The organism is Arthrobacter agilis, assembly GCF_006494655.1.
Taxonomy (GTDB): Bacteria; Actinomycetota; Actinomycetes; order Actinomycetales; family Micrococcaceae; genus Arthrobacter_D; species Arthrobacter_D agilis.
Genome location: NZ_VHIM01000006.1, coordinates 110,951 through 226,293, shown reverse-complemented (window position 1 = coordinate 226,293; position 115,343 = coordinate 110,951). Strand labels below are relative to the sequence as shown.

101 protein-coding genes and 1 tRNA gene (2 of these 102 running past the window's edge) are annotated in these 115,343 nt (G+C 69.8%); 64 read left to right on the top strand and 38 right to left on the bottom strand.

Annotated elements, in window-relative coordinates; translation table 11 throughout:
* A protein-coding gene (locus tag FJV46_RS11285; RefSeq protein WP_087027201.1) for a zinc-binding dehydrogenase crosses the window boundary here: on the top strand, nt 1-35 show its 3' end. 931 nt of this gene lie to the left of the window's left edge; the window shows 35 of its 966 coding nt (coding positions 932-966); its start codon lies beyond the left edge, outside the window; its stop codon occupies nt 33-35.
* A gap of 65 nt (nt 36-100) precedes the next feature.
* Here FJV46_RS11285 and FJV46_RS11280 read toward each other — a convergent pair whose 3' ends face one another.
* The 6 genes from FJV46_RS11280 to FJV46_RS11255 all read right to left on the bottom strand — a co-directional run bounded on the left by FJV46_RS11280 (nt 101) and on the right by FJV46_RS11255 (nt 11,231).
* The gene (locus FJV46_RS11280) at nt 101-1,885 is read right to left on the bottom strand and encodes an ABC transporter ATP-binding protein (RefSeq protein WP_087027203.1); all 1,785 of its coding nucleotides are present in this window, start codon (nt 1,883-1,885) and stop codon (nt 101-103) included.
* On the bottom strand, nt 1,885-2,919 hold the full coding sequence (locus tag FJV46_RS11275; protein WP_087027205.1) for an ABC transporter permease: 1,035 nt from the start codon (nt 2,917-2,919) through the stop codon (nt 1,885-1,887). Before FJV46_RS11275 ends, FJV46_RS11280 begins: the two co-directional genes overlap by 1 nt.
* An 8-nt stretch (nt 2,920-2,927) precedes the next feature.
* Nucleotides 2,928-4,460, bottom strand: a complete 1,533-nt coding sequence (locus tag FJV46_RS11270) for an ABC transporter permease (RefSeq protein WP_087027207.1) — start codon at nt 4,458-4,460, stop codon at nt 2,928-2,930.
* 102 nt (nt 4,461-4,562) lie between these two features.
* A complete protein-coding gene (locus tag FJV46_RS11265; protein ID WP_087027209.1) occupies nt 4,563-6,344 on the bottom strand; it encodes an ABC transporter family substrate-binding protein in 1,782 nt (593 codons plus the stop codon).
* A 276-nt stretch (nt 6,345-6,620) separates the two neighbouring features.
* A complete protein-coding gene (locus tag FJV46_RS11260; RefSeq protein ID WP_087027211.1) occupies nt 6,621-7,220 on the bottom strand; it encodes a GDSL-type esterase/lipase family protein in 600 nt (199 codons plus the stop codon).
* A 132-nt stretch (nt 7,221-7,352) separates the two neighbouring features.
* Nucleotides 7,353-11,231 carry a multifunctional oxoglutarate decarboxylase/oxoglutarate dehydrogenase thiamine pyrophosphate-binding subunit/dihydrolipoyllysine-residue succinyltransferase subunit gene (locus tag FJV46_RS11255; RefSeq protein ID WP_087027212.1) on the bottom strand — a complete coding sequence of 1,293 codons (3,879 nt, stop codon included), beginning with the start codon at nt 11,229-11,231 and terminating at the stop codon, nt 7,353-7,355.
* A 236-nt stretch (nt 11,232-11,467) separates the two neighbouring features.
* Between FJV46_RS11255 and guaB1 the strand changes: the two genes are divergently transcribed.
* From guaB1 to FJV46_RS11225, 6 genes are all read left to right on the top strand, one after another.
* Nucleotides 11,468-12,919, top strand: a complete 1,452-nt coding sequence (gene guaB1, locus FJV46_RS11250) for a GMP reductase (protein ID WP_087027214.1) — start codon at nt 11,468-11,470, stop codon at nt 12,917-12,919.
* A gap of 263 nt (nt 12,920-13,182) precedes the next feature.
* The gene (locus tag FJV46_RS11245) at nt 13,183-14,613 is read left to right on the top strand and encodes a hemolysin family protein (protein ID WP_087027216.1); all 1,431 of its coding nucleotides are present in this window, start codon (nt 13,183-13,185) and stop codon (nt 14,611-14,613) included.
* Nucleotides 14,610-15,698 carry a hemolysin family protein gene (locus FJV46_RS11240; protein WP_087027218.1) on the top strand — a complete coding sequence of 363 codons (1,089 nt, stop codon included), beginning with the start codon at nt 14,610-14,612 and terminating at the stop codon, nt 15,696-15,698. Before FJV46_RS11245 ends, FJV46_RS11240 begins: the two co-directional genes overlap by 4 nt.
* Before the next feature lie 207 nt (nt 15,699-15,905).
* Nucleotides 15,906-16,850: a metal ABC transporter solute-binding protein, Zn/Mn family gene (locus tag FJV46_RS11235; protein WP_232008411.1), complete on the top strand. Its 945-nt coding sequence runs from the start codon at nt 15,906-15,908 to the stop codon at nt 16,848-16,850.
* A 132-nt stretch (nt 16,851-16,982) separates the two neighbouring features.
* Nucleotides 16,983-17,822 (top strand): metal ABC transporter ATP-binding protein, encoded by an 840-nt coding sequence (locus FJV46_RS11230; RefSeq protein ID WP_232008410.1) that lies wholly within the window; start codon nt 16,983-16,985, stop codon nt 17,820-17,822.
* 3 nt (nt 17,823-17,825) lie between these two features.
* Nucleotides 17,826-18,761, top strand: coding sequence for a metal ABC transporter permease (locus tag FJV46_RS11225; protein ID WP_087027221.1), 936 nt, complete (start codon nt 17,826-17,828; stop codon nt 18,759-18,761).
* Between the two features lie 48 nt (nt 18,762-18,809).
* On the opposite strand, the gene FJV46_RS11220 is transcribed toward FJV46_RS11225, so the two are convergent.
* The 3 genes from FJV46_RS11220 to FJV46_RS11210 form a co-directional block, all read right to left on the bottom strand.
* The gene (locus tag FJV46_RS11220) at nt 18,810-19,346 is read right to left on the bottom strand and encodes a MarR family winged helix-turn-helix transcriptional regulator (protein WP_087027223.1); all 537 of its coding nucleotides are present in this window, start codon (nt 19,344-19,346) and stop codon (nt 18,810-18,812) included.
* A gap of 72 nt (nt 19,347-19,418) precedes the next feature.
* Nucleotides 19,419-19,949, bottom strand: a complete 531-nt coding sequence (locus FJV46_RS11215) for a MarR family winged helix-turn-helix transcriptional regulator (RefSeq protein ID WP_087027225.1) — start codon at nt 19,947-19,949, stop codon at nt 19,419-19,421.
* 58 nt (nt 19,950-20,007) lie between these two features.
* Nucleotides 20,008-20,526, bottom strand: a complete 519-nt coding sequence (locus FJV46_RS11210; RefSeq protein WP_087027227.1) for a Fur family transcriptional regulator — start codon at nt 20,524-20,526, stop codon at nt 20,008-20,010.
* Nucleotides 20,527-20,606: 80 nt separating this feature from the next.
* On the opposite strand from FJV46_RS11210, the gene FJV46_RS11205 reads away from it, so the two are divergent.
* Complete coding sequence (locus FJV46_RS11205) at nt 20,607-21,266, top strand: MBL fold metallo-hydrolase (RefSeq protein WP_087027229.1); 660 nt, start codon at nt 20,607-20,609, stop codon at nt 21,264-21,266.
* A 5-nt stretch (nt 21,267-21,271) separates the two neighbouring features.
* Here the strand turns inward: FJV46_RS11205 and FJV46_RS11200 are convergent, their stop codons facing one another.
* The gene (locus tag FJV46_RS11200) at nt 21,272-22,363 is read right to left on the bottom strand and encodes a PLP-dependent cysteine synthase family protein (RefSeq protein ID WP_087027231.1); all 1,092 of its coding nucleotides are present in this window, start codon (nt 22,361-22,363) and stop codon (nt 21,272-21,274) included.
* Between the two features lie 149 nt (nt 22,364-22,512).
* Between FJV46_RS11200 and FJV46_RS11195 the strand changes: the two genes are divergently transcribed.
* The gene (locus FJV46_RS11195; RefSeq protein ID WP_087027233.1) at nt 22,513-23,349 is read left to right on the top strand and encodes a sulfurtransferase; all 837 of its coding nucleotides are present in this window, start codon (nt 22,513-22,515) and stop codon (nt 23,347-23,349) included.
* A 217-nt stretch (nt 23,350-23,566) separates the two neighbouring features.
* Nucleotides 23,567-23,992 carry an HIT family protein gene (locus tag FJV46_RS11190; RefSeq protein WP_087027235.1) on the top strand — a complete coding sequence of 142 codons (426 nt, stop codon included), beginning with the start codon at nt 23,567-23,569 and terminating at the stop codon, nt 23,990-23,992.
* 58 nt (nt 23,993-24,050) lie between these two features.
* Here the strand turns inward: FJV46_RS11190 and hrpA are convergent, their stop codons facing one another.
* From hrpA to FJV46_RS11135, 11 genes are all read right to left on the bottom strand, one after another.
* Nucleotides 24,051-28,112, bottom strand: coding sequence for an ATP-dependent RNA helicase HrpA (gene hrpA / locus FJV46_RS11185; RefSeq protein WP_087027238.1), 4,062 nt, complete (start codon nt 28,110-28,112; stop codon nt 24,051-24,053).
* A 157-nt stretch (nt 28,113-28,269) separates the two neighbouring features.
* Complete coding sequence (locus FJV46_RS11180; RefSeq protein WP_087027240.1) at nt 28,270-29,238, bottom strand: helix-turn-helix transcriptional regulator; 969 nt, start codon at nt 29,236-29,238, stop codon at nt 28,270-28,272.
* A 52-nt stretch (nt 29,239-29,290) separates the two neighbouring features.
* Nucleotides 29,291-29,830 carry a hypothetical protein gene (locus FJV46_RS11175; RefSeq protein ID WP_087027242.1) on the bottom strand — a complete coding sequence of 180 codons (540 nt, stop codon included), beginning with the start codon at nt 29,828-29,830 and terminating at the stop codon, nt 29,291-29,293.
* Entirely contained in the window at nt 29,827-31,353 is a 1,527-nt protein-coding gene (locus FJV46_RS11170; RefSeq protein ID WP_126130621.1) for a DUF58 domain-containing protein, read from the bottom strand. The genes FJV46_RS11175 and FJV46_RS11170 overlap by 4 nt, the downstream gene beginning before the upstream one ends.
* The gene (locus FJV46_RS11165) at nt 31,350-32,444 is read right to left on the bottom strand and encodes an AAA family ATPase (RefSeq protein ID WP_087027246.1); all 1,095 of its coding nucleotides are present in this window, start codon (nt 32,442-32,444) and stop codon (nt 31,350-31,352) included. Before FJV46_RS11165 ends, FJV46_RS11170 begins: the two co-directional genes overlap by 4 nt.
* On the bottom strand, nt 32,441-32,881 hold the full coding sequence (locus FJV46_RS11160; protein WP_087027248.1) for a hypothetical protein: 441 nt from the start codon (nt 32,879-32,881) through the stop codon (nt 32,441-32,443). The genes FJV46_RS11165 and FJV46_RS11160 overlap by 4 nt, the downstream gene beginning before the upstream one ends.
* Nucleotides 32,878-33,609: a DUF4129 domain-containing protein gene (locus tag FJV46_RS11155; protein ID WP_087027250.1), complete on the bottom strand. Its 732-nt coding sequence runs from the start codon at nt 33,607-33,609 to the stop codon at nt 32,878-32,880. The genes FJV46_RS11160 and FJV46_RS11155 overlap by 4 nt, the downstream gene beginning before the upstream one ends.
* Nucleotides 33,610-33,730: 121 nt before the next feature.
* Nucleotides 33,731-33,803: transfer RNA gene (locus FJV46_RS11150), tRNA-Arg, on the bottom strand.
* A 92-nt stretch (nt 33,804-33,895) separates the two neighbouring features.
* Nucleotides 33,896-35,407 carry an FAD-dependent oxidoreductase gene (locus FJV46_RS11145; RefSeq protein ID WP_087027252.1) on the bottom strand — a complete coding sequence of 504 codons (1,512 nt, stop codon included), beginning with the start codon at nt 35,405-35,407 and terminating at the stop codon, nt 33,896-33,898.
* Complete coding sequence (locus tag FJV46_RS11140) at nt 35,404-36,264, bottom strand: FAD:protein FMN transferase (RefSeq protein WP_087027254.1); 861 nt, start codon at nt 36,262-36,264, stop codon at nt 35,404-35,406. The genes FJV46_RS11145 and FJV46_RS11140 overlap by 4 nt, the downstream gene beginning before the upstream one ends.
* A 10-nt stretch (nt 36,265-36,274) precedes the next feature.
* Nucleotides 36,275-36,817, bottom strand: a complete 543-nt coding sequence (locus FJV46_RS11135) for an FMN-binding protein (RefSeq protein ID WP_087027256.1) — start codon at nt 36,815-36,817, stop codon at nt 36,275-36,277.
* 220 nt (nt 36,818-37,037) lie between these two features.
* Between FJV46_RS11135 and argS the strand changes: the two genes are divergently transcribed.
* The 10 genes from argS (at nt 37,038) to FJV46_RS11085 (ending at nt 50,325) form a co-directional block, all read left to right on the top strand.
* A complete protein-coding gene (gene argS, locus FJV46_RS11130; RefSeq protein WP_087027258.1) occupies nt 37,038-38,678 on the top strand; it encodes an arginine--tRNA ligase in 1,641 nt (546 codons plus the stop codon).
* On the top strand, nt 38,678-40,276 hold the full coding sequence (locus FJV46_RS11125; protein WP_087027260.1) for a diaminopimelate decarboxylase family protein: 1,599 nt from the start codon (nt 38,678-38,680) through the stop codon (nt 40,274-40,276). The genes argS and FJV46_RS11125 overlap by 1 nt, the downstream gene beginning before the upstream one ends.
* Nucleotides 40,273-41,604, top strand: coding sequence for a homoserine dehydrogenase (locus FJV46_RS11120; protein ID WP_087027262.1), 1,332 nt, complete (start codon nt 40,273-40,275; stop codon nt 41,602-41,604). Before FJV46_RS11125 ends, FJV46_RS11120 begins: the two co-directional genes overlap by 4 nt.
* Entirely contained in the window at nt 41,605-42,708 is a 1,104-nt protein-coding gene (gene thrC / locus FJV46_RS11115) for a threonine synthase (protein WP_087027264.1), read from the top strand.
* A 109-nt stretch (nt 42,709-42,817) separates the two neighbouring features.
* Complete coding sequence (gene thrB / locus FJV46_RS11110; RefSeq protein ID WP_232008695.1) at nt 42,818-43,729, top strand: homoserine kinase; 912 nt, start codon at nt 42,818-42,820, stop codon at nt 43,727-43,729.
* A gap of 331 nt (nt 43,730-44,060) precedes the next feature.
* Nucleotides 44,061-46,295 carry a transcription termination factor Rho gene (gene rho / locus FJV46_RS11105; protein ID WP_087027268.1) on the top strand — a complete coding sequence of 745 codons (2,235 nt, stop codon included), beginning with the start codon at nt 44,061-44,063 and terminating at the stop codon, nt 46,293-46,295.
* A gap of 203 nt (nt 46,296-46,498) precedes the next feature.
* Nucleotides 46,499-47,578: a peptide chain release factor 1 gene (gene prfA, locus FJV46_RS11100; protein WP_087027270.1), complete on the top strand. Its 1,080-nt coding sequence runs from the start codon at nt 46,499-46,501 to the stop codon at nt 47,576-47,578.
* A gap of 2 nt (nt 47,579-47,580) precedes the next feature.
* Nucleotides 47,581-48,552, top strand: coding sequence for a peptide chain release factor N(5)-glutamine methyltransferase (prmC, locus tag FJV46_RS11095; RefSeq protein WP_087027272.1), 972 nt, complete (start codon nt 47,581-47,583; stop codon nt 48,550-48,552).
* Complete coding sequence (locus FJV46_RS11090) at nt 48,549-49,469, top strand: glycosyltransferase (RefSeq protein WP_232008409.1); 921 nt, start codon at nt 48,549-48,551, stop codon at nt 49,467-49,469. The genes prmC and FJV46_RS11090 overlap by 4 nt, the downstream gene beginning before the upstream one ends.
* A 73-nt stretch (nt 49,470-49,542) precedes the next feature.
* Nucleotides 49,543-50,325: an L-threonylcarbamoyladenylate synthase gene (locus FJV46_RS11085; RefSeq protein ID WP_087027274.1), complete on the top strand. Its 783-nt coding sequence runs from the start codon at nt 49,543-49,545 to the stop codon at nt 50,323-50,325.
* A 77-nt stretch (nt 50,326-50,402) separates the two neighbouring features.
* Here the strand turns inward: FJV46_RS11085 and FJV46_RS11080 are convergent, their stop codons facing one another.
* Nucleotides 50,403-51,335, bottom strand: coding sequence for an NAD-dependent epimerase/dehydratase family protein (locus tag FJV46_RS11080; protein WP_232008408.1), 933 nt, complete (start codon nt 51,333-51,335; stop codon nt 50,403-50,405).
* The gene (locus FJV46_RS11075; RefSeq protein ID WP_158250122.1) at nt 51,332-52,315 is read right to left on the bottom strand and encodes a glycosyltransferase; all 984 of its coding nucleotides are present in this window, start codon (nt 52,313-52,315) and stop codon (nt 51,332-51,334) included. Before FJV46_RS11075 ends, FJV46_RS11080 begins: the two co-directional genes overlap by 4 nt.
* Nucleotides 52,316-52,514: 199 nt before the next feature.
* Between FJV46_RS11075 and FJV46_RS11070 the strand changes: the two genes are divergently transcribed.
* The 13 genes from FJV46_RS11070 to FJV46_RS11010 all read left to right on the top strand — a co-directional run bounded on the left by FJV46_RS11070 (nt 52,515) and on the right by FJV46_RS11010 (nt 64,100).
* Nucleotides 52,515-54,437 (top strand): polysaccharide biosynthesis protein, encoded by a 1,923-nt coding sequence (locus FJV46_RS11070; protein WP_087027280.1) that lies wholly within the window; start codon nt 52,515-52,517, stop codon nt 54,435-54,437.
* Complete coding sequence (locus FJV46_RS11065; protein WP_087027282.1) at nt 54,434-55,465, top strand: MraY family glycosyltransferase; 1,032 nt, start codon at nt 54,434-54,436, stop codon at nt 55,463-55,465. Before FJV46_RS11070 ends, FJV46_RS11065 begins: the two co-directional genes overlap by 4 nt.
* A gap of 148 nt (nt 55,466-55,613) precedes the next feature.
* Nucleotides 55,614-56,159: a Cg1360 family ATP-synthase-associated protein gene (locus tag FJV46_RS11060; protein WP_232008407.1), complete on the top strand. Its 546-nt coding sequence runs from the start codon at nt 55,614-55,616 to the stop codon at nt 56,157-56,159.
* A 1-nt stretch (nt 56,160) separates the two neighbouring features.
* Nucleotides 56,161-56,478 carry a hypothetical protein gene (locus tag FJV46_RS11055; RefSeq protein WP_370684666.1) on the top strand — a complete coding sequence of 106 codons (318 nt, stop codon included), beginning with the start codon at nt 56,161-56,163 and terminating at the stop codon, nt 56,476-56,478.
* 85 nt (nt 56,479-56,563) lie between these two features.
* On the top strand, nt 56,564-57,385 hold the full coding sequence (gene atpB, locus FJV46_RS11050; RefSeq protein ID WP_087027284.1) for a F0F1 ATP synthase subunit A: 822 nt from the start codon (nt 56,564-56,566) through the stop codon (nt 57,383-57,385).
* Nucleotides 57,386-57,469: 84 nt separating this feature from the next.
* Complete coding sequence (locus FJV46_RS11045) at nt 57,470-57,685, top strand: ATP synthase F0 subunit C (RefSeq protein WP_019481292.1); 216 nt, start codon at nt 57,470-57,472, stop codon at nt 57,683-57,685.
* A gap of 50 nt (nt 57,686-57,735) precedes the next feature.
* Nucleotides 57,736-58,287 carry a F0F1 ATP synthase subunit B gene (locus FJV46_RS11040; protein ID WP_087027286.1) on the top strand — a complete coding sequence of 184 codons (552 nt, stop codon included), beginning with the start codon at nt 57,736-57,738 and terminating at the stop codon, nt 58,285-58,287.
* Nucleotides 58,287-59,099, top strand: a complete 813-nt coding sequence (locus FJV46_RS11035; RefSeq protein ID WP_087027288.1) for a F0F1 ATP synthase subunit delta — start codon at nt 58,287-58,289, stop codon at nt 59,097-59,099. The genes FJV46_RS11040 and FJV46_RS11035 overlap by 1 nt, the downstream gene beginning before the upstream one ends.
* A 94-nt stretch (nt 59,100-59,193) precedes the next feature.
* The gene (atpA, locus tag FJV46_RS11030) at nt 59,194-60,828 is read left to right on the top strand and encodes a F0F1 ATP synthase subunit alpha (RefSeq protein WP_087027290.1); all 1,635 of its coding nucleotides are present in this window, start codon (nt 59,194-59,196) and stop codon (nt 60,826-60,828) included.
* An 89-nt stretch (nt 60,829-60,917) separates the two neighbouring features.
* Nucleotides 60,918-61,811, top strand: coding sequence for a F0F1 ATP synthase subunit gamma (locus FJV46_RS11025; RefSeq protein ID WP_087027292.1), 894 nt, complete (start codon nt 60,918-60,920; stop codon nt 61,809-61,811).
* Nucleotides 61,812-61,895: 84 nt separating this feature from the next.
* The gene (gene atpD, locus FJV46_RS11020) at nt 61,896-63,359 is read left to right on the top strand and encodes a F0F1 ATP synthase subunit beta (protein ID WP_087027294.1); all 1,464 of its coding nucleotides are present in this window, start codon (nt 61,896-61,898) and stop codon (nt 63,357-63,359) included.
* Between the two features lie 5 nt (nt 63,360-63,364).
* A complete protein-coding gene (locus FJV46_RS11015) occupies nt 63,365-63,658 on the top strand; it encodes a F0F1 ATP synthase subunit epsilon (RefSeq protein ID WP_087027296.1) in 294 nt (97 codons plus the stop codon).
* Between the two features lie 10 nt (nt 63,659-63,668).
* The gene (locus FJV46_RS11010; protein ID WP_087027298.1) at nt 63,669-64,100 is read left to right on the top strand and encodes a DUF2550 domain-containing protein; all 432 of its coding nucleotides are present in this window, start codon (nt 63,669-63,671) and stop codon (nt 64,098-64,100) included.
* A gap of 30 nt (nt 64,101-64,130) precedes the next feature.
* On the opposite strand, the gene FJV46_RS11005 is transcribed toward FJV46_RS11010, so the two are convergent.
* Both FJV46_RS11005 and nucS read right to left on the bottom strand, forming a co-directional pair.
* On the bottom strand, nt 64,131-65,333 hold the full coding sequence (locus FJV46_RS11005) for an N-acetylglucosamine-6-phosphate deacetylase (RefSeq protein WP_087027300.1): 1,203 nt from the start codon (nt 65,331-65,333) through the stop codon (nt 64,131-64,133).
* 91 nt (nt 65,334-65,424) lie between these two features.
* Nucleotides 65,425-66,120, bottom strand: coding sequence for an endonuclease NucS (gene nucS, locus FJV46_RS11000; protein ID WP_087027302.1), 696 nt, complete (start codon nt 66,118-66,120; stop codon nt 65,425-65,427).
* A 114-nt stretch (nt 66,121-66,234) separates the two neighbouring features.
* Here nucS and FJV46_RS10995 point away from each other — a divergent pair, with 114 nt between their 5' ends.
* Both FJV46_RS10995 and FJV46_RS10990 read left to right on the top strand, forming a co-directional pair.
* Complete coding sequence (locus FJV46_RS10995; protein WP_087027304.1) at nt 66,235-66,555, top strand: Rv1322 family protein; 321 nt, start codon at nt 66,235-66,237, stop codon at nt 66,553-66,555.
* A 189-nt stretch (nt 66,556-66,744) separates the two neighbouring features.
* Nucleotides 66,745-67,560: an alpha/beta hydrolase gene (locus FJV46_RS10990; protein ID WP_087027307.1), complete on the top strand. Its 816-nt coding sequence runs from the start codon at nt 66,745-66,747 to the stop codon at nt 67,558-67,560.
* Between the two features lie 86 nt (nt 67,561-67,646).
* On the opposite strand, the gene FJV46_RS10985 is transcribed toward FJV46_RS10990, so the two are convergent.
* Nucleotides 67,647-68,972 carry an AI-2E family transporter gene (locus FJV46_RS10985; RefSeq protein ID WP_370684667.1) on the bottom strand — a complete coding sequence of 442 codons (1,326 nt, stop codon included), beginning with the start codon at nt 68,970-68,972 and terminating at the stop codon, nt 67,647-67,649.
* 244 nt (nt 68,973-69,216) lie between these two features.
* On the opposite strand from FJV46_RS10985, the gene FJV46_RS10980 reads away from it, so the two are divergent.
* The 8 genes from FJV46_RS10980 to FJV46_RS10945 all read left to right on the top strand — a co-directional run bounded on the left by FJV46_RS10980 (nt 69,217) and on the right by FJV46_RS10945 (nt 79,316).
* Nucleotides 69,217-71,013 carry a DUF8094 domain-containing protein gene (locus FJV46_RS10980; RefSeq protein ID WP_126130620.1) on the top strand — a complete coding sequence of 599 codons (1,797 nt, stop codon included), beginning with the start codon at nt 69,217-69,219 and terminating at the stop codon, nt 71,011-71,013.
* A gap of 64 nt (nt 71,014-71,077) precedes the next feature.
* On the top strand, nt 71,078-72,034 hold the full coding sequence (locus tag FJV46_RS10975; protein WP_087027310.1) for a tetratricopeptide repeat protein: 957 nt from the start codon (nt 71,078-71,080) through the stop codon (nt 72,032-72,034).
* Between the two features lie 26 nt (nt 72,035-72,060).
* Nucleotides 72,061-73,170 (top strand): NADH:flavin oxidoreductase/NADH oxidase, encoded by a 1,110-nt coding sequence (locus tag FJV46_RS10970; RefSeq protein WP_087027312.1) that lies wholly within the window; start codon nt 72,061-72,063, stop codon nt 73,168-73,170.
* Between the two features lie 71 nt (nt 73,171-73,241).
* Nucleotides 73,242-74,051 (top strand): ABC transporter ATP-binding protein, encoded by an 810-nt coding sequence (locus FJV46_RS10965; protein ID WP_232008406.1) that lies wholly within the window; start codon nt 73,242-73,244, stop codon nt 74,049-74,051.
* Complete coding sequence (locus FJV46_RS10960; protein WP_087027316.1) at nt 74,033-75,595, top strand: transporter; 1,563 nt, start codon at nt 74,033-74,035, stop codon at nt 75,593-75,595. Before FJV46_RS10965 ends, FJV46_RS10960 begins: the two co-directional genes overlap by 19 nt.
* Before the next feature lie 122 nt (nt 75,596-75,717).
* Nucleotides 75,718-76,020 carry a DUF3039 domain-containing protein gene (locus FJV46_RS10955; RefSeq protein WP_087027317.1) on the top strand — a complete coding sequence of 101 codons (303 nt, stop codon included), beginning with the start codon at nt 75,718-75,720 and terminating at the stop codon, nt 76,018-76,020.
* Between the two features lie 57 nt (nt 76,021-76,077).
* Nucleotides 76,078-77,541 carry an MFS transporter gene (locus FJV46_RS10950; protein ID WP_087027319.1) on the top strand — a complete coding sequence of 488 codons (1,464 nt, stop codon included), beginning with the start codon at nt 76,078-76,080 and terminating at the stop codon, nt 77,539-77,541.
* Entirely contained in the window at nt 77,538-79,316 is a 1,779-nt protein-coding gene (locus FJV46_RS10945; protein ID WP_087027321.1) for a DEAD/DEAH box helicase, read from the top strand. Before FJV46_RS10950 ends, FJV46_RS10945 begins: the two co-directional genes overlap by 4 nt.
* 85 nt (nt 79,317-79,401) lie before the next feature.
* Here FJV46_RS10945 and FJV46_RS10940 read toward each other — a convergent pair whose 3' ends face one another.
* Together FJV46_RS10940 and FJV46_RS10935 are read right to left on the bottom strand one after the other, a co-directional pair.
* Nucleotides 79,402-80,025: an isochorismatase family protein gene (locus tag FJV46_RS10940; RefSeq protein WP_087027323.1), complete on the bottom strand. Its 624-nt coding sequence runs from the start codon at nt 80,023-80,025 to the stop codon at nt 79,402-79,404.
* Nucleotides 80,022-81,362 carry a nicotinate phosphoribosyltransferase gene (locus FJV46_RS10935; protein ID WP_256940805.1) on the bottom strand — a complete coding sequence of 447 codons (1,341 nt, stop codon included), beginning with the start codon at nt 81,360-81,362 and terminating at the stop codon, nt 80,022-80,024. The genes FJV46_RS10940 and FJV46_RS10935 overlap by 4 nt, the downstream gene beginning before the upstream one ends.
* A 90-nt stretch (nt 81,363-81,452) precedes the next feature.
* Between FJV46_RS10935 and clpS the strand changes: the two genes are divergently transcribed.
* The 8 genes from clpS to FJV46_RS10895 all read left to right on the top strand — a co-directional run bounded on the left by clpS (nt 81,453) and on the right by FJV46_RS10895 (nt 87,120).
* Complete coding sequence (gene clpS, locus FJV46_RS10930) at nt 81,453-81,761, top strand: ATP-dependent Clp protease adapter ClpS (protein WP_087027587.1); 309 nt, start codon at nt 81,453-81,455, stop codon at nt 81,759-81,761.
* A gap of 7 nt (nt 81,762-81,768) precedes the next feature.
* Nucleotides 81,769-82,344, top strand: coding sequence for a DUF2017 domain-containing protein (locus FJV46_RS10925; protein WP_087027325.1), 576 nt, complete (start codon nt 81,769-81,771; stop codon nt 82,342-82,344).
* Between the two features lie 85 nt (nt 82,345-82,429).
* Nucleotides 82,430-83,341 carry a glutamate racemase gene (gene murI / locus FJV46_RS10920; RefSeq protein WP_087027328.1) on the top strand — a complete coding sequence of 304 codons (912 nt, stop codon included), beginning with the start codon at nt 82,430-82,432 and terminating at the stop codon, nt 83,339-83,341.
* The gene (locus FJV46_RS10915; protein ID WP_087027329.1) at nt 83,338-84,135 is read left to right on the top strand and encodes an MBL fold metallo-hydrolase; all 798 of its coding nucleotides are present in this window, start codon (nt 83,338-83,340) and stop codon (nt 84,133-84,135) included. Before murI ends, FJV46_RS10915 begins: the two co-directional genes overlap by 4 nt.
* Before the next feature lie 81 nt (nt 84,136-84,216).
* Nucleotides 84,217-85,005 carry a ribonuclease PH gene (gene rph, locus FJV46_RS10910; protein ID WP_087027331.1) on the top strand — a complete coding sequence of 263 codons (789 nt, stop codon included), beginning with the start codon at nt 84,217-84,219 and terminating at the stop codon, nt 85,003-85,005.
* The gene (gene rdgB, locus FJV46_RS10905) at nt 84,998-85,624 is read left to right on the top strand and encodes an RdgB/HAM1 family non-canonical purine NTP pyrophosphatase (RefSeq protein ID WP_087027333.1); all 627 of its coding nucleotides are present in this window, start codon (nt 84,998-85,000) and stop codon (nt 85,622-85,624) included. Before rph ends, rdgB begins: the two co-directional genes overlap by 8 nt.
* A gap of 129 nt (nt 85,625-85,753) precedes the next feature.
* Nucleotides 85,754-86,434 (top strand): DedA family protein, encoded by a 681-nt coding sequence (locus tag FJV46_RS10900; protein WP_232008693.1) that lies wholly within the window; start codon nt 85,754-85,756, stop codon nt 86,432-86,434.
* The gene (locus tag FJV46_RS10895; RefSeq protein ID WP_232008405.1) at nt 86,431-87,120 is read left to right on the top strand and encodes a GNAT family N-acetyltransferase; all 690 of its coding nucleotides are present in this window, start codon (nt 86,431-86,433) and stop codon (nt 87,118-87,120) included. Before FJV46_RS10900 ends, FJV46_RS10895 begins: the two co-directional genes overlap by 4 nt.
* Here FJV46_RS10895 and FJV46_RS10890 read toward each other — a convergent pair.
* Nucleotides 87,098-87,796 (bottom strand): HAD family hydrolase, encoded by a 699-nt coding sequence (locus FJV46_RS10890; protein WP_087027334.1) that lies wholly within the window; start codon nt 87,794-87,796, stop codon nt 87,098-87,100. The genes FJV46_RS10895 and FJV46_RS10890 overlap by 23 nt on opposite strands.
* A gap of 95 nt (nt 87,797-87,891) precedes the next feature.
* Here FJV46_RS10890 and FJV46_RS10885 point away from each other — a divergent pair, with 95 nt between their 5' ends.
* Nucleotides 87,892-88,884, top strand: coding sequence for an exonuclease domain-containing protein (locus FJV46_RS10885; RefSeq protein ID WP_087027335.1), 993 nt, complete (start codon nt 87,892-87,894; stop codon nt 88,882-88,884).
* Between the two features lie 34 nt (nt 88,885-88,918).
* On the opposite strand, the gene FJV46_RS10880 is transcribed toward FJV46_RS10885, so the two are convergent.
* Both FJV46_RS10880 and FJV46_RS10875 read right to left on the bottom strand, forming a co-directional pair.
* The gene (locus tag FJV46_RS10880; RefSeq protein ID WP_087027336.1) at nt 88,919-89,833 is read right to left on the bottom strand and encodes an SDR family NAD(P)-dependent oxidoreductase; all 915 of its coding nucleotides are present in this window, start codon (nt 89,831-89,833) and stop codon (nt 88,919-88,921) included.
* 119 nt (nt 89,834-89,952) lie between these two features.
* Entirely contained in the window at nt 89,953-90,999 is a 1,047-nt protein-coding gene (locus tag FJV46_RS10875; RefSeq protein ID WP_087027337.1) for an ADP-ribosylglycohydrolase family protein, read from the bottom strand.
* 152 nt (nt 91,000-91,151) lie between these two features.
* Here FJV46_RS10875 and FJV46_RS10870 point away from each other — a divergent pair, with 152 nt between their 5' ends.
* From FJV46_RS10870 to FJV46_RS15320, 5 genes are all read left to right on the top strand, one after another.
* Nucleotides 91,152-92,042, top strand: a complete 891-nt coding sequence (locus FJV46_RS10870) for an aquaporin (protein ID WP_158250123.1) — start codon at nt 91,152-91,154, stop codon at nt 92,040-92,042.
* A gap of 68 nt (nt 92,043-92,110) precedes the next feature.
* A complete protein-coding gene (locus tag FJV46_RS10865; protein ID WP_087027338.1) occupies nt 92,111-93,274 on the top strand; it encodes an exonuclease SbcCD subunit D in 1,164 nt (387 codons plus the stop codon).
* Between the two features lie 9 nt (nt 93,275-93,283).
* On the top strand, nt 93,284-96,358 hold the full coding sequence (locus tag FJV46_RS10860) for an AAA family ATPase (RefSeq protein ID WP_087027340.1): 3,075 nt from the start codon (nt 93,284-93,286) through the stop codon (nt 96,356-96,358).
* A 71-nt stretch (nt 96,359-96,429) separates the two neighbouring features.
* Nucleotides 96,430-97,767, top strand: a complete 1,338-nt coding sequence (locus tag FJV46_RS10855) for an MFS transporter (RefSeq protein ID WP_087027342.1) — start codon at nt 96,430-96,432, stop codon at nt 97,765-97,767.
* Between the two features lie 69 nt (nt 97,768-97,836).
* Entirely contained in the window at nt 97,837-98,001 is a 165-nt protein-coding gene (locus FJV46_RS15320; RefSeq protein ID WP_170212735.1) for a hypothetical protein, read from the top strand.
* Between the two features lie 103 nt (nt 98,002-98,104).
* On the opposite strand, the gene FJV46_RS10850 is transcribed toward FJV46_RS15320, so the two are convergent.
* Entirely contained in the window at nt 98,105-99,139 is a 1,035-nt protein-coding gene (locus FJV46_RS10850; protein WP_087027344.1) for a serine/threonine-protein kinase, read from the bottom strand.
* Between the two features lie 117 nt (nt 99,140-99,256).
* Nucleotides 99,257-100,078 carry an alpha/beta fold hydrolase gene (locus tag FJV46_RS10845; RefSeq protein ID WP_232008404.1) on the bottom strand — a complete coding sequence of 274 codons (822 nt, stop codon included), beginning with the start codon at nt 100,076-100,078 and terminating at the stop codon, nt 99,257-99,259.
* A gap of 246 nt (nt 100,079-100,324) precedes the next feature.
* On the opposite strand from FJV46_RS10845, the gene FJV46_RS10840 reads away from it, so the two are divergent.
* The 6 genes from FJV46_RS10840 to FJV46_RS10815 all read left to right on the top strand — a co-directional run bounded on the left by FJV46_RS10840 (nt 100,325) and on the right by FJV46_RS10815 (nt 107,008).
* Entirely contained in the window at nt 100,325-101,077 is a 753-nt protein-coding gene (locus tag FJV46_RS10840; protein WP_087027349.1) for an NUDIX hydrolase, read from the top strand.
* A complete protein-coding gene (gene nadA, locus FJV46_RS10835; RefSeq protein ID WP_087027351.1) occupies nt 101,058-102,383 on the top strand; it encodes a quinolinate synthase NadA in 1,326 nt (441 codons plus the stop codon). The genes FJV46_RS10840 and nadA overlap by 20 nt, the downstream gene beginning before the upstream one ends.
* Entirely contained in the window at nt 102,383-104,017 is a 1,635-nt protein-coding gene (gene nadB / locus FJV46_RS10830; RefSeq protein WP_087027353.1) for an L-aspartate oxidase, read from the top strand. Before nadA ends, nadB begins: the two co-directional genes overlap by 1 nt.
* A gap of 71 nt (nt 104,018-104,088) precedes the next feature.
* Nucleotides 104,089-105,000, top strand: coding sequence for a carboxylating nicotinate-nucleotide diphosphorylase (gene nadC / locus FJV46_RS10825; RefSeq protein WP_158250130.1), 912 nt, complete (start codon nt 104,089-104,091; stop codon nt 104,998-105,000).
* Nucleotides 104,987-106,177 (top strand): cysteine desulfurase family protein, encoded by a 1,191-nt coding sequence (locus tag FJV46_RS10820; protein ID WP_087027357.1) that lies wholly within the window; start codon nt 104,987-104,989, stop codon nt 106,175-106,177. Before nadC ends, FJV46_RS10820 begins: the two co-directional genes overlap by 14 nt.
* Nucleotides 106,178-106,213: 36 nt before the next feature.
* Entirely contained in the window at nt 106,214-107,008 is a 795-nt protein-coding gene (locus FJV46_RS10815; RefSeq protein WP_087027359.1) for a hypothetical protein, read from the top strand.
* On the opposite strand, the gene FJV46_RS10810 is transcribed toward FJV46_RS10815, so the two are convergent.
* Complete coding sequence (locus FJV46_RS10810) at nt 107,005-107,931, bottom strand: oxidoreductase (RefSeq protein WP_087027361.1); 927 nt, start codon at nt 107,929-107,931, stop codon at nt 107,005-107,007. The two genes, FJV46_RS10815 and FJV46_RS10810, sit on opposite strands and share 4 nt — an antisense overlap.
* 123 nt (nt 107,932-108,054) lie before the next feature.
* On the opposite strand from FJV46_RS10810, the gene FJV46_RS10805 reads away from it, so the two are divergent.
* On the top strand, nt 108,055-108,855 hold the full coding sequence (locus tag FJV46_RS10805; protein WP_087027363.1) for a transglutaminase-like domain-containing protein: 801 nt from the start codon (nt 108,055-108,057) through the stop codon (nt 108,853-108,855).
* A gap of 55 nt (nt 108,856-108,910) precedes the next feature.
* Here the strand turns inward: FJV46_RS10805 and FJV46_RS10800 are convergent, their stop codons facing one another.
* The 4 genes from FJV46_RS10800 to FJV46_RS10785 all read right to left on the bottom strand — a co-directional run.
* Nucleotides 108,911-109,411 carry a MarR family winged helix-turn-helix transcriptional regulator gene (locus tag FJV46_RS10800; protein ID WP_087027365.1) on the bottom strand — a complete coding sequence of 167 codons (501 nt, stop codon included), beginning with the start codon at nt 109,409-109,411 and terminating at the stop codon, nt 108,911-108,913.
* Nucleotides 109,412-109,481: 70 nt separating this feature from the next.
* Nucleotides 109,482-112,652, bottom strand: a complete 3,171-nt coding sequence (locus tag FJV46_RS10795; protein WP_087027367.1) for an efflux RND transporter permease subunit — start codon at nt 112,650-112,652, stop codon at nt 109,482-109,484.
* Nucleotides 112,653-112,703: 51 nt separating this feature from the next.
* Nucleotides 112,704-114,197, bottom strand: a complete 1,494-nt coding sequence (locus FJV46_RS10790) for a malate:quinone oxidoreductase (RefSeq protein ID WP_087027369.1) — start codon at nt 114,195-114,197, stop codon at nt 112,704-112,706.
* A gap of 108 nt (nt 114,198-114,305) precedes the next feature.
* A protein-coding gene (locus tag FJV46_RS10785; protein WP_232008403.1) for an ABC transporter substrate-binding protein crosses the window boundary here: on the bottom strand, nt 114,306-115,343 show its 3' portion. It continues 690 nt past the right edge of the window; only the last 1,038 of its 1,728 coding nucleotides appear in the window; the start codon falls outside the window, past its right edge — the gene reads right to left on this strand; it ends in the stop codon at nt 114,306-114,308.

Below are 115,343 nucleotides of genomic sequence, written 5' to 3'. Positions count from 1 at the left end.
GCGATGTCTTCGGCAAGATCGTCTTCCGCCACTGACCTTGACGGACACGGACGACGAAGGCACCCTCGATCGAGGGTGCCTTCGTCGTCGCCCGGGTCGCCTACTCGCCGGCTCCCATGGCCAGCAGCGCGGAACGCTGCTCCCGTCGCAGGGACTGTTCCTTCGGGTCCGGCACCGGCGCGGCCGCGAGCAGCCGGCGCGTGTAGGCATCCCTGGGGTATTTCAGGATCTGCTCGGTGCTGCCCTGCTCCACCAGCGTGCCCTTGTTGAGGACGGCGATATGACTCGCGAGCAGTTCCACGACGGCCAGATCGTGGCTCACGAACAGGCAGGCGAAGCCTCGCTCCCGCTGGAGTTCCTGCAGGAGCTCCAGGACCTTCGCCTGCACCGAGACGTCGAGGGCCGACGTCGGTTCGTCGGCCACGAGGAGGTCCGGCTGTAGGGAGAGCGCGCGGGCTATGCCGACGCGCTGTCGCTGACCGCCCGAGAGCTCGTGCGGGTACCGGTTGCGGAAAGCGACCGGCAGCTGGACGTCGTCGAGCAGTGACGCGACCCGCTCGTCCAGGGCGGCCCGTCCCAGCTTCTCGTGCAGCAGCAGGGGTTCGCCGATGCTGTCGCCGATGGACAGTCGCGGATTGAGCGACGCCGCGGGGTCCTGGAACACGATGGCGAACTTCTTGCGCAGCGGCAGGAGCTGCCGTGCGCTCAGCCGGGTGATGTCGGTGCCCCCGATCGTCACGCTGCCGGCGGCCGTCCGGATGAGACCGGTGACGGCACGGGCGATCGTCGACTTGCCCGATCCCGATTCCCCGACGAGCCCCATGACCTCACCCGGGTTGATGGTGAGCGACACGCCGTTGACGGCCTTGAACGCCGGCTGGCGGAACCGTCCCGGGTACTCGATGTCCACGTCGATCAGCTCCAGCGCGGGCACCACGCCGGCAGCCGAGCGGTGCTCACGATCGGTCTGCAGCCGCTCCGCATACTCCTCGTGGATGCTGAGGCGGCCGTCGACCACCTCGACGTCCGCGAGGACCCCGCCCACCTTGGAGCCGAGGTGCGGCACCGCACCGAGGAGCTGACGCGTGTAGTCCTCCCTCGGTGCGGCGAACAGCTGCGCGGTCGGGGCCGCCTCGACGACGCGCCCCTTCTCCATCACCACGACGTGGTCGGCGAGGTCGGCGACGACTCCCATGTCGTGCGTGATCAGGAGCACTCCGCTGTTGAGGCGCTTGTTGAGCTTCCTCAGCAGGTCGAGGACCTCGGCCTGCACCGTGACGTCCAGGGCGGTGGTCGGCTCGTCCGCGATGAGGAGCATCGGGTCGTTCGCGAGCGCGATGGCGATCATCGCCCGCTGGCGCTGTCCGCCCGAGAACTGGTGGGGGAAGGAATCGTAGCGGCGCTCCGCCTCGGGGATCTCCACCATGCGCAGCAGCTCGATGGCCCGTTTCTTGGCCTGTGCGGGGGAGAGCTCCGTGTGCTGCTCGATGGCCTCCCTGATCTGCTCGCCGACGGTGAGCACCGGGTTCAGCGCGGTCATCGGCTCCTGGAAGATCATGGCGATCTCGTTGCCGCGGACACGCCGGAGCATGCTCTGGGGTGCGCCGATGAGCTCCTTGCCCAGCATCTTCGCGCTGCCGGTCGAGCGGCCGTTGCGGGGAAGGAGGCCGAGCAGGGCCATGGAGGACATGCTCTTGCCGGAACCGGACTCCCCGACGACCGCCAGGATCTCGCCCGGGTGGATCTCGAAGGACACGTTCTCGGCCGCCATGACCCATTCGTCGTCGACGTTGAACTCGACGCCGAGGTTCTCCACCGCAAGGATCGGCCCTTCGTGCTCCGGCGCCTGGTCGTCGGTGATGATCTCGGAGGTGTGTGATCCCATTACTGCTTCACCCTTGTCTGCTTGGGGTCGAATGCGTCGCGGAGGCCGTCTCCGATGAAGTTGACGGCGAGGGCGATGCCGATGATGAACGCGCCGGGCCACAGGAACAGCCACGGGCGCACGGTGAGCGCCGAGCGGTTGTCGTTGATGGCCTTGCCGAGCGAGGTGTCGGGTGCCGTGACACCGAGTCCGAGGTAGCTCAGCGCGGTCTCCAGGAGGATCGCGCCGGAGATGGCCAGGGTGGTCGACACGATGATGACCCCGACGGTGTTCGGGAGGATGTGGCGGAAGATGATGCGGAACGAGCTGGCGCCGACGGACTTGGCGGACTCCACGAACTCCTTCTCCCGGAGGGAGAGGAACTCGCCACGGACGAGCCGCGCGAGACCCGTCCAGGTGACGATGCCCAGGAAGACGGCGAAGGGGATGATGCCCGCCTTCGCGACGATCCCGGCCACCGCGGCGGCGATGACGACGGTGGGGATGGTGATGACGACGTCCGTGATGCGCATGAGGAACGCTTCGGTCCAGCCACGGAAGTAGCCGGCCAGCGCCCCGACCGTGGTGCCGATGAGCATGGCGACGATCCCGACGATGAAGGCGATGATGAGCGAGGTCTGCGTCCCGCGCATCGTCAGGGCGAAGTAGTCGCGGCCCAGCACGTCCTGGCCGAAGGGGTGCTCGCCGAGGCTGAACGGCCACAGGGTCAGGGTGGGCTTGCCCTCGTTGAAGCGCGCGGCGAGGACGTCGTAGTCCTTGTTCCACCAGCCCGGGATGCCCGCGAAACCGATGGAGGTGAAGGCGAGGAGGAAGATGAGCGCCAGCAGGGCTATCCCGGCGAGGGCGCCCTTGTGCCGGAAGAAGCGCTCGCGGATGAGGCGCCCCTGGCTCTTCGCTGCCGTCGTGCGGATCCGGTCGGTCTGCTCCCGGGTTGGTGGGGCGGTGGCGATGTCGGTGTCCTGGCTCAGCAGGGTCAGTTCGGAGCGCTCTGACGAGGCGCGGGAATCGTTCGGTTCGAACTTCTTGTCACTCATGATGGGTCCTAGCTCAGGGTGATGCGAGGGTCGAGGAAGGCGTAGGCGATGTCGGCCAGCATGTTGAACAGCACGGCCGCGGTTCCGACGACGAGGAAGAAGGCCATGACCGGCCCCGGGTCGACGGTGGCGATACCGTCGACGAACATCTTGCCCATGCCGTTCCAGCCGAACACCTGCTCGGTGATGACCGCGCCGCCGAGGACGCCCGCGAAGTCGAACGCCATCAGCGTGGTGATGGGGATCATCGCATTGCGGAAGGCGTGCTTCACGAGGACGGTCCGCTCGCTGAGGCCCTTGGCCCGGGCCGTGCGGATGTAGTCCTGGTTCATGACATCGAGCTGGCTGGCCCTCGTGTACCTGGTGTAGGTGGCGAAGGAGATCAGCGTCAGGGCGATGGTCGGCAGGATCAGGTGCAGCGCGTAGTCAAGGTTGATCTCCCAGAACGTGCCCGCGAGGTTCGCGGACTGCGAGCCCGTGGTGGGGATCGGGCGCCCGCCGGCTTTCGCCGAGAGTGTGGGGTAGGCCTGCAGCAGCCTGTCGAGCAGGATCAGCAGGCTGACCGAGACGGCGATCACCGCGCCGATCTTGGCTGCCTGCGCACGGAACGGTCCGCCGACGGCTCCGGCGACGACGTAGGAGACGACCGCCATGACGATGACCAGGGCGACGACGACGAGCCACGTGGGATCGGTCAGCAGGGGGATGGAGACGAGGTAGCCGGCGAAACTCACCGCGCCGGCGGCGAGCGCCGCGTTCAGCACGCGACGGCGACGGAAACCGGCGAGCAGTGCGGTCCACAGGACCGCGATCCCGGCGGCGGAGACGAGCATCCCGACCACACCGAAGCCGGGGTTCACGAACCATCGGGTCACGAGCAGGAGGTACAGCGCGAGGGCGGTGGCAGCGGCGGCCACGCCGAAGACCATGAGGCGGCGCCTGCGGTCGCCGCCCACGACGACCGCCCAGATCACGCCGGCGACCACCCCGATCAGCGCGATCGTCAGATAGGAGAATTGCGGATTCGAGAGCCAGGTGTTGAGGTCGATCGCCAGGTACTGCTTGAGCAGCGTGGAGAGCCAGAACAGCGGCAGCGAGAACAGGAGAAAGGAGACGAAGGTGACGGAGTAGTCGAACGTGCTGTACTGGCGGATCGCCGTGACGATGCCGACGACGACGCCGAGGACCAGGGCGAGGACCGTGGCGACGACCACGAGGCGCAGTGTCGAGCCCATGGCGTTCTGGAGCTGGGGCAGCACGTCCGCGCCGGTGCGGTCCTGCCCGAGCGTGCAGGAGATCCCGCCGGGGACGAGGCAGTGGCCCACGTCCTGCAGCCAGAGGAAGTACCGGGGGATGGGTGGTACGTCGAGATTCATGGCGGCCGTGCGGGCCGCGATCGTCGCGGCCTTCTCGGGCCCGCTCGTCTCACCGAGGTCCTCGAAGGGATCGCCCGACGAGATGGTGAGGAAGTACATCAGAGTGGTGGCCGCGAGCATGATGAAGAACGAGATGATGGTGCGCTTGGCGATGAAGTAGAACACGGAGGGGCTCCTAGGAAACGGTGCAGACTGATGCGGGGCCGGGCGCACGGACGGGCAGGCCCGAGGGCCTGCCCGTCCTCATGCTTTATCCGGAGGAGGCGATCAGTTCTGCTTCGTCCAGCTGTAGGCGTTCCAGGTGATCCCGGTCTGCGTCGGGTTCAGTTCCACGCCCTCGAGCTTGGAGGAGTAACCCGCGATGTTCGGGTTCGCGTAGAGGACCACGTTGTACTGCGTCTCGGCGAGGCGTTGCTCGAGTTCCGTCTTCAGCGGGATGACCTGCTCGGTGTCCGTATTGGTGACGATCTCGCCCCAGATGCGGTCGACCTCGTCGTCGGCGTAGCCGCCGAAGTTCTGCTCACCCTCGGAGACGTAGATGGACTCACCGGAGGCGACGAGACCGGAGCCGGCCCAACCGAAGACCACGGCGTCCCAGGCGCCCGGCTGGGAGAGCTTGGCGCTCCACTCGGCCTCGGGCTGGGGGGTGATCTCGAAACCTGCCTGGTCGCAGGAGTCCTTCACGAGGGCTACCTGGTCGGCACGCAGCTGGCTGGTCGACGCGAACATCATGGAGACCTTCACGGGCTCGGTCTTGCCGGCTTCCTCGAGCAGGGACTTGGCCTTCTCGATGTCGGCGACGCCGTCCCCCTGGGCGGCGGGTGCGCCGTCGAGCACGGTCTGGTAGTCGGCCTGGGCCGGCTGGTACTCGTGCAGGTTCAGGACGGATCCGGAAGGATCGACCGGGGTCACGAACTTGTCGACCATGTCGGCCCTCGGGATGCACGCGGCGAAGGCCTGGCGCACCTTCAGGTCCTCGAAGACGGCGCCTGGACGCTGGTCGAGGTCGACGTGGGAGAAGGTCAGCGACTGGCCGGTGTCCACGGTGACCGTCTCACCGATCTGCTCGAGCGCGGTCTTGGTGTCGACCGTGGGGCTGGAGGGCTCGATGATGTCGACGTCGCCGTTCTGGAGCGCCTGGACGGCCTCCTCGTCGACGATGGTCTTGAAGACGATCGTGTCCGTCTTGCCCGCGCGCTCCTCGCCCCAGTACTGATCGTTCTTGACCAGGGTCAGGGTGCCGTTGGTGGCGTTGTCGAGCTTGTACGGTCCCGATGACGGCAGCAGGTCGGTGTCCGGCAGGGTCGGGAGGTCGGCCTCGTAGTTCCAGCCGGTGTTCCAGAACTCGGCGACCGGCGTGAGGGTCTCGGTGTCGTCGGACTGGATGGCCTCGATGAGCTCGGCTCCGTCGCCGTCCGCGGACAGGCCGGCCTGCTCGGCGGCGATGTGGGCCGGCATGAGCGACGTCGACATCACCGACTCCCAGTCGGCGTAGGGCTCGGAGTAGACGACCTCGAACTCCTTGGCGCCCGGCTCGCCCTCGGGCATCTCCATCTGGCCGAAGCCGTTGGTGGAGGAGGCGAGGAACAGGTCCGCTTCCTCGCCCGACTCGGCATCCGTCTCGCCGCTGGGGTGGGTGCCGGAGAAGGCGGCCCACTGCAGGAGGACGTCGTCGAAGTCGATCGCCGTACCGTCGGACCAGACAGCATCTTCGTTGATGGTGTACTTGACGGTCAGCGGATCGTCGCTGGTCTTCTCGTAGGTGCCGAACTCCTCGTTCTTCTCGAGGTTGCCATCGGCGTTGAACGCGACCCACGAGCTCGTCGTCAGGTTGTCGACGTAGGTGTTGTACACAGCGTTCGTTGCTGCTGTCCCGCCGTTGTATGCGGTCGGCGCCTGGCTGATCGCGATGTTGATGGTCGAGGCGAGATTCTCCTCGGCACCTTCCGACGCGGGCGTCTCGGCAGTACCGCCCGCCGATCCACAGGCACTCAGCATGAGCGCTCCGATGGACAGTGCGGCGAGCGTCATTGTGCGCTTATTACGCATTCGATAGTCCTTACTGTGCTTGGCGCGAGGAACGGAAACAGGTTCCCCGGGGCGGATTGCGGCAGTGACGGCAATCACACTGGGACAGCATAGCGAAGATCAGTTGCCTTCGGACACTCAGTGAACCATTGATAACCCACTTGTTACCTGAGCGAAACATAAGGCCCCTGTCTACGGCAAAAGCCCCGCGGACAGGGTGTCCACGGGGCTCTTTCGCTCACGATGGGGCCGGTCCTCCGCGCTGCGGGCACGGCGCCGACTCTGCTCCCGCGCCGCTCACTCCGGCGCCGGCACGTCCAGCCATTGGAACCAGCCGCGGTGCAGGACGAGCCATGCCATGAGGCCGTAGCCGGCCTGCCCGGGGGCACCGCCGTTCGCCGCGAGATCGTGGCGCCACTGCTCGTGCGCCAGCAGGGGGGTGAACGTGTCGACGAAGACGTGCTTGCGTCGGGTGGTGACGTCACCGAAGGCGGCGGACAGGTCCGCGAGGCGGCGGTTGCGCTCGGCATCGAGGCCCGGGGGAGGGCCGACGACAAGCACCTTGACGCTCATCTGTGCGGCACCGTCCAGGATGTTCGCGAGATTGAGTCTGCTGCGCGCGGTCGACAGCTCGAGATCGAGGTCCCGGTCGGAGAGTCCGATCACGAGGCGGTTCTCGAAGCCCTCCGCGAAGCGCCGCCCCACCTCCTGCAGCCATCGGTTGGCGAGTGCCTCGGTGCCTTCGTCCGGCGCCGCGAGGCTGTAGGACTCCACCCACACATTCTCCGGCCTGGTCCTCGCCATCACGCGACCGAGCCACCCGAGCGCACGCGGATCACCGAGCCCCGCAAGGAGTTCGTCGCCCACTGCTGCTAGCCGGATTCTGCGTTGTTCCACTGGTCCCTCGGTGTGCTGGTCGTCGGAGTGCGGATGTCTTCGGGAGCTGGCGGATACCGCTGCCGGCCCCCATCGCCGTTAAAGACATCAGGTGGGGCTCTGGACCCCACCTGACATCATACTGATGGCTTACTACTGCCGGCCGAACGCCTTCTTGATGAGGAGTTCCTGCTCCAGCGCGTGGTTCTTCGCGGAACCGGTGGCCGTCGAGGCGGAGGCCGGGCGGCTGGCCAGGCGCATGGTCCTGTCGAGCTCCTGCGGCAGGTTGAGCCCGATGAACGGCCAGGGGCCCTGGTTCGCCGGCTCGTCCTGCGCCCAGACCACCTCCGCCTCCGGATAGGTCGCGAGGGCCGCGCGGATCTCCTCGACCGGCAGTGGATACAGCTGCTCCACCCGGACGATGGCGGTCTTGGGATCATCGAGTTTCTGGCGGGCGGCCAGCAGATCGTAGTACAGCCGGCCGGAGACCAGGATCACGCGTTCCACGCCGTCCCCGGGCGTGTCCAGAGTGTCCGTGATGAGGGGACGGAACGTGCCCTGCGTGAAGTCCTCCACGGAGCTGGCGGCCCCCTTGAGGCGCAGCAGCTGCTTCGGTGTGAAGATCACCAGCGGCTTCCGGGGACGGTTGTACGCGTGCCTCCGCAGCAGGTGGAAGTGCGAGGCCGCGCTGCTCGGATTGGCCACCACCATGTTCTGCTCGGCGCACATCTGCAGGAAACGCTCGATCCGGGCGGACGAGTGGTCGGGCCCCTGCCCCTCGTAGCCGTGCGGCAGCATGAGTACCAGCGAGGACCGCTGGCCCCACTTCTGCTCCGCGGAGCTGATGAACTCGTCGATGATGGTCTGCGCACCGTTGACGAAGTCGCCGAACTGCGCCTCCCAGATCACGAGCGCATCGGGACGCTCCACCGAGTAGCCGTATTCGAAGCCCATGGCCGCGTACTCGCTGAGCAGCGAGTCGTAGACCCAGAACTTCGCCTGGTCCTGCGCGAGGTCGTCGAGCGGCAGCCACTCATGGCCCGTCGCGCGGTCGTGGAAGACCGCATGCCGCTGCACGAAGGTCCCGCGCCGCGAGTCCTGGCCGGCGAGCCGCACGGGCACGCCCTCCATGAGCAGGGACCCGAAGGCCGCGATCTCGCCGAAGCCCCAGTCGATGCCGCCTTCGCGGGACATCTGCTCACGCTTCTCGAGCAGTGCCTTGAGCTTCGGGTGGACGGTGAAGCCGTCCGGGATCGACGTGTGGGCGCCGCCGATGTGAGCCAGCGTCTCGGCACTGATGGCCGTCTGCGGGGCGTCGCTCTCGCGACCGTCCGACTGCTGTGCGTAGGGGCGCTCGAGATCGGACACCGCCTGCGGGTCCTTGGTCACGATCGGGATGGGTGAGGTCTGCGCGGCGTGTGTCTCCGCGAAGACGCGCTCCAGCCGCTCCTGGTAGTCGCGCAGGGCCTGCTCGGCCTCTTCCTGCGTGATGTCCCCGCGGCCGATCAGCGCCTCGGTGTACAGCTTGCGTACCGAGCGCTTCGCCTCGATCAGGTTGTACATCATCGGCTGCGTCATCGAGGGGTCATCGCCCTCGTTGTGTCCGCGGCGGCGGTAGCAGACCATGTCGATGACGACATCCTTGTTGAACCGCTGGCGGAACTGGTAGGCCATCTGCGCGACGCGCACCACGGCCTCGGGATCGTCCCCGTTGACGTGGAAGATCGGTGCCTGCACCATCTTGGCGACGTCGGTCGAGTACACGGAGGAGCGCGACGATGTCGGGCTGGTGGTGAAGCCGACCTGGTTGTTGACGATCACGTGGATGGTGCCGCCCGTGCGGTAGCCACGCAGCTGCGAGAGGTTCAGGGTCTCCGCGACCACGCCCTGGCCGGCGAAGGCCGCATCGCCGTGGATGAGGATCGGCAGGACCGGGAAGTCGTCCCCCTGGTCCAGCAGATCCTGCTTCGCCCGGACGATGCCTTCGAGCACGGGGTCGACGGCCTCGAGGTGGGACGGGTTCGCGGCCAGGTAGACCTTCGTCTCGTTGCCGGCGTCGGAGGTGAACGTCCCCTCGGTGCCGAGGTGGTACTTCACGTCGCCCGAGCCCTGGACCGAGCGAGGGTCCTGCGTTCCCTCGAACTCGCGGAAGACCTGCGCGTAGGTCTTGCCCGCGATGTTGGTGAGGACGTTCAGGCGGCCGCGGTGGGCCATGCCGATGGCCACCTCGTCGAGGCCGTCATCGGCTGCTCCGGAGATGACGGCGTCCAGGAGCGGGATCAGCGACTCGCCGCCCTCGAGGGAGAAGCGCTTCTGTCCGACGAACTTCGTCTGCAGGAAGGTCTCGAATGCTTCGGCCGAGTTCAGCTTGTGCAGGATGCGCAGCTGCTCCTCGCGGCTGGGCTTCGAATACGGGTGCTCCAGCTCGTCCTGGAACCACTGGCGTTCCTCCGGGTCCTGGAGGTGCATGTACTCGATCCCGGTGGTGCGGCAGTAGGCATCCCGGAGAACGCCGAGCATGTCCCGGAACTTGAGCATCTGCTTGCCGCCGAAGCCGCCCGTGGGCCATTCGCGGTCGAGGTCCCACAGGGTGAGGCCATGCGTACGGATGTCGAGGTCGGCGTGCTTGCGCTGGACGTACTCGAGCGGGTTGGTGTCCGCCATGAGATGGCCGCGGACACGGTACGAGTGGATGAGCTGCTGGATCCGGGCGACCTTGTTGATCTGGTCCATGGGATCGACCTGGATGTCGGCACTCCAGCGCACCGGCTCGTAGGGGATGCGCAGTGACTCGAAGATCTCGTCGTAGAAGCCCTGCTCCCCGAGCAGCAGCTGGTGGATGATGCGCAGGAACTCGCCGCTGCCGGCACCCTGGATGACCCGGTGGTCGTAGGTGGAGGTCAGGGTGATGGTCTTGCTGATCGCGTGCTTCGCGAGGGTCTTCTCGCTCGAACCCTGGAACTCCGCCGGGTACTCGAGAGCGCCTGCGCCGATGATGCAGGCCTGGCCCTTCGAGAGGCGCGGAACGGAGTGGACGGTACCGATACCCCCCGGGTTCGTCAGGGACACGGTGGTCCCGGCGTAGTCGTCCGCGCCGAGCTTCCCGCCGCGCGCCTTCTTCACGAGATCCTCGTAGGCGTGCCAGAACTCCGAGAAGTTCATGGTCTCGGCCTTCTTGATGTTCGGCACCACGAGTGAGCGCGTGCCGTCCGGCTTCGGCATGTCGATCGCGAGGCCGAAGTTGACGTGGGCGGGCTGGACCGCGGAGGGCTTTCCGTCGACGACGTCGTAGTAGACGTTCTGCGAGGGGAACTGGGCGAGGGCCCGGATGATCGCGTAGCCGATCAGGTGGGTGAAGGAGACCTTGCCGCCGCGTGCCCGGGCGAGGTTGCTGTTGATGACCACCCGGTTGTCGATCAGCAGCTTCGCCGGGATGGCGCGCACGCTGGTCGCGGTGGGAACGCTGAGGCTCGCCTCCATGTTCGTGGAGATGGCCTTGGCGGGGCCGCGGAGAACGCTCACGCGGTTCTCGTCCATGTCGCCGTTGCGGTCGGAGGCCGGTAGCTGGGCAGGGATGGGCTTGGTGGCGGGCTTCTCCTCGCGGGAGGTCTCCGCCTTCTTTGCCGGCTCGTTGGCGACCGGGGGCTTGCCGCTCTGCTGCGTGCTCGCGGGGCTCTCGCCGGACGCCTTCGGTGCCGCCGCCTCGGCCTTCACGACCGGCAGCTCCTTCGTCGGAGGATGATTCGGTGCGGCCTGCGGGGCCGGCGGAGTCTGCGCGGCCCCGGCGGTCCCGTTCGAGCGGCTGTCGGGGGAGTCCCCAGCGCCGGCCCGGGGTGACGGGGCGTCCGTCGTGGGCCTGCCGTTCCCGCCGTTCGCACTGTCCGTGCTGTCCGCGTCGAACGAATCGAACAGCTCCCACCACTTCCGGTCCACCGAGTGGCGGTCCTTCTGGAACTGCTCGTAGAGCTCGTCAACAAGCCACTCGTTCCCGCCGAATTCTTCAGGTAGACGGTGGCTGGTCTGTTCTGGCACTTGGTATACGCCTCTTCCGTAAGTTGCCCTGAGCGCGGAGTGGTCGTCACGATCGGCTGAAAAGCCGGGTCTGGACCCTGTTCAAGTGTAGTGACAGGGGCGACGAACAAGCCAATCAGGCGCGCGGTCCCGGCGGCCGTCTGCAAGGTGCCCGGGTGGGAGCCCGGCGCGCGACGCACTAGACTCTTTGCGGCCGCCCACGCGGCCGACCACCCCGCCGTCGAGCCAGGAGCACCATGCGCTTCATCACCACGCCCAGTACCGATCTCACGTACTCGGACGTCTTCCTCGTGCCGTCGGCGTCCGAGGTCATCTCCCGGTTCGACGTCGACCTCTCCTCCGAGGACGGCTCGGGCACCACGATTCCCCTGGTCGTCGCCAACATGACCGCCGTGACGGGGCGCCGCATGGTGGAGACCGTGGCCCGCCGTGGCGGGATCGGCGTCCTGCCGCAGGATGTGCCGGTGGAGGTCATCGCGGAGGTCACCTCCTGGGTGAAGGACCGCCACCCGGTGTTCGAGACCCCGCTGAAGCTGCAGCCCGGCCACACCGTGATCGACGCGCTCCACCTCATGCACAAGCGCGCCCACGGCGCCGTCCTCGTGATCGACGACGCCGGGACGTGCGTGGGTGTCGTCAACGCGTCGGACTGCGACGGCGTGGATCGCTTCGCCTCGCTGGAGTCCGTGATGCGCCCCGCGCCGGCCGCGCTGGACGCGGCCCTGTTCGACGACGATCCCGCGGCAGCGCTCCAGAAGGCCTTCGAGGACCTCGACGGCGGCCGTGTCCCGCTGGCGCCCGTGGTGCGGGACGGCGTCCTCGAAGGCGTCATCACCCGCACCGGGGCGCTGCGCTCCACCATCTACGCTCCGGCGCTCGACGGCGCGGGGAAGCTGCGCGTGGCCGCCGCCGTCGGGATCAACGGGGACGTCGAGGCGAAGGCGGCTGCCCTGCTCGAGGCGGGCGTGGACGTCCTGGTCGTCGACACGGCCCACGGCCACCAGCGGAAGATGCTGGACGCCCTCGCCGTCGTGCGCGGCCTCGACCCGCAGGTGCCGATCGTGGCGGGCAACGTGGTCAGCGCCGACGGCGTCCGCGACCTCGTCGCGGCCGGGGCGTCGATCGTCAAGGTCGGCGTCGGCCCGGGAGCCATGTGCACCACCCGCATGATGACCGCCGTCGGGCGACCGCAGTTCTCGGCCGTCCACGAGTGCGCTCAGGCCGCGGCCGAACTCGGCGCCCACGTCTGGGCCGACGGCGGCGTGCGGTACCCGCGCGACGTCGCACTGGCGCTCGCCGCCGGAGCGAGCCAGGTCATGATCGGCTCGTGGTTCGCGGGCACCTACGAGAGCCCCGGCGACCTGCAGACCGACAGCAACGGCCGCCGGTACAAGGAGAGCTTCGGGATGGCATCGGCGCGTGCGGTGCAGAACCGGACCAGGCGCGACGACGTCTTCGCCCGTGCCCGCAAGGGACTCTTCGAGGAGGGGATCTCCACCTCGAAGATGTACCTCGACCCCACGCGGCCGGGCGTCGAGGACCTACTGGACATGATCACGGCGGGGGTGCGCAGCTCGATGACGTACGCAGGAGCGGCGTCGCTCGCCGAGTTCCGCGAGCGTGCGCTGGTGGGTGTCCAGTCCGCGGCCGGGTACGAGGAGGGCCGCCCGCTCCAGCAGAGCTGGTAGCACGTTCAGCCCTGGGAGGATCACAGGGAGAACGATGGGTCGGGCGGTCGCTCAGCCGGTATGCTTGGCCTCCTTATGGACAGTCCTTCTAGGGGCCGGCTCGACGCCGGCATACCCTCCTCTCTTGCCCATCCGCTGCACGATCCGGCTCCCGTCTCGGGAGCCGGCGAGGACGCAGCCGCCTCGGCCTCGGACATCGCGGACCCCCTCAGACGGGAACCGCTGCATCCCATGCCCCGATTCTCCGGGGAGGGGATGTAGCGGTGGAATGGATCTACCTCGCCGCCGGCGTGCTCCTCGTCCTCGGCACCGGATTCTTCGTGGCCGTCGAGTTCTCGCTCGTGGCCCTCGACCAGACGTACGTCCAGAAGGCGGTGGACGACGGCGACACCCGGGCCGAACCATTGCTGCGCTGCCTGAAGTCCCTCTCGACGCAGCTCTCGAGCTGCCAGCTGGGGATCACCCTCACCACCCTGCTGACCGGCTACGTCATGGAGCCGTCCGTGGGCAGGCTCCTGGAGACCCCGCTCGCGGGGCTCGGCCTGTCGGACGCCCTCGTCGCCTCGACGTCGATCATCATCGCGATGGTCCTGGCCACGCTGCTGTCGATGCTCATCGGCGAGCTCGTGCCGAAGAACCTCTCGATCGCCCTCCCGTTCCGGGTCGGCAGGGCGCTGGCACGCCCGCAACTCGTGTTCACGGCCGTGTTCAAGCCTGCCATCGTGGTGCTCAACGGCTTCTCCAACCGGGTCCTCCACGTCTTCGGACTCGAGGCCAAGGAGGAGATCTCCGGTGCGCGGACCCCGTCGGAGCTCTCGTCCCTCGTGCGGCGCTCGGCGGAGATGGGCACCCTGGACCAGGGCACGGCGACCTTCCTGGCCCGCACCTTCAGCTTCTCCGAGCGCACGGCGGCCGACGTCATGACGCCCCGAATCCGCATGGAGGTCATCGACTCCGGGCAGACGGTCGCGGACGTCGTCGAGGCGGCGCGCCGCACCGGCTACTCCCGCTTCCCGCTGATCGGGGATTCCGCCGACGACATCCGCGGCGTGGTGCACGTGAAGAAGGCCGTGGCCGTCCCGCGGCACAAGCGGGCGGAACTACCCGCCGGCACGATCATGACGGACGTGCTGCGCGTGCCCGAGACGGTGCATCTCGACTCCCTACTGAGCGAGCTGCGTGAAGCGAACCTGCAGCTCGCCGTCGTCCTCGACGAGTACGGGGGAACAGCCGGCGTGGCCACCCTCGAGGACCTGGTCGAGGAGATCGTGGGCGAGGTCAAGGACGAGCACGACAAGCTCAAGCCCGGAGTGCTGCAGAGCGCGGCGGGGGACTGGTACTTCCCCGGGCTCATGCGGCCTGACGAGGTCACGGTGCAGATCCCGGGGCTCGTGGTGCCGGACGAGGCGGGCTACGAGACCGTGGCCGGGTTCATCCTGACCGAACTCGGGCGCGTGGCCGTGGCCGGCGACTGCGTCGAGGTCGCTGCCGGAACACTCACCGTGGAACGTATGGACGGACGCCGGATCGATCGCGTCCACTTCCGCCCGGCCCCGGTCGCGGCAGGCGACGACGACGACGGCGAAACCGCCGTCGTCCCCGAACACCAGACCATCGACCGCACGGACGGCTCCCGGTTGCAGGGCACACCAGCCTTCGCCGAGACCGCTGCTGCAGGGGAGGACCAGCGATGAGCGACTGGGCAGGAATTCTCTGGCTCGTGATCCTGCTGCTGGGCAATGCCTTCTTCGTGGGGGCGGAGTTCGCGATCATGTCCGCGCGGCGGAGCCAGATCGAGCCGCTCGCCGAGGCCGGGTCCAAGCGCGCCGCGACGACGCTCTGGGCCATGGAACACGTCTCCCTCATGCTCGCGTGCGCGCAGCTCGGCATCACGGTTTGCTCCCTGCTGATCCTGCAGGTGGCCGAGCCGGCGATCCACCATCTGCTGGTGGTGCCGCTGGAGGCCGTCGGCGTGCCCGAGGGACTCGCGGGCGGGGTCGCCTTCGCCCTCGCCCTCCTGCTCGTCACCTTCCTCCACGTGACGTTCGGCGAGATGGTGCCGAAGAACATCTCCGTCTCGGTCGCCGACAAGGCGGCGCTGCTCCTCGCGACGCCGCTCGTGCTGATCGCGCGCGTCGTGCACCCGGTGATCTCGACGCTGAACTGGATGGCCAACCACATCCTTCGTGCGCTGAAGGTCGAGCCCAAGGACGAGGTGTCGTCGTCCTACACGCTCGAGGAGGTGCAGTCCATCGTCGAGGAGTCGACGAAGAGCGGCCTGGTCGATGACGAGTCCGGTCTCATCACGGGAGCGCTCGAGTTCTCCGGGCAGACGGCCGAGACCACGATGGTTCCCCTGAGCGAGCTGGTGACGGTCCGCACCGATGCCAGCCCGGAGGACTTCGAGCGCGCAGTGGGGCGCACCGGCTTCTCCCGCTTTGTCATGGTGGACGAACACGGCAACCTCACCGGCTACATGCACCTCAAGGACATCATGTCCCTTCCGCAGGTCATGTACCGCCGACCGATCACCGAGAACAAAGTCCGGGCGCTCGCCAACCTCACGCTGAAAGACGAGATCGAGGATGCGCTCACGGTCATGCAGCGGACGGGGTCCCACCTCGCACGCGTGCTCGGGCCGGACGGATCCACGCGCGGTGTCCTCTTCCTCGAGGACGTCATCGAGCAGCTCATCGGAGAGATCCGCGACGCCACCCAGAACCAGGGTGCGCGGAGGAGCGGCGAGGGCGTCAACGGGACGGAGACCTCGGTCTCGTGACGCAGGGGCCGCTCGGTGCGGCGGGCGGCCGCTTCCGCCTTGTGGTGACGTGGCTCCTCCACGAGGGGCGACCGGCGACGCCGGCGGACGCCGGGCAGAATGCGAATGGTTCGCGTTTCGGTTATGCTCGAGACGCTAACGTAAACAATTCTCATTAGTCTGATTGAGGTTCCTGTGCCGGTTCGTCCTTTCCGCCGTCAGTTCGCCGTGACCGCAGTGCTCGCGTCGTCCGTCCTCGGGCTCTCGGCCTGCTCGACCGGATCCTCCGGCTCGCCGTCCGACACCTCGGCGTCGGGTGCCGACACGCTTTCGATCGTCACGGCGACCAACGTCTACGGCGACATCGCGGCCACCGTCGGCGGGAACGACGTCGAGGTGACCGCCATCGTGGACAGCCTCAGCCAGGATCCCCACTCCTACGAGGCGACCGTGCAGGACAAGCTGTCCGTGTCCGAGGCCGACCTCGTCATCGAGAACGGCGGAGGGTACGACACGTTCCTCTCCCGCCTGGTCAACGAGGCCGGGACGGCCGCGGTCCTCAGTGCCGTTGAGCTCTCCGGTCTGGACGAGGACGAGGAGCATGCCGAGGGCGAGGGAGGGCACGCCGAGGAGAACGGCCACGAACACGGCGCGTTCAACGAGCACGTCTGGTACGACCTCCCCACGATGGTCACGCTGGCCGACGCACTGGCCGACGAACTCGGCCGTCTCGACGCACCGAATGCGGAGGCGTACCGCGAGCGGGCCGATGCCTTCATCGAGGGTCTGCAGCCGGTACAGGATCGCCTCGCAGCGATGGCCTCCGAAGGGCCGGGAGGCCAGGTGGCGGCGACCGAGCCCGTGCCCGTCTATCTGCTGCAGGCCGCCGGGCTCGAGAACGTGACACCCGAGGAGTTCAGCGAGGCCATCGAGGACGAGACCGATGTGCCCGTCGCCGTCCTGCAGGAGATGAAGAACCTCGTGTCCGGAGGCACCCTCGCCTTCCTCGCTTACAACGAGCAGACCGAGGGCTCGCAGACCGAAGCGGTCCGGTCTGCGGCCGACGGCGCGGGTCTTCCCGTGCTCGACTTCACGGAGACCCTGCCCGAGGGCGAGGACTACATCTCCTGGATGACCCGCAATACGGACAGCATCGAGGGTGCGACCCCCTGAGGCGCCTTCGGTCCCGTCCATCCGCCCGCCCGGGAGCAGCGGTCTGCCGACAGGCCGGCGAGCCGGCGCGTGTCCGCACCGCACCCCGTACACTGACCAGCAGCCACACCCACAGACGGAGAGCACTGCCGCATGACCTCGACGATGCACCGGAAGGTCCACGTCCCCGACGGGGACGGTACCCGCCCGGCCATCAGCCTGCGCGGAGCAGGCCTCTCCTTCGGCACGCGCTCGCTGTGGGAGGGGCTCGACCTGGACATCATGCCGGGTGAGTTCTTCGCGGTGCTCGGACCGAACGGGTCGGGCAAGACCAGCTTCCTGAAGGTCCTGCTCGGCCTGCAGCGACTCACGAGCGGCACGGCGACGGTGGACGGGCGGCCGATCGCCCGGGGCAGCCGCACCCTGGGCTACATCCCGCAGCAGAAGTCCTTCCCGGCGGAGACCCCGTTGAGGGCGCGCGACCTGGTGGGGCTCGGCGTTGACGGGCACCGCTGGGGCCTTCGACTGCGCACCAGGAGCCATGCCGTCCGCGTGGACCGTCTGCTGCACGACGTCGGCGCGGAGTCCTACGCCGACGCGCCGGTCGGGCTCCTCTCGGGCGGTGAGCAGCAGCGGCTCCGTGCGGCACAGGCGCTGGCCTCCGACCCCTCGGTGCTGCTGTGTGACGAGCCGCTGCTCTCCCTGGACCTCCACCACCAGCAGGCCGTCAGCTCGCTCATCAACCGCCAGTGCCGCGAGAAGAACAGCGCCGTCGTCTTCGTGACGCACGAGATCAACCCCGTGATCGACTACGTGGATCGCGTCCTCTACCTCGCCGACGGCGAGTTCCGGGTCGGGACACCTGCCGAGGTCATGACCAGCGACGTGCTCTCCGACCTGTACAGGAGCCCGGTCGAAGTGCTGCACAGCAACGGCCGCATCATCGTCGTGGGACTGCCCGACGCCACGACCCATCATCACGAGAGCGCCTAGGCCATGGAGCTCCAGGACGTCCTCGGCGCCATCTTCACCTTCGACAACTACGCGCAGCTCCTGCCCCTGGTGCGCAACTCCCTGATCGCGGGAGCTGTCCTCGGACTGCTCGGCGGACTGATCGGGACCTTCGTGATGATGCGCGACCTCGCCTTCGCCGTCCACGGCATCGCCGAGCTCTCGTTCGCCGGCGCTGCCTTCGCGCTCCTCGTCGGCGCGAACGTCGTCGCGGGCTCGCTCGTGGGCTCCGTTCTCGCAGCGCTGGTCCTCGGCCTCATGGGGATCCGGGCACGCGACCGGAACTCGATCATCGGCGTCGTGATGCCGTTCGGGCTGGGCCTCGGCATCCTGTTCCTCGCCCTCTACGAGGGTCGGGCGGCCAACAAGTTCGGACTCCTGACCGGGCAGATCGTCTCGGTCGACGCCGTCCAGCTGAACCTGCTCGTCGGTTGTGCGGTCGTGGTGATGATCGCGCTGGCCGTCATCTGGCGGCCCCTGACGTTCGCGAGCGCCGATGCGGATCTCGCGGAGGCCCGTGGAGTCCCCGTGCGCGGCCTCTCCATCGTCTTCATGGTGCTCCTCGGCATCTCGGTCGCGCTGTCCATCCAGGTGGTGGGCGCCCTGCTCGTGCTGGCGCTGCTCATCACGCCCGCTGCCGCAGCGCTCAAGGTCACCGCGTCACCCGCACTGGTGGTGCTCCTCAGCGTGGGCTTCGCCTGCACCTCGGTGGTCGGCGGGATCCTGCTGGCGCTGGGCGGACGCATCCCCATCAGTCCCTACGTGACGACCATCTCCTTCGCCATCTACCTCGTCTGCCGGCTGATCGGCTCGCGGCGGACACGACGGCGTTCTCGGCGGGACAGCGCGGGCAGGGGCGGGCTGGGGCAGACCGGTCACGGTCATGTTCGCCGCGGTCGGGACGTATCGGCTCCTGCCTGAAGTTAGCCGCCCTCGCCTGGCAGCACCGCCCGAGGGCCGCCGGGCCGATCAGGCTCCGGCGGGATGGTCGGCTTGTCCGACGGCGTCCGCGATGGCCTGTTCCATGCTGCGCAGGAAGCGGGTCACGGTCTCGGTCTCCTCGAGCGACAGGGTGTCGGCCGCCGCGAGGACACCCCTCTTCTCGATGTCGAAGGCCGCCCGGAATTCGTCGGTCGCCTTGTCTCCCGGTTCGAGGATCACGGCCCGCCGATCGACGGGGTGACGGCGTCGCCGGATGAAGCCCGCCTTCTCGAGCCGGTCGATGACGAGGGTCGTGGACGCGCTCGAGATACCGAGTGCAAGGGCGAGATCCTTCGGGCTGGCGCCCTGGTCCCGCTGCCAGACGGCCAGCAGATACCGTAGCGCGCCCAGATCGGTCTCGTTGATGCTGAGACGTTGGCTGAGGCGACGCCGAAGGCCGCTCTCCACGTTGCGGTAAGCCCGGAGTGCGTTGAGGACGTCCACGCCTGTCGCCTGATCACCAGCACCATCGCCGGACGGTGGGTACCAGTAGCCCGCTCCCTGCCGTGCGTCCGAAGGTTTCATGGCTACAGTTTAGACCATCTAGTAGTCAATCTCTCTAGGTAAGCGGATGCTTCGTCGCAGCGCGATCATCGCTCACGCGGAGGGGGCGCGGACCGGCAGGTCGAGGTCGGTCATGGCATCGCCGAGGGACGCGAGGAACCGCTGGACGACGGCGCACTCGGTAGCAGTCAGCGCGCCGGCGACGGACATCATCCGCTCGTGCAGGACGCCCATGGTCGAGCGGACCTCGGCGTCGGAGGTCGCCGTGGGCCAGATCTCGATGGCCCTGCCGTCCGAGCGGCTCCGACGCCGTTCCGCGTGGCCGCTCTTCTCCAGGCGATCGATCAGCACCGTCGTGGCCGCAGTGCTGATCTCGAGCCGGCGGGCCAGGGAGGCGGCGTTGAGGGGCGCGCCGGCCTGCCCTGCGTGCAGCATGAGGCGGAGTGCGGTCATGTCCGTCCGACCGAGGTGCATCGAATCCCTGCTGCGGCCGCGCATCGAGCTCTCGGCGTTCCGATAGGCGCGGAGGGCATCGACGAGGTCTGCGACCGGAACGGGGACAGCGGCCCGGGGACCGGCGTCGAGGCGGGTCGGTGCATCAGGGGCGGAGCTGTCTCGGGCCATCACCCTCCCAGCCTAGACGACGGGACGGACCTGGCCCCGGGTATCCGGCGACGCGGCGTCAGGTCCGGCGCTGCTCCACGGATGCCGCGCCGCACTCGGGGCACAGTCCGTAGATCTCGACGGTGTGGGCGGCGTCGGTGAAGCCGTGCTCCGCGGCGATCCGGGCCGCCCACTGCTCCACGGACGGCGCTTCGATCTCCACCGCACGCCCGCAGTTGCGGCAGAGCAGGTGATGATGGTGGTGTTCCACCGCGCAGCGGCGGTACACGGCCTCGTTGTCGCCATTCCTCAGGACGTCGACCAGGCCGTCGTCGGCCATGGACTGGAGGATCCTGTAGGTGGTTGCGAGGGATACCGATTCACCGCGGTCATGCAGGCCCCGGTGGAGTTCCTGCGTGCTGACGAAGTCGTCGAGCTCGTCCAGGGCGGCGCTCACGGCCCGGCGCTGACGCGTCACGCGCTGCTCCGAACCCTTGCGGACCACGGGGACTCGACCAGCAGTCACGCCCTCGTCGACCTGGCCGGTGGCTTCGGCGAGCGCCGTCGCGCGCGGGTCGGATGCTGCCTCGGACGCCATCTCTGTACTCCTTCCGCGGGCACATGGGTGCCCTGGACCAGAGTCAAGATTATCAGCGTGGCCGCAGGTAGTCTGATGCCATGAAGCTGACCAAGTTCTCCCATTCCTGCGTCCGGCTCGAGCAGGACGGAGCTGTGCTGGTCCTCGACCCCGGCGCGTTCTCCGAGGTGGAGGAAGCTCTCGAGGGCGCCACTGCTGTGCTGGTCACGCACGAGCACCCCGACCACATCGCCCTGGACCGCGTGGTGGCCGTCCTGCAGGGCGCGCCCGGTATCGAGCTCTGGGCGCCCCAGGCGGTCGTCGACGCCGTCCTCGGCGCGCTCGGGGAGGATACGGAGGGGCGCGTCCACGCCGTGGCCGGGGGCGAGGAGTTCACCGCCGCCGGCTTCGCGGTGCGGACCTATGGCGGACAGCACGCGCTGATCCATCCCGTCATCCCGATGATTGCCAACGTGGGGTTCGTGATCGACGGTTCCCTCTACCACCCCGGGGATTCGCTGATCGTCCCGGACGGCATCGAGGTGGAGACACTCCTCGTGCCCGTGCACGCCCCGTGGTCCAAGCTGTCGGAGGTGGTCGACTTCGTGACTTCCGTCCGCGCGGCCCGTGCCTTCCAGATCCACGACGGATTGCTGAACGAGACCGGACTCGGCATGGTCGAGGGGCAGCTCACGCGGCTCTCGGCCCCGTACGGAACGGAGTTCAGGCACCTCGCCGTGCGGGAGAGCGTCGAGGCCTGACGGCATCACCCCGCGGCGTCGTCCGGCCAGCGACCCGTGCTGAAGAAGGACTCGAGGACGGCTGTCGCCCCGGCCGGATCGAGTCCCTGGCGGGCCAGCCACGCGTCGTCCTGGTAGGTAGCCGTGTACCGGTCCCCGGAATCGCACATCAGGGACACGATGCTGCCCGTGCGGCCGCGCTCGACGAGGTCGGCGACCAGCTGCCAGACACCCCAGAGATTCGTGCCCGTGGAGGGACCCGCGTGGAGCCCCGTCAGGCTGCGTAGGTGACGGGACGCTGCGACGGATGCGGGATCCGGCACCTGGATCATGGCGTCGATGACGGAGGGTACGAAGCTCGCTTCCGGCCGGGGCCTGCCGATGCCCTCGATGCGGGAGGGCCTGCCGACGGGGGTGGAGTCCGGCTCCGCCCACGCGGGGTAGAAGGCCGAACCCTCGGGATCGACGACGGCCAAGCGCGTCGCGTGGCGGTGATAGCGCAGGTACCGCCCGATGGTGGCGCTCGTGCCGCCGGTGCCGGCACCGACAACGATCCAGTCGGGGACCGGATGGGGTTCGAGAGCCAACTGGTCGAAGATCGATTCGGCTATGTTGTTGTTCCCGCGCCAGTCCGTGGCGCGTTCGGCGAACGTGAACTGGTCCATGTAGTGGCCCCCGGATGTCCGGGCCACCTCCTCGGCGACGTCGTAGACCTCCGAGGCGTGGTCGACGAACCGGCAGGTGCCGCCGTACTGCTCGATGAGGGTGATCTTCTCGCGGCTCGTCGTCGCCGTCATGACCGCGACGAACGGAAGGCCCAGGAGCTGGGCGAAGTAGGCCTCGGACACTGCGGTGGAGCCGCTGGAGGCCTCGACGATCGTCGTCCCCTCCGTGATCCAGCCGTTGACCAGTCCGAACAGGAACAGGGACCGGGCGAGGCGGTGCTTGAGGCTGCCCGTCCGGTGCGTCGACTCGTCCTTGAGGTACACCTGCACGCCCCAGTGCTCCGGCAGGGGGACGGCGAACAGGTGCGTGTCCGCCGAGCGGTTGCCGTCCGCCTCGATGCGGCGTACGGCGTCGTCGGACCACGATCTGTCGACGGCGGGGAACCTGGGCATGGCGCCAGCCTACAAGCAGGGGAAGGGCCTGCCGGCGCGAGCCGGCCGCGGTTCTTGGAGCACGGTCGCCGTTGTGGTGGACTGACCTGCATCAGGACCGGGCGCGGCGACCGCCGCCCTCCGGTCAGCCGTTCCGACAGGAGATCTCGATGAAGACTCTGATGGATGTGCAGGAACTGCAGGACCGGATGACCTCCGGCGCGCAGACCATCCTGCTCGACGTGCGCTGGGCTCTGGGCGACCCCCACGGACACGCGTACTACCGCTCCGCGCATATCCCCGGCGCCGTGTACGTGGACATGGAGACGGAGCTGTGTGGGCCGGGCGCGCCGGGGCTGGGACGGCATCCGCTCCCGGATCCGGATGCACTGCAGGAAGCGGCACGACAGTGGGGCCTCAACGACGGCGATACGGTGGTTGCCTACGACGCGACCGGTAATCTCGCGGCGGCGCGGCTGTGGTGGCTGCTGCGCAACGCCGGTTTCCCCTCCGTCCGCCTGCTCGACGGCGGGCTGACCGCGTGGCGTGCCGCCGGGTTCGGGGTCGAGGGCGGGGACGAGCGACACTGCGTGGGCAGCGTGCACCTGTCCAGCGGACACATGCCCGTCCTCTCCGTCCCGGACCTCACCGACCTCACGTCCAGGCCGTCGGTGGACGTGGTCCTCGACGCGCGGGCCGGGGAGCGCTTCCGCGGTGAGCTGGAACCGATCGATCCCAGGGCGGGGCACATCCCGGGCGCCGTGAGTGCCCCGACTTCCGAGAACCTCGGGGAGGACGGCCGTTTCCGCTCCGCGGACGAGCTCCGCCGCCGCTTCCGGGAACTCGGCGCGGACCGCGGCAGCGTGGGCGTCTACTGCGGCTCGGGCATCACGGCTGCCCATGAGATCGCGGCCCTCGAGATCGCTGGCATCGAGGCCTCTCTCTTCCCGGGGTCGTGGTCACAGTGGTCGACGACGGACGGTCTCCCTGTTGCCACGGGCGCTTGAGGGTGCGGCCCTCCTGCCCCGATCGGGGAGCGGGAGGGGAGCGGGGCCGAACCGGTAGGAGAGCGCGGGCCCAGTGGGAGAGTGGTCTGCCGGGGGACGGGCGCTGTAGCGTCGTGGCATGAAGCCAGGACGTCCCGTTCCACCGCCGCTGCGCGGTACCGTCCGCCTGACCGGGGGGCAGGGCGCCGTCCGTCCGACCGCACAACCAGGAGTCCCGATGCCCACACTGTTCACCAGGATCATCGACGGCGAGATCCCCGGACGTTTCGTCTGGCAGGACGACGTCGTCGTCGCCTTCCTGACGATCGCGCCCATCACCCCGGGCCACACGCTCGTGGTGCCGCGACGGGAGATCGAGCACTGGCTCGAGGCCGATGCGGAGACGCTGGCGAAGGTCATGGCCGTCGCGCAGACGGTCGGTCGGGCCCAGGAGAAGGCCTTCGGCGCGCAGCGCGTCGGCGTCCTGCTCGAGGGGTACGAGGTGCCGCACCTCCACGTGCATGTGTGGCCGACGCAGTCGCCGGCCGACTTCGACGTCAAGCGGGTCGACCCCGCGCCTGACCCTTCCGCGATGGACGAAGCCGCGGAGGCCCTGCGCGCAGCCCTGCGCGCAGCGGGGCACGGCGAGTCGGTGCCCGGCTAGTTGTCCTGCCCGGGGAGGTCGGGCCGCCCGGCCGCTGCGGGACGGGCGCCCCGGGCGCCTACCGCGCGGTCGCCATCGCCTCGTTGAGGGCCGTGCGGATGCGCTTCTCCGAGACCGAGTACGCCGTGCCGAGATCCTGGGCGAAGAGACTCACCCGCAGTTCCTCGATCATCCAGCGCACGCGCCGCAGGCCTGCCGGCCGGTGCCGACCTGCCGCAAGGGCTGCGACGGCGTCGTCGTACTCGTCCTCCAGTCGCTGCACCGTCGCCAGGCCGAGGCCGTCGCGCTGCACGTTCGTGGGGAGTTTCTCGAGCCGGATCTCGATGGCCTTCAGATAGCGCGGCAGGTGCGCGAGCTGCGTGTAGCCCGTTGCCGCGACGAAACCCGGGTACACGAGGTGCTCCAACTGGCTGCGGACGTCGTTGAGCGCCGAGATCAGCGCGAGACTGGTGGTGCCCTTCAGCTGCTTCTGGACGCGCCGCGCGCTCGCGAGGACCGTCTCGACCGTGGCGGTGACGGTGAACACCGTGTCGATCAGTTCGGCGCGGACCTCCTCGTACAGTCGGGCGAACGCTTCCTCCGTCCAGGGCAGCCCGTCCGGTACCAGCTTGTCGATCGCGGCGATCGAGCAGTCGCGGATGAGCTCCGCGACGCTGCCGTGGGGGTTCTGGCTGAAGGTGAGCTTCTCCGTGTTGCTGAGGTGCTCCAGGACGTACTTCGCCGGGCTCGGGATTCGCAGCGACAGGAGCCGGATGACCCCGGCCCGCATCACGACGGCCTGCTCGCCCGCCGTGGGGAACACCTTCAGGCCCACGGAGCCGCCCTCGTCCACCAGGGCGGGATAGCCGGTGACGCGGTGCCCGGCGATCGTGCGTGACACCTCCTGCTCGATCGTGCCGAACACCCACGCCGTCTCCCCGGTGCGCTCCGCGACGGCAGGGGCTTCCGCGACGGCGACCCCGCCCCTCGGAGCGGCCCCGGGAGCGGCGTCGACGGTTCCGCCGGTTGGCGCCTGGGCGTTCTGCTGGCCTCGTCCCGCTCCACGTGCCGCGGTGTGCCGGGCGTCGTCGCGCCCGGCGGGACCGGTGCCGCGACCACCGCTCCCTCGTCCGCTGCCCGCGCCACCACGAGGGCCGCCGCCTCCCGGGCGGGTACTCCCGGGGCTCGCTCCGAGCGACTGCGCGATGGCGCGGCTGACGGCGGGCGCCAGCGATTCCTTGAGTGCCTCGAGGTCGCGGGACTCGTCGAGCACGCGGCCCTCGGCGTCGACGATGCGGAACATCATGAGCAGGTGCGCGGGGACCGCGGGCCAGTTCCAGGAGCCGGGAGGGATGATGTGTCCGCGCAGGCGGCGCAGCGCGAGTTCCAGCGAGGCTTCGAGGTCGTCCTGCTGGGGATCGAAGTCGGCGCCGAGCGCGGCGACGGTGCTCCGGGCGACGTCCGGTGCGGGAACGAAGTTCTTCCGGACCTGCTTGGGCAGGGACTTGATCAGCGCCGTGACGAGGTCGACGCGCTGCCCGGGGATCTGCCAGCGGAACGGTTTCGGATCGAGCTGGTTGAGGAACAGCACCGGGATGGTCACCGTGACGCCGTCGTGGGCGCCGGGGGTGAGTGGCGAGAACTCGTACGTCAGGGGCAGCTCGAAGCCCGCCTGGTGCCACGTGCTCGGGAAGGCGTCCTCGTCGAGCTCCGCGGCATCCTCGCTGAGCAGCTGCTCCGGGTCGAAGTCGAGCAGATCCGGGGCTGCGTGGCGGGCCTTCTTCCACCAGGAGTCGAAGTGCCGCTCGGACACTACATCGGCGCCGATCCGCTGGTCGTAGAACTCGAAGAGTGTCTCGTCGTCGACCCTCAGGTCGCGCCGTCGCAGCCGGTTCTCCAACTCCTCGACCTCGGCGAGCCGCGCCTGGTTGCGGCTGAAGAACGTGTGGTGGGTTTTCCAGTCGCCCTCCACGAGGGCGTGCCGGATGAAGAGCTCGCGGGCGACCTCCCGGTCGATCCGCCCGTAGTTGATGCGCCGCTGCGGCACGATCGGCACGCCGTAGAGCGTGACCTTCTCGTAGGCCATGACCGAACCCATCGTGCGGGACCAGTGCGGTTCACTGTAGCTCCGCTTCACGAGGTGCGGTGCCACCTGCTCGGCCCACAGCGGATCGATGCGGGCGACGACGCGCGCCCACAGCCGCGAGGTCTCGACGAGTTCCGCGGCCATCACCCAGTCGGGCGACTTCTTGAACAGCGCAGAGCCGGGGAAGACCGCGAAGCGCGTGCCGCGGGCGCCGGCGTACTCACGCTTGCGCTGGTCGTAGAGGCCGATGTTGCTGAGCAGCCCGGAGAGCAGGCTGATGTGGATCTGCTCGTGCAGGCCCACCGGGTCCACGGGGCCCGCGGGCAGGGTGATGCCGAGGGGCTTCGCGAGCTGGCGCAGCTGCTGGAACAGGTCCTGCCACTCGCGCACGCGGAGGTAGTTGATGAACTCGGTACGGCACAGCTTGCGGAACTGCGTCGAGGAGAGCTCGTCCTGCTTCTCCTGCAGGTACCGCCAGAGGTTCAGATAGGCCGTGAAGTCGGAGTTCTCGTCGACGAAGCGCTTGTGCTTCTCGGCAGCCTGCTGCTGCTTGGCGGGCTGGTCCGCCGACGGGCGCTCGCGGGGGTCCTGGATGGTCAGCGCCGCGGCGAGGACCATGACCTCCTTGACCGAACCCCGTGCGCCGGCCTCGACGATCATGCGCCCGAGGCGCGGGTCCACGGGCAGCTGGGCGAGCTTCCGCCCCACGGCGGACAGGCTGCCGTCGTCCTTCAGCGCACCGAGCTCCCGCAGGAGCGCGACGCCGTCGTTGATCGCCTTGGTCTCTGGCGGTTCCACGAAGGGGAACTCCGCGATGTCCTTCGGACTCCTCGTGACGCCCATCGCGGCCATCTGGAGGATGACCGCGGCGAGGCTCGTCCGCAGGATCTCCGGCTCGGTGAAGGGCCGGCGCGAGGCGTAGTCCTCCTCCGAATAGAGGCGGATCGCGATGCCGTTCGAGACACGGCCGCTGCGGCCCGAGCGCTGGTTGGCGGAGGCCTGGGAGACACGCTCGATGGGTAGGCGCTGCACCTTGGTGCGGTGGGAGTAGCGCGAGATACGGGCCGTGCCGGTATCGATCACGTACTTGATGCCCGGCACCGTCAGGGACGTCTCCGCGACGTTCGTCGCCAGGACGATCCGTCGGTGGCTGCCCGTGGGCCGGAAGACACGATGCTGCTCCTCGAGGGAGAGCCGTGCGAACAGGGGGAGCACCTCCGTGCCCCGCAAGCGGGCGGTGGACTGGATGCGGGCGCGCAGGGCGTCGGCGGCGTCGCGGATCTCGCGCTCGCCGGAGAAGAACACGAGGATGTCCCCGGGCGCCTCGAGGGAGAGCTCGTCCACGGCGTCGCACACGGCGTCGAGCGGGTCGCGTTCCTCCTCGAGCTCGCTGTCCGCGCCGCCATCGCCGTCGTCGAGCCCGCCGGGCGGCTGGTCGAGCGGGCGGTAGCGGATCTCCACCGGATAGGTGCGACCGGAGACCTCGATGATGGGTGCGGGGGAGGTGTTCTCGACGGCGGCGTCGGCGGCGAAGTGCGCGGCGAACCGTTCGGGATCGATGGTGGCCGAGGTGATGATGACCTTGAGATCCGGCCGTTCCGGCAGGATCCGGCGCAGGTAGCCGAGGATGAAGTCGATGTTGAGGCTGCGCTCGTGGGCCTCGTCGATGATGATCGTGCTGTATTTCCGCAGCATTCGATCGTGCTGGATCTCGGCCAGCAGGATGCCGTCCGTCATCAGCTTGATCCTGGTCTTCCGGCCGACCGAGCCGGTGAAGCGGACCTGGTAGCCGACCTCCTCGCCGAGCGGGACCTGCAGCTCCTCCGCGATGCGCTCCGCCACGGTCCGCGCGGCGAGGCGTCGGGGCTGCGTGTGGCCGATCAGCCCGTTCTCGGCGAGGCCGAGTTCGAGGCACATCTTGGGGATCTGCGTCGTCTTCCCGGAGCCGGTCTCGCCGGCGATGATGGTGACCTGGTTGGCCGCGATGGCGGCCATGATGTCTGCCCGGCGTTCCGAGACGGGGAGGTCCGCGGGGTAGGAGAGTGTCAGTGCCATAGTTGCCTGCCAGTCTAGTTCCTCGCACCGGGCGGCAGGCCGACGTTCACCGAGGGCTGTGCCCAAGTTCCGATCTGTTCCCGTAGCCAATCCCGTGCCCGGTCCCGTGCCCGGACCGGGTTCGCCGCCCGATCGGCACGGGATCGGCGCGCGATGGTCACGCAGGCCCGGGTGGTCCGGCCGATCTCCGCAGGCGCTCTGCGACGACGGCGACGCGGTCCCGCATCGCCGTGGGTTCCAGGATCTCGAAGTCGATGTCCCAGCTCGCGAGGTAGGCCAGGGGGAAGTCGAGGGAGTCGAAGCCCGCGCGCAGCAGGGTGAAGTCGTCGCCATCCGCCTCCAGTGTTCCGGCGGTGGACGGCACCCGCGTCTCCAGCTCCCGCAGCGGCGCATGGAAGCGGATGACGGCGTCGTAGGAGTAGGGGGAACGCGTGATGGACTCCTGCACGTAGGCTGCGAGATCGGCGGAGGGCAGCGCTCGCGGGACGAAGCGCTCCCGCGCCACGGGCACGCTCGTGCACCGGTCCACGCGGAAGGTCCGCCAGTCCTCGCGTGAGCGGTCGAAGGCGACGAGATACCACCGCCGCCCGGTGTCCACGAGCCGATAGGGCTCCACGACCCGCCGGGAGGTCTCGCCGTCGTGCCGGTCGTAGCGGAACGCCACGCAGCGGCGCTCGGTGATCGCCGCCGAGAGGGACGTGAGGACCTCGGGGTTGACGGGGGTGCTGACCGCGGACATCCGGGTGACCGCGGATCGGAGATTCGAGAAGCGGGGGCGGAGGCGCGGCGGGGGCACCTGTTCGAGCTTGGTGAGTGCACGGACTGAGGCCTCACCGACGCCCGAGACGGGACTGGCGGTCACGGCCGTCAGCCCGATCGCGACGGCGAGTGCCTCGTCGTCGTCGAGCAGGAGGGGAGGCAACTGCGCGCCCGCCCCGAGCTGGTAGCCTCCGGCGACGCCGGGGGAGGCATTGATCGGATACCCGAGCGTGCGCAGCTTCCCGATATCGCGGCGCACCGTCCGCTCGGTGACGTCCATCCGCGCGGCGAGCGCCGGACCGGTCCACTCGCGGCGCAGTTGCAGGAGGGAGAGGAGCTGCAGCAGGCGGGCGGACGTCTCGATCATGGGTCCACGGTACGGCGTCGCCCGGTCAGGAACTGTCCGCATTGCCCGGGTGTCAGCGGCGCTCCGTCCTGCGCCGGGAGACGAGCCAGAGGGCCCAGCCGATCACGGCGACCACGCCGGCGACGACCACCACGAGGCTGGAACCGGCGTCGCCGAGGATCAGGGCGAGGACGGCCAGGGGCTGCGCAAGGATCTGGACCCGCGCGAAGGACACGCCGATCCGCACCAGCGCGCTCCTGCTGATCCAGCCGTGCAGCGGGAGGCGCACGAGCAGGAGGTAGAGCACCAGGAGGGCGTGCAGCCCGGCGACGAAGGCGAGGAGCCAGGGCGAACCGGCGGGCATGTTCACCGCATATGCCACGATCAGGAGCAGCAGGGTGACGGACGCGAGCCCGATCGACGGGAGAAGTGCGGCGCCGACGGCGAGCAGGGCGGGCAGCACGATCCAGGCCGAGCCGTTCCAGACGACCGCGCCGAGGAGGACCGCCAGCAGCGCCGTCGCCCCGCGCACCAGCCACAGCGGGACCATCCCCGGCCGGTCGGGGACGGCCCGGCCGGACCGCGCGGTCCCTCCCCGCGTCGCGCGGCTCATCGCCCGTCCCGCGGGGGCGTCGCCGTCGGGTCGACAGGTCCCCGGGGAGCGCCGGCGCCCCCGCGTCGGGCGGTTTCCCGGGACAGCAGGAGCAGGCCTGCTCCCAGCTCGAGCTCCGGTCCGGACAGGCCGGCAGGGCGGTCACCGGATACGGCCCGATCCCCGTCCACGACATCGGCGTCGGGGGAGCCGCCCGTGAAGACCGGGACCCCGTCCCGCCGTAGCCCGTCGAGCAGCAGGCGCCGCCGCAGGAGGACGAGCCGTACGCTCGCGGTCTGCGCCGCCGTCGTCTCCGTCCGCACCAGGGGTGGCATGCAGTCGATCCCGGCCACCACGTGGCCCTGGGCGCGCCACAGCAGGAGGAGCCGCGCGGCCTCCGCGTCGAGGAAGGGGGAGAACACGAGCACCACGGAGCCCTGCGGCGGAGCCGGATCGCGTCTGCGACGCCGACGGGGGATCACCTCCGTTCCCGCGAGACGTGCCCTGATCTGTTCGAGCTGCCGGGAGCCGGCTGCCGCGCGGAGGGCACGCCGGGTTCCCGAGAGATCGTCCAGGCCCACCCGGTCACCGACGGAGAGGTAGGAGGCGGCGACAGTGGCGGCTGCAGAGCGCGCCAAGTGGAGCGAACCCGGGGCAAGGCGTGCAGCGGCGGCCGAGAACCAGTCCGCTGTCCGGTCGGGCAGGTCGTGCGCCTGGTCGATGACGAGGAACACGGAGGCCTCGGCATCGGCGAAGCGACCCCGGACCATGATGCGGTCCTGGTCCGAGGATCGGCGGGCCGTGGCGCGCCAGTCGATCCGCCGGAGGGGATCGCCGGGCCGGAGCGGGGCGATCGACCTCACGTCGCTTCCCTCACCCGGGCGCCTCGACCGGTGCGTGCCGGCAAGGCCGCGCAGGCGGCGGGACACCGGGCGCGCGGGGAGTGCGCCCGGCCGCGGCAGGATGCTGACCCGCACGCTCTCCGCCGCGGTGAACGCGGTGTCCTCCATGAGGTCGGCCGTACTGCCCGCCCAGCCGTAGGCGAGGATGTCCGCCTCACCCGACGGCGGCCCGTCGGCGAGCAACGGGCAGTCTTCTCCGGCGCGGAGCACCATCGCGTCCGGCGGGCACCCCGGCGAGGCCAGGAGAACCGTGACGAGCCGGTCGGAGGAGGCGCCCGCCCGCAACGGATCTGCCGGCTGCAGCTGGAGGCGGAGCCGGCCGCCCGCCGGACGGTCACGCGGACCGGCGACCCGGACGGCGACGGCGGCCCAGGACGGGGTCGCCGCAGCAGCCGCCGATCCGGTCACCGGGTCGGTCACGGGTGCGGCCGCGGGCGCGGCCGGCGCTGTGCCGCTCCTCCGCCCGGCGGCAGCGAGCAGCGCGAAGGGTGCTGCGAGTGCAACGGTGTCGGGTCGGCCGGACACGAGTCCCGCGACCACGCAGACCAGCCCGAGGATCACCGCCAGCGCCCAGCCCGCAGACCTGGTCGCCGGAGCCGCGCTGTGTGTCCCGCCCCGACGGGACCGGGCGGGCGAGGTCACGGGCGAACGCCCCGCCCCGTTCCCACCGCGGCCCCGTTCCGGTGCACGGTCGGGGGAGTCTCCACCTCGGCCAGGGTGTCCGCGACGATCTGCTCCGCCGCCACGCCCTGCGCCCAGGACGACGGCGTCAGGGTGAGCCGGTGTGCGAGGACCGCCACCGCTCCTGACTTCACGTCCTCGGGCAGCACGAAGCGCCGGCCGTCCAGCACGGCGAGGGCCCGTCCGAGGAGGACCAGCGCCTGTGACCCGCGCGGGGATGCCCCGACCTCGACGGCGGGGTGCGTGCGGGTCGCGGCGGTGAGCCGCACGGCGTAGTCGATCACGTCGTCGTCCACGTCCACGGACTCGACGACCGACTGGAGGCGCAGGAGACCCGACGCCGTCGTGACCGCAGCAACGCTGGTCTCCTCCTGGCGGCGGTCGATCCGGCGCGCGATGATGTCGCGCTCGCCGGCAACACCGGGGTAGCCGAAGCGGAGGCGGACCATGAAGCGGTCGAGCTGCGCCTCGGGGAGCGGATAGGTCCCCTCGAATTCGATGGGGTTCGAGGTCGCGAAGACATGGAACGGGCGTTCGAGCGGCAGGGTGGAGCCTTCGGCCGAGACCTGGGCCTCCGCCATGGCCTCGAGCAGGGCCGACTGCGTCTTCGGCGACGTCCGGTTGATCTCGTCGGCCAGGAAGAGTCCGGCGAAGACGGGCCCCGGCTTGAACTCGAACTCTCGCGTCGCCGGGTTGAAGATCGACGAGCCCGTGACGTCCGAGGGCAGCAGATCGGGCGTGAACTGGAGGCGCCGGAACGGGAGCCCGAGGGCCTGGGCGAGCGTCTTCGCGGCGAGGGTCTTCCCGAGGCCGGGCAGATCCTCGAAGAGCACGTGCCCGCCCGCGAGGACGGCCGCGAGCGCCAGCCGGAGTGGTGACTGCGCCCCGACGACGACGCTCGCGGTGCGGTCCAGGACCTGGCGTCCGACGGCGGCGGCGCGGTCGACGTCGTCCTGCGCCCCGGCGGCGGGCGCCTCGACGCGGGCCGGGATGTCCCGCGCCGACGGGTGCTCCGGACCGGTGGATTCGGCGGGGGTCTCGGCGGGTGTCATTGAATCTCCTCCTGGAGCGCCTGCATCATGTGGTCGAGTTCGTGGACGAACGCCTGGAGCGTCCGGTGGTCCGGGGAGGCCGGCGGTGGACGGCCGGCGAACGCCCGCAGAGCTGGGCCGGCCGGTGCACCCGGATGAGCCGCGAGGAGGGCCGCGGCGAGTGCATGGACCTCGACCACCGCGCGCGTTCCGGGCTCGGCGGACGAGAAGGAGAACTCCAGCGACTGGATGTCCGCGAGGCCGCGGGGGTGCTCGGGCAGGGGCGCGAGGGTGGCGCGCGGGACCTCGACGGATTCGAGGATGCCGTTGGCGACCCCTGCGGCCACGGCGGCGCCGACGAGCGCGGCACCGTGCCGGTTGTCGAGGCCGAAGAACCAGGACGCCACCACGGCCACCACCACCAGGACGGCGGTGATGATCCAGGCGGAGCGCTTCACCGGGGGTCTCCGGCCCGGGCGGTGAGCGCCGTCGCGAGGGCATGGAGGCAGGCGGTCGCCGCCTCCCTGTCGGGGCGCGCCGTTCCCCGCTGCGGGCTCCCGCCGGTATCGAAGCGGGCCCGCTGGTACAGGCGGTTGAGGTCGGCCAGCGGACCGGTGGGGAGCCCCAGGGTCTGTGCCACGGCGCCCGCGAAGTCCGAGGTGGTCTGCGCGGGCCGCCGGCCCACGCCCGCCTCGGCGCAGAGTCGCTCGAGGTCGAGCCAGCACCTGATCACCGCATCGGAGGTACTCCCGCCGGACGCCAGTGCGGCCTCCGACGCCCTCGTCCACGCGGGGAGGTCACGCGTCACGAGGTCGAGGGGGCCCGGTCGCTGCAGGTCGGCCCATTCCGGATCCGGTCGGTCGTCCGCCCGACGACGGCGGAGCCGCAGGACCAGCCGGACGACAAGTGCCATACCGCCCAGGACGAGGACGATCGTCACGCCGGCCAGCACATCGCTGCTGATGATGAGGCGATCCTCGGGATCGGTCAGTGGCTGCGGCGTGCCCGTCGGCGCCGAGGCGTCGCCGGTCTGCACCCCGGAGGTCGTGGCCGACGGCTCGAGGACCGGGTCTGCCGAGAACGTGCCCATGAATCCTGCGGCGAGGACGGCGAGGACGAGGACGATCAGCGTGAGGAGGGTCGGAGCGCGGGACGAACCCCGTGCGCTCCGCGGAGTCCCCGTCATCGCCACATGTCCCCCGGTAGATGCTCTCCGGTCCCGAGGGGCCGCGTTGTTCGGAGCCTACCAAAGCAGAACCGCCGCCGGCCTGATGGCCGACGGCGGTGGACTCTGCATGAGTCATGTGTGCCCTCGATAGGATTCGAACCTACGACCTTCTGCTCCGGAGGCAGACGCTCTATCCCCTGAGCTACGAAGGCGGACGCGGAACCTGCCGCACCCGTAAGGGACTCATCGAGCTTAGCAGGTGCCCATCGGGTCGGAAAACGCAGGCAGCACCGGCGGCCTCCGGTCAGTAGCCGAGGAACGCGTCCGTCCGGACCCGCGGAACTCCCGCGGCCCGCACCGTCGACCGGAACTGCCCGATGAAGCTCGGCGAACCGGAGACCAGGACCGTGCGCTCCTTCAGGTCCGGGACGGCGGCCAGCAGGTCGTCGGCGTGTGGTTCCCGGCCGGCCGAGCTCCAGCCCGCGGGCAGGGACGGCGCTCCCGACTCCGGCGGGACGTAGAGCACCACGCGCGTGCCGAGGGCGGCGAGTTCGTCACGGAAGGCGATCTCCGCTGCACTGCGCACCACGTACACGAGGACGATGTCGCGGGACTCGCCCTTCAGGTCGATGTCGCGGAGCTGACTGATGAACGGCGTCACGCCGATACCGCCCGCGGCGAGCAGCAGGGGGACCGCCGGATCGCGCGGCAGGTGGAAGTCCCCACCGACGAGGGTGCCCGTGACGCGGGCGTTCCGGGGGAGGTCGAGCAGTGCCTTCTTGAAGGAGCTGCCGGTCTCCGTGGTCCTCAGCCCGAACGTGACGGCGTCGGACTGCTGGGGTGCCGACGTGATGCTGAAGATCCGGCGACTGCCACGGCTGTCGGCACCGCGGTGCGGCATGCTCAGCTCCATGTACTGGCCCGCCCGGAATCGCACCGGCTTCGCGGGCTCGAACACCAGCTCGGTGCTCGTCGGTGTCAGTTGCCTCGACCCGGTGAAGGACATCCGCACACCCCGCCGCTGGCCCATGAGGAACGCCACCACGTTGCCGATCACGAGGGCGAACTCGGGTCCGAGGAACACCGGGCCGATCGACACCTGTGCCGCCAGGACGACGGCCACGATCGCGGCGAAGAGTCCTTGCTGCCACCGCAGGGGAGGGAGGGTGAGCGGCTCGGTCATCATGAAGCCGAGGAGGAACAGGACGGGATAGGACGTGAGGACCAGCTGCAGGCCCGCGATCGCCGTCATGCCGCCCTGGACGAGCCCGACCAGCAGGATGCCGAGGGCGACGACGAGGAACACCGCCGCCATGGCGAGCTTCCGCGTGCGGTACAGCAGGAGGAACGCGCCGACGGCCACGACGGGCAGCATGTAGGCGTTGGCGACCCACCAGCCTGCAGTGCCGACTCCCAGCAGCGTGGCGACGACGGCGCCCGCCGCAGCAGGATTCACCACGTGCCGGCCACGGACCGCGAGCAGGAACTTCGACGCACCGGCCGCCACCCCGGCCACCAGGATGCCGCCGAGGCCCGCGCTGGTGCTGGACGGGAACATGATGAGGAAGACGATCAGCCCGGTGATGACGGAGCTGTCGCCGTGGGGTCGCAGGCGCAGGATCAGCGCCATGAGGCGCGTCCCGATGATGGTGCCGCCGACGGCGGCCACCAGGGTGCCGCCGATCTCGGCGGGAGTGAAGGCGAGGAGCCCTGCGACGGAGAGCACGAGGGCCTCGACGGTCAGGACCAGGAGCAGTGCCAGCGTCAGGCGGTACATGGTCAGGCGGCCCAGCAGGCCGTCGAGTGCTGCGGTCATGAGAACAGTGCTCCTGCGAGTGGGGCGGAAAAGCGGGCGCGTCCGTCGGAGTACATGAGGACGAAGTCGAAGTCGAAGGAGCCGGCCAGGGCGGCGGGATCGGCGACGAAGAGGGCGGTGCACAGGCCGTCGGCCGTCATGGCGTCCGGGGCGAGCACCCAGGTGGCGACGACGGTGTCCACGCAGCGGCCGGTGCGGGCGTCGAGGACGTGGTGCAGCCCGTCCCCCCAGATACGCCGGTTCGACGCCGAGGCGCACAGTGCCCCGCTACCGAGGGCGACGGTACCGATGGCCGACGTCGCATCGTAAGGGTGTTCGAGGGCCACCGTGATGACGCCGTCGCCCTGGCGCCGCATGTCGCCGCTCGCATCCACGATCACGTCCTCGTGGCCGGCCTCGACGAGGCTCCCGATCATGAGGTCCACCAGCTGCCCCTTCCCGGCGGCACCGACGTCGAGCAGGGCCGGCTCCCTCAGGGTGACGCCGTCGGCGGACCACTCGAGGACCTCCTCCCACGGGCGGGCCGGCGAGGGCCGGGCCTTCGCGACGAAGCTGTACTCGGCGTCGTACCCCTGCTCGGCGAGGCGGTCCCCGACCAGGGGTGAGACGGCGCCGTCCGTGAGATCGTGCAGCGTGCGCAGGAGTCGGCCGAGATCCTCGCCGTGCCGGGGCAGGGGCAGCGAGCCACCCTCCGCGGCCAGGGCGGTGACGGCCGAGTCGGTGCGGAAGCGGGAGTAGAGCGCGTCGTAGTCCTCGGCGAGGCGCAGCAGGTCCAGCCGCTCACCGGGCAGCAGCGGCGCACGCGAGTCCACGCGCCAGCGCGTACCGATCGCGTCGAAGCTGAAGGAGTCCGCCACGCTCGCGAGCCTAGCCCCGGGCTTCGCTCTTGATCTTGTCGGCGGCGTCGTTGAAGCCGCCGCTCGTCAGCGAGGAGCCCGCCACCTTGTCGACCGCGAGATCGTCGAGCTTCTTGCCCACGATGGCGTCCGAGATGCCTCCGGCGAATCTCTCCTGGTACGTGGTGGTGGTCGGGTTGTCCGGCATCGGCTCGACCTCGACGGCGGTGACGACGTCCGCCTCGAGGGTGATGGTCACCCCCACCTCCTCGGGCCCGGCCGGCGACTGGTATCCGCCGGTCTCCGTGTAGGTGCCGTCCTGGTAGGTCTGGCTGCCCGCTGCCCCGTCCGATGCCTGCTCGGGCGCTGCCGCCGGAGTCTCCTCGACGGGGGCAGCTGAGACCCCGGACGTCGTCGTCGCCGGGTCCGGTGCATCGGCCTCCGCTCCTGCGCAGCCGGCAGCACCGAGGATCGAGACGGCGGCGAGGCCCGTGAGGACGCGCTTGTGCAGGGGGAACGCGGCATAGGCGGCGCTCGCCGTCCGGGGACGTGCACTCTGGCGTGTGATGGTCATGGGGTGCTCCTGGTGGGTCGCCGGTCGGGGCCGGACGGATGGTTGCAGCGCGGGGGTCGGGCTGGATCGGTGGACACGGTGTTCTCCGGTCCAACGTCCCATGGGTGGATTCGTTTCCTCCAGCGTCCTGGACTGTTAGGCCCGTCACTTTGTGAAGGAGGGCGTTCGCCGGGAGGCAGGATCCTCCGGCCGTGCGGAGCTACGCCGTTATGCTTGTCGGGTGACTCCCGAAGAACTCTCCTCCGCTATTTCCGCCTGCCTCCGGGCCGCCGTCGACGCCGGCGACATCAGTATCGACCTCCCGTCGGAGGTACGCGTGGAGCGGCCGAAGAACCGGGACCACGGCGACTGGGCCACGAACATCGCCCTCCAGCTCGGCAAGAAGGCCGGGATGAACCCACGCCAGTTCGCGCAGCTGCTCAGCGATCGCCTCGCGGGCATCGACGGCGTGAAGAGCGTCGAGATCGCCGGTCCGGGCTTCCTCAACATCACGCTCGACGCCGGTGCGGCCGGTGAACTGGCACGCTCCATCGTGGAGGCGGGCTCCGCCTACGGACGGAACGACGCCCTGGCCGGGCACACGGTCAACATGGAATTCGTGTCCGCCAACCCGACCGGCCCGCTCCACCTGGCGCACACGCGCTGGGCGGCGCTCGGCGATTCGATCGCACGGGTCCTCAGGGCCAGTGGTGCCGAGGTGACGGCCGAGTACTACATCAACGACGCCGGAACGCAGATGAACAACTTCGCAGCCTCGGTTCTCGCCACCATCAAGGGGCGCACGACGCCGGAGGGCGGGTATCCGGGTGAGTACATCGCCGATCTCGGCCGCACCGTCCTCGAGGCACGTCCCGAGGTGGCGGAGCTGGAGGATGCCGAGGCGCTGCCCATCGTCCGTGCCATCGCGTACGAGGCCCAGATGGCGGACATCAAGGGGACCCTCGCGGACTTCGGTGTCCACTTCGATGTCTTCTTCTCGGAGTCCTCACTGCACGACGGCGGCGCGGTGGAGCAGGCCGTCGAGCGCCTGAGGGAGCAGGGCCACGTCTTCGACGAGGGCGGCGCCGTCTGGCTCCGCACCACCGACTTCGGCGACGACAAGGACCGGGTGCTCATCAGGGCCAACGGTGAACCCACCTACTTCGCATCCGACGCCGCCTACTACCTGTCGAAGAAGGACCGCGGGTTCCCCGAGAAGATCTACCTGCTCGGTGCCGACCACCACGGGTACATCGGTCGACTGAAGGCCATCGCGGCCTGCGCCGGGGACGACATGGAGCAGAACATCCAGATCCTGATCGGCCAGATGGTGTCCGTGAACGGTGCCCGTCTCTCCAAGCGTGCCGGCAACATCATCGAGCTGCGGGACCTGCTCGACTGGCTGGGCAGGGACGCCCTGCGGTACTCCCTCGGGCGCTCGCCGGCCGATTCGGCCATGTCGATCGACCCCGAGTTGCTGCGGAAGAACACCAACGAGAACCCGGTGTTCTACGTGCAGTACGCCCATGCACGGACCCACGCCGTCGCGCGCAACGCCGTCTCGGCGGGTGTGGACACCGGCAGCTTCGACGCGGCGTCGCTGAGCCACCCCACGGAGGGTGAGCTGCTGGCTGCCCTCGGCCAGTTCCCCGGCGTCGTCGCGCAGGCGGCGACATTCCGTGAGCCCCATCGCGTGGCGCGCCACCTCGAGGTCATCGCGGGTACCTACCACCGCTGGTACGACGCGTGCCGCGTCTCGCCGCTCGGTGGCGCACCGGTCGAGGACGTCCACCGCTCACGCCTGTGGCTGAACAACGCGACGCAGCAGGTCCTGGCGAACGGGCTCGACCTGCTCGGCGTGTCCGCACCGGAGCGGATGTGATGGCGGGCAGGGCAGCACCCCGTGAAGCGTCACCCCTGGCGCCGGACTGGCTCTCGCTCCCGGCGGACCAGGCACGCCTCGACGCGAAGCTCTGGGCCGAGGACGTGGAGCGCGGGACCGACGGCGTCCTGAGTATCGACGGCGTCTCCGTCGCAGAGCTGGCCGAGGAGTTCGGCACGCCGCTGTTCGTGATGTCGGAGCGCGATTTCCGCGCTCGCGCCGCCACGTTCCGCGACGCGTTCGACGACGCCTTCCGCGACCTCTGCGGGGGAGTGGACGTCTTCTACGCCGGCAAGTCCTTCCTCTGCACGGAGGTGGCCCACTGGGTGCGTGAGGAGGGTCTCGGCCTCGACACCTGCTCCGGCGGCGAACTCGCGGTCGCCCTCCGCGCCGGGATGCCCGGCCACCGGCTGGGGCTCCACGGGAACAACAAGTCGGCCGCGGAGATCACCCGGGCCATCGATGCCGGGCTCGGCCGGATCGTCGTCGACAGCCTGCAGGAGGTGGCGCTGGTCGGGGACCTCGCGGTCCGGCGGGGGCGCACCGCGAACGTCATGATCCGCCTGACCCCGGGCGTGCACGCCTCCACGCACGAGTTCATCGCGACGGCACACGAGGACCAGAAGTTCGGGCTCTCCCTCACTGCCGAGCAGGGGCCCGGTCAGCTGGACGACGGGCAGGACGGCGCGCACGGCCGCGCGCAGGTCCAGGACGACGGTATCGACGGCGACTCCTCGCCGGCCGCGCGCGCCGTGGCCGACGCCTTGGCGCACCCCGGCATCAACCTGCTCGGCGTGCACTGCCACATCGGCTCGCAGATCTTCGAGCCGGAAGGCTTCGAGCTCGCGGCTCAGCGGCTGCTGGGCTTCCTCGCCGGTGTCCGGGACCGGCACGGCGTCGAACTGCCGGAGCTGGACCTCGGTGGCGGTTACGGGATCGCCTACACGGAGGCGGACCAACCGCGGCCCGCGGCGGAGATCGCCCGGGCGATGGCCGCCGTCGTCGGGTCCACCTGCACCGAGCTGGGACTGCGCGTGCCGCGCATCTCGATCGAGCCGGGGCGGGCGATCGTCGGCCCCACGACCTTCACGCTCTACACCGCGGGGACGACCAAGACGGTGCGGGTGGATGCCGCGGCGAACGGCTCGGAGGTGCTCCACGACACCTCCGTTACGCAGCCGCGACGCTATGTGTCGGTGGACGGCGGCATGAGCGACAACGCCCGCCCGGTGCTCTACGGCGCGGATTATTCGGCCGTCCTGGCCTCCCGGACCCCGGACGCCGCCCCCGTGCTCTCCCGTGTGGTTGGAAAACACTGCGAGAGCGGTGACATTGTGGTGCGGGACGTCTACCTCCCCGAGGACACCGGAGCCGGTGACCTCCTCGCCGTTCCCGGAACCGGTGCGTACTGCTGGGTGCTCTCGAGCAACTACAACTACCTGACGCGCCCGCCCGTCGTGGCGGTCGTCGACGGGGCAGCCCGGCTGATCGTGCGCGGCGAGACCGAGGAGGACCTGTTCCGCAGGGACGTCCAGCGCGAGCCAGCCCCGCGCACCCCAGCGCCCGCCACGGATCCAGGAGACCCACGGACAGCATGAATGCGCCAGTCACGCCCCCAGTCAAACCCCTGCGCGTAGCCCTGCTCGGCTGCGGCAACGTCGGGTCCCAGGTGGCCCGGATCCTCCTCGAGGACGCCGAGAACCTCGGCCGCCGCGCCGGGGCGCCGCTCGAGCTCGTCGGCGTCGCCGTGCGCACCCTCGCGGCGCAGCGCGAGGTGGAGCTCCCCGCCGGCCTCCTCACAACCGACGCGGAGTCGCTCGTGGAGCAGGCCGACATCGTCATCGAGCTCATGGGCGGGATCGAGCCGGCCAAGACCCTGATCCACCGCGCCATCGAGCACGGCGCCACGGTGGTCAGCGGGAACAAGGCACTCCTCGCGCAGGACGGCCCGGAACTCTACGAGCAGGCCGACGCCGCCGGGGTCCAGCTGTCCTACGAGGCCGCGGTCGCCGGTGCCATCCCGATCCTCCGGCCCATCCGTGACAGCCTCTCCGGGGACCGCATCACCCGCGTGCTCGGCATCGTCAACGGCACCACGAACTACATCCTGGACCAGATGGACTCGACCGGCGCGCAGTTCGCCGACGCGCTGAAGGCCGCCCAGGACCTGGGGTACGCGGAAGCCGATCCGACGGCGGATGTCGAGGGTCATGACGCCGCCGCGAAGGCGGCGATCCTCGCGTCCCTGTCCTTCCACACGCGCTTCGCCCTGGAGAACGTGTACTGCGAGGGCATCACCTCCGTGACGGCGGACGACATCGCTGCCGCAGCCGAGGACGGCTACGTCATCAAGCTGCTCGCGATCGCGGAGATGCTCACCGACGAGGCCGGGGCCGCCGGTGTGGGCGTCCGCGTGCACCCCACCCTGCTTCCCCGCTCGCATCCGCTCGCCGCCGTGCGGGGCGCGTTCAACGCCGTCTTCATCGAGGCGGAGAACGCCGGCGAGCTCATGTTCTACGGTCAGGGCGCCGGTGGTACGCCGACGGCCTCGGCGGTGCTGGGCGATGTCGTCAGCGCCGCACGCCGCATGGTCCTCGGCGGCCCGGGCCGCACCGAGACCACCACGGGCCATGTGCCGCCGCTCAGTATCGACACGGTCCGCACGAGCTACTGCATCGGCCTGCAGGTCGCCGACCAGCCGGGTGTCCTGGCACGCATCGCGCAGATCTTCGCCGAGAACGGCGTGTCCATCGAGACGATGCGCCAGCGTATCCACCAGAACGGGCCCGACGGCGGGACGACGGCGGAACTGCGCATCGTCACACACCGCGCACCCGAGTCCTCGCTCGCCGCCACCGTCAAGCAGGTCGCCGCGCTCGATGTCATCACCGCCGTCTCATCCGTTCTCCGAGTAGAGGGAATCTAAGTGGCCCACCAGTGGCGCGGAGTCATCCGCGAGTATGCCGAACGCCTGCCCGTGACGGACGCCACGGAGGTCGTCACCCTCGGGGAGGGTGGCACGCCCCTCGTCCATGCGCGGCATCTGTCCGAGCTGACAGGCAACACCGTCTACCTCAAGGTCGAGGGTATGAACCCCACCGGGTCCTTCAAGGACCGCGGCATGACCATGGCCATGACGGCGGCCGTCGCCGCCGGCGCCAAGGCCGTGGTCTGCGCGTCGACCGGCAACACGTCGGCATCCGCGGCCGCCTACGCCACGCAGGCCGGCATCACGTGCGCCGTCCTCGTACCGGACGGCAAGATCTCCATGGGCAAGCTGAGCCAGGCGATCGCGCACGGCGCGCAGCTGCTGCAGGTCAACGGGAACTTCGACAACTGTCTCGACGTGGCGCGCAAGCTCGCCGAGGCATACCCCGTGTTCCTGGTGAACTCGGTGAACCCGGCGCGCCTCGAGGGTCAGAAGACGGCTGCCTTCGAGGTCGTCGACACCCTCGGCGACGCGCCGGACTACCACCTGATGCCCGTCGGCAATGCCGGCAACATCAGTGCCTACTGGAAGGGCTACAAGGAGTACGCGGCGCCGTACGCGTCGATGCACCACGGCGAGCTGCCCGCTGTCGCCACCCGCACGCCGATCATGTGGGGCTTCCAGGCAGAGGGTGCCTCGCCGCTCGTCAAGGGCCACCCGATCACCGAACCCGACACCATCGCCACCGCCATCCGGATCGGCAATCCCGCCTCCTGGGACTTCGCCGTCGCAGCGCGCGACGAGTCCGGCGGCCTCATCGAGGCCGTGACCGACGAGGAGATCCTGGACGCGCACCGCTGGCTGTCCTCGCGCGAGGGCGTCTTCGTGGAGCCTGCCTCGGCAGCAGGTGTCGCAGGACTCATCAAGAAGCACGCCGATGGTCTTGCCCCGACGGGCAAGACCATCGTCATCACCGTCACGGGCCACGGCCTGAAGGATCCGCAGTGGGCGCTGCGGACGGCCGACGGCGCGGACGTCGAACCGACGAAGGTGGAGTTCGACGTCGTCAGCGTCGCCGCGGCCCTCGGGCTCGAGGACTGACGTGGCGGATCTCCATCCGGCGCCTCCGGCGTTCCGCCGGAGCGCCGACACCGCCGGCACCCCCGAACCGGCGGAGCTTCCCGGGGTCGACACCGGACAGGCCGTCGAGATACGGGTGCCCGCCACGAGCGCGAATCTCGGACCGGGCTTCGACACCCTCGGCCTGGCGCTCGCGCTGCACGACACCGTGCGGGTCCGCACCACCACGGCCGGGACGACGACCGTCAGGGCATCGGGGGAGGGAGCAGCCGACCTGCCGAACGACGCGACCCATCTGGTGGCGCGCTCGCTCCTCGGCACGCTCGACCGCGTCGGCTTCCGGTCCCCGGGGCTCGAGCTGGACACTACCAACGTGATCCCGCACGGTAGGGGCCTCGGTTCCTCCGCCGCGGCGATCGTCGCCGGCGTCCTCGCCGCCAATGCGCTGCTGCCCGCCGGACACCGGCTGGACGAGGCACAGGTGCTCCAGTGGGCGGCCTCGCTCGAGGGCCATCCCGACAACGTGGCCCCCGCACTCATGGGCTCGCTCGCCATCTCCTGGGAGAGCGGACACGCGTACCACAGCTCGCGGGTGGAGGTGCATCCCGATGTCGTCCCCGTCCTCGCCGTCCCTGACGCCGCACTCTCCACGGAGAGCGCACGGGCACTCCTGCCGCCCTCGGTCTCGCACCACAGTGCCGCGGCCAACGCGGGCCGTGCCGCGCTCCTCGTGCACGCCCTGTCCGCGGACCCGTCGCTGCTGTTCCCCGCAACCCAGGACTCCCTGCACCAGGACTACCGCGCCCAGGCCATGCTGCCGAGCGCCACGCTCATGCGCGGCCTGCGGTCCGCCGGTTTCGCCAGCACCATCTCCGGCGCGGGCCCGAGCATCATGACGCTCGCGGTAGGGCAGGAGCAGGCAGATGCCGCCGAGTCGGCCATCGCCCGGCTGCTCGATCAGGGCGACACACCCAGGGCGTGGCGGGTTCTCCGGCTCGCGGTGGAGCGTGTAGGTGCTAAAGTGGAAGTGCACCAAGGGTAGTGATCGTTCCGGCGCATGCTGTGCGCCTCGCGACTCGCTGTGTCTCTCAAGGCATCGTGTGCTTCTGTTGAGTCGACCGTCCTGATCTTCGGACCGCCGCACACACTGCAGGTTCCGACAGCAGTAGAACATCCTCCGGTGTAGCCTCCGACCATATCTTCGTGCGCGGGCCAGCCCTGACGCGCGAAGGCATCCCCAGGCTCTCAGCACACCCAGTCGACGCCGGGCAGCCTCCGGCCCGGCTGAACCCCGCCTGCTTCACATGCGGCACGGGGCAAACCACCGCGGACCACTGATCAGGTGGCCGCCCGACGAGGGGGAAGGATCCTTCGTGACTGACACCACTGACCTGTTACCAGGTGTGGCCACCCAAGACGCTGAAGCAACCGGCGCAACAACTTCCAAGAGCAGCGGCCTTGCAGGCCTGAAGCTCGCGCAGCTGCAGGCACTCGCCGGACAGCTCGGTATCACCGGTGGATCGAGGATGCGCAAGAGCGACCTCGTCTCGGCCATCTCCGACCACCAGCGCGGCGGCGCCGTGGCGGACCGCCAGAAGGCACCGTCCGTCCGCAGCGAGCGCGGCGCAGACGCGCAGCGCTCCGAGGTCTCCGGCACACCGGACGCTGCCGAGGCACCCTCCGCAGGCCAGCCCCAGGACGAGCAGTCCGCTCCCGCCGAGCGCCAGCCCCGGACCCGCAACCGCAACCGGCGCGCGGGCAGTGACGGCGTCGTCTCCGTCCCCGCGTCCGAGCCCGCAGGTGCCACCGGCGACCAGCAGGCCGAGGCTCCGTCACGGGATGCCTCCGACGACTCGTCCGCCGGCGAGCAGCAGGATCGCGGTGACCGCGAGGGCGGCGGACGCAACCAGCGCAACCGCCGCAACCGTCGCGGCGAGGATCGCGGCGACGCACAGTCCGGTCAGAACGAGGCCGGGAACGATACCCGGAACGACGGCCAGAACGACGCGGGCCAGCAGGGTGACGGCGCATCGGGCCAGCAGGGCGAAGGACGCGGCGACCGCAACGAGCGCCGCAGCCGGTCCCGCAACGGCCGGGACGATTCCGCCAACGGCGGCTCGAACAACGGCGGCTCGAACAACGGCGCCTCGAACAACAGTGGCTCCACCAACGGTGGCTCGACCAACGACACCCAGAACGACGGCGGCCGCAACGGCAGCGAGCGCAGTGACGCCCGCAATGATTCCCGAGGGGACAACCGGGACAATCGCTCGGACAACCGGGGCAACCAGAACGACGACGAGGGCCGCGGCCGTAATCGCCGTAACCGTGCCAACCGCAACGGGGGCAATGCGTCCGACGACCGCAGCAGCCGCTTCCGCGACCGCAACGAGCGCAACGACCGCCGTCGCGGCCGCAACCAGCCGGACGTCGACGACGTCGAGGTCACCGAGGACGACGTCCTGCTGCCCGTCGCGGGCATCCTCGACGTCCTCGAGAACTACGCCTTCGTGCGCACCTCCGGCTACCTGCCCGGACCGAACGACGTCTACGTCTCGCTCGCCCAGGTCAAGAAGCACAACCTGCGCAAGGGCGACGCCGTCGTCGGAGCCATCCGTGCACCCCGCGAGGGCGAGACGCAGGCCAGCGCCCGGCAGAAGTTCAATGCCCTCGTCCGCGTGACCACGGTGAACGGCAAGCCGGCCGAGGACCTCAAGGACCGCGTCGAGTTCGCGAAGCTCGTGCCGCTCTACCCGTCCGACCGCCTGCGCCTCGAGACGGACCCGAAGAAGATCGGCCCCCGCGTCATCGACCTCGTGGCGCCGATCGGCAAGGGCCAGCGTGGCCTGATCGTCTCCCCGCCGAAGGCAGGCAAGACGCTCATCCTGCAGGCGATCGCGAACGCCATCACGATCAACAACCCCGAGGTGCACCTCATGATGGTGCTCGTGGACGAGCGCCCCGAGGAAGTCACCGACATGCAGCGCACGGTGAAGGGTGAGGTCATCGCCTCCACCTTCGACCGCCCCGCGGACGACCACACCACGGTCGCCGAGCTCTCCATCGAGCGCGCCAAGCGCCTCGTGGAGATGGGCATGGACGTCGTGGTTCTCCTCGACTCGATGACGCGCCTCGGCCGTGCCTACAACCTGGCCGCTCCGGCGTCGGGCCGGATCCTCTCCGGTGGCGTCGACTCGGCGGCGCTGTACCCGCCGAAGCGCTTCTTCGGTGCCGCCCGCAACATCGAGAACGGTGGCTCGCTCACCATCCTCGCAACGGCGCTCGTCGAGACAGGGTCCAAGATGGACGAAGTCATCTTCGAGGAGTTCAAGGGCACCGGCAACATGGAGCTCCGCCTCTCGCGCAGCCTCGCCGACAAGCGCATCTTCCCCGCAGTGGACGTCAACGCGTCCGGTACGCGCCGCGAGGAGAACCTGCTCTCGCCGGACGAGGTCAAGATCATGTGGAAGCTGCGCCGCGTGCTGTCGGGTCTCGAGACCCAGCAGGCACTCGAGCTGCTCACCAACAAGATCCGGGAGACGCAGTCCAACGTCGAGTTCCTCATGCAGGTCCAGAAGACCACGCTGGGCTCCAAGGACTCCGACTAGCAGCTCACCCAGCCGCTTGTATCGCCGACCCGCGCCACTCGGCCGGTCGGCGATACAGGCGGCTTCCCCGTTAACCGGGATTCCCCGCGGACCGGGATCCCGCGTCGAGAAGACAGGAATAACCGCCGGGAGCACCCCATCGTGGTCATTTCTGTCTTCTCGATCTTCGTAGACTGGCTGCACAAGCCGAAAGAGGTACACCGATGTTCGAGTCCATCCAGGGACTGCTCGACGAGCACTCCGAGCTGCAGGACCAGCTCGCCGATCCCGCCGTCCACGCCGATCAGGCTCTGGCGCGTCGGCTCGGACGCAGGTACGCCGAGCTCGGCCGGATCGTCGACGCGCACAACCGGTGGACCGCCCTGAACGACGATCTCGAGGCCGCACGGGAGATGGCGTCCGAGGATCCCGAGTTCGCCGCCGAGGTGCCGGTACTCGAGGAACAGCTCACCGTCGCGCAGGAGCGCCTGCGGCGCCTGCTCATCCCGCGTGACCCGAACGACGGCCGCAACGTCATCATCGAGGTCAAGGGCGGCGAGGGTGGCGACGAGGCAGCCCTGTTCGCCGGCGACCTGCTCCGGATGTACGCGCGCTACGCGGAGTCGCGCGGGTGGAAGACGGAGCTCATCTCCGCCAACGAATCGGATCTCGGCGGCTACAAGGACGTCCAGATGGCCATCAAGGGATCCTCCAACGATCCGGCCGAGGGTGTCTATGCGCGGCTCAAGTTCGAGGGCGGCGTGCACCGGGTGCAGCGTGTCCCGGTCACCGAGTCCCAGGGCCGGATCCACACGTCCGCGGCGGGCGTGCTCGTGCTGCCCGAGGTCGACGAGCCGGAAGAGGTCGAGATCAACCAGAACGACCTGAAGATCGACGTGTACCGCTCCTCCGGCCCGGGCGGCCAGTCCGTCAACACGACGGACTCCGCCGTGCGCATCACCCACCTGCCTACCGGGATCGTGGTGGCCATGCAGAACGAGAAGTCGCAGCTCCAGAACCGTGAGGCCGCCATGCGCGTGCTGCGGTCCCGCATCCTCGCGCACGAGCAGGAGAAGATCGACGCGGCGAATTCGGACATCCGGAAGTCGCAGATCCGCACCATGGACCGGTCGGAACGTATCCGTACCTACAACTACCCCGAGAACCGGATCGCGGACCACCGCACGGGGTACAAGGCCTACAACCTCGACACCGTCATGAACGGTGACCTCGAGCCCGTGGTCCAGTCGGCCATCGAGATGGACGAGCAGGCCCGCCTGGACGCCATCGGCACGGAAGAGTAGGCGTGGAGGAGGCCCTCCGCGCTGCAGAGGAACGGCTTCGCGCGGCAGGCGTTGCGAGTCCCCGCGTGGATGCCGAGCTCCTGGCCGCCCACCTCGCAGGCGTGTCACGCGGGCGGCTGCGGGCGCTGGCACTCATCGGCGCCGAAGCGCCCGCGGGCTTCCAGGCACTGGTCGACGAGCGTGCCCGACGGGTCCCGCTGCAGCACCTCACGGGATCGGCGTCCTTCCGCCGGATCGACCTGTCCGTGGGGCCGGGTGTCTTCATCCCCCGTCCCGAGACCGAGTCGGTGGCCCAGCTCGTGATCGACAGGGCGGGACCACTGTCCTCGCCGAGGATCGTCGATCTCGGCACCGGATCGGGGGCGATCGCTGCCTCCGTCGCCGACGAGGTCCCGGGCGCGGAGGTGTACGCCGTCGAGCTGAGCGATCTCGCGTGCGCCTGGGCGGCCACCAACCTCGAGCCCTACGGGGTCCGCCTGGTGCAGGGCGACCTCGCGACGGCGCTGCCCGAGCTCGACGGCTCGTTCGACATCGTGGTCTCCAACCCCCCCTACATCCCTGCGGACGCCGTACCGAACGAGCCCGAGGTCGCGGAGCACGATCCGCACATGGCGTTGTACGGCGGGGGAGCGGACGGTCTGCGGCTGCCCCGGGCCGCTGCCGCGTCCGCAGCACGCCTGCTCAGGGCGGGCGGGTACTTCGTCATGGAGCACGCCGAGGTGCAGGCACCCTGGGTCGCCGCTTTCCTCACGGAGGCAGGCGTCTGGACCTCGGTGACCACGCATCAGGACCTCGGCGGGCGGGACCGCGCCACGAGCGCCGTCCTGCGCGAGAGCGCCCGGCCGACGACGGCGCAGCGTGCATCGTCGGCGACGCCTCCGACAATCGGGCCCGCAGCACGGGAGCACCGTGGACACCCGACCGGCCACCCATCGGTGGACACACCCGACCACACAGCAGGGCACACACCATGACCGAGCAGCCGATGCAGCACCCCCAGGGCACTGACACGGTGGCCGTCGCCGCCGTCACCTACGACCGCCACGAGGAACTCGCCCAGCTCCTGCGGTCACTCGCCGTGCAGACAGCCCCGATCCGGACCATCGCCCTCGTGGACTCCGGCACCAGACCGGCCACCGATGTCGTGCAGGCGGCCGACGGCGCCATCCACTACCTGCGCTCCGAGGCCAATCTCGGGGGAGCGGGCGGGTTCGCGTTCGCGATCCTTGCCGCCATCGCGAGCGGGGCGCGATGGGTGTGGCTGATGGATGACGACGGCCATCCCGAGGACGAGCGCTGCCTCACGGAACTGCTGCGCGCGGCGCACGAGCACGATCTCGACATCGTCTGCCCCCTGGTCGCGGCGACCTCGGACCCGAGCCGGCTGTCCTTCAACTTCCGCATCAGGGGGTTGCCGACCAATGATCGTGCGTCGCTCGAACCCCTGGGATTCCTGCCCGACATGGTGCACTTCTTCAACGGCGCGCTGGTCCGCACGGAGGTCTTCTCGACGATCGGTCTCCCCGACATGAAGTTCTTCATCCGCGGGGACGAGGTCGACTTCCTCGCACGCGTGCGGAAGGCCGGCCTGAAGTACGGAACGGTGACCACGGTGGCAGTGCGCCATCCGGCCACCTGGGCGGAGATGAAACCGATCTTCGGCGGCTTCATCACTCCCGTGATCCCCGAGGGGGAGTTCAAGCGTTTCTCCTACTTCCGCAACCGGGCCTACCTGGCCCGCAAGTACCGCAGCCTGCGATGGTTCGGCGCGGACGTCATCGGGTTCCCGTACTACTTCCTCACCCAACGCGATCTCGCCGGCCTCAGGGCGTGGTTCAGGGCGTACTCGGCGGGTTTGCGCGGCACGGGGTTCGGCCCGCCGCCGTCCTGAGGCGCCGTGCACTCCGCTACCGTCCGGGTGTCCTCCGGCGCGCCCGTGTCCGAACCGATGAAAGGATGATCGGGTGACCACCAGCTATGACTGCTCCGACCCCGTCCAGCGCAGGGAGGCCCTCGCGGCTGCCCAGCGCGCTGTCTCCCTCAAGCAGTGCGTCGTCCTCCCAACGGACACGGTGTACGGGATCGGCGCCGACGCGTTCTCGCCGCAGGCCGTGGCCACGCTCCTGGCGTCCAAGGGCCGCGGCCGCAGCATGCCGCCGCCCGTCCTCATTCCCCGGCTGCAGACCCTCGACGGTCTCGCCACCGATGTCCACCCGGACGCACGGCGACTCGCCGAGGCCCTGTGGCCCGGTGGCCTGACGCTCATCTGCCACGCGCAGCCGTCCCTGACCTGGGACCTCGGTGACACCCTCGGAACGGTCGCGCTCCGTGTTCCCGACGACGCGCTGGCCCTCGAACTGCTGACCCTCACCGGGCCGCTCGCCGTCTCCTCGGCCAACCGGACGGGGCAGCCCGCCGCCACGACGGCGGCCGACGCCGTCGCCCAGCTCGCGGAATCCGTGGCCGTGTACCTGGACGACGGCGAGCGGACCGCCGCGGACGGCACGGGGTCGACGATCGTCGACGCCACCGGAGACATCCTTCGGGTGGTGCGGGAGGGGACCGTGCCGCTGGTACGGCTGCGCGCGATCGTTCCGGGAATCGTCGGGATCGACGGCGTCGGGCCTGCCGCGGCCGAGGGCACGAGGGACGGCGATGCCCCGCAGGCCGCTGCAGCACCGGGCGGAGCAGCACCGGGTGGAGTAGCACCGGGCGGAACGGAACCGGGCGGGACCACCGCGGACTGACGCGGGACGGTCCGTCGGTCGCCCCCCTCCAGGCGCTCGTGCTGTTCGGGCGCCCCGCGGACCGCCGGTCGGAGGCCTCAGGCGTGGCGCGCGGCGACCAGCAGGTCGTGGACCTGCGGTACCGGGGTGAGCCCCTGTTCCGAGCACCACCCGGGCACCTGATCCTGGCCGAACCACATGAGCTCGACCCGCCGGACCTGCCCATCGAGGCGACCGCGCAGCAGCGCCGACAGCGCGTACCCCACGCGCACGGCGGCGCGGCATGCAACGGCCGGCAGTTCGCGCGGACGTCCTCCCGCGGCTTGGAGGACCGAGCGGACCGAGAGCCCCTCCCACGGTTGCAGGATGATGCGGGGGACAGGGCCCTGATGGGAGCCGACGGAGAGGACGAGGTCCGCCAGGGCGTCGACCGACGTGATGGGCGACGGCGAGGTGCCGGGCGCGGCCACCGAGGCCAGCGGGGAGCCGGCGAACCGGGCGAGCGCGAGCGTCGTCGGGCGGCCCCGTCCCTGGACGGAGGTGGGCCGGAGGATGACGGTGAGTGAGGCACGCACCGGCAGCTCGGCCAGTGCCAGTTCGGCGAGGGCCTTGCTCCGCGAATACGCGGAGAAGGGGCGCACCGACGGGGTTTCGTCGAGCATCGGGGTGCGCCCCTGGACCGCGGCGCTGCTGAGGTGGATGAAACGCCGCACGCCCGCCGCGTCGGCGGCCCGTGCAAGGACGAGCGGAAGCAGGGCGTTGGCGCCGAGCAGGTCGGAGTCGCCGGTCGCGGACGGCGTCGCCGATCCGGCGGCATTGACCACGACGTCGTGACCTTCCATCAGCGCGGTCAGGTCGGCGAGGAGGGCGGGGTCCGCCCGGAGCGCCTCTGCGACGAGGGCCTCCGGCGTCGCGGCCGTGGTGGTGCAGCGCGGTGCGCGTTGCGAACCGACCGCGATCCCCGTCCGTGCCACGCCGTCCACCACCGCCGAGCCGACGAATCCGGTGCCCCCGAACACGAGCCAGCTCACAGCGGTGCCCCCGGCGCTCCCGGCCCGGTGTCGCCGGTCAGGGGCGGCTCGGGGCGCCAGGTGCGGTCCGCCAGGATCCTCCGGGCTGCGCGCCATCCCCGCCAGAGGGCGGTGACGCCGGACACGGAGCGCTCGACGGCGATCAGCCGCACGATCTCCTTCGTGGCGGTCAGGGCGGTGCCCACCCCGAAGCCGACGCGCGAGTAGCTGCCGTGCAGGCGGAGGTACCGCGCGAGGTGCCCGCGGTTTCGCATCCCGCAGAACCGGGAGAGGTCGCTGGAGTCGTTGAGGTGGCGGATACCGAGGTCGATCTGCCGCTGCGGCCGGGTCTTCTGCAGCACGACGGCGTCCACGTAGGCCACCGGGTACCGCTGCGAGACGAGCCAGCCGTACGTCGTGTCGTCGCCGTTCAGGAAGAACCGGGCATCCGGGAGCCCCGTCGTGCGCACCACCTCGGCGGAGATGAACATCCCCTCGAAGCAGCCCACGTTGGTGTGGAAGACCGGCGAGGTGGCGAAGACGTCACCGCGCACGGGCAGGTGCACGCCGAGCGTCTCGCTGAGCCGGTGCTGCCAGAAGAAGGGCTGCCCGGCGTGGTCGAGGCGGCGTCCGTGCAGGCAGGAGTACCGGGACAGCCAGGGCCGGAAGGCGGCGAGGGCATCGGGCAGGACGACGACGTCGTCGTCCATCAGCCACAGCCACTCGGCGCCCTCCTCGAGGCCGCGCGCCACCCCCGCCGCAAAACCACCGGCACCTCCGACATTAGCCGGGAGCCGGTGAACGACGACGGGGACGGGGAGATCGATGCCGGCGAGCAGGTCCTCGGTGCCGTCGGTGCTCGCGTTGTCGACGACGACGACGCCTGCGGGCGCAGGATCGAGCCCGGCGACGGAGTCGAGGAGCTGGCGCAGGTAAGATGCCCGATTGAAGGTCGTGATGACGATGAACACGCGGGGAGAGCCGGCGTCAGGGGCAAGCAACCTGTTCCTTCCAGGCCGCGCCAGGGCGGTGCGCAACGGGCCTGGCACAGGCGGTGCAGTTAGTATTCTCGGGTAGTAGCAGTCTATTACACCGTGTTCCAGCCCCTGCCCGGGCGCCGAGCGCAGTGAGTGCCCGGCCATCGGTGGAAGCGTCTCCGGTGGCGAACGCGGTGATGCCTGCCTGACACCGTTAGGAATCATGGGACTCAACGAAGGCCGGGCCTCGGCCCGGACATCCGGCTCCACGGCCGCAGCCGCCGGCGGTGACAAGCCTGCCATCTGGCTGTGGTCGCAGTACCTCCTCGACGCCGCGGCCTGGATCGTCGCCATCCTCCTGGCCCTGATCCTGCGTTACGAACTCCTGGTCAAGGAGGTCAACGTCCCCGGGATCGCCGCGTTCTGCGCGGTCGCCGTCATCGCGCAACTCGCCGTCGGGCTGAGCTTCGCCCTGTACCGCGGCCGCTACAGCTTCGGGAGCTTCCACGAGGCCAAGCTCCTCGTCGTCGTGGCCGTGCTGGTCGGGGTCATCCTCGTGCTCGTGAGCGTGGCGTTCTTCACCGTGATCGAAGTACCGCGAAGCATCGGCATCATCGCCTTTCCGTTCGCCTGCATGTTCCTCGCCGCGACCCGTTACCTCAAGCGCATGTACGTGGAGAGCAAGGCCAAGCCGGGCGAGGACGCCCAGCGCACGCTGATCTACGGCGCGGGCTTCCTCGGCAACTCGCTCGTCGGGCGCATGATGCAGGACCCCGACTCTCCCTACTTCCCCGTGGGCCTGGTCGACGACGACCCCGCGAAGAAGCACCTGCGGTTGTCCTCGGTCCCGGTCCTCGGACGGATCGAGGACCTTCGCGAGATCGTCGCCCGGACCCAGGCGTCGATGCTCGTGATCGCCTTCGCCGAGGTGGAGGCGGCCCAGGTCCGCCGGGTCTCCGACCTCGTGGCGGGCCTCGGGATCAAGGTCCTCGTCCTGCCGCCGCTGCGTGACATGCTCGGTGCCTCCGGGCCCGGCATCGCCGACTTCCGCGAGGTCGCCGTCGAGGACCTGATCGGCCGGCGCCCCGTGGACATCCATGCCGACGAGGTCTCGGGGTACATCACCGGCAAGCGCGTCCTCGTCACGGGTGCCGGTGGCTCGATCGGCTCCGAGCTCTGCCGGCAGCTCTCCGCGTTCTCGCCCGCAGAGCTGATCATGCTGGACCGCGACGAGAGCGGCTTGCAGTCCACCCAGATCTCACTCACCGGGCGCGGTCTGCTGACCGGCAGGGACACGGTCCTGGCCGACATCAGGGACGCCGACGCCCTGCTCGGCATCTTCGAGGAACGCCGGCCGCAGGTCGTCTTCCACGCCGCCGCGCTGAAGCACGTCTCGCTCCTGGAGCAGTACCCGGAGGAGGCCTGGAAGACCAACGTCCAGGGCTCTCTCAATGTGCTGCGGGCCTCGTCGGCGGTCGGAGTGACCAACTTCGTCAACATCTCGACCGACAAGGCCGCGGACCCCACGAGCGTCCTCGGCCATTCCAAGCGTGTGGCGGAGAAGCTGACGTCCTGGCACGCGGCACGCACCGGACAACGCTTCGTGTCGGTCCGGTTCGGCAACGTGATCGGCAGCCGCGGCTCCATGCTGCCCCTGTTCACCGAGCAGATCCGCAACGGCGGGCCCATCACGGTGACCGACCCCGAGGTCACCCGGTTCTTCATGACCATTCCCGAGGCGTGCCAGCTGGTGGTGCAGGCCGGCGCGATCGGCAGGGGAGGGGAGGTGCTGATCCTCGACATGGGTGAGCCCGTGAAGATCCTGGACGTCGCCCAGCGCATGATCGCGATGTCGGGCAAGGACATCGACATCGTGTTCACGGGTCTCCGCCCCGGGGAGAAGATGCACGAGGATCTCATGGGCGCCGGGGAGAACGATTCGCGTCCCCTCCACCCGAAGATCTCGCACACCTCGGTGGTACCTCTGGACCCGCAGCAGCTCAGCCTCCAGGAGTGGAAGACCGAGGGCGGCTTCACCCACGACCAGCGTGGCATCGCCTCCTTCGACGCTGCCACGGAGCACCAGTCCGTGGAGCCCCGCCGTTCCGCGCCCTCCTCGACGGGCGCCGGCGGAGCGGCGTCATGAGTGCCCTGCTGGCCGTCGTCGGACTCGTGGCGCTGGCGCTGTCCCTGGCCCTTCCCGTGATCGTCAAGCCGCTGCTCCGGCGCCTGGGCGTCATCGACATCCCCAACGATCGTTCCTCGCACACCACGCTCGTCATCCGCGGGATGGGTGTCGCGGTCGCGGCCGCCATCCTCGCGGGACTGGCCCTCTCACTCGCCACGGGGCTCGTCGCCGTCGACCGGTCACTCATCCTGATCATCTTCCTGATGGTGGGCGCGGCGTCCGCCCTCGGCTGGATCGAGGACTTCCGCGGGCTGTCGGTCCGGGTGCGGCTCGCGGTCCAGCTGCTCATCGGGGCGGCCGGGACGGCCGCGCTCGCGACGACGATCGACGAGAGCAGCTACTGGTGGCTGCCCGTCGGGGCGATCGCCGTCGCCGCCTACATCAACGCCGCCAACTTCATGGACGGCATCAACGGGATCTCCGGCATGCACGGTGTCGTCGTCGGGGCGTTCTACGCGTGGGCGGGCCTGCTCAGCGACCAGATGTGGCTGATCGTCGCCGGGCTCGTCGTCGCGGCGGCCTTCGCCGGTTTCCTCCCCTGGAACCTCGGGCGCGGCTTCGTCTTCCTGGGTGATGTCGGCAGCTACCTGCTCGGTGCGTCCATCGCGGCGATCGCCGTGACGGGACTCCTCGCAGGTGTCTACCTCGAGTACCTCCTCTCGCCGGTGCTGATCTACCTGGCCGACACCTTCTCCACCTTCCTGCGCCGGGCGCGGCGCGGCGAGAGGCTCTCCGCGGCCCATCGCCAGCACGTCTACCAGCGGCTCACCGACGCGGGGCTCACCCACGCGCAGGTCGCGGTCCTCGTGAGCGTGCTGTCGATGCTGACCGGCGGTGCGGGATTCGTCCTCGCGACGGCTGCCGCTCCGCTGGCTGTGTCCGTGTCGCTGTTCGCGGCCGCCGTCGTCGCCCTCTACCTCTCCTCACCCCGGATCGTCCGGGCCGTCCGGGGAGCGGTCGGGCGTCGCACGGCCGTCAGGGGCTGAGGACCGGGCCGGAGCCGCACGGTACGGTAGAATTTCAGGCGCCGGGGCGATGACGATCTGTCCTCCGTCCCCGGCACACCTCCGCGCGACACGGTCGACGGAGGATCAGCAGGGCGCCGCACGGCGCAGCCGACAGAGCGGACAGTACGTGCCACGACCGGACCAGCCGGCCACAGCAGCCGATCCTTCCGCCCTCGTGCCCGTCTCGGGCGCCACGGAATCTCCCTGGCTCGGCATCCTCGGCCGGTCCGCCGCCGCAGCAGGTGCAGTGACCGTGGTCCTCGCCGCCGCAGCCGCCCTGTCCACCTCACCCGCCGCCGCGCTCAGCGTGCTGTTCGGGGCCGCCCTCGTCATCGCGTTCTTCGGGATCAGCCTGCTGATCGGCCACTACGCCGGCAGGACCAACCCCTCGGGTGCCCTGGGGCTCTTCGCCGTGACCTACGCGATCAAGGTCGTCGGCTTCGCCGCCGTGCTGTTCTTCCTCGGCACGCCGGGATGGCTCGACCGCACGTGGTTCTTCGTCGGGGCGCTGGCCGCCGTCCTCGCTTGGCAGGTCGCCGAGGTGGTCGCGTTCTCGCGCCTCCGGACGCCCCTGTACGGCGACCGGGACGAAGCCGGAGACGGCGCGTCCGCACCCGGGGGCACTCCACGTCCCGGGGACCTCCCGCCCTCTCGCGACGGGCAGGGACGCTGAGATGGCGGGCGGAATGCAGCGACGCGAGGACGCCTCCGCAGGCTCTCCCGCACCCGGGGAAGGCCGCTATTCCAACGGCGGCTACGAGGCGGGCATGACCGTCTTCAGCTACATCATTGGCGGGATCCTGGTGTGGAGTTTGATAGGCTGGGGGCTGGATAATCTCCTCGACACGCGCTGGTTGGTGCTGGCGGGAGCGTTCTTAGGTGCAGCCGGGGGTTTCTACCTCTCCCACATGCACAACCTCACCCGGGACCACACGCCGAATCCGCACAGCGGATCCCGGACAACGCCCGGTGCCGAGGACGGACCCGAGTGACTCCCCAGAACTTAACGAGTCGGACCAGTCACGCTGCGGCCGAACAGATCTTGCCCAACGATGGACACTGCAGAGAGGAAACGCGTTGATCGCGCTTGCGCTCCCGGCCGCAACTACCGAAGAGGGATTCGTAGCCCCGACGATCGATGACACCCACTATCGGGACATCTTCCCGTGGGGTGGCGAATACGGGGTCCTGCTGGAGGGTGGATTCGGCAAGCAGATGCTGCTGACCATCCTCTCGGTGGTCCTCATCGCAGCCTTCTTCCTCGTCGCCTCCCGCCGGCGCCAGATGGTGCCCGGAAAAGTCCAGTTCCTGGGGGAGACGGCGTACGGCTTCGTCCGCAACTCCATCGGCAAGGACATCATCGGCGGGAAGGACTTCCTGAAGTACGTGCCCTGGCTCTTCACCGCGTTCTTCTTCGTGCTGGTGAACAACATCTTCGGCGCCATACCCCTCCTGCAGCTGCCCACGTTCTCGCACCCCGGCAGCGCCTACGGGATCGCAGCCATCTTCTTCCTCCTCTGGGTGGGTATCGGCGTCAAGAAGCACGGCATCCGCTACTTCAAGCTGGCCGTCGTCCCCTCGGGCGTCCCCTGGTACATCCTCCTGATCGTGGTGCCGATCGAGATCATCTCGAACTTCATCGTCCGCCCGGTCACGCACTCGCTCCGACTCTTCGCGACGATGCTCGCCGGTCACCTCATCGTGACCCTCGCCGGCTCCGCGATCGAGTACATGGTCATGACGGGCAACATCCTCCTGCAGGGCACCAGCGTGCTGGTCCTTGTCGGGTCGGTGGCGATGTACATGCTGGAGGCCCTGATCATGGTCCTGCAGGCGTACGTCTTCACCCTGCTCGCCGCGATCTACATCGAGGGCGCACTGCACGCGGACGCGCACTAGTCCGCCAGATTCTCAACAGTCTTCCCCGTCGGGGATGATCCCAAACAACCTGTCGCACCAAGGCGGCATCTTGAAAGGAACACAATGGAAGTACAGGGTAGCCTCAACCTCGTTGGATACGGTCTCTCCGCAATCGGCGGTGGTATCGGTGTGGGTCTCGTCTTCGCGGCCTACATCAACGGCGTCGCTCGCCAGCCCGAGGCACAGCGTGTCCTCCAGCCCATCGCCTTCCTCGGACTGGCCCTGACGGAAGCACTCGCGATCCTGGGTCTCGTCTTCGCCTTCGTCATCGGCGCCTGACACATCCGTCCTGATCGACCGAAGACCAGTTGAAGAAAGACGGGTGAAAAATGCTTAACGCAGCGATTATGGCGGCGGAAGAGGGCTCGAACCCTCTGATCCCGAACCTGTGGGAACTGCTGGTGACCGTCGTCGGTTTCCTAGTCCTCATGTACATCGTGCGGAAGTTCGTCATGCCGGCATTCGAGAAGACGTTCGAGGAACGGACGGCTGCCATCGAAGGCGGGATCGCCAAGGCGGAGGCCGCCCAGGCCGAAGCCAATGCGGCGCTCGAGGAGTACAAGCAGCAGCTTGTCGACGCTCGTACCGAAGCGAACCGCATCCGTGAGGAAGCACGCGCCGAAGGCGCCCAGATCCTTGCGGATCTGAAGGAGAAGGCCGCCGCGGAGTCCACCCGGATCACCGAGCAGGCACACGTCCAGATCGAGGCCGAGCGCCAGGCCGCCGTGGTCTCGCTCCGCGCCGAGGTCGGCACGCTGGCGACCGACCTCGCAGGTCGGATCGTCGGGGAGTCGCTCGCGGACGACGCACGCTCGTCGCGCGTCGTCGACCGTTTTCTCGCGGATCTCGAATCCTCATCGAGCGCAGGTGCAGCGAAGTAATGGCAGGAGTATCGAGCGTCTCCCTCGCGTCGGTCCGTGAAGGGCTGGAGTCGCGCCTGCCCGGTGCGGATCTCGCGCTGGCGGAGGACCTCTTCGGAGTACTGGCGATCCTCGACAGCAATGCGGGGCTTCGCCGTGCGCTGACGGATCCGTCGCGCTCCGGTCAGGACAAGGCGGTGCTCGCGGGTCAGCTGATCGGCGGTCGCGTCTCGTCCGAAGCGGCGGATGTGGTCAGGGATCTCGTCAGCGAGCGCTGGGCCAACGCCCGTGACATCGGTGATGCCCTGGAGACCCTCGCTGCCACTGTCGTGATCTCGGTCGCCGAGCAGGGGAGCGGCGCCGAGGGGCTGGAGCAGCTCGAGAACGAGCTGTACGCCTTCGTCCAGGTCGTCGCCTCCAACCACGCCCTGCAGCGGGCGCTCTCCGAGACCCAGGCGACGCCTGAGTCGAAGGTGGCGCTCGGGCTCAAGCTCGTACCCGGTGCAGGTCCGGCCGCCAGGTTGCTGATCAGCCAGGCCATCGAGTCGCCGCGCGGCCTCAAGCCCGCTGCACTCGTGGAGCGGTTCCTGGAGCTCGTCGCGGCACGCCAGCAGCGCTGGATCGCCGATGTCAGCGTCACCCGTCCGCTGACCGCCGACCAGTTCGAGCGGCTGCAATCAGGTCTGAACGGTCTGTACGGTCGCGAACTGAAGGTCAACGTCAAGGTCGACCCCACACTCATCGGTGGAGTCCGCGTCAGCGTGGGAGACGAGATGGTCGATTCGACCGTCGTCACGCGCCTGTCCGAACTGCGCCGCACGCTGGCCGGATAGGCCTCTGGCCTTCCACCAGCGTCGTATACACACTGAACACCACATCGGTCGCCACGCATCCAGGTGACCACAACACAGGAGAGCAGGGACTGAGATGGCCGAATTGACCATCAACGCCGAAGACGTTCGTAGTGCGTTGAACGACTTTGCGGCGTCCTACGAGCCCGGAAACGCGGAGCGCGTCGAAGTGGGCCGCGTGACCACCGCCAGTGACGGCATCGCCCGGGTGGAGGGTCTTCCCTCCGTCATGGCGAACGAGCTGCTGCGATTCGAGGACGGCACGCTCGGACTCGCGCAGAACCTCGACACCCGCGAGATCGGTGTCGTCGTGCTCGGTGACTACAACGGCATCGAAGAAGGCCAGGAAGTGCACCGCACGGGAGAGATCCTCTCGGTCCCCGTCGGTGACGCTTTCCTCGGCCGTGTCGTCGACCCTCTGGGCCAGCCCATCGACGATCTCGGCGAGATCGTCGCCGAGGGCCGCCGCGCCCTCGAGACCCAGGCCCCGGGCGTCACGCAGCGCAAGTCGGTGCACGAGCCCATGCAGACCGGTCTCAAGGCCATCGACGCGATGATCCCGATCGGGCGCGGCCAGCGCCAGCTGATCATCGGTGACCGCCAGACCGGCAAGACCGCCATCGCGGTGGACACCATCATCAACCAGAAGGCCAACTGGGCTTCGGGCGATGTGAGCAAGCAGGTCCGCTGCATCTACGTGGCCATCGGCCAGAAGGCGTCGACCATCGCTGCGGTCCGCCAGACCCTCGAGGACAAGGGCGCCCTGGAGTACACGACCATCGTCGCGTCTCCCGCCTCCGACCCCGCAGGCTTCAAGTACCTCGCGCCCTACGCCGGTTCCGCAATCGGGCAGCACTGGATGTACGGCGGCAAGCACGTCCTCATCGTGTTCGACGACCTGTCCAAGCAGGCCGAGGCCTACCGTGCCGTGTCACTGCTGCTGCGGCGTCCGCCGGGACGCGAAGCCTACCCGGGCGACGTCTTCTACCTGCACTCCCGGCTGCTCGAGCGCTGTGCGAAGCTCTCGGACGACCTCGGTGCCGGATCGATGACGGGTCTCCCGCTCATCGAGACGAAGGCGAACGACGTCTCGGCCTACATCCCGACCAACGTCATCTCCATCACCGACGGCCAGATCTTCCTCCAGTCGGATCTCTTCAACGCCAACCAGCGTCCCGCCGTGGACGTCGGCGTGTCGGTCTCCCGCGTGGGTGGCGCCGCGCAGGTGAAGTCGATGAAGAAGGTCTCGGGCACGTTGAAGCTCGATCTCGCCCAGTACCGCGACATGCAGGCCTTCGCGATGTTCGCCTCGGACCTCGATGCCGCCTCACGCCAGCAACTGACGCGTGGTGCCCGCCTGATGGAGCTGCTGAAGCAGGGCCAGTACTCGCCGATGCCGGTCGAGCAGCAGGTCGTGTCCATCTGGGCCGGAACGAACGGTTATCTCGACGACGTTCCTGTCGAGGACATCAACCGGTTCGAGACGGAGTTCCTGGAGCACCTCGGCCACAAGTCGCAGGTCCTGACGACGCTCGCCCAGACGGGCAAGCTCGAGGACTCGACGGCGGAGGAGCTGAAGACCCAGATCACCGACTTCAAGCAGGGTTTCTTCGGTGAAGGGGCCAACGGCTTCGGTGCAGGTCACGAAGAGCACGACGCGATCGACGCCGATTCGGTCGAGCAGGAAAAGATCGTTCGACAGAAGCGCTAGGGACCCGGGCTGCCGGGAGGGGAGACCCTCCCGGCAGCAGGGCCTCGAGCCGGATCGCTTCCCGTAGGGGAGCGAAGGAAAGGACAAGAATGGGAGCCCAGATCCGGGTCTACCGCCAGAAGATCGCGTCGACGACGTCGACGCGGAAGATCTTCAAGGCGATGGAGCTGATCGCGACGTCTCGCATCGGCAAGGCACGTACGCGTGTCGCTGCGGCCCTGCCGTACGCCAATGCGATCACCCGCGCGGTGTCGGCCGTGTCGTCGCAGTCGGAGATCGACCACCCCCTGACGACCGAGCACGGCGAGGTGAGACGTGCTGCCGTGCTGGTCCTGACCTCGGATCGCGGTCTCGCCGGTTCGTACTCCGCGAGTGCCCTGAAGCAGGCCGAGGGCCTGTTCGAGACACTGCGCTCGGAGGGCAAGGAGATCCAGTCCTACCTCCTCGGGCGCAAGGCGCAGTCCTACTTCGACTTCCGCGGCCGCGGCTACGAGAAGGTCTGGACCGGTGGAACGGATGCTCCTGAGTTCGAGACGGCCCGCGAGGTCGGCGAGGCTCTCTTGGCGACGTTCCTGAAGGACTACGAGGAGGGCGGCGTCGACGAGATCCATGTCGTCTACACCAAGTTCCGCTCGATGGTCGTGCAGGAGCCGTCGGTCATGCGACTGCTGCCGCTCGAGGTCGTGGACGAGGAGGTCACGCAGCCCGGTGACCTGCTCCCGCTCTACGAGTACGAGCCCGAGCCCGAGCAGGTGCTCGACGCACTGCTCCCGCGGTACATCGAGTCCCGGATCTTCGCGGCGATGCTGCAGGCGGCGGCGAGCGAACTCGCCGCACGTCAGCGGGCGATGAAGTCCGCCGGTGACAACGCCACCGAGCTGATCAAGAAGTACACCCGCCTGCGCAACACCGCCCGCCAGGCGGAGATCACGCAGGAGCTCTCGGAGATCGTGGCCGGCGCGGACGCGCTGAACGCCTCCTGACCCTTCCCACCCGGGTCCACGAAGGGACGCCGGGTGCACCGCTAGACTTGTTTCCACGCCATCTACGTAAATGAAGTGAGAGAGATGACTGCCCAGACTGTTGAACACGGTACGGACTCAGTTGCCCCCGGAGCCACCGGCCGTATTGCACGTGTCATCGGCCCGGTTGTCGACGTCGAGTTCCCGGCCGACGCAATCCCCGCAATGTACAACGCCCTCACCACCGAGATCACTCTCAATGGTGAGACGCGCCTGATCACGTTCGAGACCTCGCAGCACCTCGGCGACAACCTCGTGCGCGCCATCTCACTGCAGGCGACCGACGGCCTCGTCCGCGGCACCGTGGTGCAGGACACCGGAGCGGCCATCTCGGTCCCCGTGGGCGACGGCGTCAAGGGCCACATCTTTAACGTCCTGGGCAAGCCGCTCGACGTCGAGGAGTCAGCGCTCGAGATCACCGAGCGTTGGCCCATCCACCGCACGGCTCCCAGCTTCGCCTCCCTCGAGGGCTCCACGGAGATGCTCGAGACCGGCATCAAGGTCATCGACCTCCTCACCCCGTACATCAAGGGCGGGAAGATCGGTCTGTTCGGCGGCGCGGGCGTCGGCAAGACGGTGCTCATCCAGGAGATGATCACCCGTGTGGCCCGTAACTTCGGTGGCACCTCGGTCTTCGCCGGTGTGGGCGAGCGTACCCGTGAGGGCAACGACCTCTGGGTCGAGATGGAGGAAGCCGGGGTCCTCAAGGACACGGCCCTCGTGTTCGGCCAGATGGACGAGCCACCCGGAACGCGTCTGCGCGTGGCACTGTCGGCGCTGACCATGGCGGAGTACTTCCGCGATGTGCAGAACCAGGACGTGCTGCTGTTCATCGACAACATCTTCCGCTTCACCCAGGCCGGGTCGGAGGTGTCGACCCTGCTGGGGCGCATGCCCTCGGCCGTGGGCTACCAGCCGAACCTCGCCGACGAGATGGGTCTCCTGCAGGAGCGCATCACCTCGACGAAGGGCCACTCGATCACGTCGATGCAGGCCATCTACGTGCCGGCCGACGACTACACCGACCCGGCTCCGGCGACCACCTTCGCGCACCTCGATGCGACCACCGAGCTCTCGCGTGAGATAGCGTCCCGTGGCCTCTACCCGGCCGTGGACCCGCTCGCCTCGACCTCCCGCATCCTGGACCCGCAGTACATCGGCCATGACCACTACAACACGGCCGTTCGCGTGAAGCAGATCCTCCAGAAGAACAAGGAACTGCAGGACATCATCGCGATCCTGGGCATCGACGAGCTCAGCGAGGAGGACAAGGTGATCGTCGCCCGCGCGCGCCGTATCCAGCAGTTCCTCTCGCAGAACACCTACACCGCCAAGCAGTTCACTGGTGTCGAGGGCTCGACCGTGGCGATCAAGGACACCATCGAAGGCTTCTCGGCCATCTGCAACGGCGACCTCGACCACATCGCGGAGCAGGCGTTCTTCAACGTCGGTGGCCTCGATGATGTCGAGCGCCAGTGGGCCAAGATCCAAGAGCAGACCGGTAAGTAACGCCGATGGCGACACACGGCGAACTCGAGGTCGAAATCGTCGCGGCCGACCACTTCGTGTGGTCGGGCGCGGCGCGCACCGTCAACGCACGCACGGCCAACGGGCAGATCGGGATCCTCCCCGGTCACGCCCCCATTCTGGCGATCCTCGAGGCAGGGGAACTGTCCGTGGATCCCGTGACCGGCGAACGGCTCGTGGTGGGTGTGGACGGAGGGTTCTTCTCCGTCGATTCCAACCGGGTCGTCATCGTGGCGGACAACGCCAGGGTGGGCGGTTCGGTGACGCCGGAATCCGCCTAGGATCCCGACGGTGGAGGTCCTGGGTGTCACGTTCCTGTGCCTTGCGGCTGCCTTCGGCCTGCTCGTGCTCGTGATCGGGGCATTCCTCCTCCGCAGATACCACCTCAACCGTGCACTCGGTACCTTCGACGCCTCCATCCGCCTCCCGACCTCGGGCTGGCGGGTGGGGGTTTGTCGTTACACGGACAAACACCTGGAGTGGCTGAGCCTGCTCTCCCTGAGCCCCCTTCCCCGGCACCGGTTCCTGCGGAGCTCGCTCGAGGTCGAGGGGTGGCGGCCCGCCACGGAGTCCGAACGAGTGCGCATCCAGCCGGGAGCGATCGTGGTGCAGCTCGTGCACGACGGCGAGCCGCTGGACCTGGCGATGAAGTTCGACGTCTACGCGGGTCTCTCCTCGTGGATCGAGGCCGGACCGGTCATCGGGATCGGCACCTGGCGCTGATCGGGACACGGTGCGGGGCAGCCGCGGCTCTCAGTGCTCGAGCGGCCTGATCCACTCTCCGTTGCGGAGCACACCCGCCGGCTCGAGCTCCGCCGTCACCACGACCGCGTCGGCCCGCAGACCGCTCCGGAGACTGCCGACCTCGTCGGCCAGCCCCAGGACGCCTGCCGGCACGGCGGTCGCCGAGCGCACGGCATCCACCAGTCCCACTCCGGCCCGCGTGGCGCACCGTACGACGTCGAGTAGGCTTCCTGCTCCGCCGGCCAGGGCTCCGCTCCCCGTCAGGACGGCGGTGCCGTCCATCACCGTCACCTCGCTGCGTCCCAGCCGGTAGGTACCCGATGCGCAGCCGGCCGCCGACGTCGAGTCGCTCACCAGACAGATGTTCTCCGACCCGGCGATCGTGAAGGCCATCCGGACGGTCTCGGCGTGCAGGTGGACGCCGTCCGCGATGAGCTCGACGGCGATCTCTCCGGCCCGGGCCCGTTGTAGGAGGAGGGGGACGGGTCCCGGGGACCTGTGGTGGATCGCGGGCATCGCGTTGAAGAGGTGCGTTGCGGTCGGCCTGCCGCTGAAGCCCGCGAAGCCCGTCGAGGCGAGTTCCTCGTTGATGAGGTCCAGTGCTGCCGTGGTCTGCTCCGTGGAACCGTCCGTGTGACCGATCGACGGGATGACGCCGTGCATCACGAGCTCGTACACCAGGACGTCACTGCCGGGGAGCTCGGGGGCGTAGGTCATCGAGGCGAGGTGGCCCCGGCCCGCGGCGACGAGGCGGGCAACGTCCGGCTGCGTCGGCAGCAGGAGGAACGCCGGATCATGGGCGCCGCTGCGTTCCTTGGACAGGAACGGACCCTCGGCGTGGATGCCGGCCAGGAGGCCCGCCTCGACGGCGTCGGCCAGCCGGGAGAATGCATCTTCCAGGTCCGCCAGAGGGGCAGCGCAGGTGCTTGCCAGGACGGTGGTCGAGCCGCTGCGGTGCAGATGCGCGGCAGCGGTCCTGATGTCCGCGGCGGAGCCCGAGGTGAAGTCCCCGCCTCCGGCGCCGTGGCAGTGCAGGTCGATCAGTCCGGGAAGGATCAGACAGCCCTCGGGAAGCTTGACGGCGTCCTTCCGGGAGCCGCTCCCCGTGCCGGTGATGCGTGAGCCCTCCCAGGCCAGGACGCCTTCCTCGATGCCTGCTTCGGTCACCAGGCGTCCGGACAGGGCAGTGGGTGTTCCGTGGGGAAGGGCCATGCACAGAGTCTAGGCGGTGGCCAGGGCTAAGGCCCGGGACTGCTCCGGGCGGGCGCAGCACGGTTCGAGCCGGGCCGTGCGTGCAGCGGACCTAGAACAGGCGGGATTCGCTGTCGTCCACGCCGCGCATGGCGTCGTAGTCGAGGGTCAGGCAGTCGATACCCCGATCGGTCGCCAGCACGCGCGCCTGCGGCTTGATCTGCTGGGCCGCGAAGACACCGCGCACGGGGGACATGAGGGGATCCCGATTGAGGAGCTCCAGGTACCGCGTCAGCTGTTCGACGCCGTCGATGTCGCCCCGGCGCTTGAGCTCGATGGCCACCGTGCGGCCCTTCGCGTCGCGGGCCAGGATGTCCACCGGCCCGATGGCCGTCATGTACTCCCGGCGGATCAGCGTGAAGCCCGCGCCGAGCAGCTCGATCTGCTCTGCCAGCAGCCGCTGCAGATCCGCTTCCACCCCGTCCTTGACGAGCCCGGGGTCCACGCCGAGGTCGTGGGCGGAGTCGTGGAGCTGTTCACGGATGCTGATCACGAGCTTGTCGTCGCTCTTGCCGTGCTGCACCGTCCAGACCTCGGTGATGCCCTCGGCGCGGTCGGCGTCGTCGGGAGCCCTGACGCGCAGCGTGGCCGGCGGGCTCATCCAGTTGAGCGGCTTGTAGGAGCCGCCATCGGAGTGCACCAGGACGGACCCGTCCGCCTTCACCATGAGGAGTCGGGTCGCGAGGGGAAGATGGGCGCGGAGGCGGCCGACGTAGTCGACGGAACAGCGGGCAATGACAAGACGCACGTCGAAGACTCTACCGTCCCGTGTTCCCGGAGACCGCCGACCTGCATGGTGGGGGCAGGGTCGGGGCAACGTCCGGGCGCGGTTCGGCGGCTGCGCGGGTGGCAGACTTGGAGGATGCCCCGTTCCAACCGCCCGAACCGACCCGGGTCGCCCAGACCCAAGTGGGGGGCACCCCCGGAGATCGATCTCGAGCGGGCGCGCGCTGGTCTTCCGCTGCGGGAATCGGCGCCGGACGGCGACTGGTCCGTGCGCCGCATCACGGAGCGCAACGCGGCGAAGACCTACACCTGCCCGGGGTGCAACGCGTCCATCCTCCCGGGGATAGCCCATCTCGTGGTGTGGCGGGAGGACTCGCTGTTCGGTCCCGAATCCGCCCTCGCTGATCGCAGGCACTGGCACGTGCGGTGCTGGCAGACGCGCAGCTTCCGGTACTGACCTCCGCACAGCCCCCGTTGGGGATTACGCTGCACGGCTGCACGGCTGCACCGATGCAGCCCTGGCACCGAGGCGGCCGCTGCGCGCATGCAGCCTCAGCACTGGGGCAGCCGGCTGAGCGGCATCGCACTCCCGGCGCCCTCCCTGAGAAGGCTCCGCCGCGGCCGGGGCAGTGCCTAGACTGGTCGGATGGCCAGCAGCGAGACACCCGACTACACCTATTCCACGAGTCATGAACCAGTGGCGATCCGAGCGGCCACGGTGCTCCCGGCGGAGCGGCGCAACATCGAGCTGCACACCGCCGACGGGCTGACGCTCGTGGGGGAGTTCGCCACCCCTGCCGGCGGCAGGGCGCCGAAAGCAACGCTCGTGACGTTGCACCCGCTCCCGACGCACGGCGGCTTCATGGACTCCCATGTCTACCGGAAAGCGTCCTTCCGGCTGCCGGCCCTCGCGGACATCGCCGTACTGCGCTTCAACACGCGCGGGACGTGCTCGCCGAGGGGCTGCAGCGAGGGCGCCTTCGACGGCGGCGAGGCAGAACGCCTCGACCTGCAGGCCGCCGTCGACTGGGCCGTGGCCGAGGGCCTGCAGAACATCTGGCTGGTGGGCTGGTCCTTCGGGACGGAGCTGTGCCTGAAGTACGGCGCCCAGGACCCGGTGGCCGATCTCATCGAGGGCGCAATCCTCCTCTCCCCGCCGCTGCACCGCGCGGACGATTCCGACCTCGACGCGTGGGCGGCGAGCCGACTCCCGCTGAAGGTCCTCGTGCCGGAGTTCGACGACTACCTGGTACCGGAGGACGCCAGGGCCCGTTTCGCCCGCGTCCCGCAGGCGGACGTCACCGGGGTCGAGGGCGCGAAGCACCTGTGGGTGGGAGAGAAGTACGCGGCGCGGGTGCTCGACGAGATTGTCGCTGTGGTACGCCCGGACAGCCCGGGACCGTTGCCCACGGAATGGGCCGGCCCGGCCGCCGTCGCACCCTCACCCATGGCCAACGGCTGACGCCACCCTCACCCGTGGCCAACGGCTGACGCCGCCCTCACCCGTGTCCCGCGACTGACCTTCCCGAGCGCCCGCGGACGGACGAGCTACTGGCTGTCCTGCCGGGCGATGAAGACTTCCTTGAGCAGCAGCATGACAGCCGCGGCGGTCGGGATCGCGATCAGCGCTCCGAGCACCCCGAGGAGCGTGCCACCCGCGATGACGGCGATCACGGCCACGGCGCCGGGAACCGCCACGGCCCGCTGCATGATGCGGGGGGAGATGAAGTACGCCTCGAACTGCAGGTAGGCGACATAGGGGATGGCGAAGAGGAGGCTGGTGTGCCAGCCGACGGTGAGCCCGATCAGACTCACCACCACGGCGGCGATCGTCCCGCCGACCAGCGGGATGAACGCCAGGAGTGCGACGACGAAGGCCAGCAGCACCGAGAACGGGACATCCGCGATGGACATGACGATGAAGGCGAACGTGCCGTTGAGCAGGGCCACGCAGGCCTGCCCGATCACGTACATGCCGACACTGCGCGTGATCTCCTCGGAGAGCACCTCGACACGCGGCCGCCGTGAGCGCGGCGCCAGCCGATAGGCCCACTTCTTCATGGCGGGAAGAGAGGCGAGGAAGTAGAGCGCCAGCACGAGGACCACGAGCGTGCCGAAGAGGCTGTTCAGGATGACCGACCCGACGCCGAGGACGCCGCCGAAGATGCCACCCACGGCCTCGCTGTTGGCGAAGAACCTGTCGATCTCGGAGGACACGCGGTCACGCAGCTGGAACTGGGTGTCCAGGGTGGTGAAGAACTCGGAACGCAGGAAGTCGTCGGCGTAACCCGGCGCCCGGTCCACGATCTGCGAGGTCTGGCTGACGATCGTGGGGATCAGGAGGGCGAAGAAACCGGCGACGAAACCCACGAGGGCGAGCAGGGCCACGGCGATACCCGCGGGCCGAGGCACGCGTTTCGCCTCGAGCCACCTGACGATCGGATCGAGGCCGAGGGCGATGAACAGTGCGGCCCCGATCCAGACGAGGAGCTCGCCGACGTTGGTGATGATGAAGAAGGCGAGGAGTGCGAGCCCCACGCCCACGCTCATCATGAAGCCGAAGTGGATGGGGTGGGCGCGCATGCTCCGCGGGTAGCTCCCGCCGAACTTCAGCCGCTCGTCCGTCAGCGCGACACCGGGGTCCACGGCGACAGGCGCGGCCTGCCGTTCGGGCGGGAATTCGAAGCGTGGGCGCGGCTGCGCGGAGGGCAGGGATCTGCGCGCCCGCACGAACATCGAGCGGAGGCTCGACGCCGTCGTCGCTGCGGTGGGCCCGTGGCCACCGGCTGCGGCTGCTCCGTCGTCCGGGGGGAGGCTCACGGTCTCCGGACGGGGGAGTGGCTGATCCAGCGGGACGTCCTGATGGTCTGTCAACGAAGAGCTCTGCTTTCACGTGAGCGGTGCCTCTACCGCGGGTCTAGCGAAACCCTAACAGTGAGGGCCCGGCGGAGAAGTTTCCCGACCGGCATGGTTGCCGGGGAACTTCGTTACCATTGGGTGACTATTTCTGAGTGGACCGGCACGGGGTCGAGGGACCGACGCAGACCGACGCGAACCACCAGGGCGGAAGGGGCCACGCGGTCCGGCCGTGACGGACGACGATAGGCAACCAGTGCGCGTGAAGACAGCAGTACCGATCATCGTGGCAGGTCTCCTGCTCATGCTCGCGGGCATCGGCCTCCGCACGTTCTGGGCGCCGGACGAGACGATCAGCGCCCGCGTGAGTGAGGATGCGCAGGGAGCGCCGGTGACGGTGATCGAACCGGGCGCCCGCGGGACGGGAGAGGGGCCCGTGGAGGTCGCGGTCACCGCGGATGGCCCCTTCACCCTCGCGGTGGGTCGCGCGTCCGACGTCGCCGCCTGGGTGGGTGATGCTGCGCACCTCAGCGTCACCGGCATGGCGGAGGAGACGCTGTCCAGCGAGTACTCGGAGGGTGAGGATTCGGTGCCGGACCCCCGTGGCAGTGACCTCTGGATCAGCGAAGAACCGGGCGACGGTTCCCTCACCTATCGCTGGAGCGAGCCCGTCGAGGGCGAGTGGTCGATCCTGCTCGTTGCGGACGGGGAGTCGGCGGCCCCGACCGACGTCACGGTGACCCGTCCCAATGATCAGTCGACGCCCCTGGCGCTGCCGCTGCTCATCGGTGGGGCGCTCGTGGTCGTTCTCGGCATCGTGCTGCTCTTCGTGCGGTCACGCGGCGGTGCGGCCAGGAACGGTCGTGGCAGGCGGGCCGACCCCGTCGAGGGCACCCGGGCGCATGCGCGCCTGCACGGACAGGAAGGGCGGACGCAGCGCACACGTGCGGCGTCAGCCCTGGGCGGAGGTGTGTCCGCGGCAGCCGTCACGGGCCTGGTCGGCGCCGCCACCCTGCTGGGTGCGGCCCCCGGTACTGCGACCACGACGGCACCGACGCCTGCGTCCTCTGCTACCGCCTCCGCCACTGCTACCGCCTCCGCCTCCGCCTCCGCCACGGGCGCACCGACACCGGATGCCCCGGGCGCTCCCTCGGCCGGCAGCGATGCGAGTGGGCCTCCGGTCGTGCTCGACAATCAGCTCGAGCGGATCCTCGCGTCGGTCGCCTCGACCGTCGCGGCGGCAGATGCAGCCGCCGACGCCGCTCGTCTCGAACCGCGGGTCGCGGGCGCCGCCCTGGAGCTCCGGAAGGGCAACTACGCCATCCGCACGAAGGACAGCGATGCCGCCGCCCCGGTGCCGGTCGTCGATGCCCCGCTGCTGCTGGACATGGTGCCCACGGGGGCCGAGTGGCCCCGCACCGTCGTCGCCCTCACGCAGGGCGACGCGAATCCCGTGCCGCAGGCGCTCGTCCTGGTGCAGGAGTCACCCCGCGACAACTACCGCCTGACCTCGGCCGTCCAGATGCTGCCCGGCAGCACCTTCCCCTCGCCCCCGGCGCCGGGCGCAACCGGTCCCGTACCGCTGGAGGAATCCGGCGCGCTCGCGATCGCCCCCCAGGAGGCCGTCGACGCCATTGCCGACTTCCTCACCGAACCGTCGGGCGACAATGCCGAGACCTTCGAGGAGAACTCGTTCGCCGAAGCCATCACGGAGTTCCAGGCCGGGGTCGTCGCCGACCCCGGCAACAAGGCCGCCACGATCACCTTCACGCACACCGCGGACCAGGACAGCACGCACGCCCTCCGGACCGGCGACGGCGGAGCGATGGTCTTCGGGTACCTGACGCACACCTACCGGAGCCTCCCGAAGGCGAAGGGCGACACCATCGAGCTCGAGGGGACGGTGTACGAGGCGCTCACCGGCGAGGAGGTCAGCAGCAAGGGGATCGACGTCAACTACGGTGAAGCTGTGATGATGTACGTCCCACCCGCGGGGAGCAGCGATAAGATCCGGGTCATCGGTGCCGCCCAACAGCTCCTGTCCGCCACCCTGCGCTGACCCGGGGTCCACGCGCCCCGCCACGAGCAGTTCACACCAGTCGTCGCCACAGAAAGGCAGAGCATTGTCCACACCAGCACAGCGCGGCGGTATGCCGCCGTCCAGCATGAACCTGCGGGGAGCGGTGGACCTCTCCGCCCTGAAGGCCCGAGCCGACGCCGCCGCCCGGCCCGCTTCGGCCCGTGCCGCAGCGCCGGCCCCGAGCCCGTACATCGTGGAGGTGACGGAGGCCACGTTCCCGCAGCTCGTCCAGCTCTCCTCGCAGGTGCCCGTGGTGGTCAACCTGCGGGCCGAGTGGAGCGACCAGTCGGCTCAGGTCACCTCGGTCCTCGAAGCCGCCGCCGTCGAGTTCGACGGGCGCATCCTGCTCGCCAATGTGGACCTCCAGGCGCAGCCGCAGATCGCGCAGGCCTTCCAGGCCCAGGGTGCCCCGACCGTCGTCGCCGTGGTGAAGGGCCAGCCGGTACCCCTTTTCGAGGGGGCGCTGCCGGATCAGCAGATCCTCGCCTACCTGGACGAACTGATGAAGGTCGCCGAGGCCAACGGTGTCACGGGCACCCTCAACGACGGTTCCCAGCCGTCGCCGGTCGAGGCGGAGGAGCCGCCGCTGCCGCCGCTCCACCAGGAGGCTTTCGACGCGATCGAGCAGGGCGACTTTGCAGCCGCCGCGGCCGCCTACCGCCGCGCCCTCGCGGAGCAGCCCGCCGATGCCGAGGCGAAGGCCGGCCTGGCGCAGGTCGAGCTGATGGACAGGGTCCAGCATCTCGAGGCGGACCGGACGCGGCAGCGTGGTGCGGACGAGCCGGAGTCCGTCGAGGCCCAGCTCGCCGTCGCGGACCTCGATGTCACGGGCGGCCATGTCGAGGACGCCTTCTCCCGGATCACCGGGTTCATCGCGCGTTCCGCCGGTGAGGACAGGGAGACGGCACGCAAGCGCCTGCTCGACCTCTTCGACGTCGTCGGCGTGACCGATCCCCGCGTGACCGCGGCCCGCAGCGCCCTCGCACGGGCCCTGTTCTAGGGCATCCCCTGGCTCCGAAGGAACCGATGACGAAGCCCGCACAGCCGAGCACGCCCGGCCTGTTCGACCCGATCACGCTCCGCTCGCTCGTGCTTCCCCACCGCGGATGGGTGGCCGCGATGTGCCAGTACTCGTGCGACCCCGTGGCCGCCCCCGGCGTGCCGACCGACTGGCACCTCGTGCATCTCGGCCAGTTCGCCACGGGTGGTGCAGCACTGATCATCACCGAGGCGGCCGCCGTCAGCCGCGAGGGGATGATCAGCCCGCGGGACGCCGGCATCTACACGCGGGAGCAGGCCGAGGCGTGGCGCCGCATCAACGGCTTCGTCCACCGGCACAGCGCCGTCGGCACCAGGACGGCGGTCCAACTCGCGCACGCCGGCCGGAAGGCCTCCACCTACTGGCCCTTCAGCGGAGTCCACGGGTCCGTCCCGGTGTCGGCGGGTGGCTGGGAGACCCTCGGGCCGACCGACGCGGCCTTCGGCTCGTACGAACCCCCGCGCGCCATGACCGAGGAGGACATCGCTGCGGTCATCGCCGATTTCGGTGCAGCGGCAGCGCTCGCGGTCGACGCCGGTTTCGACACCCTGGAGATCCACGCCGCCCACGGGTATCTGCTGCACCAGTTCCTCTCCCCGCTGGTCAACACCCGGACCGATCGCTGGGGCGGCTCGGAGGAGAACCGGTTCCGCCTGACGCTCGAGGTCATCCGCTCGGTGCGGGCGGCCATCCCGGCGACCATGCCCCTGCTGCTGCGCATCTCCGCCTCCGACTGGGCGGTGGGCGGCCTCGACGGCGCCGTCTCGGCCAGGCTCGCTGCGCGCGCCGCGGAGGTGGGCGTGGATTTCGTGGACGTCTCCTCCGGCGGTGCCCTTCCCGCGGCGTCGATCCCCGTGGGGCCCGGATACCAGGTCGGCCTGGCCGAGGAGGTCCGGAGCTCCGGCGTCCCGACCGGCGCCGTAGGCCTCATCAGCGACGCGGGGCAGGCGGACGCCGTGATCCGGGCCGGACAGGCCGACGTCGTCCTGATCGCCCGCGCCGCGCTGAGGGATCCTCACTGGTGGATGCGGGCTGCGCACGAGCTCGGACACGACCTGGTGGCGGCGCCGCAGTACGAGCGGGCCGGAGCCTTCTGACGCGCTGACCGGGACCGTTTTCCTCCTTTGGGATGACGAGCGGCGCTCGGGCCCGTTGCTAGCGTTGGAGCATGGAGTCCCTGGTGCCACCCCCGTCCGACGCGAACAACCCCGAGGCGGAGGCGGGCAGCGCGGCCCTCAGCATCCGCGGTCTGGCCAAGCGTTTCGGCGAGAAGATCGCGGTGGACGGCGTCCACCTCGAGGTGCCGTCGGGCTCCTTCTACGGGCTGGTGGGTCCGAACGGCGCGGGAAAGACCACCACGCTCTCGATGGCGACCGGCCTGCTCCGCCCGGATCACGGCCAGGCCCTGGTGCACGGCGTGGATGTCTGGGCCCAACCCCTCGAGGCGAAGAAGCTCATGGGCATCCTGCCGGACGGCGTGCGCTTGTTCGACCGCCTGACGGGGGAGCAACTGGTCACCTATGCCGGACTCCTCCGCGGGATGGACCGCGAGACCGTCCAGGAGCGGACGGGCGATCTCCTCCGTGCGCTCGATCTCGCGAACGACGCGGGAACGCTCGTCGTCGACTACTCCGCCGGCATGACGAAGAAGATCGCGCTGGCGTCCGCCCTCATCCATGCCCCGAAACTGCTCGTCCTCGACGAACCGTTCGAATCCGTCGACCCCGTGTCGGCCGCCAATATCAGGGACATCCTCGCGGGCTACGTGGAGTCCGGCGGCTCCGTGATCGTCTCCAGCCACGTCATGGACCTCGTGCAGCGCATGTGCGACCACGTGGCCGTGATCGCCGCGGGTACGGTCCTCGCCGCCGGCACGGTGGACGAGGTGCGCGGCGACGGCTCGCTCGAGGACCGGTTCGTCGAACTGGTCGGCGGCCGCACCACCTCGGAAGGGCTCTCATGGTTGCGCACCTCCTGAGGCTCAAGCTCGTCCTGCTGAGGAACTCCTTCAAGCGCAGTACCGCCCAGCTGATCGGCGTCATCCTGGGCGGGCTCTACGGCCTCGGAATCCTCGGCACCCTCGTCGTCGCCCTCGTGCTGCTCGGCTCCGCGGACGTCGGGTTGATCAGGACCATCCTGGTGATCGGGGGCTCGGCGACCATCCTCGGGTGGATCGTCATCCCCATTGCGGCGGCCGGGATCGACATGACGCTGGACCCCGCGCGCTTCGTCACCTTCGCGATCCCCATGCGGCAACTCCTGACGGGGCTTGTGCTCGGGGGACTCGTGGGCATCCCGGGCGTCGTCACGCTCATCGCGAGCCTCGCCCAGGTGCTCACCTGGATCCGCTACCCGGCAGCGGCACTGACGGCGTTCGTCTGCGCGCTCGTCGCCGTCCTCCTGTGCGTCGTCGCCTCGCGGCTCGTGACCACGGCCGTGTCCTCCATGACGGGCTCACGCCGCTTCAAGGACATCAACGGCGTGGTGGCGTTCATTCCGCTGCTGTTCCTCGGCCCGATCATCGGCGGGGTGACCGCAGGCTTCCAGAGCTCACCCGGCTTCGCCGCCTCGCTGGCCGATGTCCTCGCCTGGACACCGCTCGGTGCGCTGTGGGCGGCACCCGCTGACGTCGCACAGGGTCAGGCCGGACTCGCGGTCCTGCGTCTGCTGATCGGTGTCGCGACCCTCGTCCTGTTCCTCGTGCTGTGGAGCCGCAGTCTCGCACATGCCCTCGTGACACCTCCGTACAACGCCGTCACCAAGCGGGCGGGAGGGAACCTCGGCTGGTTGGGCCGGTTCCCCGCTACCCCCGCCGGTGCCGTGGCCGCGCGGGCACTCACGTACTGGCTCCGGGATCCGCGGTATTCCGCTTCCCTCGTGGTCATCCCGTTCATCGGGGTCCTCCTCTTCTTCTCCGGCGGCAGCGCAGGTGCCTTCGCCTTCCTCGGACCGATCACGGCCTTCCTCCTGGCATGGTCGATCTCCGCGGACATCTCCTACGACAACACGGCGTTCAGCCTGCATCTCTCCACCGGCGTCAGTGGCCGTGACGACCGCACCGGCAGGGCTGCCGCGCTCCTCGTCTTCTCGCTTCCGGTCACCCTGGTGCTGACGGTGCTGCCGCTGCTCCTCGGCGGCAGGTCGGCCGACCTCCCGGCGCTGCTGGGCCTCTCCCTGGGACTGCTGCTCACGGGCACGGGGCTCTCCAGCCTGGTCTCCGCGCGGTACACCTACAACGTGCCGCTTCCCGGGGAGAGTGCGTTCAAGACGCCTCCCGGGACGAACTTCCTGATGTTCGCGGTCCAGTTCATCGGCTGGTTCGTGATGCTGCTCCTGGCCCTGCCCGAGATCGTCCTCACCATCGTGTACTTCGTCACGGGCAATGCCGCCTTCGGCTGGGCAAGCCTGCTGGCGGGCCTGGTACTCGGCGCGATCCTGCTGGTCGTGGGTATCCGTTCCGGCGGCCGCTGGTACGACAGGCGCGCGCCGGAGCTGCTGCTGGCGGTCTCGGCGAACCGCTGACCTGCGGCGTCCCCGGGGCGTCGCCGCCGGTGCCGCTCCCGTCCGCCGCCGTCGACCGGGCGGCCGATCCGCGGTGTGCGCGGGACAGGAAAAGCGCAGGCCCGGACGATAGACTTGGCACCATGACTATGCCTCCCGATCCCTTCGGCAATGACCCGCTCGACACCGGTTCCGGTGGATCGACGGCGACTCTCGAGCGCGAGGAAGTGCAGCAGGAGGTCGAGCCGGGCGACGCCGAACGGTTCGCGCACTACGTGCGCAAGGAGAAGATCATGGAGTCCGCGTTCACCGGAGAACCGGTGATCGCCCTCTGCGGCAAGGTGTGGACGCCCGGTCGGGACCCCGAGAAGTTCCCCGTGTGCCCGGAGTGCAAGGAGATCTACAACGGGCTCCGTCCCGGGGGCGACGACAAGCCCAAGAAGTAGCCTGCAGGCGGTACCTCCGAGGAGTGGTGCTCGCTCCACTCCAGCAGAACAGGTGCCATGAGCAAGGTCTCCAGCAGGACGTCCGGCCGGCCTACGGGCGGCGGTGCGATGTCACCCGAGCTGCGGCCCCTGACCGTCGGTATCCTCGCGATCATCACGTGCGCCGCGTTCGAGGCGATGGCCGTGGTGACGGCGATGCCGTCGGTCGCCCGGGACCTGTCGGGGGAGTCGAGCTACGGCCTCGCGTTCTCGATGTACCTGACGGCGTCGCTGCTCGGCACCGTGCTCGCCGGGTCCTGGTGCGACAGGCAGGGTCCCCGCCCGGCCCTCGCCGTCGGGATGGCCCTCATGATCGTGGGCCTGCTCGCGGCAGGAGCCGCCCCGGCGTTCTGGCTCGTCACCATGGGCCGGGCCATCTCCGGTCTGGGTGGCGGCTTCATGATCGTCGCCGTGTACGTGGTGATCGGCCGGTCCTTCCCCCAGCACGCACAACCCGTCGTGTTCGGCTGGCTGGCCGCCGCCTGGGTACTGCCGGCGCTGATCGGTCCGGTCGTGGCAGGGTTCGTCACGGAGCAGTTCGGCTGGCGCTGGGTGTTCCTCGGGGTCGCGCCCGTGGTGCTCGCGGCCGTCGTGATCGTCTGGCCGAAGACGAGCGACCTGGGTGCCCCGAGCGCTCCCGACGTCGGATCGGCGAGGGCCCGCACCCTTCGGGGGCTCGCCCTGGCGGGGGGCGTCTTCGCGGCCCAGTGGTCGGTTGTCCGGCTCGCCGACACGGACAGCCCGTCGGCGGCCGTCGCGGGAGGGCTCGTCCTGACCGCCGTGGCCGGGATCGCCGTCGTCGTGGCCGTCCTGCCGCCGCTCCTCCCGAAGGGGACCCTCCTGCTGGCACGTGGGCTGCCCAGCGTGATCGCGACCAGGGGGCTCGTCACCATCGCGTTCTTCGGCACGGAGGCCTTCATCCCGCTCATGCTCGTCAGCTCGCGGGGCATCAGCGCCGGCACGGCCGGGCTGACGCTGAGCGCCGGTGCCCTCGGCTGGAGCCTCGGCTCCTTCGTGCAGGCGCGGGTCACGTTCGAACGCGGCTGGCTCCTGCTCGCAGGCTCGTCCATCCTCTCCCTGTCCCTCGGCGGGTTCGCCCTCGCGACGGCGGTCGAGGCACCGCTCTGGGTACTGGCCGTGGTCTGGTCCACCTCAGGATTCGCGATGGGCATGACCCTCTCGAGTACCTCCGTCCTGGTGCTGAAACTCTCAGCCCGCGCCGAGCAGGGCCGGAACTCGGCCGCCCTCCAGATCTCGGACCAGCTCGGCGGCGTGGTCGGGACGGCCGGGGCGGGCGCGCTGTTCGCGCTCCTGCACGACGACGCGGACCCCGGACACGTCCCCACGTTCGTTGCCATCTGGCTGGCTCTGTGGGTGTCCACGGCAGCAGGTATAGTTTCGGGTCTGAGAGGGGCCAGGGCATCCGATGCCGGCCCCGGCTCGACCCCCGGCAAGTCAATGGAAGGTACTGTCCCGGCGTGAGTAATGACACCCTGTTCGGTGCCGGCGCAGCCCTGCCCCCCGCGTATCCCGAGCGAGCGGCGTGGGGCACGGCCCCCAAGCTCCGCCAGTGGCAGAGCGAAGCGCTGGAGAAGTATTTCACCGAGTCGCCGAGCGATTTCCTCGCCGTCGCGACGCCCGGTGCGGGCAAGACGACGTTCGCCCTCCGTGTCGCCACCGAGCTCGTGGACCGGGGGATCGTCAACCGCATCACGGTCGTCGCCCCGACCGATCACCTGAAGCGCCAGTGGGCGGACGCGGCGGCGCGCGTGGGGCTGGCGATCGACCCGAACTTCAAGAACGCCGACGGACGCCACGGCGGAGCCTTCATCGGCGTCGCGGTGACCTACGCGCAGGTGGCGAGCAAGCCCATGCTGCACCGCGCCAAGACCGAAGCCGCCCGGACCCTCGTCATCCTCGACGAGATCCACCACGGCGGCGACGCGCTCTCCTGGGGCGACGGCATCCGGGAGGCCTTCGAGCCCGCGGCACGGCGTCTCGCCCTCACCGGGACACCCTTCCGCTCCGACACCGCGGCCATCCCCTTCGTGGAGTACGCGGAGGACCGCGACGGCATCCGCCGGTCGCGTGCCGACTACACCTACGGGTACGGGCAGGCGCTCCGCGACCACGTGGTGCGGCCCGTGATGTTCATGGCCTACTCCGGTCAGATGCGCTGGCGCACGAGCGCCGGCGAGGAGATGGCCGCATCCCTCGGCGAGGCCGCGGTGACGAAGGACATCACCGCCCAGGCGTGGCGGACCGCGCTCAATCCCGCGGGCGAGTGGGTCCCCGCGGTCCTCGCCGCGGCGGACAAGAGGCTCACGGAGGTGCGGCGCACCGTGCACGACGCCGGTGGCCTGGTCATCGCGACGGACCACGACGACGCGCGCGCCTACGCCGGCCAGCTCAAACGGATCACGGGCGAGTCGCCGATCGTCATCCTCTCCGACGACGCCAAGGCCTCCTCGAAGATCGAGGAGTTCTCCGACGGGGACAAGCGGTGGATGGTGGCCGTCCGCATGGTGTCCGAGGGTGTCGACGTCCCGCGGCTCGCCGTCGGCGTGTACGCGACGTCCACCGCGACGCCGCTGTTCTTCGCGCAGGCCGTGGGCCGCTACGTCCGCGCCCGACGCCGCGGGGAGACGGCGTCGATCTTCCTCCCGTCGGTGCCCAATCTCATGGCACTCGCCAACCAGCTCGAACTCGAACGCGACCACGCACTCGACCGTCCGGAGAAGGACGACGAGGGTTTCGGTCTCGAGGACGCCCTCATGGAGGCCGCCAACCGCGAGGACAAGGCGTCGGACTCGCTCACGAAGCAGAAGTTCGAAGCGCTGGAGTCGCAGGCGTCCTTCGACCGCGTCCTGTTCGACGGCGGCGAGTTCGGCACGGGCGGGGAAATGGGGAGCGAGGACGAGCAGGACTTCCTCGGCATACCCGGGCTGCTCGACGCCGACCAGGTGGGTCAGCTGCTGCGTCAGCGCCAGCACGAGCAGCAGTCCCGCCGGAAGGCCCGGGGGCCCGCGGTCCCGGCTGCGGAACCGCTCGTCGTCGACCACCGGCAGCTCACGGAACTGCGCGGCCAGCTCGCCAAGAACGTCTCCGCGTGGGCTGCCAGGACCGGCATGCCGCACGGCCAGGTACACACCGAGCTGCGCCGCCAGTGCGGTGGACCCGCCGTCGCCCAGGCCGACGAGGACCAGCTCCAGCGCCGGCTGCAGAAACTGCAGGACTGGTTCATCGGCAAGAAGTAGCGGACCGAGGCAGCGCAACCGTAGGGAACGACGAAGGCCGGGCTGATGCAGCCCGGCCTTCCCCCTGTCCGCGTGCGTCGGGCCGCTACCGGGTCAGTTCGGCACCGGCCGTCTGCAGCTCGTCGAGCACGTCCTCGGTCCGGTCCTCGCGGACACCCCGGGTGAGGCCCGCCGGCAGCGAGACCGAGTACCCGGCCTGCAGGGCATCGAGGACGGTCGCACGCACGCAGTAGTCCGTCGCGAGTCCCACCACTGCCACCTCGTCCACCTCGTGGTCCCGGAGCCAGTCGTCGAGCGTCATGGGATCCTCGAGGCTCTCCGCGGCGCCGCTCCCGAGCTTCTGCTCGCCGGTCGGAACCTCGTCCTCCGGTGCCAGGACACCCTCGAAGCCGGAGTACGCCGCCTCGAACTGTCCCTTGCGGAAGACCGCGTCGATGCTCTCGGTGTCCAGGTCCGGGTGGAAGTCCGCGCCCCTGGTGTCCGCGACACAGTGGATGGGCCAGGAGTCGACGAAGTCGGGTGCCTCCGAGAAGTGGGAGCCCGGATCGATGTGCCAGTCCTGGGTCGCGACGATGTAGTCGTAGGCGGCGGCCTGCTCGTCGATGTGGTCGCTGATGTCCACGGCGACCTGTGCGCCGCCGTCGACCGCGAGGGATCCGCCCTCGCAGAAGTCGTTCTGGACATCCACGATGATCAGTGCGCGCGTCATGCTGATACCTCCTCGTACTCGGTGGGGATGACGGGTTCGCCGCGCTGCAGCCGCCGGACGGCGGCCGGAAGCTCGGCCATGGACAGTGCGTGGTGCTCTGTGGCCCGTGCCACGGCGGCAGCCCCGGTCCATCCCTGCAGGAGGGAGCCGTCCCGGACGAACTGCTGCATCAGGGGCCGGTCGTTGCCGTCGTCGGCGGGGCTGAGACCGATGCCCACAACCTCGGCCTGCGCCGTGCCGTGCTCGTCGAGCCGGCGCAGGGCGCGTTTGATCCCACCGACGGAGGCCTTGTTCGTGGCGGCCTTCGCGACGGCGACGAAATCGCCGTCGTCGTCCTGCCGGCTCACCAGCTTGTAGACCATGCCCGCGGTCGGTGCGCCCGAGCCGGTCACGAGCGACGTCCCCACGCCGTAGGAGTCGACCGGAGCGGAGGCGAGCAGCCCGATGGCGAATTCGTCGAGGTCCGAGGTGACGACGATCTTCGTCGTGTGGTTCCCGAGATCGTCGAGGAGCTGGCGGACCCAGCGGGCCTGCGCCACGAGGTCGCCCGAGTCGAGGCGGACGGCACCGAGTTCGGGGCCCGCGACGTCCACGGCGGTGCGCACGCCCTGTTCGACGTCGTACGTGTCGACGAGGAGCGAGGTCCCCCGACCCAGCGCGGCGACCTGCGCCTCGAAGGCTGCGCGCTCGGAGTCGTGCAGCAGGGTGAAGGAGTGGGCGGCCGTGCCGACGGTGGACAATCCGTAGCGCCGACCCGCCTCGAGGCTGGAGGTGCTCGCGAAACCGCCGATGATCGCGGCGCGCGCAGCTGCGACGGCCGATTCCTCGTGCGTGCGCCGCGATCCCATCTCGATGCAGGGACGGCCCGCGGCCGCGCCGGTCATCCGCGACGCCGCGGCGGCGATCGCGCTGTCGTGGTTGAGGATCGAGAGGATCAACGTCTCGAGGATGCAGGCCTCGGCGAACGTCGACTCGACGGTGAGGATGGGGGAGTGCGGGAAGTAGGCCTCGCCCTCGGCGTAGCCCGAGATGGAACCCGTGAACCGGAAGTCGGCGAGCCAGGCGAGGGTGGTGTCGTCCACGATCCGGCGGTCGGCGAGGAAGGAGAGCTGGGTGTCGTCGAACCGGAAGCCCGCGAGTGCCTCGAGGAGGCGGCCCGTCCCAGCCACCACGCCGTACCGCCGGCCCGCGGGCAGCCGCCGGGCGAAGGCCTCGAAGACGGATCGGCGGTGGGCTGCTCCCGAGTGGAGGGAGGCCTGCAGCATCGTCAGCTCGTACTGGTCGGTGAAGAGCGCGCTGTTCGGGAAGGTCACGGGGGCAGGCGGGTCTGAGGTCACGGCGTCGGTCACCCTCAAAACGATAGCGGGGTGTCCGCTGTAGGAGTACCCGGCCGGTACGCGGGGGTGCGTCCACCTAGAATGAGGGGTATGACAGTAGGCTTTGCAACCGGCACGGACACCCGGGAAGAGGTGGGGACGGTCGAGAAGACCGACCCGGACCAGCCCTGGATCGTCGTGGTGTGGAACGACCCCGTCAATCTCATGAGCTATGTCAGCTACGTGTTCCAGTCCTACTTCGGGTACACCGAGTCGAAGGCGCGGACGCTGATGCTCGAGGTCCACGAGCAGGGGAGGTCCGCCGTCATCTCCGGTACCCGCGAGAAGGTGGAGCAGGACACCGTGGCCCTGCACTCCTACGGACTCTGGGCCACCTTCGAAAAAGCCGGAAGCGAGTAGGCGCCCCATGGCGAAATCCTTCAAGTCGACGCGCCGCGGTATCACCGGCGCACTGGAGCCGGGCGAGGCCCGCCTGCTGCGGGCCCTGCTGGACGACGTCGTCGCCATGCTCGAACCGGAGACCGCTGCCAGCGAGGATCCGCTGGCGGCCCTGGTCGGGATGTCCGGAGCCGACACCGAGGTGAGTGCCCCGGGTGACTCCGCCGTCCGGCGGCTCCTTCCCGATGCAGTGCGCGGGGACGACGACGAGGCGCTCGCCTTCCGCCGCCTCACCGAGCGATCCCTGCGCGAGCAGAAGATGGGCGCCCTGCGCGCCAGTGCCCTTCTCCTCGAGACCAGCCCCGTGACACTCAACGACGAGCAGGCGAGGCTCCTGGCCCAGGCCCTCAACGACGTGAGGCTGGTCCTCGCGGACCGGCTCTCCATCGAGTCGGAGGCCGACGCCGAGCGCCTCCACGAGATCGCCGACTCGAAGGACGTGGACGACGTCGAGTCCTACCTGGCCCTCGTCTACAACTTCGTCACCTGGCTCCAGGAGTCGCTCGTCCAGGCCATGCTGAAGGCCGCGCGCCTCGAGCGCTGACCGCCCCGGCGACGGCCCGGCTGTGATGCAGCCCACGGGTCGGGCGATAGTTTTCATCGGCGGCACGCAATAGGGTCGGAGGATCATGAGTCCAGACCACGAGCACACCACCCGCAGCGAGGCGCCCATCGGCATCTTCGACTCCGGCGTCGGCGGACTGACGGTCGCTAGGGCCGTGATCGACCAGTTGCCCCACGAGTCGATCATGTACGTGGGTGACACCGCGAACGGCCCCTACGGTCCGTTGCCCATCGCGAGCGTCCGCGCCCACGCGCTCGGCGTGATGGACGAGCTCGTGGACTCCGGGGTCAAGCTCCTCGTGATCGCGTGCAACTCGGCGTCGGCCGCCGTCCTGCGCGACGCGCGGGAGCGCTACACCGCCCGGTACGGCATCCCGGTGATCGAGGTCATCCAGCCCGCCGTCCGCCGCGCCGTCGCGTCCACCCGGTCCGGTCGGATCGGGGTGATCGGCACGACGGCGACCGTCGGCTCGCGCGCCTACGACGACACGTTCGCGGCTGCCCCGCATCTCGACGTGACCTCCGTGGCATGTCCGGCCTTCGTCGAGTTCGTCGAGGCGGGCATCACGGGAGGCGCCGACCTGCTGCGCACGGCCGAGGAATATCTCGCACCGCTGCGCGCTGCCGACGTGGACACGGTCGTGCTGGGCTGCACGCACTATCCGCTGCTCACCGGCGTCATCTCCTACGTCATGGGCGACGACGTCACGCTGGTCTCGAGCGCGGAGGAGACCGCGAAGGACGTCTACCGGGCGCTGGTCTCCCATGGCCTCGAACGGGACGGCGCCGGCCCCGGTGTCCACCGTTTCATCGCCACCGGGGATGCCGCCGCCTTCGAGGTCCTCGCGCGCCGCTTCCTCGGTCCCGAGGTGCTGAGCGTGCAGCACGTGGACCATGTCGCGGCCCAGTATCCGACGGGCAGCCTCGCGCGCGTCACACCTGAGATGATCGCCGCCGCGGGGTATCGCCGAGCATGAAACTGACCATCGTCGGGTGCAGCGGCTCGTTCCCGGGCCCCCAGTCCCCGGCCTCCTGCTACCTGCTCAGCGCGGAGTGGGAGGGGCGCACCTGGCGCATCCTGCTCGATCTCGGCAACGGGTCGCTCGGTGCGCTCCAGCGCTACATGGACCTCCGGGAGATCGACGCCGTCTTCCTCTCCCATCTGCACCCGGACCACTGCATGGACCTCTGCGGCCTGCACGTCGCGGTGCACTGGGATCCCTCCGGGTGGGGCATGCCGCGCATCCCCGTCTGGGGGCCGGCGGACACGGCCGACAGGATGGCCAGCGCCTACGGGCTGGATCCCGAGCCCGGCATGCACGAGGATTTCGACTTCCGGTCCTGGAGCGACCGCGTGGCCGTGACCGTGGGCCCGTTCTCGATCACGCCGTATCAGGTGCTGCACCCCATCGAGGAGGCCTATGCGCTGCGGGTCGAGGTGGCCGAGACCGACGCAGCCGGGGCGAGCCGGCCCCACGTCCTCACCTACTCCGGGGACACCGACGCGTGCGACTCGCTGGTGGAGGCGGCGCGCGGCGCCGATGTCTTCCTGTGCGAAGCGGCCTTCCACGAGGGGCGTGACGACGCCATCGCGGGCGTCCACCTCACGGGCAAGCGTGCCGGCGTCGTCGCCACCCGCGCCGAGGCCAAACGGCTCCTGCTCACACACCTGCCGGTCTGGAACGACGCCAATCTCGCCGTCAGCGAGGCCAGGCAGAGCTACGACGGACACCTCGCGGTCGCCGTCGCCGGGGTCTCCTACACGGTGTGAGCCCCACCCTGCCGGCATTCCGCCCGGGCACGCCGCGGATTGCCAGGAAGCTCCCATGCGGGCCCGTCTAGACTGGAAATCATGACTTCCGCGAATGCCACGTCCAGCCCGCCCTCCGCTGCCGCCGCCCCCGTCGTCCGAGCCGACGGACGGGCTCCGGACCAGCTGCGGAACATCAGCATCACGCGCGGCTGGTCGAAGCAGGCCGAGGGGTCGGCCCTGATCGAGTTCGGCAACACGCGGGTGCTCTGCACGGCGTCCCTGACCAGCGGTGTTCCCCGCTGGCTCAAGGGTGAGGGCAAGGGGTGGGTGACCGCCGAGTACGCGATGCTGCCGCGCGCCACCAACACGCGCTCGGACCGCGAGTCCGTGAAGGGGAAGATCGGCGGGCGGACGCACGAGATCTCGCGCCTGATCGGCCGCTCCCTGCGCTCCATCATCGACACCAGGGCGCTGGGGGAGAACACGATCGTCCTCGACTGCGATGTCCTCCAGGCCGACGGCGGGACGCGGACCGCCGCCATCACCGGCGCCTACGTGGCGCTGGCCGACGCCATCCGGTACGCGAAGGACAAGAAGCTCATCCCCGCCTCGGCCAACCCGCTGACCGATACCGTGGCGGCCATCAGCGTGGGCATCATCGACGGCGTCCCGATGCTGGATCTGCCCTATGTGGAGGACGTCCGGGCGGAGACCGACATGAACGTGGTGGTCACCGGCTCCGGGACGTTCGTCGAGGTGCAGGGCACCGCGGAGGGAGCGCCCTTCGACCGGGCCGAACTCGACGCCCTGCTCGACCTCGCGCTGCTCGGGACCGCCCAGCTCGCCGAGATCCAGATCGAGACACTGCGGGACTCCCAGGGTGCCTGACACCACAGCGCGCCTCGTGCTCGCAACCCGCAATGCAGGCAAGCTCCGGGAGCTGCGCGAACTGCTGCGCGGTCAGGTGCCGGGACTCGACGTCGACACCCAGGTCATCGATGCCGCCACAGCGGGCGCCCCCGACGTCGTGGAGAGCGGCGTGACGTTCGAGGAGAATGCGCAGCTGAAGGCCGAGGAGACGGCTCGGGCCACGGGCCTGATCGCGGTCGCCGACGATTCCGGACTCGCCGTCGACGTCCTCGGCGGTGCCCCCGGCATCTTCTCCGCCCGGTGGGCCGGCCGGCACGGCGACGACGCCGCCAACCTCGAGCTGCTGCTGGCCCAGCTCGGGGACATCCCTGCCGATCGGCGGGGTGCCGCCTTCGTGTGTGCCGCAGCCCTGGCCCGTCCCGGTGTGCCCGGCGGCCACACCGAACGCGGCGAGCTCCGCGGCTCCCTCCTCGCGTCGCCGCGGGGCGAGGGCGGGTTCGGGTACGATCCCATTCTCGTCCCCGACGGGATGGAGCGCAGCTGTGCCGAACTGCCGGCGGCCGAGAAGAACGCCATCAGCCACCGCGGGATCGCCTTCCGGGCCCTCCTGCCGCACCTCGTCGCAGCGCTGGCCTGACCGTGGCCTCGTGATCCACATCAGTTCCGGCACCGGCCCCCGCCGCCGGAACCAGCAGGAACGTCAGGCACCAGGTACCGGCCGTCCCGCGGGGCGGATCTCGAGAGGGACGATCACACCGTGAGCATCATCCAGACAGCGCGGGCGCTCGACGTCGCGGCAGCCACGACGTCGTCGGACGGGTCCGCGCTCGGCGCCGTCACCGACTGGGCCGTGAACCTCATGGAGACCATCGGGGCCCCCGGGGCAGGCCTTGCCATCGCCCTCGAGAATCTCTTCCCTCCACTGCCGAGCGAGGTGATCCTCCCACTCGCCGGCTTCACGGCGAGCCGGGGCAACTTCTCGCTCTTCGAGGCCATCCTGTGGACCACCCTCGGCTCCGTCGTCGGCGCGTACGCGCTCTACGCCCTCGGAGCGTGGCTCGGCCGGGACCGCATGCGGCGGCTCGTGTCCAGGGTCCCGCTCATCGACATCGAGGACGTCGACAAGGTGGAGAACTGGTTCGACCGGCACGGGTACCGTGCCGTGTTCTTCGGGCGGATGATCCCGCTGTTCCGAAGCCTCGTGTCCATCCCGGCCGGCATCGAACGCATGCCCCTCGGCATGTTCCTGCTGCTGACCACCTCCGGCAGCCTGATCTGGAACTCGGTCTTCGTCCTCGCCGGCTTCTACCTCGGCGAGAACTGGGAGGTCGTCGAGCAGTACGCGAACACGTTCCAGCGGCTCGTGATCGTCGCCGTCGTGCTGTTCGCCGTCTGGTTCGTCGTGTCCAAGGTGCGCACGTACCGGATCAGGAAGCGGGAGTCGTGAGTCCGGACGGTTCCGGCGGCGGGGTGGCCGACCCGCTGGCAGGGATCTGGCCGCCCTTCGGGCTGGTCATCCGCACACCGCGGCTGGTGCTCACGCCCGTCCGCGACGCCCACCTCCCCGAGCTCGTCGACGCCGTGCTCGCAGGCATCCACGACCCCGCGGAGATGCCGTTCAGCGTGCCGTGGACCGACGCGCCCCGCGACGTGCTCATCCTCGAGACCGCGAAGCACCAGTGGCGCACGAGGGCGCAGGTCTCGGTCGAGTCCTGGACCCTCAACTTCGTGGTGCTGCACGAGGGGCGCGTCGTCGGGATCCAGGACCTCGTGGCCCGATCCTTCCCGCTGCTGCGCCGGGTGGGGTCGGGTTCGTGGCTCACGCGACAGGCCCAGGGGTGCGGCATCGGCACCGAGATGCGCTCCGCCGTCCTGCAGTTCGCCTTCGACCGGCTGGGCGCCACCTCCGCCGTGTCCGAGGCCGCGTCGTGGAACCGGGCGTCCCTCGGCGTGTCACGCCGACTGGGGTACAGGGACAACGGGACCACGCTGGTCGAGGCCAGGCGTGGCGAGGTGGAGCTCCAGCAGAACCTCCTGCTGGACCGCGAGGACTTCGTGCGGCCCCCCTGGACGGCCGAGGTCGAGGGTCTGGAGCCCGTCCTCGCCCAGCTCATTCCGGGACGGCAGAGCTGACCACGGGCTGCAGGCCCCGGGCAGCGCTCGCGGGTAGATCCTCCGGTCGCCGGCCAGGTGCGGCGGAGTCGGGCCGGGCGAGCATGGCGGAGAGATCGGCCGCCGGCGAGAACAGGCGGGCGTCGAGGCCGAGTGCTGCCGCCGCCGCGATGTTCTGGGGCGAGTCGTCCACGAAGATCACCCGGGCCGGATCCGCACCCAGCTCGGCGAGGACGTGTTCGAAGACCGCGGGCGTCGGCTTGACGAGCCGCAGCGAGGAGCTGAAGAACAGGTGGCGGAACAACCGCGTCCAGGGAGCGTCGGCGTGCTGCGACACCATGGCCGCGGGCATGTTGGAGAGCAGGGCGAGCTGTTCGCCCCGGGCCTCCAGATCCTCGAGCACATCGAGGGTCTCGAGGTTGGGGTGGGACCACTGGTTCCCGTCCAGGGCGTCCAACCAGGCCGCGCGGGTCCGGCTCACGGATTCGCCGCAGACCAGGGTCCAGTACTCGTCGGCGGTGACCGCCCCGGCGTCGTAGGCGTACCGGTGGAGCCAGTAGCGCGAGGTGGGTGACTGGAGATCCGCGGTGCCGGTCGCCTCGGCGAGGACCTCCCAGTCCTCCGGGGTGGGTGCTGTGGAGATCACGTTGCCGTAGTCGAAGAGGTACCACCGGCGGGAGCTGTCGTTGCGTGCCATGGTTCAGGGTAGGGCGCCGTGGTCCCGCCCGCGCCGGAGACGCGGTGAACGTTGCGTGAACGATCGCGGGGGTGGGCGGCAGTAAACTGGAGGACGTGGGAATCGCGTTCACGGCCATCGACTTCGAGACAGCGAACGGCTTCCGCGGTTCGCCCTGCGCGGTGGGTCTCACCAAGGTTCGCGACGGCCGGATCGTGGAGGAGGCGTCCTGGCTCATGCGCCCTCCCGAGGGCCACGACCACTTCGACGCACGGAACGTCGCCATCCACGGGATCACGGCGGGGATGGTCGTCGACGCACCGCGGTTCGGGGAGCTGTTCCCCGAGATCGGCGGCTTCATCGGCTCCGACGTGCTGGTCGCGCACAACGCGGCCTTCGATCTCGGCGTGATCCGTTCGGCTCTCGAGGTCTCGGCGCTCGCCGGTCCCGCATGGGACTACACGTGCACCGTCGTGCTCTCCCGCAGAAGCTACTCGCTCCCGTCCTACTCCCTGCCGTTCGTCGCCGAGGCGGCGGGTGTGCCGCTGGTGAACCATCACGACGCCGTCGAGGACGCGCGTGCCTGCGCCGGGATCCTGATCGACATCGCCCGCCGCTACGACGCGCCGACCGTCGAGGACGTCCTGGGGGCCCACGGTCTCCCACTGTCGCGTGCCGATCCCTACGAGCCCGGGCTCGACGATCTGTCGAAGGCCACGCGGACGGCGCTGGGCCGCGGAACCTCACCCGTGGGCTGGGCCGGCTGGCCCGAGGAGGGCGCCAATCCGCACGCCAACGCCCAGGCGGACCCGCGCCATCCGCTGTACGGGCAGACCGTCGTCTTCACCGGCAACCTCGGCATCCCCCGTCCACAGGCCAAGGAACGCGCGGCCCGCCTGGGCGCACAGCCCGCCAGCTCGGTGACCCGCCGCACCACGGTGCTCGTGGTGGGGGACGGCTTCGTGGCTTCGGATCTGCGCGACGGACGCGTCACCGGCAAGGCGCGGCGGGTCCTGGAACTCCACGAGCGGGGCCAGGAGATCGAGGTCCTGTCCGAGGCGGAGTTCCTGCAGCTGACCGGCGGCAGCCGCACGGGCGGGCCGGCGTAGACCGGGCGGGCGGCCGCGCAGCCCGTAGCCGCGATCAGACGCGCAGCGCGATCCCGGTGAGCTCGGCCGAGAGATCGAGAAGGCGTGACGCCGCATTGCTCTCTCGCGCGTGCGGCTTCGCCTCGACCACGGCGGGGCGGCCCCGGAGCTGGAACCAGCCGTCGGGACCGCAGTACGCGCCGTTGGGGATGGTGGTGTCCACCGCCGCCCTGACCAGAGGCCAGGCCCCCTCGTCCTTGCCCTGTGCGACGGGCTGCAGGATCCGCTGCCGCCACAGCGGCGCGTCCTCGTGCGCTGCGACACCGGGCCGGGGTGGTGTGAGCATCCCGAGCGCGAATCCCGGGTGTGCCACCACGCTGGTCGCGGTGCTGCGCGACAGGTCGAGCCGGCGGGCCAGCTCGAACCCGAAGGCCATCACGGCGAGCTTCGACGTCGCGTACGCGCGCGCGTTGCGGTAGGTCGCGGGCTGCAGGCTCGACGGCGTCAGGTGCGCCCAGCGGTGGCTGATACTGCCGAGGTGGACGATCCGTGTGCTCGCCGCCGAGAGGGTGGGCAGCAGGAGCGCCACCAGGGCGTAGTGGCCGAGGTGGTTGGTGCCGAACTGGAGTTCGAAGCCGTCCGCCGTGGTCCGGCGGCGGGCCGCACCGACCACCCCCGCGTTGGCGACGAGCGCTGCGAGCGGCGGTCCGGCCGCCACCGTGTCCGCCGCTGCACGCACGGATCGGAGGTCCGCGAGGTCGAGGGCCTGGAACGTGACGTCCGCCCGCGGAAACCGGCTGCGGATGGCGTCGATGGCACGCCGGGCCTTGTCCTCGCTGCGGGACGCCATGACCACGGATGCGCCGGCGCCGGCGAGTTGTTCAGAGGCGAAGTAGCCGAGCCCGGCATTGCCTCCCGTGACGAGGACGCGACGACCGGTGAGGCGGGGGAGATCGGAGGGCTTCCACATGGTGCCAGCGTAGGCCTTCCGAAGGAAGGGGCAGGGACGGACAGGGCGGTGCCGGTGGTGCCGCCACGGAGGTGTGTCCGGTTCGCGGGTCGTCCGAGCGCGACCCCGACCCGTCGACGTCAGGTCCCCGTGGTGGCCTTCAGGAGGGAGCGCGCCATCCCCCGGACCACGGCGGCGACGCCCGGGGCCTCGAGATAGGCGGCCGGGAGCGCAGCGGTGCCATGGAGGGCGCCCACCAGTCCGCCGGCCAGAGATGCCCGGACAGGGGCGGATGCGTCGGATCGCCCGGCGGCAGCATGGGCAAGTGCGGCCGCAAGATGCTCCTGCGGCGACGACTGTCCCTCCGCGCGCACCAGGACGGACTGCAGGGCGGAGTCGAACACCGCCTCCGCCGTCGTCCCCTCGGCAGGGATCGCACCGTCCGCGGCTCGGGCAGTGGCGGGCTCGTGCGCGTCGCCCCCTCCGCGATGCACGGCCTCGTCGAGGGCGAGGCCGTCGATGGCCAGGGCACGGACGATCGCGCTGAAGCGGGCCGCCGTGGTTCGCGCACCGTCGCCGCCGTGTGTCAGGGCCGCAGCATCGACGGTCAGGCGTTCGACCATGCTCTCCGGGATGCGCGGCACCAGCCCGAAGGGCGCTGACCGCATGAGCGCGCCGGCGCCGTCCGCCTGGAGGTTGAGGGGACGTGCGCGCGTCCCCATCTCTCCGGTGCGGAGGGCACGCATCGTCTCGGCATCGGGGTCCCGCACCGGCAGGAGTCCCTCCTGCCGGTCGAGCCATCGGGCCGGGGCCGCCGGGGCGTTGGCCGGCAGGGATTCACCCTGCCGGACGAGCCAGCGGAGGTAGGCGAGCCACAGGCAGGCCGTCTCGTCCGCCGCCACGCCGTCGTTGGCCCACTCGAGAGCATCGACGAGCCCGTCCACGGTGTAGAGGGTCAGCTGGGTCGCATCGGACACCCTCAGATCGGTGGGATCGCGCAAAGCTGCGGTGGGGTCTTCACCCGCGGCATGCAGCACCCCGTAGGCGTCACCGGCCATCGTGCCCAGCAGGCACCCGAGCACGCGGTCGGCAGACGTTGCCGCGCCGGCCGGACCAGGGGCGTCGCCGGAGCCCGGGCCCGGTACGGCGTCGGTGGGTGGGACGGGCGGGGAGCTGTCTGTGGTCACCCCTCCAGTCTAGGGAGGGAACGGAGCGCGGCCGACGGGTCCGCGCGCAGGAGGCTTCCCAGCAACCGCCCAGACCCGGGTGCAAGGCTCGACGGCGGTCCGCGGCGTTCATCCGGACGACCGCCCGCACACCTCGACCGAAGGATGACGCATTGATCACACACACCACGACCGGCTCTGCGGTGCCAGCCATCCGCGAGGGGCTGGCCCATGACGGGAAGCGTCCTGCAGGGCTCGTCCCTCGCTCCGTCGCCGAAGGCGCCGGCTCCTTCCTCGTCATCCTCGCGGGACTCGGAGCGACCATGCTGGCCACGGAGACGTCCATCCAGCCGAGCCTCGTCTTCGGGTTTGCCGTGGTCGCGGCGATGATCGCCTTCGGACACGTGTCTGGCGGCCACTTCAACCCCGCGATCACGATCGGCTCGGCGCTCGCGGGCCGCACTGCGTGGCGGTCGGTGGTCCCGTACCTCCTGGCGCAGGTGGTCGGGGCGCTCGCGGCGTCCGGCCTGATCTGGCTGGTCCTGAGCGCGAATCCGCAGCTCTCGGGCATCCGGTCCTTCTTCAGCTCCGCGTCCAACGGATTCGGCGAGCACTCACCCGCGCAGTTCCCGCTGACCAGCGCCTTCCTCCTCGAGGTCGTCGCCACAGCCCTCCTCGTCGCCGTCTTCCTCGGGGCAACCGCCCGCCGTGGGGGCGGCGAGCTGGCGCCGTTCGCCGTCGGTCTGACGTTCGCCGGGCTCCTCTCGTTCCTGCTGCCGGTGACCAACGGCGCGCTCAACCCGCTGCGCGCCAGCGCCTCGGCCGTCTTCGCCGAGCCCTGGGCGCTCGGGCAGCTCTGGCTGTTCTGGGCGGCGCCGCTCGTGGGAGGAGCGATCGCCGGACTGGTGTACCGCAGCGTCAGGGCTTCCGGAACCCGCAGGCCGAGCGGCACGGCGTCCTCCCTGGACGCGGCGGATGCCGAAGGGAACGAGGGCGCCGCCGACAGCAGTGCGGACGCACCCGGCACGCCCGCGGCGCCCGATGCGCCGTCGGCGGAGCGCTGAGCGCGGGACCGGGCCCCGCCGAGCCCTGCGTCCGTGGAATGTCGGCAAGCAGCGGTAGCGTGAAAATCATGAAGATCCTCCACACCTCCGACTGGCACCTGGGCCGATCGTTCCACGGGACGGGGACCCTCGACGCGCAACGCATCTTCGTCGACAATCTGGAGAAGACCGTGCGTGAGGAGGGGGTCGACGTCGTCCTCGTCGCCGGTGACGTCTACGACCGTGCGCTGCCCGCCGTGGACGTCGTCGCCCTGTTCGACGACGCGCTCGACCGGCTGACGGTTGCCGGCGCGGAGGTCGTCATTTCCAGCGGGAACCACGATTCGGCCACGCGGCTCGGGTTTGGGGGGCGCGTCCTCGCCCGTGGCGGCGTTCATCTGCGCACGCGGATCGAGGACATCGCGGTACCCGTCGTGCGGTCGCTCGGTCCGGACATCGACCTCGCGATCTACGGCGTGCCGTATCTCGAGCCACGCATGGTCGCCGCCGCGCTCGAGGCGGACTCCGCGACGCACACGGCGGTCACCGAGGCCGCGCTCGGACGCATTCGGGCCGATCTCGTCGAGCGCCGGCGGAGCCGCCGCGTCGTCTCGGTCGTCATGGCCCACACCTTCGCCGCGGGCGGAGCGAGCAGCGACAGTGAGCGTGAACTGGCCGTCGGTGGCCTCGGGTCGGTGCCCCTCGCCCTCTTCGACGACTTCGACTACACGGCCCTGGGGCACCTGCACGGACGCCAGCGGCTGTCCGAGACGGTGCGGTACTCCGGGTCGCCGCTCAGGTACTCGTTCTCGGAAGCACACCAGGCGAAAGGGGCGTGGCTCGTGGACGTGGAGGCAGAGGGCATCTCCGCCGTCCGGGAGATCGAGTGGCCCGCCCCGAGGGACCTGGCGATCCTCACCGGACGCCTCGAGGAACTGCTGGTCCGCGACGACCTGACGGAAGCGGAGGGGGCCTACTGCCACATCACCCTCACCGACGCCGAACGGCCCGCGCGAGCCATGGAGCGCCTCAGGGCCCGATTCCCGGACACGCTCGTCCTGGCCTTCGAGCCGGAGGGCGGCGGCGTCGCGGACACTCGGACCTACAGTCAGCGCATCGCCGAGGCAGGCGACGATTCCGACATCTGCTGCGGGTTCCTCGACCACGTCAGGGGTCGTGCCGCCTCCGAGGAGGAGCGGGCCCTCATCCGACGCACCGTCGGAACAGCACTGAGCCTCGCTCATGAACGGTAGGTCGGCGCAATGAGAATCCACCAGCTCGAGATCCAGGCCTTCGGGCCCTTCGCAGAGCGACAGAGCGTACCGTTCGATGCGCTGTCCAGCCAGGGCCTGTTCCTGCTGAACGGACCGACGGGCGCCGGCAAGTCCAGCGTCCTGGATGCCGTGTGCTTCGCGCTCTACGGCTCCGTGCCCGGCGCCCGCCAGGCGACCAAGCGGCTGCGCAGCGATCACGCCGCGGAGTCGGTGGCCCCCGAGGTCTGCCTCGAGTTCTCGGTGGCAGGCCGGCGCTTCCGGATCGTGCGCTCGCCCGCCTGGGAGCGGCCGGCGCGCAGGGGGAGCGGGACCACCACCGAGCAGGCCCGGACCCTCCTCAGCGAGTGGAAGACCGGGGAGTGGGTCCAGATGTCGGCCCGGAACGACGAGGTGGGGCTCGAGGTGCAGGCCCTCCTCGGAATGGACAAGGAACAGTTCACGAAGGTGGTGATGCTTCCGCAGGGGGAATTCGCCGCGTTCCTCCGCGCGGACGCGAAGACTCGGCGGGAGCTGCTGCAGCGACTGTTCTCGACCACACGCTTCGAGGACCTCGAGCGGCTCTTCACCGAGGAGAGCCAGGCCCTGGCACGGCGCCTCGCCGAGCAGGAGGACCACCAGCGGAACCTCTTCCTGCGCGCCGTCGAGGAGGCGGAACGGCACGACCTCGCCACCACGAACCTGACAGCGGACCCGACCGCGGACGCCTCCTCGTCGGCCGGGTGGGCCGCGACCATGGCGGAGCTGACACGGGCCCTGAGCGCCCGGTGGGAGCAGGCGGCGGCCGAGAGCACCGAGCTCACCGAGCAGAGCGCGCTCGCGGACGGAGCCCTCGCCGCGCTGACCCGCCGTCGAGAACGATTCCGAACGCTGGCCCACCTCAGGGAACAGCGTCGACAGCACGGGAGCCGAGCGGAGGAGATGGCGCACCTGACCCGGGAGAAGGAGCGGCACGACCAGGCCAGCGGGCTCGCGGCGCTCCTCGAATTGGAGGAGGACGCCGAGTCCGGGTACCGGCGCGCCGACGAGGACTATCGGGAAGCACGTGAGCGAGCACTGCGACACGCAACGGTGGGAGAGTATCTCGCGCCGGACGCCCTGGCGGAGGACGTGCCTCGGCCCGCACTGCAGGCGGCACTGGTGGAGGCATGCGCGTCGTCGTCCGCGGCCCTGGCCGTCCTGCGCGCGGCGTTGCCGGACGAGAAGCTCCTGCTCCGCGTCCGCGCTGATCGGCGGCGGCTGGACGAGGAGGCCGCCCGTCTCGACGCAGACATCCTTGCTGCGGATCGATCGATCACTGATCTGCAGGAGGGCCGGGCGCAGGACACGCGTGCGCTCGATGACCGGCGGGCCGCGGCGGACGGGCTGACGGGCCTGCGCGAGGATCTGGCGCGGGCCCTGAGCGCCGAGGACGTCGTGGGGCAGTACGCGTCGGAGCAACAGCGGCTGGTTGCGGCGGAGACTGTGTGGGCGTCTGCCTCCGGGCACTTCCTCCGCCTGAAGGAGGCGTGGCTCGACGCCCTGCAGCTCCGGCTCGAACAGGCCGCCCAGGAACTCGCCGATGCACTGCGCGACGGCGACCCCTGCCCGGTCTGCGGCAGCCCCGCGCACCCGGCCCCCGTCTCGAGCCACGCGGGTCGCCGCGTGTCGCTCGAGGAGGAACAGGGAGCACGGCGTCTGCAGGCCGAGGCGGAGGCTGCCCTCCAGTCGGCCCGGGACGAACGCGACCGCATCCGGCTCCGTCTGGCGGAGCTCGCAGCCGGGGGCGGCTCCGACGAGCCGGAGGCCGCTGCGGCCGCGAGCCGCCTGGCGCGCTCAAGGGTCGAGAAAGCGGACGCGGCACGCCGGGAGTGCGTCGCGCTCGAGCAGCGACTGGCGGGCGTGGACGCAGAGGAGGACCGCGCGCGGACCGACCGGGAGGCACTGCACCGGGAGAGGGTGGAGGTCGACCAGCGGCGGGCGTCGCTGACGGACCAGGAATCGGCGCTCGGTGAGCGGATCGCGGCCCTGCGAGCGGCGGCGTCGTCGCTGTCCGAGCGCGTGGACGAGGTCCAGCAGGCATCCCGACGGCTCGAGGCCCTCCGACAGGCAGCGGAAGCAGCCGATCGCGCCGAGGAGAACCGGGGTGAGAGCCGGCGGCGGCTCGGCGAAGCCCTGCTCCTGAGCGTGTTCGAGACCGCCTCCCAGGCTCGGGACGCCCTGATCCCCGATGATCGCCTCGCCGGGATCGGGCGGGTGCTGGGGGAGTACGTGATCGCAGGCCACCGGCTCGACGCCGCCTGGGAGGATGCAGCGGTCCAGGAGACACTGCAGGAGGAACAGGAGAACCCCCATCCGCCGAGCGAGGCGGACGAGACGGACGCGAGGACGGCAGCCGCCGATCTGCGCGGCCGGGCCCAACGAGCCGTCGTCGGCGCCGAGGTGCTCGGTCACTCCGTCGCCCAGCTGGAGTCCTACTCACGCCGGTTCGCGGATCTGGAGCGCAGCGCCGCGCCGTTGCGCGCGGAGGTGTCCCTTGCGCTCTCCGTCGCCGAGACGGCGCGCGGGGGCGGGGAGAACCTCTACAAGATGTCCCTCGCCACCTACGTCCTCGCCTCCCGGCTCGAACAGGTCGCGGACGCGGCCACGGAGCGGCTGCTGCAGATGTCGGACGGCCGCTATCAGCTGGTCCACAGTGATGCGACGGCGGGCAACAGGCGGTCCGGTCTGGGCCTGAACGTGATCGACGGCTGGACCGGAAACCGCCGCGACACCTCGACGCTCTCCGGCGGGGAGTCCTTCATGGCCTCGCTTGCCCTTGCGCTCGGCCTCGCCGACGTGGTGCAGCAGGAAGCCGGGGGTCTGGACATCGAGACACTCTTCGTCGACGAAGGCTTCGGCTCGCTCGACGACCAAGCGCTGGAACAGGTGATGGACGCCCTCGACGGCCTTCGCAGCGGCGGGCGTGTCGTCGGACTCGTCAGTCACGTGCCCGAACTGAAGCAGCGGATCGGTGCCCAGTTGCAGGTGGTGAAGGGACGGCAAGGGTCGACTCTCCGCTTCGTGGAGCAGACCGCGGCCGTGTAGAATCTACGCGTTACCGGGTTGTGCGCATCGGGAGGAGGGACGATGCGCTTTCGACGCACCCCGAAAAGACCATGTACAGGACACCTTCACCGGCATCGCCGGTCCCATCCTCGCCACCCTCATCGACGCCAACACCGGACGCAGGAGCTGAGCGACGCTCCCGCCTCGGTCGATTCGGCGTCCTCCCGCACCTCGCAGGAGCATCCTTCCTCGTCATCGGGCTCTTCGCGCGGCTGCCGCTGGCGATGCTGACCGTCGGGGCCCTCACCCTCGTCACGACCGCCAGCGGTTCCTACGCTGCGGGTGGTTTCGCCGCCGGAGCGGTCGGCATCGGCTCGGCACTGGGAGCGCCGCTCCTCGGGGGCCTCGCCGACAGGCACGGCCAGCGGATCGTGCTCCTGGTATCGGCGGTCCTGAACACGCTCGCCATCGGCGCCCTGCTCATCATCGCCTCGACGACCGCCGACTTCTCGGGCAGTGCGCTCGTGCTCGTGCTCAGCGCGTCCTTCGCCATGGGCTTCACCTGCCCGCAGATCGGGCCCCTCGCCCGCGTGCGCTGGATGGCGATGACGCGTCGTCGCCCCCGCTCGGCCCTGGACACCGCCCTGTCCTACGAGGGCACCGCCGACGAGCTCACCTTCGTCCTCGGGCCGGCCCTCGTGGGTCTGCTCGCCAGCCTGATCGCGCCATGGGTGCCCCTCGCGCTCGCGGCGGCGCTGACCATCACGCTCGTCAGCGCATTCGCCCTGCATCACACAGTGACCTTCTCCGACCGCGCCCGGAGCGCCGTCGCGGGGGGAACATCCACCGCCGGCGAGGACGGCACGCGTACGGCGCTCGTCCTGCTGCCGATCGCGGGGATGATCGCCATGGGCACCTTCTTCGGGTCCACGCAGACCTTCCTGACCGCGTTCACCGGGCAGTTCGACGCGGCAGAGGCTTCGGGTCTGCTGTATGCCGTGATGGGCCTGAGCTCCGCGGTCGCCGCCCTGTCCGTCGCCTACTGGCCGCAGGCCTTCGGTCACCCGGCCCGCTGGATGGTGTCGGCGGGCGGCATGGCCCTGGCCGCGCTCGCCCTGGTGGTACCGCCGTCCGTGCCCGCCATGGTCGCCGTCCTGCTCGGCCTCGGGATCTTCGTGGGGCCCACCATGGTCACCATCTTCTCCATCGGGGCGGAGGTAGCCCCGGAGCGCCGCATCGGCACGGTCATGACGCTCCTTGCGAGCGGGATCGTCGCCGGGACGGCCCTCGGCGCGGGGCTCGCCGGGGCGTTGGCGGAGGCAGGCGGAGCGGAGCGGGCTGCCGTGGTTCCCGCAGCGGCTGCCGGAACGCTGCTCCTGCTCGGCATCGCGACGGCCGCGGTCCTCAGGGGCAGCCGTACGGCGCCGGTGGAGGGGGCCGCACGATGATCAGTCGGCTGTCCTTCGCCCGGTGTGGCGCATAGGATCGTTGGACCATCCACGACCCAGGAGGACTGCATGAGCAGCGAGGGAACCGAGCGCGAACAGACCGGGAAGAACGACGATCGGGACGGCGCGGGTCCGGAGGGGACCATCCCGTCGCACGGCGACGGTGTGGCGGCGGGCGCAACGGAGGAGCCCAGCTCCTTCGAGCCCGAAGAGGACGACGGCGACGCGTCCTAGATTCTGGGGACGCGGGAGTTCGACGGAGCGGCTCGAGGAGTGTGCATCGTCGAAGCATCGCCAGCAGCCCCGACGGACGGGATCCGCCGGGGCTGCTGTCTGCTCAGGAGACGGGGCGAGTACTGACGCTCGGCGCGTGCTGCGGCGGTTCCGGGATATGGATGTTGCCGGTGACGACCCCGCCTGTCATGACCCCGCCGGTGGGGGAGTCGCCCGTCGGCGCGTCGTGCTCCTCGCCGGAAGCGTCTCCCCTTCGGCCCGTCCCCGTCTCCACCGCGGCGCGGGTGCCGGCTGCCGCCGAGGCGGGTGCCGGGTGTTCGTCGTCGTGCCTCCGCAGGCGCAAAGCGACGTCGTGGGCGAAGGGTCGTTGCTCCGGGTCCCTCGCCGTCATCCTGCTGAGGAGCTCGCTCCAGTCGGGGCCGAGGGAGTCCGGCACCTCCGGGTCGCGCAGGAGGCGTGCGAGAGCCGCCTCCACCACCGGCCCGGGAAATGCCTTCTCGCCGGTGAGGCATTCGAGGAGCACCAGGCCCAGCGAATAGATGTCGCTCCGTTCGTCCAGCGAGTCACCCTTGGCCTGTTCGGGGCTGAGGTAGTTCGCCGTCCCGATCGTTGCTCCGACCGCCGTCGCCATGGTGGCGTCGACCATGCGGGCGATACCGAAGTCGGTGAGTTTGGGGTAGAGGCGCGTGCCGTTGTCACCGCTGTGGAACATCAGGATGTTGGCAGGCTTCACGTCCCGGTGGACCACACCCTCGGAGTGGATGTAGGCGAGCGCGTCGGCCAGATCAGCGCCCAGCTGGGCCACGTCCTCCGCAGGTAGGGGACCGCGCTTGAGCAGGTGGCGGAGATCCTCGCCGTCCACGAGCTCCATCACCAGGAAGCCCGTGGTGCGTCCCTCCGGATCGACGTGCATCCCGGCATCGTGCAGCGTGACGAGACCAGGGTGATTGAGGGTGCTGAGCAGCATCGTCTCGGTGTGCTGGCGTCGGTAGTTGTCGTCGTCGGCCGTGGTCGGATTGAACACCTTGACGGCGACGTCCCTGCCGAGATTGTGGTCGGTGGCCCGGTAGACCGACGCGGCCCCGCCGACGCCCAGCAGGGCCGTGGTCTGGTAGCGGTCAGCAAGGAGCACATCCATGGGTGTCCTCCCCTGACAGGTTGTGATGGCGATCGTCGACGAGCCCCACAGTAAGGCCGCTGATCATTGTCGAGTATAGCCTCGCTCCACGCCCGGACCAGGGTTACCGGCCACCCTTTACCGAAGCTTGATCTGACGACGCCGGCCGAGGAAATCGATCGCCGCGTCCTTGAAGGCACGGGATGTGATCGCGTTCGCGTGATTCCTGTCCGGCAGCAGGAGCACCTGTGCATCCGGCGCCCATTGCTCGAGGTCGTCGATCCCGTGCGCGTACGTGTCCTGATCGCCGGCCACCAGGAGGAGGGGCATCCCGGGTACGGCCGCATGCGCGTCGAAGGGTTCCACCTTGATGGCCGAGACCATCGCCAGGAGCGACGGAAGATCGTGGTGTGGAACCGCTCGGGCCATCCGGAGGAGATCGGCTGTGGTGGGGTCGGCCGGGGGAGGCCCACCGGCAAGCAGGCGCTCCGCGCCCTCGAGATCGAAGGAGGCCAGGGGATCAGCGGTGCCCGGGCCGCCGAGCACCATCCGGCGGACCAGGTCCGGCTGGGTGGCCCCGAATTCCCATGCCAGGCGCGAGCCCAGGGAGTACCCGATCACATCGACGCCGGACGTCGGTTCACCCTCGGTGAGGGGGACAACGCGTTCGTCGGCGAGGGACTGCAGGATGTCCGCGCGCATCCGGCTGGGCCGGTAGGCGCCTGCGTCCTCGGGAGCCGTGCTGGTCCCGTGGGCGGGGAGGTCGATCATGACGACGGCGCGCCCGGCCTCGTTGAGCGCACGCACCCACCCCGTGTCCTGCCAGTTCCGGGCGGACGACGAGCCGAAGCCGTGCAGGAGCAGGACCGGCGGGAGTGGGGCGGGCTCGTGCGGATCGCTCCGCATGATCGACAGTCCCGGCTCGATTCCCTCGACAGGGCTGGTGGCGTGGAGATCCATGCGCCTCATCGTAGGGGTGGCAGAGACATGTGCACCATTGGACACATCCCCGCCGTGCGACCCTTGCGGGCCGACGCCTGTGACTTTAGACACTCCTGCGCCCGTGGGCAACCCATCCGTCCCGTGAATCGTGTCCGCGCGTGCGGTACGAGCCCGCGGATCATTCGGGCCCGCTCTTCCGGGAAGAGGTTTTCGTGAGTTATAGTCATTTCGACCTTAACAATCGTCACGAGCCGGAAGGCTGACATGTACGGATCAGCCAACGTCTCGGAGCGCCAGGCGCAGCCTCCTGCGCTCGCGATCTCGACCGTCATCTTCGCCCTGCGCAGGGACGAGGCCGCGGGCAGGGACGAGATCTGGCTCCCGCTCGTGCGGCGCATCCGGCAGCCGCACCTCGGGAAGTGGGCCCTCCCGGGGGGCCCGCTCGACGGTCGGGAATCGCTGCAGGACGCGGCGGCACGACATCTGCGCGACACCACCGATCTGGAGCCCACGTATCTCGAGCAGCTGTACGCGTTCGGTGGGCTGGACCGCGCTGCCACCCAGCGGCTCGTCTCGATCGTGTACTGGGCCCTCGTCAGACCGGACCAGGCCGACCTCGCACGGGCGTCGGAGAACGTGCGGTGGTTCAGGGCGTCGGAGGTCGACGGACTCGCCTTCGATCACGACGACATCGTCGCCTATGCACTCGGTCGACTCCGCGGCAAGGTCGAGTACGGTGCCGTCGCCTACCACTTCCTCGGAGAACGCTTCACGCTCACGCAGCTGAGGGGCGTCTACGAGGCGGTGCTGGACCGGCAGCTCGACCCTGCCAACTTCCGTCGCCAGCTCCGCTCCGCGAAGGACATCGTCCCCACCGACGAAGTGCTCCAGGGCGGGCGGAACCGGCCCCCGCGGCTGTACCGCTACAGCGGGGACCGGCCGGAAACGCCGCCCGTCGCCGGGAATCGCCCGGGCACCACCTCCACCTCCACCCCACATGCCTCACGCGCCCGGTAGGGCCTTCAGCAGGGAGAACCACGTGTCCATCAGCACAGCCATCGAGCTCATCTCCCGCGAGGATGCTGAGGCGGCCCGGCCCGCCTCGGTCTGCTCGCCGCAACTCGCCCAGGCCCCGTGGGCCTTCGACGCGATGCCCCTGCCCGGGTACGGGCCCGGTGCATCGATGAACGACACCGCGCCCCCTGCGACACCACGGCAGGGCGAGCTGCCGGAGGAGTACCGCACGGCCTCGGACGACGAGCTCGACCGCCGGATCCTCACCGCCAAGGCGACACTCGGCGACTCGGTGGTGATTCTCGGACACTTCTACCAGCGCGACGAAGTGGTGCGCTACGCGGATTTCGTCGGCGACAGCTACCAGCTCGCGCGTGCCGCCACCGAGCGACCCGACGCCGAGGCGATCGTGTTCTGCGGCGTGCACTTCATGGCCGAGACGGCGGACATCCTCTCCACCCCCGCTCAGCGGGTCATCCTGCCGAATCTCGCCGCCGGCTGCTCCATGGCGGACATGGCGGACATCGACTCGGTCTCCGAGTGCTGGGACCAGCTGACGGCCCTGCTCGGCTCCGACCCCGACGCCGACGGGCGCCTGCCGGTGATCCCCGTGACCTACATGAACTCGTCGGCGGCGTTGAAGGCGTTCTGCGGCGACCACGGCGGGATCGTCTGCACCTCCTCGAATGCGGCGGCCGTGCTCCGGTGGGCGTTCGAACGCGGTCAGCGCGTCCTCTTCTTCCCGGACCAGCACCTCGGCCGGAACACGGCCAAGGCCATGGGGGTGCCGCTCGAGCGGATGCCGATGTGGAACCCGCGGAAGAACCTGGGCGGCAACGACGAGCAGGCGCTGCAGGACTCCCGCGTGATCCTCTGGCACGGGTTCTGCTCCGTCCACAAGCGTTTCAGCGTGGCGCAGATCGACAAGGCCCGGGCCGACCATCCCGCCGTCCGCGTGATCGTGCACCCCGAGTGCCCGATGCCCGTCGTCGACGCGGCTGACGAGGCCGGCTCGACCGACTACATCAGGAAGGCGATCGACGCCGCAGCGCCGGGCAGCACGTTCGCGATCGGTACCGAGATCAACATGGTGAACCGCCTGGCCGCGCAGTACCCGCAGCACACCATCTTCTGCCTCGATCCGGTCATCTGCCCCTGTTCCACCATGTACCGCATCCATCCCGGGTACCTGGCGTGGGTCCTCGAGGGGCTCGTGGACGGGCGGGTGGAGAACCGGATCACGGTACCCGACGGCGTCGCGGACTCTGCGAGGGTGGCGCTCGACCGCATGCTTGCGGTCCGGCCCTGATGCGCCGGCCGACGGACGGCGGGACGACGCAGCACCGGCGCACCGTCGTTGTGGGAGCAGGGATCGCGGGACTGCAGACGGTCCTCGCGTTGCGGCGCCTCGATCCCGACGCCGAGGTGGTCCTCGTGTCGAAGACCTCGCTGGCCGAGAGCAACACGCGGTACGCGCAGGGCGGGATCGCCGCCGTCGTACCGCCGGCGGCAGGTGGGAACGAGGCTGCGGGCGGGCAGGACTCGGTGGCCGCGCATGTCGCCGACACGCTCGTCGCCGGCGCGGGTCTCTCCGATGCCACCGCTGCCGCCGTGCTGTGCGCCGGTGCGGCCGACGCGATCGCGGGACTCGAGCGGGACGGCGTCGTGTTCGACCGCACCGAGGACGGGCGCGAGCCCGCGCGGGGTCGCGAAGCCGCGCACTCGGCCCCGAGGATCCTGCATCTCGGCGGTGATGCCACGGGCGCGGGGCTGGTCGCCACCCTCACGGCTGCCGTCCGCGACGATCCCGGCGTCCGCATCCTGGAAGACACCGTCGTCGCACGGATCCTGCAGTCCTACGGCCACGGCCAGAGGCGCGCCGTAGGTGTCGCGCTGGTGTCGGGCGCCGGGGCGTGGGACCTCGCGGCGGACGCCGTCGTCCTCGCGACGGGGGGAGCAGGACAACTGTTCGCCCACACCACCAACCCCGCCATCGCCACCGGCGACGGCGTGGCGCTGGCCTGGCAGGCGGGCGCGGCCGTCGCCGACCTGGAGTTCTTCCAGTTCCATCCCACGGCGCTCGATGTCCCGGGTCATCCACTCATCTCGGAGGCCGTGCGGGGGGAGGGCGCCCTCCTCGTCGGCGCCGACGGGCAGCCCTTCATGCGCCACCACCACCCGGACGGCGACCTCGCGCCCCGTGACGTCGTCTCCCGCGGGATCGCCACCCACCTGATGCGCGACGCCGGCGTGCCCGGGCCCGGGCCGCTCGACGACCCCCCGCGGACGGCGGTGTACCTCGATGCCACGGCGCTGGGCGCTCCGTTCCTCGCCCGGCGCTTCCCCTCCCTGTCGGCGCTCACCTCCCGCCATGGCTTTGACTGGGCGGCGCACCCCGTTCCCGTGGTCCCTGCCGCCCACTACTGGATGGGCGGCGTCTGCACGGACACGGACGGCCGCACATCGGTCCCCGGGCTCTTCGCCGTCGGCGAGGTGGCGCGCACGGGCGTCCACGGCGCCAACCGCCTCGCCTCGAACAGCCTGCTCGAGGCCGTGGTCTTCGCGGACCGGTGCGCTGCGGCGATCGCCTCGGGCGTGCAGCGCACACCCGTGTTCGACGTCGAACCCCTGGACCTGGACGCGGCGGCAGCGCCCACGCAGTCCTTCACACGCCGCGACCTGCAGCACCTGATGTCCGATCACGCCGGGGTCCTGCGGACCGGGGCCGGGCTCGGCCTGGCTGCCAAGCACCTCGCGTCCTACCGGGCCGCAGACGATGCCGAGCTCGCCAACCTCCTGCTCTGCGCGCGGCTGCTCGTGCATGCGGCGCTCCACCGGCCGGACTCCTGCGGGGCGCACTTCCGCGTGGACCGTGCGGCCGGGCCGGAGGGCCCTCCCGCACCGAGCATGTTCTACGTCCGAGCCACCGAAGGAGCCGCATGACGTACCCAGCCAGCCCCCCGGCCGGTCTCCCGCAGCAGCCAGCCGGCACAGCGGGTCCCGTCGCGGAGCGGATGGACGTGGCCGTCCGCTCCCGCCCACCCCAGCACCTGATCGATGCCATCGTGTCCGCGGCGCTCGCCGAGGATGCTCCGTGGGGCGACCTCACGTGCCAGGCGCTCATCGGCCCGGACCTCCGCGCAGCCGCGACCATCACGGCCCGGGAGTCCGGCGTGCTCTGCGGTACCCCGGCGGTCGAGGCCGCCATGCGCCTGACGGACCCGCGCATCAGTGTCCGCTTCCCGCTGGCCGACGGCGCCTCCTTCACCGCGGGGGACGTCCTGGCCGAACTCGCCGGCCCGGCAGCGGGCATCCTCACGGCCGAGCGCACCGCGCTCAACATCCTGCAGCGGCTCAGCGGGATCGCGGCCATGACGCAGGCGTTCGTGCGCGAGGTCGAGGGGACGGGGGCACGCGTGGCCGACACCCGCAAGACCACCCCCGGCCTGCGGGTGCTGGAGCGTTGGGCCGTGCGGTGCGGAGGCGGCGCGAACCACCGCTCGAGCCTGTCGGACGCCGTGATGGTCAAGGACAACCACCTGGCCCTGCTCTCCGTCGACGGGCCCGAGGCACTCACGGCCGCCCTGCGTGCGGCCCGCGCGCGCCTGCCGCACACCGTCCACCTCGAGGTGGAGGTGGACCGCCTCGACCAGATCGAGGCGGTCCTGGCTGCCGGTGTGGATACCGTGATGCTCGACAACTTCTCGCTGGACGACCTCCGGGAGGGTGTGCGGCGCATCGACGGCAGGGCGATCGTCGAGGCCAGCGGGAACGTCCGCCTCGACACGATCGCCGCGATCGCTGCCACCGGCGTCGATGTCATCTCCGCGGGCGCCCTGACCCACAGCGTCCGGTCCCTCGATCTCGGCCTCGACGTGCCGCCCCGCGGGGCCGAGGGCGGGGGAGCCACGCATGATCTATCTTGATGCCGCTGCCACCGCCCCCGTGCGGCGTGAGGTCCTCGAGGAGATGTGGCCGATCCTCACCTCGACGTTCGGCAACCCCTCCAGCCACCACGCGATCGGTGAAGCGGCGGCGCGTGCATTCGAGGACGCGCGCCGCCGCATCGCATCCCTGCTCGGCTGCCGCCCGGGGGAGATCATCTTCACCTCCGGCGGCACCGAGGCGAACAACCTCGCGCTGAAGGGGATGGCGCTGGCACGTCCCCGCGGCCGCCACATCGTGACCAGCACGATCGAGCATCCGGCCGTGACCGAGGTGCTGGCCTATCTGCGGGAGTTCCACGGATTCCGGATCACGGCGGTCCCGGTGACCCCGGCCGGAGTCGTCACACCCGAGGCGGTCGCGGCGGTCCTGGAACGGGACACCACGCTCTGCACGGTCATGTACGCGAACAACGAGGTCGGTACGGTGCAGGACGTCGCCGCTCTCGCGGAGGTCTGCCGACGGAGCGGCGTCCCCTTCCATACCGACGCCGTCCAGGCGGCCGGATGGTGCAGCCTGGACGTCGACCGGCTGGGGCTCACCGCGCTCAGCATCTCGGGGCACAAGCTCGGGACGCCGAAGGGGATCGGAGCACTCTACCTCCGGGCCGGCACACCCTGCGAAGCGGTCCTGCACGGTGGGGGACAGGAGCGCGGGCGCAGGTCGGGGACCGAGAACGTGGCGGGTGCGGTGGGGCTGGCGCGCGCACTGGAACTGGCCCGGGCGGCTCTGCCGGAGGCCGCGGACGAGGCGGGGCGGGGATGGGACGCGCTCGCCGCAGGCGTCCTCGACGGGTTGCCGGAGGCCGTCGTCACCGGGCACACCGGTCAGTCAGGGCACTCGGGGACGAGGCTGCCGAACCTCATGTCCTTCTGCTTCCCGGGCGTGAGCGGCGAGGCCGTGCTGCTCGAACTCGAACGTCGCGGGATCGTCTGCTCCAGCGGGTCCGCTTGCGCGGCGGGGTCCTCCGAGCCCTCGGCCGTCCTGCTGGCCCTCGGCCTCGACGCGGAGACCGCGCTGAGCGCCGTCCGGCTCTCCTGGACGCGGGACGTGCGTTCCGGCGACCTGGCGGCGGTCGCCGACGCCGTGGTCTCCTCGGTGCGGGCTGTCCGTGGACTCGGCGTGGCCCCCCGCGGAACCACCCTTACGGATGCCTAGACTGACAGCACCGAAAGGCGCGACGGGAGGAACACCATGACACGATCCGCTCCGGGGTCCCGCGGGCTGCCGCGGGTGCCGGCCGCGATCACGGCGGCAGTCGTCGCCTTGCTGCTCCTGACCTCCTGCACGGTGACCGACGGCGGCGGCGACGCCGCGCCCTCGGCACCGCGTCCGGCAGGGCAGTCACCCACCGCCGAACCGGGCGATGACCCGACGGTCGCCCCGCTCCGCGAAGCACGCGACGGCTGGAAGGTCTTCACGGACCCGGGACGCCTCGTCAGTTTCGAACTGCCGCAGGAGTGGGTGGTCCAGCCCCTGGAGACGCAGCCCGGTGCCTATGCTCCGGATTCCCTGCACTATGCGGTCCGCACCCCCGACGGCGTGACCACCGCCGAGCTGCACACCGGGATCCTCACAGCGGATGAGCCCTGCCCCGAGGTCGACCTCACGCCCTACGCCGTCATCGGCAGCGAACCGCTGGTGCTGACCGATCAGCCCGCAGCCGACGACGGTATCGAGCCACGCTTCGTCGTCCGGCTCATCACGGGATTCCGGTTCTTCGGCGCCTACGGCATCACGGATCAGGTGGGTGGCCCGGAGGGCCTGGCATGCTCGCTGTCGAACACCGTCCAGGGCAACGAGGAACTGGGCAGGGTCAGCTTCGGCGACCTCGAGGTCCTCGCCCCGAAGGCACCGGCCAACACCGGCCCGCAGACCGTCACCTTCGGCACCATCGGCGAGGCGGAGGAGTACTACAAGACGCCGGAGTTCGCGACGATCCGCGAGATGATCAGTTCGGTCCGCATCGCTCCGTCCCCCGAGGGCTAGGACGCACGCGCCTGCTGCAGCTCACCGAAGTCCAGGCCGGTGAGCTCGGCGCTGCGGTTCCACAGCCGCGTCGCGACGTCGCGGTCCAGGACCCGTGGCACGGGCGCCACGAGACGTGGTGCCCCGCGCGTCTCGCCAGGACCGGAAGGACCGTAGTGGTCACCGCCCGAGACGTCCGGAGCCGTCGCAGCATAGAGCGTCGGCAGGGCACCGGCGGCATCGGACTGCCCCATGAATCGCAGGAACCCCGCGAAGACGTCCAGCACGGCAGGGGCCTTCATGCCGGCGGTCAGGTTCGTGTTGGCCAGGCCGGGGTGGGCCGCGACGGAGGTGAGGTCCCAGCCGGCAGCACGCGCACGCCGGTCGAGCTCCACCATGAAGTAGAGGTTCGCGATCTTGCTCTGCCCGTACGCACTCCATCGCCGGTAGCCGCGCTCGGACTGCAGATCCGAGAAATCGATGCGGCCCCGCTTGTGCGCCAGGCTCGAGAGCGTCACCACCCGGGCAGTGCCCGCGTCGCGGAGGTTCGGCAGCAACAGCCCGGTGAGCGCGAAGTGACCGAGGTGGTTGGTGCCGAACTGCAGTTCGAACCCGTCATCGGTCGTCCCCTTGGGTGTCGCCATGATCCCGGCGTTGTTGATGAGCAGGTGGAGCGGCTCGACGACGGTCGCCGCGAACGCGCGGACGGATGCCAGACTCGCCAGGTCCAGCACCCGCATCTTCACCTCGGTGCTGCCGGAGAGCGAGCGGACCTTCTGCTCGGCGTCACGTCCCCGCTGCTCGTGCCGGCAGGCGAGCACCACGTGTGCCCCCTTCCTGGCCAGCGCGACGGCGGTCTGCAGGCCGAGCCCGCTGTTGGCTCCCGTGATGACCACGCGCCTACCCGTCTGGTCGCCGATCGAGTCCGCGGTGAAGTCACTCATGGCATGTCCTCTCGTGCTGGTGCGTCCTGCCGCCCGGTCGGTACCCGCCGGCGTCGACGATCGGAGCCCACGCACCAGCATAGAGTTGGGGACGAACCAACCGACTATCCGGAGCAACGAATCATGCAGCGCACTGTTTCCGCCGAACTCGGAGCAACGACCACAGCCGGCACGGAGGTGGTGCTCTCGGTGGCCGTCGCCGACCCGCAGGGGTACGAGGCCGTCGTCGAGGATCTGAGCGTGCTCGTCGACGGCCGGCGGGTCACCGTCGAGGAACGGCAGGACCGCGACGGGACGCGTCTGCATTTCCTCACCACCGAGGATGCCGCCCGCCTGGAGATCCGGTACCACGCCACGGTGACGGGAGCGGCGGCTCCGGCACCCGGGGACCCCCTTGATCTGGTGCGGTACGTGCGGCCGAGCCGCTACTGCGAATCCGACCGGATCCTCCCGACCGCCTACGCGCAGTTCCCGGACCTCACAGGAGCGGATCTCGCCCGGGCCGTGCGCGACTGGGTGGCGGCCGAACTCTCCTACGTGTCCGGGTCCTCGCGGTTCACGGACGGCGCCGTCGATACGCTCCTGTCACGCAGGGGTGTGTGCCGCGACTATGCGCACCTCGTGATCGCCCTGCTGCGTGCCCGTGACGTGCCGGCCAGGCTCGTGTCCGTGTATGCGCCGGGTCTCAGCCCGATGGACTTCCATGCCGTCGTGGAGGCGTGGGTCGACGGCGCATGGCTGCTGCTGGATGCCACGGGACTCGCCCCCAGATCCTCCATGCTGAGGATCGCCACGGGGCGGGACGCGACGGACACGTCCTTCCTGTCCACGGTAGGCGGACAGCTCACCCTCACGAACCTGTCCGTGACGGCGACGGTGGACTCACTGCCGTTCGAGCGCGGCGGGGACCTGACCCTGCACTGATCCTCCTGCCGGCTCCCGGCCGTCCGCGGTGGGATCCGGGACAGCGGGCCACGGGTCAGGAATCCAAAAAGGCGTTGATCTTGTCCGTGAGCGCCTTCAGCTGGTCCATCTCGTCAGGATCGAGGACGGGCGCGAGGACGTCCTGGATCCTGTGGACGTGGCTGGAGCCGATCTGCCGCTGCAGAGCCCGGCCCTCCTCGGTCAGCGCCAGTTCGACGCCGCGCTGATCGTTCCGGGCCGGTCGCTTCACCAGGAGGTTCTTCGCCTCCAGGCGGTCCACCATGCGGCTCAGACTGGGCTGGCTGATGAGCAGGTGGTGGTTGAGCTCGTTCAGTCTCGTCCACCCCGTCGGGCAGCGGCTGAGGTTGAACAGGACGTCGTACTCACCGATGGGGAGCTCCCGGAAGACGGGATCCTGGCGGATACGCCGCATGACGCCGACCTGGGCGCGGAAGAGGGACTCCCAGGTCTCGGACGATTGGCGCACCGAGGGGAGCGGTCGGCTCTCCCCACCCGGCGTTTCCTGCGCCGTCGCGGCGACTGGCTGCTCAGCCATGATGTGCCCTGGCCTTCTGCCGATCAGCTCGGCATGTAGATGCATTTGCATCTATTGTACGACGTCGCGGCTAGCGGGTGCGGCTGTCCGTCGCTGTGGCGCCGACCCGCCGCAGGGCGCGATCCTCGCGTCGACCCTCGACGAGGTGGTAGAGAACGGGGACGAGGACCAGCGTGAGCGCCGTGGAGGACACGAGCCCGCCGATCACGACGACGGCCAGTGGCTGGGAGATGAAGCCACCCTCCCCGGTGAGTCCGAGGGCCATCGGCGTCAGGGCGAAGATCGTCGCGAGAGCGGTCATGAGGATCGGCCGGAGTCGCCGGCGCGCGCCCTCGCGGATGGCTTCTGCGACGCGTAGGCCGGGTACGCCGTCCCGCGGGAGGCGGTACTGGTTGATGAGGTCGATCAGGACGATCGCGTTGGTCACCACGATGCCCACCAGCATCAGCATCCCGATGAGGGACGGCAGCCCGAGGGGGATGCCGGTGATCAGCAGCAGGGCGATGGCTCCGGTGGCCGCGAACGGGATGGACACGAGCAGGATCAGGGGCTGCACGAGACTCTTGAACGTCGCGACCATGATGACGTAGACGATCGCGACGGCTGCCCACAGTGCCAGGAAGAGCTGGTCGAATGACTCGGCCTGCTGACTGGACGCGCCGCCCACGGTCGCGGTGGCGCTAGCCGGAAGGTCGATGCCCTCGAGCCGCTCGTTCACCGCCGTCGTCAGGGTCCCGAGGTCGTCGCCCGACGGCGTGATGGAGACGCGGGCGGTCCGCTGACCGTTCGAACTGGTCACCGAGAGAGGTACCTGGACTTCCTGGACCGATGCGACATCGGTGAGCGGGACGGGACCCTCCGCCGTCGGGACCCGCAGGTCACGAAGTTGTCCGAGGCTCGTGATCGGCGTTCCCTCGCCGATGAGGACCGGGTAGTCCTGCGCGTCGAAGCGGACCGAGCCGGCGGGCACGGGACTGATGCTTCCTCCGAGGAGACCGGCGATCTGGCCCTCCGTGAGACCGGCGGCGACCGCCGCCGAGCGGTCGACGTCGATCTGTACCTGTGGTTGGGCCGAGGACAGGTTGCTCGTGACCTCGCCGGCGCCGTCGAGCCCGGCCATGCCCTCCAGCACGGCCGCATTCGCCGCTTCCAGGTCCTCCGCCACGGGCGCCGTGATGTCGACGTCGATGGTGCTGGACGTGCCGAACCCGCCCTGCTGGCTCGAGAGCGAGAAGGTTCCCGCGTCAGTGAGGTCCTCGAGGTAGTCGCGGACCGACGCCTGGAGTGCTTCCTGGTCGGCCTCCTCGTCCGTGGTGACGGTGAACGTCGCCACGGATGCGCCGCCGGAGAACTGGGCGGCGAAGCCGCCCTCCGCGTTCCCGACGGTGAGTTGGATGTCGCGCACTTCCGGAGTTGCGGCAAGGATCTCCTCGGTCCGGGCTGCGGCCTCCGTGGTCGTGGCGAGGCTGGAGCCCGGTGCAAGGGTCTGGGTGAGCGAGAAGCTGTTCTGGCCGGAGCCGCTGAGGAGGTTCGTCGGCAGGAACGGCACCATGGCAGCGGTGGCACCGAGGACGATCACCCCGCTGATGAGGGTGATCACCGGGTGCCGCTGGGTGCCGGAGAGGATGGGCAGGTAGCCGCGCTGCAGGAACGAGGCGCGCTCCGGGACGGCTGAGGCGGCTGCGGCGCCCGTGGCCTCGCCCTCGGTCGCCGCTGCGTGGCGGGCGCCGCTCCGGCCTGCCGGTGCGGTGCGCGGCAGGAACCAGAAGGCGAGTACCGGGACGATGGTCAGGGAGACCGCGAGCGATGCGAGGAGTGCTATCCCCGTGGTCACGGCGAACGGCCGGAACAGCTCGCCCGCGAGACCGCCGACGAAGGCGATCGGGGCGAACACCGCCACCGTGGTGAGCGTCGAGGCCGTGATGGCACCCGCGACCTCGCGCACGGCCGTGAGGATCGCCTCGCGCTTCTCCTCCCCGTAGCCCAGATGGCGCTTGATGTTCTCGATCACCACGATCGAATCGTCGACAACCCGCCCGATCGCGATCGTCAGGGCGCCGAGCGTCAGCAGGTTCAGGGAGTACCCCGCGGCGTAGAGCCCGATGAACGTGATGAGCAGGGAGAGCGGGATGGAGATGGCGGTCACGAGCGTCGAACGCACCGAGAGCAGGAAGATCAGGATGATGAGGACGGCGAAGCCGAGACCGAGAATGCCCTCGGTGGTGAGGTCGTCGATACTGCGCTCGATGAAGGGCGCCTGGTCGAAGATCACGGTGATGTCGGCCGCGTCGCCGAGTTCGGCCTCGAGCTCGGGCACGAGCCCGACGATCTGCTGGGAGATCTCGACGGTGTCGCCGTCGGGCACCTTCGTGACCGTGAGCGCCAGGGTCTCGACGCCGTTGGTGCGCGTGACAGAGGTCGGCTCGTCATCGGTGAGACTCACGTCGGCGAGGTCACCGATCGTGGCCGCGGGACCGGTGGCGTTCTCGGCAGGGCCGTCCGCGGCGAGGACCGGGAGCGCCTCGATGTCCTCGAGCGAGCCGATGCGGCTGCCCGCCTCGATGGTGAGCGCTCGGGGGTCCTCCTCGAGAGTGCCGACGGGCAGCAGGGACCCGTTGTCCTCCAGCGTGCTCGTCAGGTCCGCGATGGTCAGCCCCGCGGCCCGGAGGGCGCCGTCGCGGGGGAGGATCGCCACGTGCTGCCGGGTCCCGCCCGAGACATCGGCCGTGCGCACGCCGTCGATCTTCTGGAGCCGGGGCACGGTCAGCCGGGTCAGCTCGCCATTCAGTTCGCTGAGCGAGCGATCGGAGGACACCGCCATGAAGACGATCGGCAGGTCGCTGATACTGCCGGCCAGCGCCTGCGGCTCGACGTCCTCCGGCAGCGACGGACGCACGGTCGAGATCGCGCGGTCCACCTGCGCCCTGGCACGGTCCAGATCGGTCCCGTAAGCGAACACGAGACTGATGGTCGAGACGCCCGTCCGTGAGGTGCTCGTCGACGAGTCGAGGCCCTCGACGCCGCTCAGCGCCGCTTCGAGCGGTTCGCTCACCTGCTGGTCGAGGTAGTTCGGCGAGGCGCCCGGCACGGTGGACAGCACCGTGATCTGCGGGAACTCGAGGGACGGGATGAGCTCCTGTTTGAGCGAACCGAGCGTGATCACGCCGAACACCGACGCGAGGATGGTGATCAACGCGATGAGCGCACGGTTGCCGAGGGAGAGCTGGGCCAGACGGAACACGAAACCTGCCTTAGGTGCTGACGGGCGCCCGGCCGGCTGCCTCCGCCGTTGTCATACGAGTTTGAGGACCCCGTCGGTGAGTGACTGGACGTCCGCGGCCAGGGACGGGTTCTCGTTCAGTCGAACGCCGTATCCGGGCAGCATTTCCTTGAGCTTGGGTTCCCAGTCGGAGATCCTGGTGGGGAAGCAGCGCTTGAGGAGTTCCACCATGATCGGTGCTGCCGTGGACGCGCCGGGGGAGGCGCCGAGCAGCGCGCCGACCGTACCGTCCGAGGACGTGATGACCTCCGTGCCGAACTGCAGCACGCCACCCTTCTTGGGAGCCTTCTTGATGACCTGTACACGCTGCCCGGCAGAGATCAGTTCCCAGCTGCCGCCCTCGGCCGACGGCAGGAAGTCGTTCAGCGCTTCGTTCTTCGCGTCGCGGTTCTTCAGCACCTCGGAGATGAGGTACTTCGTCAGGGACATGTTGTCCTTGGCCACGGCCAGCATGGGCACGAGGTTCGAGCTGCGGATCGACGACGGCAGGTCCAGGTAGGAGCCCTGCTTCAGGAACTTGGTGGAGAAACCCGCGTACGGACCGAACAGGAGGGAGCGCTCACCCTTGACAAAGCGTGTATCGAGGTGCGGCACGGACATGGGGGGAGCGCCGACGGATGCCTGTCCGTAGACCTTAGCGTTGTGCTGGTTCACGAGGTCGGGATCGGTGCAGCGGAGGAACTGCCCCGACACGGGGAACCCGGCGAAGCCGCGGCCTTCAGGGATCCCGCTGCGCTGCAGCAGGTGAAGGGCTCCGCCGCCCGCCCCGATGAACACGAACCGGGTGGTGACGGAGCTCGTCTCCCCGGTGGCCTTGTTCCGGACCTTGACGTCCCAGCGGCCGTCCGAGGCACGTGCAACATCCAGGACGTCGAACCCGTAATGGAGGTCCACGCCCGTGCCTTCGAGGTAGGTCGTCAGCTGGCGGGTGAGGGAACCGAAATCGACGTCCGTCCCACCGGCCACGCGTGAGGCGGCGACGGGCTGCGAGGGGTTGCGCCCCTTCATGATCAGGGGGGTCCACCCGGCGATGGTGTCGTGGTCCTCGCTGTGCTCCATGGTGTTGAACAGCGGCTGCGGGCTCAGTGCCTCGTAGCGCCTGCGGAGGTACTCGGCGTTGGCCTGGCCCCAGACGAAGCTCATGTGCGGCACCGGGTTGATGAAGGAACGCGGATCGCCGATGTGGCCCTCGGACACCATGTGGCTCCAGAACTGGCGGGAGACCTGGAACTGCTCGTTGATCGCGACGGCCTTGGCCGGATCCACGGAGCCGTCCTTGCCCGCAGGGGAGTAGTTGAGCTCACACAGAGCGGAGTGGCCCGTCCCGGCGTTGTTCCACGGGTCGGAGCTCTCCAGCCCGGCGACGTCGAGGCGCTCGAAGAGGGAGATGTCCCAGTCGGGCTGGAGTTGCCGGAGAAACGCCCCGAGCGTGGCGCTCATGATTCCGCCGCCGATCAGTACGACATCGGTGGTCTTGGCGGGTGTGGCCTGCTGAGTAGTGGTCAACGTTGTCTCCAGTCGCGAGGTCCTAGCAGTGAAAGCCTAGCGTCTGGTACTGACCTTACTTAAATCCCCCTGGAGGGGGCGCAGGGCTCACCTGCAGCCTGCCCTGTGTCAGGTGGAAGGGCGTGTCCGCGGCTCCACATCGGCGAGGTCGATCCGGTTGAAGACCTCGTTCATGACCGGGCTGACGGGGTAGCTGGTGACGCGTGCACTCATCGCGAGCGCCGAGATGGGGAAGGCGAGCGGGGCGGCGGGTATGCGCGTGGAGAGCTGCGCGCTGATGTCGGCATAGGCAGCACTGCGCTCCTCGCCGTCGGGAAGACCGCGAGCGCGATCGATCTTGCTGAACAGCTGCGGGTCGTCGTAGCCGAACTCCTCGCTGTAGGAGCCGAACAGCGCGCCGACGAAGTTGTCGGGGTCCTGGTAGCTTCCGCTCCAGCCCAGGAGGTGGAAGGCGCGGTCATCGGCCTGCTGCACGGCGGTGACATAGCCGTCGCTCCAGTCGATGGGGACCGGTTTGAGGACGAAGCCCGCCGCGGTCAGCTGGCGGCTCAGCTCCGCGTACACCTTCTCGGGTGCGGGAAGGTAGGCGCGCGAGACGTTCCTCGGGTAGTAGAAAGGGAGCTCCCGGCCGTCGTAGCCCGATTTTTCCAGCAGTTCCTCGGCCAGCTCGACGTCGTAGGGGTAGTCCTCCACGGCCTCGGTGCTGACGCCCAGCTTCTCCGGGATGAACTGGCGCGCCGACTTGGTCCCGTTCAGGAAGCGCCCGTCGATGAGCGCGTCCTTGTCGATGGCGTGGGCGACGGCCTGCCGGAAGAGGATGTCGTCGACCACCGGGAATTCCGCGTTCATCCCGAGGTACAGGACGGAGTAGGGGTCCCGCTGCAGGAACTGGAGGCCGTTGCGGGCGAGGTCTGCGGCGCTGTCCACGGAGACGAAGTCGTACCCGTCGATGCGCCCGTTCTTCAGTGCCCGCGCCCGTGAGTCCGGGCTCGTGATGGTGGTGAAGATCACCCGGTCCACTTCGCCGGGCTCACCCCAGTAGGCGTCGTAGAACTCCAGCTCCACCTGCCCTGCCTCCCAGGACACCAGGCTGAAGGGGCCGGTGCCCACCGGGGCCTGCGCGTACCGGGAGATCGGGACGCCGTC

What these genes read in the sequence shown, in the direction of transcription:
- FJV46_RS11280 (WP_087027203.1), bottom strand. Translation starts at nt 1,885, where the DNA reads ATGGGATCACACACCTCCGAGATCATCACCGACGACCAGGCGCCGGAG.
- FJV46_RS11275 (WP_087027205.1), bottom strand. Translation starts at nt 2,919, where the DNA reads ATGAGTGACAAGAAGTTCGAACCGAACGATTCCCGCGCCTCGTCAGAG.
- FJV46_RS11265 (WP_087027209.1), bottom strand. Translation starts at nt 6,344, where the DNA reads ATGCGTAATAAGCGCACAATGACGCTCGCCGCACTGTCCATCGGAGCG.
- guaB1 (WP_087027214.1), top strand. Translation starts at nt 11,468, where the DNA reads ATGCGCTTCATCACCACGCCCAGTACCGATCTCACGTACTCGGACGTC.
- FJV46_RS11240 (WP_087027218.1), top strand. Translation starts at nt 14,610, where the DNA reads ATGAGCGACTGGGCAGGAATTCTCTGGCTCGTGATCCTGCTGCTGGGC.
- FJV46_RS11230 (WP_232008410.1), top strand. Translation starts at nt 16,983, where the DNA reads ATGACCTCGACGATGCACCGGAAGGTCCACGTCCCCGACGGGGACGGT.
- FJV46_RS11225 (WP_087027221.1), top strand. Translation starts at nt 17,826, where the DNA reads ATGGAGCTCCAGGACGTCCTCGGCGCCATCTTCACCTTCGACAACTAC.
- FJV46_RS11220 (WP_087027223.1), bottom strand. Translation starts at nt 19,346, where the DNA reads ATGAAACCTTCGGACGCACGGCAGGGAGCGGGCTACTGGTACCCACCG.
- FJV46_RS11215 (WP_087027225.1), bottom strand. Translation starts at nt 19,949, where the DNA reads ATGGCCCGAGACAGCTCCGCCCCTGATGCACCGACCCGCCTCGACGCC.
- FJV46_RS11210 (WP_087027227.1), bottom strand. Translation starts at nt 20,526, where the DNA reads ATGGCGTCCGAGGCAGCATCCGACCCGCGCGCGACGGCGCTCGCCGAA.
- FJV46_RS11205 (WP_087027229.1), top strand. Translation starts at nt 20,607, where the DNA reads ATGAAGCTGACCAAGTTCTCCCATTCCTGCGTCCGGCTCGAGCAGGAC.
- FJV46_RS11200 (WP_087027231.1), bottom strand. Translation starts at nt 22,363, where the DNA reads ATGCCCAGGTTCCCCGCCGTCGACAGATCGTGGTCCGACGACGCCGTA.
- FJV46_RS11195 (WP_087027233.1), top strand. Translation starts at nt 22,513, where the DNA reads ATGAAGACTCTGATGGATGTGCAGGAACTGCAGGACCGGATGACCTCC.
- FJV46_RS11190 (WP_087027235.1), top strand. Translation starts at nt 23,567, where the DNA reads ATGCCCACACTGTTCACCAGGATCATCGACGGCGAGATCCCCGGACGT.
- hrpA (WP_087027238.1), bottom strand. Translation starts at nt 28,112, where the DNA reads ATGGCACTGACACTCTCCTACCCCGCGGACCTCCCCGTCTCGGAACGC.
- FJV46_RS11180 (WP_087027240.1), bottom strand. Translation starts at nt 29,238, where the DNA reads ATGATCGAGACGTCCGCCCGCCTGCTGCAGCTCCTCTCCCTCCTGCAA.
- FJV46_RS11175 (WP_087027242.1), bottom strand. Translation starts at nt 29,830, where the DNA reads ATGAGCCGCGCGACGCGGGGAGGGACCGCGCGGTCCGGCCGGGCCGTC.
- FJV46_RS11165 (WP_087027246.1), bottom strand. Translation starts at nt 32,444, where the DNA reads ATGACACCCGCCGAGACCCCCGCCGAATCCACCGGTCCGGAGCACCCG.
- FJV46_RS11155 (WP_087027250.1), bottom strand. Translation starts at nt 33,609, where the DNA reads ATGACGGGGACTCCGCGGAGCGCACGGGGTTCGTCCCGCGCTCCGACC.
- FJV46_RS11145 (WP_087027252.1), bottom strand. Translation starts at nt 35,407, where the DNA reads ATGACCGCAGCACTCGACGGCCTGCTGGGCCGCCTGACCATGTACCGC.
- FJV46_RS11135 (WP_087027256.1), bottom strand. Translation starts at nt 36,817, where the DNA reads ATGACCATCACACGCCAGAGTGCACGTCCCCGGACGGCGAGCGCCGCC.
- FJV46_RS11125 (WP_087027260.1), top strand. Translation starts at nt 38,678, where the DNA reads ATGGCGGGCAGGGCAGCACCCCGTGAAGCGTCACCCCTGGCGCCGGAC.
- FJV46_RS11120 (WP_087027262.1), top strand. Translation starts at nt 40,273, where the DNA reads ATGAATGCGCCAGTCACGCCCCCAGTCAAACCCCTGCGCGTAGCCCTG.
- prfA (WP_087027270.1), top strand. Translation starts at nt 46,499, where the DNA reads ATGTTCGAGTCCATCCAGGGACTGCTCGACGAGCACTCCGAGCTGCAG.
- FJV46_RS11090 (WP_232008409.1), top strand. Translation starts at nt 48,549, where the DNA reads ATGACCGAGCAGCCGATGCAGCACCCCCAGGGCACTGACACGGTGGCC.
- FJV46_RS11070 (WP_087027280.1), top strand. Translation starts at nt 52,515, where the DNA reads ATGGGACTCAACGAAGGCCGGGCCTCGGCCCGGACATCCGGCTCCACG.
- FJV46_RS11065 (WP_087027282.1), top strand. Translation starts at nt 54,434, where the DNA reads ATGAGTGCCCTGCTGGCCGTCGTCGGACTCGTGGCGCTGGCGCTGTCC.
- FJV46_RS11055 (WP_370684666.1), top strand. Translation starts at nt 56,161, where the DNA reads ATGGCGGGCGGAATGCAGCGACGCGAGGACGCCTCCGCAGGCTCTCCC.
- FJV46_RS11045 (WP_019481292.1), top strand. Translation starts at nt 57,470, where the DNA reads ATGGAAGTACAGGGTAGCCTCAACCTCGTTGGATACGGTCTCTCCGCA.
- FJV46_RS11040 (WP_087027286.1), top strand. Translation starts at nt 57,736, where the DNA reads ATGCTTAACGCAGCGATTATGGCGGCGGAAGAGGGCTCGAACCCTCTG.
- FJV46_RS11035 (WP_087027288.1), top strand. Translation starts at nt 58,287, where the DNA reads ATGGCAGGAGTATCGAGCGTCTCCCTCGCGTCGGTCCGTGAAGGGCTG.
- atpA (WP_087027290.1), top strand. Translation starts at nt 59,194, where the DNA reads ATGGCCGAATTGACCATCAACGCCGAAGACGTTCGTAGTGCGTTGAAC.
- FJV46_RS11025 (WP_087027292.1), top strand. Translation starts at nt 60,918, where the DNA reads ATGGGAGCCCAGATCCGGGTCTACCGCCAGAAGATCGCGTCGACGACG.
- atpD (WP_087027294.1), top strand. Translation starts at nt 61,896, where the DNA reads ATGACTGCCCAGACTGTTGAACACGGTACGGACTCAGTTGCCCCCGGA.
- FJV46_RS11015 (WP_087027296.1), top strand. Translation starts at nt 63,365, where the DNA reads ATGGCGACACACGGCGAACTCGAGGTCGAAATCGTCGCGGCCGACCAC.
- FJV46_RS11005 (WP_087027300.1), bottom strand. Translation starts at nt 65,333, where the DNA reads ATGGCCCTTCCCCACGGAACACCCACTGCCCTGTCCGGACGCCTGGTG.
- FJV46_RS10995 (WP_087027304.1), top strand. Translation starts at nt 66,235, where the DNA reads ATGCCCCGTTCCAACCGCCCGAACCGACCCGGGTCGCCCAGACCCAAG.
- FJV46_RS10990 (WP_087027307.1), top strand. Translation starts at nt 66,745, where the DNA reads ATGGCCAGCAGCGAGACACCCGACTACACCTATTCCACGAGTCATGAA.
- FJV46_RS10970 (WP_087027312.1), top strand. Translation starts at nt 72,061, where the DNA reads ATGACGAAGCCCGCACAGCCGAGCACGCCCGGCCTGTTCGACCCGATC.
- FJV46_RS10965 (WP_232008406.1), top strand. Translation starts at nt 73,242, where the DNA reads ATGGAGTCCCTGGTGCCACCCCCGTCCGACGCGAACAACCCCGAGGCG.
- FJV46_RS10960 (WP_087027316.1), top strand. Translation starts at nt 74,033, where the DNA reads ATGGTTGCGCACCTCCTGAGGCTCAAGCTCGTCCTGCTGAGGAACTCC.
- FJV46_RS10955 (WP_087027317.1), top strand. Translation starts at nt 75,718, where the DNA reads ATGACTATGCCTCCCGATCCCTTCGGCAATGACCCGCTCGACACCGGT.
- FJV46_RS10950 (WP_087027319.1), top strand. Translation starts at nt 76,078, where the DNA reads ATGAGCAAGGTCTCCAGCAGGACGTCCGGCCGGCCTACGGGCGGCGGT.
- FJV46_RS10940 (WP_087027323.1), bottom strand. Translation starts at nt 80,025, where the DNA reads ATGACGCGCGCACTGATCATCGTGGATGTCCAGAACGACTTCTGCGAG.
- clpS (WP_087027587.1), top strand. Translation starts at nt 81,453, where the DNA reads ATGACAGTAGGCTTTGCAACCGGCACGGACACCCGGGAAGAGGTGGGG.
- FJV46_RS10925 (WP_087027325.1), top strand. Translation starts at nt 81,769, where the DNA reads ATGGCGAAATCCTTCAAGTCGACGCGCCGCGGTATCACCGGCGCACTG.
- murI (WP_087027328.1), top strand. Translation starts at nt 82,430, where the DNA reads ATGAGTCCAGACCACGAGCACACCACCCGCAGCGAGGCGCCCATCGGC.
- FJV46_RS10915 (WP_087027329.1), top strand. Translation starts at nt 83,338, where the DNA reads ATGAAACTGACCATCGTCGGGTGCAGCGGCTCGTTCCCGGGCCCCCAG.
- rph (WP_087027331.1), top strand. Translation starts at nt 84,217, where the DNA reads ATGACTTCCGCGAATGCCACGTCCAGCCCGCCCTCCGCTGCCGCCGCC.
- FJV46_RS10890 (WP_087027334.1), bottom strand. Translation starts at nt 87,796, where the DNA reads ATGGCACGCAACGACAGCTCCCGCCGGTGGTACCTCTTCGACTACGGC.
- FJV46_RS10880 (WP_087027336.1), bottom strand. Translation starts at nt 89,833, where the DNA reads ATGTGGAAGCCCTCCGATCTCCCCCGCCTCACCGGTCGTCGCGTCCTC.
- FJV46_RS10865 (WP_087027338.1), top strand. Translation starts at nt 92,111, where the DNA reads ATGAAGATCCTCCACACCTCCGACTGGCACCTGGGCCGATCGTTCCAC.
- FJV46_RS10860 (WP_087027340.1), top strand. Translation starts at nt 93,284, where the DNA reads ATGAGAATCCACCAGCTCGAGATCCAGGCCTTCGGGCCCTTCGCAGAG.
- FJV46_RS10855 (WP_087027342.1), top strand. Translation starts at nt 96,430, where the DNA reads ATGTACAGGACACCTTCACCGGCATCGCCGGTCCCATCCTCGCCACCC.
- FJV46_RS15320 (WP_170212735.1), top strand. Translation starts at nt 97,837, where the DNA reads ATGAGCAGCGAGGGAACCGAGCGCGAACAGACCGGGAAGAACGACGAT.
- FJV46_RS10850 (WP_087027344.1), bottom strand. Translation starts at nt 99,139, where the DNA reads ATGGATGTGCTCCTTGCTGACCGCTACCAGACCACGGCCCTGCTGGGC.
- FJV46_RS10845 (WP_232008404.1), bottom strand. Translation starts at nt 100,078, where the DNA reads ATGGATCTCCACGCCACCAGCCCTGTCGAGGGAATCGAGCCGGGACTG.
- FJV46_RS10840 (WP_087027349.1), top strand. Translation starts at nt 100,325, where the DNA reads ATGTACGGATCAGCCAACGTCTCGGAGCGCCAGGCGCAGCCTCCTGCG.
- nadA (WP_087027351.1), top strand. Translation starts at nt 101,058, where the DNA reads ATGCCTCACGCGCCCGGTAGGGCCTTCAGCAGGGAGAACCACGTGTCC.
- nadB (WP_087027353.1), top strand. Translation starts at nt 102,383, where the DNA reads ATGCGCCGGCCGACGGACGGCGGGACGACGCAGCACCGGCGCACCGTC.
- nadC (WP_158250130.1), top strand. Translation starts at nt 104,089, where the DNA reads ATGGACGTGGCCGTCCGCTCCCGCCCACCCCAGCACCTGATCGATGCC.
- FJV46_RS10820 (WP_087027357.1), top strand. Translation starts at nt 104,987, where the DNA reads ATGATCTATCTTGATGCCGCTGCCACCGCCCCCGTGCGGCGTGAGGTC.
- FJV46_RS10815 (WP_087027359.1), top strand. Translation starts at nt 106,214, where the DNA reads ATGACACGATCCGCTCCGGGGTCCCGCGGGCTGCCGCGGGTGCCGGCC.
- FJV46_RS10810 (WP_087027361.1), bottom strand. Translation starts at nt 107,931, where the DNA reads ATGAGTGACTTCACCGCGGACTCGATCGGCGACCAGACGGGTAGGCGC.
- FJV46_RS10805 (WP_087027363.1), top strand. Translation starts at nt 108,055, where the DNA reads ATGCAGCGCACTGTTTCCGCCGAACTCGGAGCAACGACCACAGCCGGC.
- FJV46_RS10800 (WP_087027365.1), bottom strand. Translation starts at nt 109,411, where the DNA reads ATGGCTGAGCAGCCAGTCGCCGCGACGGCGCAGGAAACGCCGGGTGGG.